Genomic DNA, 113,733 nt, shown 5'->3' with positions numbered 1-113,733 from the left:
ATGGCCTGGGGCGACCAGTGGCTGATCCTGCGCACGCTGAAGCGCAGCCGGGCGCTGTGAGGCCCCGGGAACCGTCCCTACAGTTCCCCCCTGCGGGTCAGGTAGTTGAAACACAGCCAGCCGGGCAGTACCGGCAGCCAGAAGGTCAGCAGCCGGAAGAGCAGCACGGCTGCGGCTGCGGTGGCGTACGGCAGGCCGGCGATCACCAGCGCACCGGTGAGCGAGGCCTCGACCGCGCCGACGCCACCCGGGGTCGGCACCGCCGATCCCACGGCGTTGGCGGTCAGGAAGACCACGGCGATGCTGGCGTAACTCAGTGCGTTGCCCTCGCCGAACGCGCGGATCGAGGCGTCGAGACACATCACGAACGTACCGGTCAGCAGCAGCATCCCGCCGATACCGGTGAGCAGCTTGCGCGGCTGCTGCAGCACATCGAGCATGCGCGGGATCACCCCCGCGAACAGCGAACGCACCCGGGTCACGATGAATTTCCGCAGGAACGGTACTGCGGTGACGACCAGAGCCAGCACAGCCGCGGTCAGCAGCCCGGCGATCACCGTGCGGGACGGCGTCAGTGACGGCGTCCGCTCGGTTCCCGTCACATAGCCGAAGATCCCCAGCAGGGTGATGTGGCTGGCCAGCCCGAAGAGCTGCGAGGCCCCGACACTGGCCACCGCGAGGCCGGGCCTGACACCCGCCCGCTGCAGGAACCGGGTGTTGAGTGCCACCCCGCCGACCGCGGCCGGAGCGACGAGCTTCACGAAGGAACCCGCGACCTGGGCCAGCACCGTACGGAAGAACGGCACCTTCTCCGGGACGAAGCCGAGCAGGCTCATCGCGGCGGCGACGTAGCTCAGTGCGGAGAACAGCAGAGCCCCCGCGACCCAGCCCCACTCGGTGTTGGTGATCAGCTGGTGGAAGGGGATGTTCGCCATCTGCGAGAGCAGGAAGTACGCGGCGATGGCCCCGGCGATGACGCTGAGCAGGGTGCGCAGCTTGACGCGTTCCAGCCGGACCGGCTCGGCGTGTGCCTGGGGACGTATCAGCAGCACCTGATGACGGATCTGCGAGAGCAGATCCTCCTCGCGCGCCTCGTCCATCGCGTCGTCGATGGCGACCTTCTCCGCCTTCCGCTCCGCGCGGACTGCCTTCCGGCTGTCGTCGGCCGCCTCATTGGCCTCGGCCTTGGCCTTGCGCGCGGCGTCCGACGCCTCTATCACCGCTTCGCGCTCCCGCTGCGCCCGCTCGCGGGCCAGGTGGCGCAGGGTCGAGCGGGTCGAGCGGCTCAGCGCGAGCGGCTGGAGCAGTGGCAGGCTGTCGGCGACCATGTCCGGACCGAGCACCGCGACCGCCGCGGCCACCGAGCGCTCCGCACCGGCCCGCAGCCCCAGGGTGGTGAGCGTCTGGGCGATGTCCATCCGCAGGACGATCTCGCTCGCCGCGATCTCCCCGCCGCGCAGATCCGTGAGGATCACCGAGCCAGAGCGGTCCACCAGGATCGCCTCGCCGACCAGCCTGCGGTGGGCGATCCGGCGTGACTGCAGCGCCTGCACCTGGCTCCACGCGCCGCGCATCAGCCCGTCGGTGATCTCCGCGTCGGGCAGTGAGTCCAGCGAACGGCCTCCGGTGTGCTCGTACACCAGCATCACGGCGTCGGGACCCAGCTCGGACGTGGCGATCAGCTTCGGCGCGTTGGCCCCGGCGGCGATGGCCGCGTACGCGAGCAGCGCCTCCTGCTCCAGTGCCTGGCGCAGCGACTGGATGGAGCGCCCGGTGGAGATGGAGCGCAGCGTCAGCCTGCGCCACACCCGGTAGAAGAAGCCCTGAGCCTGCTGCTCGCGGTCGACGACGGTGACGTCGAGGGGCGCACCGTCCTCCAGGGTGACGAAGTAGCGCCTGCCCCGGTCGCCGTGCTCGGAGGTGTCGGGGATCTCCTCGGCGCGCATCGCGGTGACCGGGTTGAAACCGACATGACGCAGGCCTGCCAGCAGCTGCCTGCCGGTGGGACGGACATTGGGGGAGCCGACGGCGTACAGCGTCCCGTAGGCGACGGTCCAGCCGAGCAGCACGGTCACGACGATCGAGAAGGGCGTGGTCTGTCCGCCGACCAGCACGGCGAAGGAGTTGACCAGCAGCACCACCCAGAGCGCCACCCTCCAGCGCGGTCTGCGGGCCATGCCGACCGCCGTCATATAGGCGATGACGGGTGCGAGGTAGCCGTGCACCGGGTCGGTGAGGCTGCCGTTCGCCATCGGATGCGTCAGCGCGTCGGTGATCGAACGGGGGGCGGCCCTGGTCACCCAGAGATCCGTGGCCAGGGCGGTTCCGTGCGCCAGCACGGCGGCGAGTACGCCGTCGGCGATGCGCAGACCGTCGCGCTTGACCAGCCGCTCGATCGCGAAGGCGACCGGCAGGATGAGTATGGCGATGGAGGAGAACAGACCGGCGAGTTTGATCAGCAGGTCCGGGGCCTGGCCGGTGCCGTTGTTGATGTCCTCTTCCAGGCCCGATGTGGTGCCGTGGGCGAAGGCGGCGACGGCGAGAACCAGCGCGATGGCAAGGACGCCGGTCAGCAGGCGAAGCAGGTCGGACGGGCGGTGCACCCGAGCGGCGAGCAGGGGCTCGTCGCCCGAGACACGGTCGAGGGGACCGGCCTCCGCGCACTCACTGCCGTCGCCCGGCTCCCGTCCGGGCTGCGGAGCGGGGCTTGCACCGGACCCCGCCGTACCCGGCCCCCCGCCGGATTCCGTACCCGGTTCCGCACCGGATCGTGGACCCGGTCCGGTGCCGGTCTCCTGAGGTTCCTGCTGCGCTCCGGGATCGCCGGAGGGCGGCTCGGCGGCGGCTGCGGTCGCCGCCGTCGGTGGCTGATGCACGCCTGGCCCCTCCGTCTTGTGCTTCTTGTCTCGTGTCACCGCGCCGCACCTCGCGGTGGAGCGCCCGGACGATGGTGGCATGTCGGGAGGGCGCAGGCGGGCATCAGGGCCTGATTGTGATTAACCGGCCGTTCCGTGCACCCCTCGGCGTGTTGTCCGACGTGTGGTGCAGGATGGGTCGGATGAGTGCCGAACCGGCCGAACTGCCGGAGTACGCGGAACGGGTCCTCGAGGTTGCGGACAGCATCCCGCCGGGCCGCGTCATGACCTATGGGGACGTCGCGGAATGGCTCGGCGAAGGCGGCCCGCGTCAGGTGGGGAGGGTGATGGCGCTCTACGGCGGGGTGGCCCCCTGGTGGCGCGTGGTGCGCGCGGACGGCACGCTGCTGCCCGGCAGCGAACTCCGCGCGCTGGCGCACTACCGCACGGAATCCACCCCTCTGAAGGAGGCGTCCCGGGCCGCCCGCGAAGCCGGCGGCCACATACCGCGCCTGGACATGCGGCGGGCGCGGTGGGACGGCGGCGACGGTGCTCATGTCTGACAGCTTCCGCCATTCGGCGGCCACACGGGTGGTCTGAGGACCGTACGGGGGACCCGCCGGGGCAGCAGGCGGACCGGCTGCAGCACCGCCGCCGGCAGGCGTAGCGTCGGCGGGACACCGCGGACGCACCTCCGCTCCCGCACCCCTCACCCGCACACCCACGCACACCCCCAGGACCGGCGATCCACGTGAGCTCCTCCACTTTCCACCGGGTAAGGCAACGGCCCCCTGGCGCGTACCGGCTGGTGCGCACCCCACCGGGCACCGTTGATCCACCCGTACTGGACGCGCGGCAGCGTGCGGTGGTTGACCACGCGGGCGGGCCTCTGCTGGTCCTGGCCGGCCCGGGTACCGGGAAATCGACCACGCTGGTGGAGGCGGTGGCCCGGCGCATCGCCGAAGGGACGGACCCGGACCGGATCCTGGTTCTCACCTTCAGCCGGAAGGCGGCGGTGGAACTGCGCGACCGGATGGCCGTGCGGATCGAAGGGGGCGGGAGCGCCGCGCACCCCGGCAGCGGCGCGGCGGGGCGGCGCACGGGCGGGGTGCCGCAGGCGACCACCTTCCACTCGTTCTGCTATGCCCTGATCCGCGCCCACCAGGACACGGATCTCTTCGCCGAGCCGCTGCGGCTGCTCTCGGGGCCCGAGCAGGACGTGGCGGTGCGCGAGCTGCTGGCCGGGCAGCTGGAGCTCGGCCACATCCGGTGGCCGGACGAACTGCGTGCCTGCCTGACCACCCGGGGATTCGCCGACGAGGTGCGCGCGGTGCTCGCCCGCAGCCGGGAGCTGGGCCTCGGCCCGGACACGCTGGCCGCGTTCGCGCGGCGCACCGGACGTCCCGACTGGGGTGCGGCGGCCGGCTTCCTGGCCGAGTACCTGGACGTGCTCGACGCCCAGGGTGTCCTCGACTACGCCGAGCTGGTGCATCGAGCGGTACCGCTGGCCGAGCGGCTGGACCTGCGCTACGACGCGGTTTTCGTGGACGAGTACCAGGACACCGACCCGGCGCAGGTCCGTCTCCTGCGTGCGCTGGCGGGCGGCGGCCGCACGCTGGTCGCCTTCGGCGACCCCGACCAGTCGATCTATGCCTTCCGGGGGGCGGACGTCGGCGGCATCCTGGACTTCCCGGACGCCTTTCCGCGGAGCGACGGCGCCGCTGCACGGGTCGAGGTGCTCACCACGTCGCGCCGCTCCTCCGCCCTCCTGCTGTCCGCCACCCGGCTGCTGACCCAGCGGATGCCGCTGCCCCGGCTGCCCGCCGACAAGGTGCGGGCCCACCGTGACCTGTCGGCCGTGCGGGCCGGCGGCCGGGTGGAGGCGTACACCTACCCCACAGCGGGCACCGAGCTCGACAACATCGCCGACATCCTGCGCCGGGCCCATCTCGAGGAGGGCGTGCCGTGGAAGGACATGGCCGTCCTGGTCCGGGCCGGTGGCCGGACCATTCCCGCGGTACGGCGGGCGCTCACATCGGCGGGCGTGCCCCTGGACATCGCGGGTGACGATGTCGCCCTGCGCCATGAACCGGCCGTGACACCGCTGCTGACGGCGCTGCGAGCGGTCGCCGGTGCGGCTTTGCGGGCTCCGGCTGGTGCGCAGGACGGCCCGGAGCCGGCTACGGGGACCGGCGAACCGGGGGTTCCGCTGCGGGACGGCGCCGGGGCGGACAGCACCGGTTCCGGGGAACCGGCCGGTCGCGACCACTGGCTCCGCACCGACACCGCGCTCAGTCTCCTCGTCTCTCCCCTCGGTGGCATGGACGCCGCCGACCTGCGCCGTCTGGGGCGTGCGCTGCGCGACGAGGAGCGGGCCGGCGGCAATCCGCTGCCCGCTCCTTCCGACGAGCTGCTCGCCCGGGCGCTCGCCGAGCCCGAGCGGCTTGTGGTGCACGATCCCGCGTACGCCAGGGGCGCGCAGCGGCTCGGTGCCCTGCTGCGGGCCGCCCGCGGGGTGCTGGAGAACGGCGGCACCGCCGAGCAGGCCCTCTGGGAACTCTGGGACGGCACCGGCTGGCCCAGGCGCCTGGAGCGCGCCGCACTGCGCGGCGGTGCCGGGGGCCGCAACGCCGACCGGGATCTCGACGCCGTCTGCGCGCTCTTCGACACCGCCGCCCGGGCCGAGGAACGCACCGGCGGACGAGGCGCGCTGAACTTCCTCGAGGAGCTCGACGCGCAGGACATCGCGGCCGACACGCTCTCCCGTCGGACCGTTCGGCCCGACGCCGTACGGCTGATGACCGCGCACCGGGCCAAGGGCCTCGAGTGGGGCCTGGTCGTCGTCGCGGGAGTGCAGGAGGGGCTGTGGCCGGATCTGCGCCGGCGCGGCTCGCTGCTGGAGGCCGACCGGATCGGCCGTGACGGACTGGCCGAACCCCTGACCCCCGGCGCGCTGCTCGCCGAGGAACGCAGGCTCTTCTACGTCGCGGCGACCCGCGCCCGTGACCGCCTGGTCGTCACCGCCGTCAAGGCGCCGGCCGACGACGGCGACCAGCCGTCGCGTTTCCTCAACGAGCTCGGCGTGGAGCCCAGGGACGTCACCGGGCGGCCGCGCAGGCCACTCGCCGTCGCCCCGCTCGTCGCCGAGCTGCGCGCCTCCGTGGTCGATCCGCAGTCGACACCCGCGCTGCGCGAGGCCGCCGCACACCGGCTCGCCAGGCTCGCCGCGCTGGCCGACGAGGAGGGCCAGCCGCTGGTGCCCGCGGCCCACCCCTACCGCTGGTGGGGGCTGTACGAGCCGACCCGGAGCAAGGTCCCGCTGCGCGACCGGGACCAGCCGGTCGCCCTCTCCGGCAGCGCCCTGGACCAACTGGTCAACACCTGCTCGCTGCAGTGGTTCCTGGGCCGCGAGGTGAAGGCGGACGCACCGTCGACCGCCGCCCAGGGCTTCGGCAACGTGGTGCACGTGCTCGCCGACGAGGTGGCGTCCGGGCGTACCCCCGCCGACCTGGCCGTTCTGATGGAGCGGCTCGACACGGTCTGGGACTCGCTCGCCTTCGACGCCCCCTGGAAGTCGGGCCAGGAGAAGGAACACGCCCGGGTGGCGCTGGAGCGCTTCCTGCGCTGGCATGTGATGGACCGTGCCGGGCGCACCGTGGCCGCCACCGAGCACGATTTCGACGTGACCCTGGAAGCGGGGGAGTACGAGGTACGGATCCGGGGTTCCATGGACCGGGTCGAGCAGGACGCGGACGGCCGTGCGTACGTCGTCGACTTCAAGACCGGCAAGGCGGCCCCCACGAAGGACGAGGTCGCCCGCCACCCCCAGCTCGCCGTCTACCAGCTCGCGGTACGTGAGGGCGCGGTCGACGAGGCCTTCGGCGGCCGGCGCCCGGCACCCGCGGGTGCCGAACTCGTCCAGCTGCGGCAGGCCGCGGCGGTCAAGGAGGGCGGCGACACGCTCCCGAAGATCCAGGCCCAGCAGCCACTGGCGGGGGAGTGGGTCGGGGATCTGCTGGCCACCGCTGCCGGGAAGGTGCTCGACGAGCGCTTCACCCCCACCACCGGCAGCCACTGCACACACTGTGCGTTCCGCGCCTCGTGCAGTGCCCTGCCCGAGGGACGTCACATCGTCGAGTGACGTGGTTGTCGGTGCGCGCCGTTAGCCTCTCCAGGTGACCCCGCGCATCACCGATCCCGAGCAGCTCAAGGAGCTCCTGGGTATCCCCTTCACCCCGGAGCAGACGGCCTGCATCACGGCACCGCCCGCCCCGCAGGTCATCGTCGCCGGGGCCGGATCGGGGAAGACCACGGTGATGGCCGCGCGCGTGGTGTGGCTGGTGGGCACCGGGCAGGTCGCGCCCGAGCAGGTGCTGGGTCTCACCTTCACCAACAAGGCGGCCGGCGAACTCGCGGAGCGGGTGCGCAAGGCGCTGGTGCGGGCCGGGGTGACCGACCCGGACCAGCCCGCCTCGTCCCCTTCGTCACCCGGCCGCCTCCCGGCGACGGCGCAGAGCGCCGACCCCTACTACTCTCCGGGCGAGCCGCGCATCTCGACCTACCATGCCTTCGCCGGACAGCTGCTGACCGATCACGGGCTGCGGATAGGCCTCGAACCCAGCGCCAGGCTGCTCGCCGACGCCACCCGCTATCAGCTGGCGGCGCGGGTGCTCAGGGAGGCACCCGGCCCCTACCCGGCACTGACCCGGTCCTTCTCCACACTGGTCAGCGATCTGCTGGCGCTGGACGGCGAGCTGGCCGAGCACCTCGTACCACCCGGCCGGCTGCGGGCTCACGACACCCGGCTGCTGCACACCCTGGACGGTGTGAAGCTCTCCAACGCCGAACTGCGCAGGATCCCGGAGGCCGCTGCGGCCCGCCGTGAACTCCTCGACCTGGTGGACCGCTACCGCGAAGCCAAACGCAGCCGGGACCTGCTGGACTTCGGTGACCAGATCGCCCTCTCCGCGGAGCTGGCACTGACCAGGCCGGAGGTCGGCACCCTGCTGCGGGACGAGTTCCGGGTGGTGCTGCTCGACGAGTACCAGGACACATCGGTCGCCCAGCGGCTGCTGCTCTCCGGTCTCTTCGGCTCCGGCACGGGCCATGCCGTGACCGCGGTCGGAGACCCCTGCCAGGCGATCTACGGCTGGCGCGGCGCGTCCGTCGCCAACCTCGACGACTTCCCCGAGCACTTCCCCCACCAGGACGGCGCCCCCGCCGTCCGCTTCTCGCTCAGCGAGAACCGCCGCAGCGGCGGCCGCCTCCTCGACCTGGCCAACGGCCTCGCCGCACCCCTGCGCTCGATGCACGCGGGAGTACAGGCGCTGCGGCCGGCACCGGGCGCCGAACGGGACGGCATGGTGCGGTGCGCCCTGCTGCGCACGCATGAGGAGGAGATCGGCTGGCTCGCCGACTCGATCGCCCATCTGGTGCGTACCGGCAAGGAGCCGGCCGAGATCGCGGTGCTCTGCCGCACGGCGGGCGACTTCGCGCAGATCCAGGGCGCACTGGTGGACCGGGACGTGCCGGTCGAGGTGGTGGGCCTGTCCGGGCTGCTCCACCTGCCGGAGGTCGCCGATCTGGTGGCGGTCTGCGAGGTCCTCCAGGATCCGGGCGCGAACGCCTCTCTGGTGCGGCTGCTGACCGGCCCGCGCTGGCGGATCGGCCCCCGTGACCTGGCTCTGCTCGGCCGCCGGGCCCGGCAGCTCGTACGGTACGAGCGAACCGGGGACGAGGACCCGGACCGGCGGCTCGCGGAGGCCGTCGAAGGGGTCGACCCGGCCGAGGTGGTCTCCCTCGCCGACGCGCTGGACACCTTCCTGGACACCGCAGGAGCGGACGAAGGACTGCCGTTCTCCTCCGACGCCAGGGTCCGTTTCGCCCGTCTCGCCGCCGAACTGCGTGAGCTGCGGCGCTCCCTGGCCGACCCGTTGATGGATGTGCTCCACCGGGTACTCGCCACCACCGGCCTGGAGGTCGAACTCTCCGCTTCGCCGCATGCGCTGGCCGCCCGGCGCCGTGAGACGCTGTCCGGCTTCCTGGACACCGCGGCCGGTTTCGCGTCGCTGGACGGCGAGGCCGGTCTGCTGGCCTTCCTGAGCTTTCTGCGCACGGCCGCCCAGTACGAGAAGGGCCTGGACAACGCGCTGCCGGGTGGCGAGAACACGGTGAAGGTCCTCACCGCGCACAAGTCCAAGGGCCTGGAGTGGGATGTGGTCGCGGTCCCCGGCCTGGTGGCCAGGCAGTTCCCCGGTGAGCAGTCCCGCGAGGTGTGGACGGCGCAGTCCAAGGTGCTGCCGCACGCGCTGCGCGGTGACGCGGCGACACTGCCCGATGTCGGCACCTGGGACGCGAAGGGGCTCACCGCTTTCAAGACGGCGATGAAGTCCCACCAGCACACCGAGGAGCTGCGCCTGGGGTACGTCACCTTCACCCGGCCCCGCTCGCTGCTGCTCGGCTCCGGCCACTGGTGGGGCCCCACCCAGAAACGGCCCCGAGGCCCTTCCGCCTTCCTGCTCGCGCTGAACGAACACTGTGCGGCGGGCTTCGGTGAGACCGAGGTCTGGGCGGACCCGCCGGAGGACGGAGAGGAGAATCCCGCGCTGCGGCAGGGGGCCGCCGATCACGCCTGGCCGCTGCCCCTGGACGAGACGTCACTGGCCCGTCGGCGGGCAGCGGCCGACCTCGTGCTGGCCGGCATCGACGGGCTCGCTTCCGGGCCGGACCCGGGCCACGAGGACGCCGCCGGCCGGGGGAGCAGCCCGGGCGCGGCCGGACCGCGCCATGCGGGCATCCCGCATGCCCGCGCGGTCCCCGGCACCGAGGAGCCCGGCGCCCGTGTCCATCCGCTCACTCCCGAGGACGCCCGGGCCATCGCCTCCTGGGACCGCGACCTCGATGCCCTCACCGCCGAACTCGTCCGCGCCAGAAGCACCGTCCGCGACGTCCCGGTGCCGCCCACCCTCACCGCCACCCAGCTGCTGCGCCTCGCCGCCGACCCCGACGGTTTCGCCCAGGAACTGGCCCGCCCCATGCCGCATCCCCCGCAGCCGGCTGCCCGCCGCGGCACCCGCTTCCATGCCTGGGTGGAGTCCCGCTTCGAGGAACTGCCGCTGCCCATGCTGGGACCGGACGAGCTCCCCGGCGGAGACGACGACGAACCGGAGATCGCCGACGAGCGGGATCTCGCCGCGCTCAAGGAGGCGTTCGAGCGCACCCCGTACGCCCGCCGCACCCCCCACCGCATCGAGGCGCCCTTCACGCTCCGCCTGGCCGGCCGGCTGATCCGTGGCCGGATGGACGCGGTGTACCGCACCTCGCAGCACACCTACGAGATCGTCGACTGGAAGACCCACCACGCCCACACCGCGGATCCGCTGCAGCTCGCCGTCTACCGGCTGGCCTGGGCCGAGCAGCACGGCCTTCCGCTGACCGACGTCACCGCCGCCTTCCTCTACGTCCGCACCGGAGAATTGATCCGGCCCACCGGCCTGCCGGACCGGGAGGAGCTGGAGCGCATCCTGCTGGGTGAACCTCCCGGCCGGCCACCCCTTCCGGCCGGTTAGGCTCGACGGCATGAGCGACACCCCGGACAGCGCCGTCCGTACGTACCTGGAGCAGCACCGCGGGCCCTTCCTCGAAGACCTCGCTGACTGGCTGCGCATTCCCTCCGTGTCCGCACAGCCGGACCACGACGTGGACGTACGCCGCAGCGCGGACTGGCTGGCCGCCAAGCTCAAGGAGACCGGCTTCCCGGTCACGGAGATCCTGGATACGCCGGGGGCCCCAGCCGTCTTCGCCGAATGGCCGTCCGGTGAGGAGAACGCGCCCACCGTCCTGGTCTACGGCCACCACGACGTACAGCCCGCGGCTGTCGAGGACGGCTGGCACACCGACCCGTTCGATCCGGTGATCAAGGACGGCCGGATGTACGGAAGGGGCGCGGCCGACGACAAGGGCCAGGTGTTCTTCCACACACTCGGCGTACGGGCGCACCTCGCCGCCACCGGCCGTACCGCCCCCGCCGTGAACCTGAAACTGCTGATCGAGGGCGAGGAGGAGTCCGGCTCCCCGCACTTCCGCGCGCTCGTGGAGGAGCACGCGGAGCGCCTCGCGGCCGACACCGTGATCGTCTCGGACACCGGAATGTGGTCGGAGACGACGCCCACGGTGTGCACCGGAATGCGCGGTCTCGCCGAATGCGAGATCACCCTGCACGGACCGGGCCAGGACATCCACTCGGGTTCGTTCGGCGGCGCCGTCCCCAACCCGGCGACCGCGGTGGCCGGACTGGTCGCCGCGTTGCACGACGACGGGGGACGCATCACCATCCCCGGCTTCTACGACGGCATAGCCGAGCTCACCGCCGAGGAACGAGCGCTCTTCTCCGAACTGCCCTTCGACGAGGCCGAGTGGCTGGACACCGCCAAGTCACGGGCCGCCGCCGGTGAACAGGGCCACACCACCCTCGAGCGGATCTGGGCCCGCCCGACCGCCGAGGTCAACGGCATCGGCGGCGGTTACCAGGGCCCGGGCGGCAAGACGATCATCCCGTCGTCCGCGATGGTGAAGCTGTCGTTCCGGCTGGTCGCGGGGCAGGACCCGGCCCGTGTCGAGCGGCTGGTCACCGAGTGGACAGCCGCCAGGGTGCCGGCCGGCATCCACCACGAGATCACCTTCAGCGCGGGCACCAGGCCATGTCTGACCCCGCTGGACCATCCCGCTCTGCAGTCCGTCGTACGGGCCATGGGCCGCGCGTTCGGCGAGAAGATCCGCTTCACCCGGGAAGGCGGCTCGGGCCCGGCGGCCGATCTGCAGGACGTGCTGGGAGCGCCGGTGCTCTTCCTGGGCATCTCCGTACCGTCCGACGGCTGGCACGCGCCCAACGAGAAGGTCGAACTCGACCTGCTCCTCAAGGGCGTGGAGACCAGCGCCTATCTCTGGGGTGAGCTGGCCGCGGCCCCGCGATGAGTACGACGCACCGAATCAACAGCCACGAGGGGGAGTTGGAAGCAGCTGTGAGCACCTTCAGCAATGCCACCGGAGACAGCGCCGCGGGAGACAGTCCCACCGGAGGGAACACCGGTGGAGCCGAAGCGGCCGGCCCGGCCGCCGAGATCCACGCCGCAGGAGATCCGCACCGGCCGATCGGTCTGACGGCCGCGAGCGGTATCGACCGCGCCGCCCACCACCGTCTCGACGAGGCGTGGCTCGCGGCGGCCTGGAGCCATCCGACGACCCGGGTCTTCGTGGTGTCCGGCGGCCAGGCCCTGATCGACGAGACCCCCGACGGCCGCACCGAACTGCTGATGACCCCCTCCTTCGAGGCGCCGCTCACCGAGGAGCACCGCTACTTCCTCGGAACGGACCAGGAGGGCGTGTGCTACTTCGCGCTCCAGAAGGACGTTCTTCCCGGCCGGATGGACCAGTCGGCACGCCCGGCCGGGCTGCGCGAGGCGGGGCTGCTGCTCTCGCCGCGCGACGCGGGTCTGCTGGTGCATGCCGTGGCGCTGGAGAACTGGCAGCGACTGCACCGCTTCTGCTCGCGGTGCGGCGAGCGCACGGTCATCGCGGCGGCAGGCCACATCCGGCGCTGCCAGGCATGCGGCGCCGAGCACTACCCGCGGACCGACCCTGCGGTGATCATGCTGGTCACCGACGAGCACGACCGGGCGCTGCTCGGCCGCCAGGTGCACTGGCCGGAGGGCAGGTTCTCCACACTCGCCGGCTTCGTCGAACCTGGTGAGTCCATCGAGCAGTCGGTGGCGCGCGAGGTACTCGAGGAAGCCGGCATCACCGTCGGCCCGGTGCAGTACGTCGCCAGCCAGCCCTGGCCCTTCCCCTCCAGCCTGATGCTGGGCTTCATGGCGCGTGCCACCACGTTCGAGATCAACGTGGACGGCGAGGAGATCAGCGAGGCGCGCTGGTTCTCGAGGGACGACCTGCGGACCGCGATCGAGTCCGGGGAGGTGCTCCCCCCGGCAGGCATCTCGATCGCCGCCCGGCTGGTGGAACTCTGGTACGGAAAGCCGCTTCCGAAGCCGCTCGACTGACCGGGAACGCCTCGGGTGCCGTCAGCCGGCCGGCGGTACCCCGGGGCCGTCCTTGCGCTTCACATCGATCCACTTCGGCCGGTCCTCCTCGTCGAGGATCGCCAGCTCGACATTGATGCGGTGGGTGTTCTCGCGGGTCAGCGAACCGCTGCCGCCGGCGGTGACCACGCCCAGCCGCAGCTTCCCCGAGCCGCCGAACTCCCGGGTCACCTGGACCGTGACCTCCAGACCCACCTTCTGCACACCGAGACGCAGTCTGCTGCCTCCGATGCGCTGCTGTGCCTCTTCCAGCTCGGCGCGGACCTGGCTGATCAGTTCGGCCAGACCCACCCCGGACGGCTCGTCCGTCCCGTTCTCCATTGGTCCCCCTCGTGCAGCCCGGGTCCCATTGTCCCCCGGTACGCCTACTCTGGGGAAGCATGGAGGGGGCGCGGGAACATCTCAACAAGCTTGTGGATCAACAGGGTTGGCGATTACGGCTGCGCGACGAGCTGCCCGGACGCGAGCCGGGGAAGCTGCTGGGCGCAGGTGTTCTGCTCGGCACGGACCTGGTGCTGACCTGCGCCCATGTCATCCCGGGCGCGACTGCCCGGGTCCGGGTCGAATTCCCCTTGCTGGGCGGCCACTTGAAGGGCGAATGGCGCAGTGCCGCCGTCGTCCCCGGCCACTGGGTGGAGCGCTACGGCAACGACGAGGGCGATCTCGCGCTGCTGCGGCTCACCGCTCCCGCGCCGGTGGCCTCGCCGGTGGTGTTCGACCGCGACCCGGTTCCCTACGGCACCGAGGTGACGATCGACGGATTCCCCAAGGACCGCTCGGGCGGCCTCTGGGTGGACGCGGTCCTCAAGGGGCCCGGCGGGCACGGTGACGAGTGGGTGCAGATCAACCCGGTCGACTTCCACGAGCAGGACGCGGGCGGGTTCAGCGGGGCCGGTGTCACCGAGGCCAGGACCGGCCGGCTGCTCGGCATCATGGTCGCCGTCTACGACGCGCAGACGGCGGGACACCCGTTCTTCCACTTCTACATGATCCCCGGAGCGACCGTCGCAGGTCACCTCCGGCTGGTCGCCGAACGGCACACCAAGGGCCTTCCGGTCATCCCCGAGGGCCTCCTGGTCGCTCCGGGCACGGCACGGACCGGCCGACCGCTCGGACTCCAGCGCATCCTCACCCGCTGGCTGCACGGCGAGGGCGGCACCTGGGACATCGAGACCGTCTTCGTGCGAGAGGACGACCGGGAAGCCGCGGTCGCGCTGCGCACCACCCTCAGCCTGGCCGACCGGGAACGCTCCCCGGGTCTCTCCACCGCCGGGACGAGGCTCTCCGACGACGGGACGGTGCCCAGACCCGGCAGCATCGGCCTCGCCGTCCCCGCCGCGGGGATGACCCACGAAGAACTGGCGCAGGCCCTGGACCCGCAGCCGCCCCGGCCGCTCTCGTCCATCGCGGTCTTCGCGCCCGACCGGGCTGCGGCGGCACCCGAGCAGGTGGGCGAACTGCTGCGCCGCCTGGCGGACCGGGGAGCCAGACTCCTCCTCGTACTGCACGGTCCGCAGCCCGAGCTCACCGGGAACCTGCTCCCGCCGGGCCGCACCCTGGAGTGGCTCGCGCGGCTCGGCGAACGGGCCGACCGTCTCTCGGAGACCGAGCGCAGCATCCGGGATCTGCACCGGAGGCTGGCCCCACGGGTCACGCCGCTGCCCGTACCGCCCACCGCGCGCGGCGCCGACGCACAGCTGTGGACGGTCCAGCTGGCCGCCGAACAGCGACAGGACGGCCCGGACATTCTGCAGAAGCTGTCGCAGGCCGAACAGGCGGTGGAGGAACTGCTGCTCCGGGCCGCACGGATCGAGCGCGGACTGCGGAACACGCTGGACGCCGTGCTGCGGCTGCGTGGGCTGCTCGGCGTCGCGCAGGCCCGGCTCGGCGCCCACCGGCGGGACGAGCACCCCGAAGCGGTCCGCCACTACAGCGCCGCCCAGCGGCTGCTGACCGAAGGGCCCAGTGACCTGGCGGAGACCGAGCGTGCGGTCGAGGCGTTTCTGCGGACCGTGCACCGGATTCTCGACGACGGGCCGGGCACCGGTGGGACGCGCGCGGCCGGCGACGCCTGCGCAGAGGACGCGGACCGTTGACCCCGTGCCCGCACCCGGACTGCGGAAGCCGGGTCACCCCAGGCGGCTTCTGCCAGCGCACCGGCAGCCGCGTGGACTTCGCCACCGGCCGTCACGCGGGCTCTCGCGCCCCGGCGGCCCGCCCGGCGGACTCCGCACCAGGGACGCCGCACCCCGCCCCCGCCGGGGCCCGGGTGCTGCTTCCCTCCCAGGACAGGGATGACGACCCGCTCGTCCTCCCCGAAGTGCGTCCGGCGCAGCCCATCGCGCCGCCCGCGGGTTCCGAGGGGCTGCGGGGCCTCGGTCTCGGCCCCGACCGCACGCTCGCCGGCCAGTACCGGGTGATCAGGAAGGTCGGCTACGGGGGGATGGGCGAGGTGTATCTGGCCGAGGACCTCCGGCTGGAGAAGCGCCCGGTGGCCATCAAGATCCTTCACCCGCGCGAAGGGCGCGCGATGAGCAGCGAGCAACGGGAGCTGATCAGACTCAACGAGAAGGTGATGAGCAGCGAACGCCAGGAGCTCGTCGGCCTCAACCACCCGGACATCATCAGGGTGTTCAACTACGGCCGGCACGAGCCCGCAGGGGAGTTCCTGGTCCTCGAATACGCCGACGGGCTCACCCTGGAGGAGGTCAGAGCGCGCGTCGTGCAGGACCCCGACGCGTTCGGCGGGGTGCGGTTCCACGAGTTCGTACTCGCTTACGGCATCCGCATCCTGCACGCCCTCGGCTATCTGCACCGGCAGAAGGGGAAGGTCTACGGCGACCTCAAGCCGCACAACGTCATGCACTGCGGCACCGGGATAAAGATCGTCGACGTGGGGAGCGTCCGCCAGGAGCGGTCCGAGGGCCCGACCACCGGTGACTACCGGGCGCCGGGTGTCGGCGGCCACGGCGAGACCCGTTTCCAGGACGACCTGTACAGCCTCGGGGTGACCCTGCGCGAACTCAGCGCGGCGGCGCCGCGCGCCCGGGGCCTGGGCCCCGAGTCGCTGCGCAGGGTCCTGGCGCGGGCCACCCACGAGGACCGCAGGGCCAGATTCGCCACCGCCGACGAGATGGCGCTCCAGCTCCGCGGGGTGCTGCGTGAACTGCGCTCGCTCAGGACGGAGCAGGAGTCCTTCGAGCCCTCCCCGCTCTTCGTCCAGTCCGCCCATGCCCTGGACGGCGCGATCGGGTCACCGCCTCCCCTCAGCAGCTGGGCGGGCGGAGCATTCGCCCCGGCCTCACCGGGGCTTGTGCCGCCCGAGCCGGGTGAGATGGCCTGCGGGCTCCCGGTACCGAAGACCGACCCCTACGACCTCAACGCGCCCCGTCTGGACCGCCTCGCGGACGACGACGCGACCGCGCTGCTCCAGCGGATCGGCGGCTGGGACTCGTCCACCGAGCTCCATCTGCTCCGCTGCCGGCTGCACATGGCGCTCGGGGTCGCCGACCGGCACACCGAAGCGCTGCGGCCGGCGTACGCGGAAGTGAGCCGCGCCCGGCGCTCCATCGACCCCCGCTGGGCCCCGCACGACTGGCGGATCGACTGGCATCTGGGGCTGCTCGCCCTGGCCGGCGGGGACATCGCGGGGGCCCGCGGCCGTTTCGACGGCATCTACCGGGCCATCCCGGGCGAGTACGCGCCCAAACTCGCCCTCGGCTACTGCGCGGAGGTCCAGCGGGAATGGCCGCAGGCACTCGAGTTCTACGACGCGGTGCGCAGGCGCAACCACTCGCTCGGCGGCGCCGCCTTCGGCTATGCGAGGGTCCGGCTGGCGTCCGTCGAGGTGCGAGGGCTGACCGACGCGCTGACCGCGCTCGAACTCGTTCCCGCACATTCACGTCATCTGACCGCGGCACGGACGGCCATCGTCCGGATCGAGGCGGCCAGGGCGCGCAGTCCGCTGGCACCCGACGACGAGGCGCTGAGGGATGCCCTGCACCGGCTGGGGCCGCTCTTCCACGAGCACGGACTGACCGACCCCCGGGCCCGCCGGAGGATGGAGACGGAACTCTGGGAGACCGTCCTGGAACGCACCCCGTTCCGGAAGCTCTCCGAACTCACCGCGGGTCTCGACGAGCGGCTCACCGCCCCCGCGGACCTCAAGGAGCTGGAGGAGACGCTCTCGCTGCTCTACCGCGGGCTGGCCGGCCAGGCCAGGCGCTCGGATCTGCCGGACAGCAACGAGATCGCGGAAGCGCTCATCGACCGGGCCAACAAGGTCCGCCCGCTGGGTTTCCGCCACGACAGGAGACGCCCATGGCTGGGGAAGAGGTACCGGCGGATACTCCGGGACGGGCTGGGTTCACGGTCCTCGCCGAAGTGAGCCAGACCGCCGAGCTCCCGGTCCCCGACGAGGGGAGCGAAGCGAGGATGTACGCCGTGGTCACGGTGACAGTGCGGCGTGACCGGGACGCCGGAACCGCCGGGCAGGACGCCGGATCCCGTCATGCGGTGGTGTTCCTCATCGACCACTCCTCCTCGATGGTCAACCCGCCGGCCCGGATGGCGGCAGCCAGGGACGCCGCGGCCGCGGCCGTACGGGCCCTGCCCGACGGCACCCGCTTCGCGGTCGTCGCGGGCCGTGACCGGGCCGGCGCCATCTATCCGGCGCCGTCGGCGGGGCACGGCGCGCTCGCCGTCGCCGACGCCACGACCCGGGGAGCGGCGGAGGCAGCCCTGCGCGCCTGCCACCCCGGCGGCGGCACCGCGATAGGCGGCTGGCTTGCGTACGCCCGCGGGCTCTTCGCCCAGCTGCCCGCCGCCGGAGAGGGATTCGTCCGCCATGCGCTGCTGCTCACCGACGGAAGGAACGAGACCGGCTATGAATCGCCCGACGAGCTGGCCGGGCATCTCGACGCCTGCGCAGGGGAGTTCACCTGCGATGCCATCGGTATGGGCGAGGGCTGGGCCACCGAGGAGCTGCTGCTCATCACCGGGAGGCTGCACGGCACCGCGCACGCCGTCGAACGACTCGACCTGCTCACCGAGGAGTTGCGCACTCTGACCCGCGAGGCAGCCGACCGGGACCTCACCGGTCTGCGGCTTCGCCTCTACGCACGCGAAGGCGTCGAACTGCGCTCCATAGGCCAGGTCCACCCGACCAGGCTGCCGCTGGGTGCGGTGGCCGAGACGTCCTATGCGCGGGAGTTCGCGACCGCGCCCTGGGGTGCGGAAACCCGTTCGTACCTGCTGTCGCTCACCGCCCCCTACAACGGAGAGCCCCCGGGCACCGAGCAGATGCTCACCGAGGTGGAACTGGTGCGTGACGACACCGCCGGGCCGCCGGTCGCCCTGCCGCCCTCCGAGCCGGTGATGGTGCGCTGGTCGGGCGATCACGGCCTCTACAGCAGGATGCACCCGGCGGTCGGTCACTTCCTGCACCAGGAAGAGCTGGTCCGTGTCTTCGAGGAGGGCTGCGCCGCTCTCCGGATCGAGGACGCCGAAACCGCCCGCGGGGCCTTCGCGGCCGCGTGGCGGCTCGCTGTGCAGGTGGGTGACACGGTCATGCAGAACCATCTGCGGAAACTGATCAGCCCCGGCGACGACGGCGGGGCCGAACTCCTGCCGCGCATCCGGCCGTTCGACGTCGAAGCCGCCAGGATCCGGACCAGCCGCACGGTCTGGCCCCGATGAGGGGCCTCCCGGCGGACACCGGACAACGGCTGCGGCGGGCGGTCGCCCTGCTCCGCCGGTACCTCTGCCTGGCGCCGGTGCCGGAGGGAGACACACCGGCCTTCCTCCGCGAGCGGCTCGTCGTTCTGCCGCTGCTGGCTGTGATCGCGTTCGGCACGCTGTCGCTCTCCTACGCGGGGGTACACGGCGACTCGGCGCGCGTCAGCCGGCACACCGGCCCCGCTCTGGTGGATCTGACCCGGGCCGAGGTCTCGCTGGCGCAGGCGCAGCAGGAGGCCGAATCGGCGCTCAGCGGACCGGCGCTGGTCGGCCTGGACCAGAACTACCGGGGCCTGATCACCCGGACCACCCAGAACCTCAACAAGGTCGCACAGGCCCGGGCGCTGAGTGCGGCGCAACGGCAGAGTCTGCAGGTGGTGTCGGGACTGGTCATCGACTACAACGACTATGTCGGCAGGGCCGACCGCAGCAGGGCCGATCCCACCCTGAGCAGTGCCTATCTGCTGTACGCGCTGAGCATGCTCTGCGAGACGACCGGGGACACATTGCCCACCGCGCGGTGCACCGAATCGACCGCGCGGGGCTATGAGGCGACCACCATCCAGGACCGCATCGACTCCCTGGAGCGCAGCCTGCGCTCGGACCTCGACGACGAGGCGGGCTGGGGGACAGGCCCCATGGTCCTCGCCGCGGTCTCCGGCGCGGCGTTCGTCCTGCTCGCGATCGGGCTCGTCAGGACGCTGAACTTCCTGCGGATCAGATTCCGGCTGCTGAGCCTTCCGCTCGCGGCAGCCGCACTGCCGTTGCTGACACTGCCGGTGCTGGTGTGGGGGACGGTGCAGGCGCACCAGGGCCAGGCAGCGGTACGGCGCACCGTCGAGGGAGATCTGGCCGCGGTGAACGCGGTGAGCGCGGCGGACGCGAAGGACACCGGATCCGCCGCAACGGACCCCATCGGCGCACTCGAGCAGCGGATCGAGGACTCCATGCACCGGGTGCACAGCGACGGGTGGGCATCGGTGACGGGATTCGTCCTGCCCGTCGGGCTGCTGAGCGCGGGGACCACGGGCTGGGCGCTGCTCGCCTACCGGCGTGACTACGTACGGGTGCCGGGCAGAGAGGACTTCCAGTGATCCGTGACCTCCGCAAGCGTCCCGCCCGGCCGGTGCTGCGCGCGCTGCTGTCCGCGTCGCTGCTCGTGCTCGCCGCACTGAGCGGGGGCTGCACGGGGCAGGGCAGACAGACCGTCGTCGTGCTCGGCCCGTGGACCGGGGACGAGGCGGCCGCTTTCACCAAGACCCTGGATCTGCTCGACGACGGCACCCCGTACATCTACACGTACCAGGGCACCCGCTCCCTCCGGGAGACCCTGGTCGCGCAGCTGGAGGCGGACGCGCCACCGGACGTGGCGATCCTCAACAGCCAGGGCGAGCTGGCTGAATACGCCCGCCAGGGCGCCCTGACCCCCCTCACCGGGGAACTGGAGAGCAAGGCGTACCCGCCGTGGGCACCGGAGCTGGTCGTCCACGGCAGCCGGCACACCTACTGGGTCCCGCTGAAGGTGGACCTCAAGAGTCTGGTCTGGAGCAAGGCGTCGCAGCCGGCCGAACCGCACACCTGGTGCCTGGGCATGAGCTCGCAGGCCACCACGGGCTGGCCTGGCACCGACTGGATCGAGGACATCCTGCTGCACCGGTCGGGCCCGCAGGTGTACGAGCAGTGGGCCACCGGCCGGCTCCCCTGGACCAGCGACGCGATGAAGGACGCCTGGCGGACCTGGGCATCGCTGATCGCGGGCCAGGACGGACAGAGCGCACTGGACACCCCGTACGAAGGGAAGGGCGGCACCGGGCTGCTCGATTCCGGCACCTGCACCCAGGAACACGAAGGCTCCTTCATCCGCTATCTCTACGGACCGGACACCGGCTTCGAGCCCTCCGCCGGCACGATCCCCGCGCTGCACAAGAACAAGGACGCCTATGAGGTGTCCGCGGACATGGCCGCGGTGTTCCGCGACAGCCCCGCGGCTACCACGCTGCTGAGCCGGCTGTCGGGGACCAGGGGCCGCACCATCTGGATGAAGCAGGCCACGCAGGTGCTGAAGCCGAACTTCCCCAGTGCGTCCGACCCGCGGCCGGACGACCGGATCGGCGAACGGGTCGCGGCGACGCTCACCGGGGGCACCGAAGGAACGCCGGCCCGCCTGCTGTGCTTCGACGCATCCGACACCATGCCGCCGACCCTGCGAGATGCCTTCCAGCACGCGGTCCTGCAGTTCCTGAGCGCCCCGGACCGGACTCTGGCGGATGCGCCGCTGGGACAGCTGGAGGCCGAACGCACACGGCTCTCGGGTGCGGACTGGCTGCCTGCCCCGGGGATCTGCGGCAGCCCGGCCGGGTGAGGGGCCGGGCGGCGCGCGGTTGGCCCGGGGGCGGGATCAGGCGGCGAGGGCCTGCTTCACCTGGGCCAGTGAAGGGTTCGTCATGACCGACTCGGTGCCGGAGGGGGCCACGATCAGCAGGGTCGGAACGGTCTGGTTGCCGCCGTTCGCCTTCTCGACGAAGGCCGCGGAGTCGGCGTCGTGCTCGATGTTGACCTCGGTGTACGCAATGCCCTCGCGGTCCATCTGGCCCTTCAGCCGACGGCAGTAACCGCACCATGTGGTGCTGTACATCGTCACAGTGCCCGACATGTCTGTGTGCTCCTCTGCTGATTCCTGCTTTTCCCGGTACGCGAGGAGTCCCGGGGCCCGGCCCCGGGACATCGCACGGGATAGAACGCAGGCTGTGCGGCCGGCATTCCCGTATCAGATACGACTGCACGGCCCCCCTGTGGACAACCGCCCCGGGCTCCTCCCGGAACCTGGCAGCATGGCGGGGTGACACCAGCAACGCATTCCTCTCTCTTCCCGCAGGTCCCCGACTCGGCCGACGCGGTGCTCGACGGGCTCGACCCCGAGCAGCGCGAGGTCGCGACGGCCCTGCACGGTCCGGTCTGCGTGCTGGCCGGAGCCGGCACGGGCAAGACAAGGGCGATCACCCACCGCATCGCCTACGGCGTGCGCTCGGGGATCCTGCAGCCCGCGACGGTGCTGGCCGTCACCTTCACCAACCGCGCGGCGGGCGAGATGCGCGGGCGGCTGCGCCAGCTGGGCGCGGGCGGCGTACAGGCGCGGACCTTTCACTCCGCGGCGCTGCGCCAGCTGCAGTTCTTCTGGCCGAAGGCGGTCGGCGGCGAGGTGCCGCGGCTGGTCGAGCGGAAGATCCAGCTGGTCGCCGAGGCGGCAGCACGCTGCGGGATCCGGCTGGACCGCAATGAGCTGCGCGACGTGACCGGTGAGATCGAATGGGCCAAGGTCACCCAGACCGTTCCTGCCGACTATCCCGCGGCGATCGCCAAGTCCGTCCGGGAGGCGCCGCGCAATCCCGCCGAGATCTCCCAGATCTACGCGATGTACGAACAGCTCAAGCGCGACCGGGGAGTGATCGACTTCGAGGATGTGCTGCTGCTGACCGTCGGCATCCTCCAGGACCGGCACGACATCGCCGAACGGATCCGCAGCCAGTACCAGCACTTCGTGGTGGACGAGTACCAGGACGTGAGCCCGCTCCAGCAGCGGCTGCTCGACCTCTGGCTCGGCGACCGTGACGATCTCTGCGTGGTCGGGGACGCCGGCCAGACCATCTACTCCTTCACCGGCGCCACCCCCGATCATCTGCTGAACTTCCGGGTCCGCCACCCGGAGGCGACCGTGGTGAAGCTGGTCCGCGACTACCGGTCCACCTCCCAGGTCGTCCATCTCGCGAACGGAGTGCTCGGTCAGGCGAGCGGCCGGGCCGCCGAGCACCGCCTGGAGCTGATCTCGCAGCGCGGCCCGGGCCCCGAGCCCGGATACACCGCGTACCAGGACGAGCCGACCGAGGCGGAGGGCACAGCCCGCCGGATCAGGGAACTGATCGCCGCGGGCGTGCCCGCCTCGGAGATCGCCGTGCTGTTCCGTATCAACGCCCAGTCGGAGGTCTACGAGCAGGCGCTCGCCGACGCTGGGGTGCCGTACCTGCTGCGCGGCGCCGAGCGGTTCTTCGAGCGCCCAGAGGTACGTGAGGCGGGTGTCGCGCTGCGCGGGGCAGCCCGGGCCGGCGGGAACGACTCGCTGCTCGACGACGCGGTGGACCTGCCGTCCCAGGTGCGGGCGGTGCTCGGCACCAAAGGCTGGCGAGCGGAGCCCCCGGCAGGCTCCGGGGCGGTCCGCGACCGCTGGGAGTCGCTGGCCGCGCTGGTGCGGCTGGCGGAGGACTTCGCCAGGGCGAGGGACGGGGCGACCCTGTCGGATCTGGTCGGCGAGCTGGACGAACGCGCTGCGGCGCAGCACGCCCCGACCGTCGAGGGCGTCACCCTCGCCTCCTTGCACGCGGCGAAGGGGCTGGAGTGGGACGCGGTATTCCTGGTGGGGCTGAACGAGGGCATGCTGCCGATCACCTACGCGAAGACGGACGAACAGGTCGAGGAAGAGCGCCGGCTGCTCTATGTGGGAGTCACCCGGGCGCGGGTGCATCTCTCGCTTTCCTGGGCGCTGTCCCGGTCGCCGGGTGGCCGGGCCTCCCGGCGGCCCAGCCGCTTCCTGAACGGTCTGCGGCCCGGTTCGGCCGCGGGGGTGCGGGGCAGCGCGGCGGCCGGTGGCGCGGCCGGTGTCGAGCGTGGCAGCGCGAGTCGCCGCAAACAGCGCGGGCCGGTGCGGTGCCGGGTGTGCGGCAAGACGCTGACCGACGCCGGGGACATGAAGCTGATGCGCTGCGAGGACTGTCCTTCGGACATGGACGAGGCGCTCTATGAACGGCTGCACGAGTGGCGCGGGGTCCAGGCCCGCAAGGTCGGCCAGCCCGCTTTCTGTGTGTTCACGGACAAGACGTTGATGGCCATCGCCGAGGCCGTGCCGTCCACCGAGGGCGAGCTCATCGGCATCGCCGGAGTCGGTGCGCGGAAGATTGCCCGGTTCGGTGCCGACGTCCTTGCGATCTGCGCAGGTCAGGAGGTTGACCCCGCGCCCGGCGAAGACTGACCGAAACTCGTGGAAAAAATAGTTTGCGCACGCGCGGGGAACCCCCTTAGGTTCTTAACCACGGGAACAGCGACTTCTCTGAAGCCCTGAATCCGTGCTGTACTTAACCCGAATACGTATGGGACGAGGCCTCCGGGCCTCCCGTCCCCGAGACGCCGAGAGGAGGCGAGACCAGTGGCAAGCATCACGAAGTTCACCAAAATGACCGACCGCTCGGTCGTCGCCACCTGCCCGCTCGACGTCTCGCTCCGAGGGACTGGTCTGTCCGGTATTTCTGCCGCCGGCCGTGTCTCCCTCGTGAACCTGCCCGTCCGGGATCTCAATGAGCGACCGACCGAGGCACCGGAAGCAGCAGTAGCAATCGCAGCGGCCAAGACCTATGCGTTTGCGGCAACCGGTGCCGGCTTCGGGAAGCAGCACGAAACGCAGCACCACACGATGTGGGCCTTCCGCGGGCTCGAACCCTGGAGTGATCCAGTCTGATACACCATCAGGCAGGCGCCTTCAGGGCCGCGGAACCCCACCCGGGATCCGCGGCCCTTTTGTTTGTACTGGGCCACCAGACGACCTTCGGTCAAACAGACCGGAACAACCAGACGAGGAACGAAAACACCGTGCAAATCGAAGCGCACGCCCCGTCCGTACCGCCCTCGCAGACGCTCCCGCCCCCTGATGCCCCGGAGGATCCCACCGTGTTCCCGCTCACCGCGCTGACCGTGCTCGACGACGCCATCGAGAACCTCGATGTGCCCGTACCCTGCCGGGCCTACGACCCGGAGGTCTTCTTCGCGGAGACCCCGGCCGATGTGGAGTACGCCAAGTCCCTCTGCCGTACCTGCCCGCTCGTCGAGGCCTGTCTCGCCGGCGCCAAGGACCGGCGCGAGCCGTGGGGTGTCTGGGGTGGCGAGCTCTTCGTCCAGGGTGTCGTGGTTGCCCGCAAGCGGCCGCGTGGCCGTCCGCGCAAGAACCCGGTCGCCGCATGAAACTCGCCGGCCCCGGAACGATTGACCGTCCCCACACGCACGATCCCCAGAAGCGGGACCCGATGACCTCTTCCACGAGTGAGCCGTCCGGCTCCGCAACCCCAGTCGTCACCACCATCGGCGCCACCGCGTCGCGTCAGAACAGGACCCGAGAGATGCAACTCATTCCAGAAGCCATGGCTCGTGCCCATATGCACGAGCGCCGCCGGGAGGCCGACATGGAGCGCCAGGCAATGCACCTGCTGGCTGCCCGTCGGATGCAGCGTCGCGCCGAGCGCGCGTCACTGCGCGCCCGTCGTGCGCTGGCCATGGCCGTCATGCAGTAACAAGCAGGCGAACAGCAGAGCAGGCGAGTAACAGCGCAGGCGAGAAGCGAAGAAGAGAACGGGGGCCGGCCGCGATCGCGGCCGGCCCCCGCCGGGTGCCCGGGACGTTCAGATCCGCGCATCGGCAGCCGGCAGTTCCCCCTCTGTCTCTGGTTCGGCAAGCGGCAGCTCTGTTTCGGCGCTTGCCTCGCTACCCTCGCCGGAACCTGTCTCGGCCTCGGCAGGCGGCAATTCCGCCTCAGTGTCCGGCTCTGCGTCCGGCCCCGTCCCGGCAGGCAGGAAGCCGGGCAGCCACATCTCGAGTTCGTCCCGGAGCCGCACGGTGGCGCCGAGTTGGCACAGCACCCCGATGGTGCTCAGCGTCACCCGGTGTATCAAAAGGTACGAGGGCGGCAGGTTGAGCTGCCGGCCCAACTGGTGCGCGGGGGAGCGGGGGTCGGCGATCCTGGCCGCCTGTGCTCGGATCCAGCTCCGGGTGAAGGTGAACTCCTCGGCCTGGGCCGGTTCGATGATCGGCAGCAGATATTCCAGGACCGCCTCGGGGTCGAGGTCGATGGAATCCTTGACGAAACCCTCCTCGCGGAGCAGCTCGTAGACAGCCTCCGCCTCCCCCTCGATCGTCATCCGCAGCGATTCGCCGATGGTGTCGGGCAGACCGCCGGGCAGCCGATCGACAGTCCCGAAGTCCAGTACGCCCAGCCGCCATTCATCGCCGTCTTCGCCGGGCAGCAGACGGAAGTTGCCCGGGTGCGGATCGGCGTGCAGCAGTCCGGTCCTGGCGGGCCCCGAGAAGAGGAAACGGGCGAGCAACTGGCCTGCCCTGTTGCGCTCGTCGGCCGTGCCTTCGGTGATCACATCGGCCAGCGGCACCCCGTCGATCCATTCGGTGACCAGCACCTGGTCGCTCTGGTGCACGACATCGGGAACCACCACGTCCGGATCGTCCGCGAACTCGGCCGCATGCGCGCGCTGCGCCCGGGACTCCAGCTCGTAGTCCAGTTCCTCCGACACCCGGTCGCGCAGCTCGGCGATGAGCGGCTTGATGTCCATGCCGGGGATCAGCGGGCCCAGCATCCGTGCGAAACGGCTCAGTTGGGTGAGATCCGAGAGCAGCGCCTCCCCGGCCCCCGGGTACTGCACCTTGACCGCGACGTTCCGTCCGTCGTGCCACACCGCCCGGTGCACCTGCCCGATGGACGCGGCAGCCGACGGTTTGTCGTCGAACTCCGTGAACAGCTCCCGCCACTGGGTGCCGAGCTGCTCCTCCAGCACGGCATGCACGGTACGCACGGGCATGGGCGGGGCTGACTCCTGCAGCTTGGTCAGTGCCGCCCGGTACGGGCCCGCGACCTCTTCGGGCAGTGCCGATTCGAAAACGGAGAGGGCCTGGCCGAATTTCATCGCACCGCCCTTCAGCTCACCCAGCACCTTGAAGAGCTGCTCCGCGGTGCGTTGCTGGAGCTCGCGGGCCACGATCTCCGCGGATCTGCCGCCGATCCGCTTGCCCAGCCCCCAGGTGGCGCGTCCGGCGAAGCCCAGGGGGAGTGCGGCCAGCTTGGCGGTACGAGTGACCGCTTTCCGGGGAAGATCAGACATGCGCCCCTCCAGTTCCCAGATTGCCGTGGAGCGTACGGCGTTACCCGGCCATTGTGTCGTGTGGAACCCCGGCCCCCGAAGGGCGCTCCCCTTCAGTGTGCCCACTGGCACCGCACGAGCAGTCGGGGTGGGGTCCGATCCGTGCCGAACGCCAGTCGAGCAAGGGCAGGGATGCCTCGCACCGCGCTCCGGTGGAGGCCGGCAGATCGCCGTCGATGAATGTCAGGGCATGCGCGGCCGCGAGGCCGGCCACGGCGGTGGCCAGCCCGAGGTCGCAGGCCTGGACCGGGTTGCGCCGGCCGGAGCGCCACTGCGCGACCATCCTCGGCCACCCGGGATCACGCTCCGCCCGTCGCAGCGCCAGGCACCCCGAGCAGGCGGTGCCTCCGGGAAGGACAAGAGGGCCAACGATTCCGGTGCCTTCGAGAACTCCGGTATAGAGGTGCGGGGTTCCGGAGGTGATCCAGTCCGCGGCATGAGCCGGGTCAGGGACATATGCCGCGAATCCATCGCGTGGCGCCACCACGATCAGCGACAGCCCGGGGCCGCCATCCGTCCCCGTCCCCTTCCCAGCAGCCCGTGGCGGCGTGCCGGGCGCGGACCGTCTCACCAGCCTGCGGGCCGCTGTGTCCCGGCGTTCCCCGGCCGCCTCCGCCGGGAAACCGCCGGGCGCGATGTCCCACGGCTCGACGCAGCCCCCGTCGAGGACTTCGACCTGACCCACCCCGGAGGCCGAGAGCAGCGCGGCGACCGCGGCGCCGACCCGGCCGGCGCCACGGACCTGGATCCGTACGGCCCGTCGGGCGGCCAGCCTGGCCGTCCCGGCGCCCGGTCCGGGGTGGATCAGGGAGAGCGACGCCAGGTCGGGGCGCAGCCGGTCGACAGTGCTGGATCTCTTCCGTAAGGCGTCGGCCGCCTCTCCGCCCGCCGTCGCGTCGTCGATCAGTCCGGCGGCGGTCAGCCGGGAGAGCAGTTCGTCCAGGTGGTGCTCGGTCAGCCGTAGGGCCCTGGCCTCCTGGCGCAGCAGATCCGGTCCACGCGTCCCGTCCAGCAGATCGAGCAGACAGCCGGTCGCGGTGTCGATCGGGCCGAGCACCATCGCCTGGGCCGGAGTCACCCCGAATTGCACGGACTGCCTGTCCCGCCATGCGCGCCGCAGCGCGGGTTTCACCATCGGATGCATTGTTCGTCCCCGTTCGTCGGTGGGCCCCCGGTGCGTCCTGACGCGCACTCGCCACACCTGCCGCACGCTCTTCGCGCGATCCTGGTGCCTGCGCCCGTTGCCAGAATGGCGGGAGTGCGCAGACGCTGCGAAAAGTTATCCACAGGGGTGGGGAATTAGTACTTCAAATGGTGCACACCGTGGAACGGATCAAGCTCCGCGCGTCCGGGGACAGGACTTCCCGCACTGACAGCGGGTAACGTCGGGGCGTGCCCGTCGATCCCCTGCACACCGCCGGAAACCCATCGCGCAGCGCCAGGAGCCAGCAGCCCCGCGGCCCTGTGACGAGCGCGGTCGAGGTGCGCAGAAGCGCTCGGCGCAGCAGAACCGTCTCCGCCTACCGTGAGGGCGATCGCACCATCGTGCTGATCCCGGCCCGTATGTCGGATGCCGAGGAGCGCCGCTGGGTGACCGTGATGCTCGACAAGCTCGCCGCCCAGGAGAGCAAGCGGGTTCTCGGCGACGTGGAGCTGACGGAGCGCGCGGAGCGGCTGTCCGCCCAGTATTTCGACGGCAGGGCCCGACCCGAATCGGTGCGATGGGTGACCAACCAGAACACCCGCTGGGGCTCCTGCACTCCGGCCGAGGGAAGCATCCGGCTCTCGCACCGGCTGCAGGGCATGCCCGAGTACGTGGTCGACTACGTACTGCTCCACGAGCTGGCCCATCTGCTGGTGCCCGGCCACGGCCCGCGCTTCTGGCAGCTACTCGACGCCTATCCGCGCACCGAACGCGCCCGCGGATATCTCGAGGGTGTGGTGGCCGCGGAACGGCTGCCGCATCTGCCCGCCGCACGCGGTGAGTGACGCTGCGTCACTCTGTACCGTCTCCGTACCGGGTGGGCACCGCCTTGGCCGGATGTCGGCTTTTGCCGCTAGCCTGGCGCGACGTAATCGCATTTCCGGGATGGGGGACGGTCGTTTCGTATGGCCAGGGAATTCCAACGCGGCCACAAGGCCAAGATCAGTGACCTCACGGCGGGCACCGATCTGTACGTAGGTGTGCAGATCGCGGGCGCCGGACTGACCTTCGACATCAGCTGCTTCGGGCTCGACGCCAATGAGCAGCTTTCGGACGACCGTTACTTCATTTTCTTCAACCAGCCGAAGTCTCCCGAGGAGTCGGTTCAGCTTCTCGGCACCCAGGCCGGCGACACCGAATCGTTCCGGGTCACCCTCGACCGCATTCCCGCCAACATCCACAAGCTCTCGTTCACCGCGACCATCGACGGACCCGGGCAGATGTCGCAGGCCGGCCCCGGGTACATCCGCATCGTCGCGGGTGGTGAAGAGGTCGTCAGATATGCCTTCACCGGCTCGGAGTTCACCACCGAGCGTGCGGTCATGCTGGGCGACTTCTATCTCAAGGACGTCTGGCGCTTCGCCGCCATCGGGCAGGGCTTCGACGGCGGGCTCGACGCCCTGCTGAGGAACTTCGGCGGCGAGGTGGCCGAGGAGGAGCCGGCCGCCCAGCCGCAGAGCACGCCGCCCGCTTTCGGGACGCCCGCCTTCGGTGCTCCGGCCGCCCAGCCCGCGCCGTCGTTCGGCGCCCCGGCCGCCGCGCCCCAGCAGGCCCACGCCCCGCAGCCCGCACCGGCGTTCGGAGGTCCGTCCGCCGGGCAGCAGCCGCCGCCCGCGCACACACCACCGCCCGTACATGCGGCGCCGACCATCGCCGCGCCGATGCAGATGCCGGGTGGGACCGTACCGCCGCCCGCTCCCGCTCCGTACGGACAGCCGCCTCAGCAGCCGCAGTTCGGCCAGGTGCCGGGCCAGGCCCAGCCGCCGGGGGCCGCTCCGTACGGCGGGCCCGCCCCCTACGGGCAGCCCGCTCCGTACGGGCAGCAGCAGCAGCCGGCCGCCGGCCCAGGCCTGCAGGCCGCCTTCCAGAAGTACCGCGAAACGGCCACCGGCCAGCGGTGGACCCCGCAGAACCAGTATCTGATGCGGGCGGACCTCACCGTCAGCGGCAACCCGGTACTCGCCCGCCAGGGCAGCATGGTGATGTATCAGGGCAAGGTCGACTTCAGCTACAAGGGCGCCGGCTTCGCCGGGCGGATCGTGGGAAATGCCACCGGCCAGGAGATGCAGCTGATGCGCTGTACCGGCCGCGGCCAGGTCTTCTTCGCCGAGGACAGCTCCCATCTGCATCCCATCGAACTTCAGGGCGACGGCATCTGCGTCTCCGCTGAGAACGTGCTCGCCTTCGACGAGACGCTGCAGTACGAGGTCCGCAGGATCGAGGGGCACGGCATTCCCGGCGGTGCCCTGTTCACCATGCTGTTCCAGGGGACCGGCACGATCGTGGTGAAGACCCACGGCACCCCGGTGGTCCTGCCGGTCACGCCGACCACGTTCGCCGACTGCAACGCGGTGGTCGCCTGGTCGTCCGCTTCGCAGGTGATCGTCTCCAGCCAGGTGAGGCTTCGGCGCAACGCCTATCCGGGCGACAGCGGCGAGAGCGTCAACCTCCAGTTCCGGGGCGCGCCCGGGAACTTCATCATCGTCCAGCCGTACGAGGTCTGAGGGAGCCCGTCATGAACCAGCAACTCGCGGGCTACACCCCGACCCCCGTCACGGCCCGCATGGAGAACCACGGCAGCAAGATGCTGAAGGTCGCCATGCAGACCGGGCAGGATCTCCTCGCCCGTACCGGCTCGATGGTCGCGTACGAGGGATTCGTCCAGTACGAGCCGAACCCGCCGGCCGTGCGCCAGATCGCCCGTGACTGGATCACCGGTGAGGGCGCCCCGCTGATGAAGTGCTCCGGCGACGGACTGCTCTATCTCGCCGACTACGGCGCGGATGTCGTCGTCATCAATCTCAACAACGACGCGCTCTCGGTCAACGGCACCAACCTGCTGGCCTTCGACGCGAACCTCACCTGGGGTGTGGAGCGGGTCAAGGGCATGGCGAAGTTCGCCGGCCAGGGGCTGTGGAACATCCAGGTCTCCGGCAGCGGATGGGTCGCCATCACCTCGCGGGGCACCCCGCTGGTGGTGGACTGCGGCAGCGGTGAGGACGAGACCTATGTCGACCCGGACGCCCTTGTCGCCTGGTCCCCGAATCTCAGGGTGAAGGGGAAGCGGAGCTTCAAGGCGTCCTCACTCATCGGGCGGGGCAGCGGGGAGGCCTACCAGATGGCCTTCTCCGGACAGGGAATCGTCGTCGTACAGCCGAGTGAGGACAGTACCGACCGTCTGCGGATCCGGAACTGAGAGGAGCCAGAACACCATGCAGAGCCCGCTTTTCAGCTACACGGAACAGCAGACCCAGGACCGGTACACGGCGCAGAACTCGCAGTTGCTGCGGGTCGCGCTGGCCGGACACGACGACATCCTCGCCCGCAAGGGCTCGATGGTCGCCTATCAGGGGCTGATCGAATTCGACGCCGAGTACCAGTCGAACCAGCAGCACCGCGCTCGGGCTCACACCGGCGAGGGGCTGAACCTGATGCGCTGCCATGGGCAGGGCACGGTCTACCTGGCCAACCTGGCGCAGCATGTGCACATCGTCGACGTCGACCACGAGGGTCTGACGGTGGACAGTGCCTACGTGCTGGCGATGGACTCCACTCTCAGTCACACGGTCGTGGCAGTGGACAGTCAGTACGGCATCTCCGGGTCCGGCAAGTACCAGCTCAACATCACCGGGCAGGGAAAGGTCGCGCTGATGACCTCGGGCCAGCCGCTGATGATGCAGGTCACGCCGGACAAGTACGTCAACGCCGACGCGGACGCGATCGTCGCCTGGTCGTCCGGACTGCGGGTGCAGATGCAGGCGCAGACGCACTCGTCGAACGTGCGGCGCCGACGCGGTGACACCGGCGAGGGCTGGGAGCTCAGCTTCCTCGGGCAGGGCTTCGCGCTCGTCCAGCCCAGCGAGGTGATGCCGCCGCAGCACGCGCAGATCGGGCAGGGGCTCGGTGCGCAGTACGGTGTCGGGCAGTACGGGGCGCACACCCAGAACCAGGGCAACGCCTGGAGCTGAGTGCCCTCGCGTCAGCGCGCCGGTGAGGGGCGGGTCCCGTGGTAGGGACCGCCCCTCACCGTGTCGCTCAGAGCACTGCCCGGACCCGGTCCACCAGGCGCTGGACCGAGGCATCGGCCACGGCCGGCACCTCGTCGTAGCCGAACCAGCGCAGATCCAGCGATTCGTCACTGATCAGTTCGGTCGATCCCGGGGCTGCCAGCGCGGCGTACTGCATATCGAGGTGCCGGTTGCAGGGCGCCGGGATCGCGTGACGGTCCAGCGTCACCGGGCCGCCGGGCAGCAGGGTCAGACCGGTGATCCCCGACTCCTCGGTCGCTTCGCGCAGCGCCGCCGCGGCCGGCGTCGGATCGCCCGGTTCGCAGTGTCCGCCCATCTGCAGCCACATCCGCAGCTTCCGGTGCAGGGTGAGCAGCACACGGCCGCGCTCCGGATCGATCACCAGCGCACTAGCGGTGAGGTGTCCCGCCGTGCAGGCCTTCCACATCCCGTCCGGATGCGCCGCGAGGTGATCCAGATAGTGCTGCCGCAGTTCCGCCTGCTCCGCGCCACCGTCCCGGCCCCGGTACTGCTCGAGCGTCAGGACCGCTTCGTCGTGAAGACTCACTTGTCGGTGTCGTCCTCGTCGCTCGTGCCGCCGTCCTGCGCCGTACCGGAAACGTCCTTTTCCGAGCCGCTCTCCTCCGAGCGGTTCTTCTCCGGGCCGTTCTTCTCCGGGCCGGCCTCGCCGGGACGGGTCCCGGCTGCCTCGCCGAGCATCTTGTCCAGCTCGGAGAAGTCCAGTTGCTCGTGGTGGACGAAGCCGTCGGGGTCGTCCAGATCGGATGCGGTCGGCAGCATGTCCGGGTGCTCCCAGAGTGCGTCCCGTCCGTCGACCCCGCGGGCGTCGGTCAGCGACGCCCAGAGCCGCGAGGCGTCCCGCAGCCGCCGCGGGCGCAGTTCCAGTCCGATCAGGGTGGCAAAGGTCTGCTCGGCGGGGCCGCCGGACGCGCGGCGTCGGCGCAGCGTCTCGCGCAGCGCGTCCGCCGAGGTCAGACGGGTCTTCGCGGCCTCGTGGACCACCGCGTCCACCCAGCCCTCGACCAGCGCGAGCGCGGTCTCGAGACGGGCCAGGGCGGTCTTCTGCTCCGGAGTGTCCTCCGGCTGGAACATGCCCTGCTGAAGGGCCTCCTGCAGCTGCTCGGGGTGCGAGGGGTCGAGCTGGCCGACCACGTCCTCCAGCTTCGAGGTATCGACCTTGATGCCGCGGGCGTAGCCCTCGACGGTGCCGAACAGATGCGAGCGCAGCCACGGAACGTGAGCGAAAAGACGCTGGTGGGCGGCCTCGCGCAGAGCCAGATAAAGCCGGACCTCGTTCTTGTCGACACCCAGGTCCTTGCCGAAGGCCTCGATGTTCAGCGGCAGCAGTGCGGCCTTGCCCGCCGGGCCCAGCGGGAGCCCGATGTCGCTCGATCCGACCACCTCACCCGCGAGCACCCCCACGGCCTGCCCGATCTGCTGGCCGAACATGGCACCGCCCATGGACCGCATCATGCCGAGCAGCGGGCCTGCCATGGCCTGCATCTCCTCGGGCAGTACGCCGCCCATGGCAGCACCGACGCGCTCCGCGACCGGATCGACGAGCTCCTTCCACACCGGGAGGGTCGCCTCGACCCATTCGGCGCGGCTCCAGGCGACCGCCGTACCCGCGCCGGAGGGCAGCGATGTGGCGCCGTCGAGCCAGAGATCGGCCAGCCGTACGGCCTCTTCGACGGCGGACCGTTCGGCGGGGCCCACGCTGGAGTCCTTGGTGCCGTCGGCGGTGCCCTGGGCAACCTGCTGGCGTGCGATGTCCTTGGCCATGTCCCAGTTCACGGGACCGCCCTCGTAGCTGAGCATCTGGCCGAGCTGCTGGAAGGCCGCACCCAGGTCGTTCGGGTTCATCGAACCGAACATCGCCGCGAAGGGGTTGTCCCCGCCGCTGCCGGGGCCGATCCCGAACGGATTCATCGGTGACTGACCGCCGCCCTGGTTGCCCTTGCTCCTGCCCTCGTCGCCGTCCTCCGGCTCCTCCGGCGGAAGGCCGAATCCGAATGGGGTGTCACTCACGGGTTTCCTCGGCTCGTAGGGCCGTCGGCCGAATGGCCGACAGCGATTGCCCGACAACACCACCCAGGGTAGGGGGTGACCGCCCGGTAAGGCCGGGTCCGACCTGGCGGTCGTCCACCGGACACCCTGGCCGGATAAGGGCTCAGTGCCATGCCGGAGCCTGCGCTGCGGCAGGATGGACGCCACCTGGTCCGTACGTGTCAGTTCGCGTACGTACTGAAGACAACCGCTGGAGACGCCCGGTGAGTTCCCCAGATCCACAGGTTCGCGCAGCGCGAAACCTTTCAGCCAAGCCCTCCCGAGGACCCGTCGTCGCGGTCACCGGCGCCGCTTCCGGTGTCGGCGCGCTGCTCACCCGGCGCCTGGCGGAATCCGACGAGGTCAAGCAGGTGGTGGCCATGGACGAGCGCCGCGGGGAGGTCTCCGAGGCGCAGTGGCACATTCTGGATGTACGCGACCCGGCCATCGCCGAGAAGCTGCGCGGCGCAGATGTCGTGGTGCATCTGGCGCTCGATCTCGATCTGGAGCGGGACGCCGCCGCCCGTACGGCCTACAACGTCCGCGGCACGCAGACGGTGCTCACCGCGGCCGCGGCCGCCGGCGTCCACCGGGTCGTGCTCTGTACATCCGCGATGGTCTACGGAGCGCTGCCCGACAACGGCATCCCGCTCTCCGAGGACGCCGAGCTGCGGGCCACGGCGGAGGCGACCGGGGTCGGTGACCTGCTGGAGATCGAGCGGCTGGGGCGCCGGGCGCCGCGCGCCCACCCCGGCCTCAACGTGACCGTCGTCAGACCCGCCGTCCTGGTCGGCGGCACCGATACCGCGCTCACCCGCTATTTCGAGTCGCCCCGTCTTCTCGTCGTCACGGGGACCCGTCCCACCTGGCAGTTCTGCCATGTCGACGATCTGGTCAGCGCGCTGGAGTACGCGGCACTCGAGAAGGTGGACGGCGAGTTCGCGGTCGGCTGCGACGGGTGGCTCGAGCAGGGGGAGGTCGAGGAGCTCAGCGGTATCCGCCGGATGGAGCTGCCGTCCGCCGTCGCGCTCGGAGCCGCGGCCCGGCTGCACCGCATCGGACTGACCCCGTCACCCGCCGGCGACCTGGCCTACACCATGCATCCCTGGGTGGTGAGCGTCAGCAGACTCCATGACGCGGGGTGGCGACCCCAATGGACCAACGAGGAGGTGCTCGCCGAACTGCTCGATGAGGTCGCGGGACGGTACACGGTCGGCGGCCGCAGGCTGGGCCGCAAGGACGCCACGGCCGCCGGTGCCGCGGGTGCCACCGTGGCGCTGCTCGGTACGGCGGCGCTGGTACGACGGGCGCGCAAGGCCCGGCGGGGCCGCATCTAGGACCGGGAGTCCTCGGTGCGGTGGCAGGCGTGCGACGGGGCGGACGTTCCTGCCGCAGCACGGGAAGTGGTGGGGAGTGCCCGCACCGCCGAAGGAACGCCGGGCGCTCTGTAGGACGCTCCAAGCGGCGGCCGCGGGTGCCGGGTGAAAGCGCTATTCCACCCTGTCCTCCCGGTACGGCACCATGGGCGCTATGGCTTCCTCCAACGACCGTCCGGGCGAGACGGCTGCTCAGTCCCCCTCCGGGGGGCCCACCGCGTCGCGGGCAGCGCACCCGGCGCCCGGCTCCCGCCCCGCCACACCGCACGCAGACCCGATCAGGCTGCTGGCGATCCGGGAGACCCCGCTGAGCCTCGACGAGGTCTTCGGCGCGGTGGGTGACGACGCCGCCGGCGGTACGGCGCTGTTCGTCGGCACGGTGCGCGATCACGACGGGGGCAGCCCGGTCGAGGCACTCGGCTACACCTGCCACCCGTCGGCCGAGGACGAGATGCGCCGGATCGCGGAGAAGATCACCGCACAGTTCCCGGTGCGGGCGCTGGCCGCCGTCCACCGGGTGGGGGATCTGGTGGTGGGAGATCTGGCGGTGGTCGTGGCCGTTTCCTGCCCGCACCGCGGCGAGGCGTTCGAGGCGTGCCGCAAGCTGATCGACGACCTCAAGCACGAGGTACCGATCTGGAAGCACCAGACGTTCTCGGACGGTACCGACGAATGGGTGGGTGCCTGCTGATCCAGGGCATCTTTCGGAGTCACACTCGACCAGATGCCCGATTTGCGTAACCGACCCCCTGCCGTGAGCGTTGGATCTGCAGACGGTTAATCTGCTGATCAGTCGGTTCGCGACTGTTCATGGGGGTCCGGAGGTCGCAATGGCTGCACTTGCCTGGTTGCTGATTCCGCTCTTTGCGGCGATCGGAGCTGCCGTGTGGGGCGGTTGGGCCGGCCGACACCGCACCACGGCCGACGGCGCCGAACTCGCGGGCTATGCGCGGTTCCGCGACGCCATGGAGAAGGCCGGGTCCGGTTCGGATCTGCTCTGACCGGGCGTCCCAGGACGGACCGGCCCCGGCGAGGCGCCGGAAGACCCGTCCCGTACTGTCGTTCCATGCCACGCCGCACCCTGACGCTGCTCACTTCCACGCTCGTTCTGATCGCGCTGCTGTGCGGCGGGGTGTTCCTCAGCGTCCCCTACGCCGAGATGAGCCCGGGCCCGACGGTGAACACCCTGGGCAGGGCCGGCGGCAAGCCTGTGCTGCAGATCTCGGGGCACCGCACGTACCCGACGTCCGGCAACCTCAACATGGTGACGGTCCGGGTCACGACCGCGGACTACAGCATGAATCTGGTCGAGGCGGTCTACGGCTGGCTCGCGCACGACACGGTGGTCGTCCCGCACAACACCCTCTACCCGGAGGGCACCACGGAGCAGCAGTCGACCCAGCAGAACGCCGAGGAGTTCAGTGAGTCCCAGGAGAGCGCCAAGGTCGCTGCCCTGAACGAACTGGGCATCCCGGTGAAGTCCCGGGTGGTCGTCTCCACGGTCGTCAAGGACAGCCCGGCCGAGGGAAGGCTGCACGCGGGCGACCTCATCAAGGAAGTGGACGGTACGCCCGTCAAGGAGCCGACCGATGTCGCCAAGCTGGTCACCCGGCACAAGGCGGGCCAGAAGGTCGTCTTCACGGTGATTCCCGCCGGGACTGCGGCCGGCGCCGCGAAAGCCGGCGATCAGCAGAAGGGCGGCAAGAAGGTCACCCTCACCACCGCGAAGGCGCTGCCCCCCGAGGAGCCGCACGCGATCGTCGGTATCAAGGCCGGCCTCGACCACACGTTCCCCTTCAGCATCGACATCAAGCTCGCCGACGTGGGCGGTCCCAGTGCCGGACTGATGTTCTCGCTCGGTCTCGTCGACAAGCTCACGCCGGGGGACCTCACCGGCGGCAAGTTCGTCGCCGGCACCGGCACGATCTCCGACAAGGGCGTGGTCGGCCCGATCGGTGGCATCGAGATGAAGCTGATCGGTGCGCGGAACGCGGGCGCCAGGTATTTCCTGACGCCCGCGGAGAACTGCTCGGCCGCTGCCGCCGACACGCCGTCCGGACTGACCCTGGTGAAGGTGAAGACCATGGACGGTGCGAAGAAGGCGCTGGACAAGATCCGCTCGGGGAACACCGCCGACCTGCCGAGCTGCTCGGCGAAGTAGCCCGCCGACGGGCGGCGTGCGGCGCTCCCCGGTGCGGCGGCCTACGCCTCGAAGGTCACCGAGAGCGCCTCGGCGAGGCCCGGCACCAGTTCGGGGCCGGTGAGCACCTCGTTGGGGGAGTCCTTCTCGCGCAGTCGCAACGCGGACTCGCGGGTGCCGTCACGCAGAACGGCCACCGTCATGCGCACCTCCTGGCGGTCCGGATGCTTGGCCACCCAGTCCGTCAGCTGCGCCTCACTCATGCCCTCGGGCACCGACGCCTCGGCGGACGGCGGGAGCATCAGGCGCTCGACCGTCATCGCGCAGCCGGCCACCGCGTCGGGCCAGGCGATCGTGGCGAGGAACTCGTCGAGCGGAGTGGAGGACGGGATCTCGTCCTGTTCCACGGGGGTCAGCGATGCGGCCGGTGCCGAGTCGTCGAGACCGAGCTGGGCGGCGAGGCCCGGCTCCTGGGTGCGCAGCTTCGCGGTGTCCACGAGGGCGAAGAGCCGGGCGGGCTGGTCCCAGCCGAGGCCGGACGCGTACTCGTCGATCTCGAGCACCGCGACGGTGAGGGGACTGGAGGCCATCGGAGGACCTGAGGAAGAAGAAACGTTGGGCATGCGCAATATCCTGCCCTCTTCCACCCCGGGAACGGGAACTGAGTAAAGCCTCAGTAAGTTGCATGGGTGGGCTCTACGATCGCTGGGCCTGCTCCACACGACCGCGAACTTCGAGGTGCGCACGTTGGCTTTCCAGATGCCGGACCGCGGCGGAGGCCCGACCGGGCCACGGATCAGGGTGGGCCGGCCGTCCCGCCGTGCCCGCACCCTGCTGATGACATTGGGTGTGCTGGCCGTCCTGGCCATGGCGTTCGTGATGTTCGCCGGATTCTGGACCGACTGGCTCTGGTACCGATCCGTCCACTACTCATCCGTCTTCACCACCACACTGTGGACGAAGATCGGGCTCTTCCTCGTGTTCGGCGTTCTGATGGCGGCTGCCGTCGGGGTGAACATCTGGCTGGCACACCGGCTGCGGCCCCCGCTGAGCGCGATGTCGCTGGAGCAGCAGAGCCTCGACCGCTACCGGATGGGCGTCGCGCCGTACAAGAAGTGGCTGCTGTTCGGGATCACCGCGCTGGTGGGGCTGATCGCGGGAGCGTCCGCATCGGGGCAGTGGCGCACCTGGCTGATGTTCGTCAACGGCGTGCCCTTCCACCAGAAGGACCCGCAGTTCAAGCTGGATGTGTCGTTCTTCGCCTTCGACCTCCCCTGGTACCGCTTCCTGCTGGGCTTCGGTTTCGCGGCCGCGGTGCTCTCGGTGATCGCCGCGGCGCTGGTGCACTACCTGTACGGCGGTCTGCGGGTCACCAGCCCGGGTGCGCGGGCCACCGCTGCGGCCACCGGCCACCTGTCGGTGCTGCTCGGCCTCTTCGTGGCGCTGAAGGCCGTGGCGTACTGGCTCGACCGGTACGGCCTCGCGGTGAAGTCCAGCGACTTCAAGGCCACCGGGAACTGGACCGGTCTGCGGTATGTGGACGCCAATGCCTACCTCCCGGCCAAAACGATCCTGTTCTGCATCGCGGTCATCTGCGCCCTGCTCTTCTTCGCGACGCTCTGGCGCCGCACCTGGCAGCTCCCGGTGATCGGCTTCGGTCTGATGGTGCTGTCGGCGATCCTGATCGGCGGGCTGTACCCGGCCATCGTCCAGAAGTTCACGGTCCAGCCGAACGAACAGGCCAAGGAAGCGCCGTACATCCAGAAGAACATCGATGCCACCCGCAAGGCGTACGGCATCGCGGGGACGGATGTCGACGACTACTCGGGCAAGAGCACCACCAAGAACACGTCGAAGCAGCGCAATGACGCGGATTCCGCGGCCAGTTACCGGCTGATCGACCCGAACGTCGTCTCGCCCACGTTCCAGCAGCTGGAGCAGAAGCGGAAGTACTACGGCTTCCCCGCCACGCTGGACGTGGACCGCTATCAGGGGCAGGACACGGTGATCGGCCTGCGCGAGCTCAACATCGCGGGCATCCAGAAGCACAACTGGATCAACGACCACTTCACCTACACCCACGGCTACGGTGCCATCACGGCCAAGGGCACCGCCACGGACAGCAACGGCGCCCCCGTCTTCACCGAGTCGGGCCTGCCGACCAAGGGCAAGCTCGGCGACTACCAGCAGCGGATCTACTACGGCGAGAACACCACCCAGTACTCCATCGTCGGAGGCCCGCAGAAGGAACTCGACTACGAGGACAACGGCGAGCGGACCACGAGTTACGCCGGCAACAGCGGGGTGGACATCTCCAACCCGGTGAACCGTGCGGCGTACGCCGCGGCCTTCAGCGAGCCGCAGATCCTCTACTCGGGGGCCATCGGCAAGGGCTCGCGGATCCTCTACAACCGCACTCCGAAGCAGCGGGTCGAAGCGGTCGCCCCGTGGCTGACCATTGACGGCGACGCCTATCCGGCGGTGGTCGGCCACAGGATCCAGTGGGTCGTGGACGCCTACACCACCACCAACGGATATCCGTACGCATCACGTACGACGCTCGGTGACACCACGGCCGACTCGCTGACCGACAACCAGCGCGCGGTGGTGGCCCAGCAGAACCAGGTCAACTACATCCGTAACTCGGTGAAGGCCACCGTCGACGCCTACACCGGTCAGGTCAAGCTCTACCAGTGGGACGACAAGGACCCGGTACTCAAGACCTGGATGAAGGCCTTCCCGAACACGGTCAAGAAGAAGTCCGCGATCCCCACGGAGCTGAAGGCCCATCTGCGCTATCCGCAGGACATGTTCAAGGTCCAGCGTGAACTGCTCACCCGCTATCACGTCAAGGATCCCAAGCAGTTCTACAGCGGCAGTGACGCGTGGCAGGTGCCCAACGACCCGACCACCAGGGACAACAGGGCGGTTCCGCCCTACTACCTGTCCATGAAGATGCCCAACCAGAAGGGCACAGGGCAGCAGTTCTCGCTCACCACGACGTTCACACCGAGCGGTCGCCCCAACCTCGGCGGCTTCATGGCGGTCAACGCCGATGCGGCCAGCCCGGAGTACGGCACCATCAGACTGCTGAGAGTGACGTCCGAGGTGCCGGGGCCAGAGCAGGTGCAGAACAAGCTCAACAGCCTGCCCGATGTCGCCAACTTCGTGCGGGACATGAAGGGCGCCGACTCCGACATCGAGTACGGCAACCTGCTGACCGTGCCACTGGACGGCGGCTTCCTCTACGTCGAGCCGGTGTACGCCCAGGGTCGCAACTCGCACTACCCGCTGCTGAAGAAGGTGGCCGTCTCCTACGCGGACGCCGATTCGCCGGACGGGGACACGACCGCGTTCCGCAACACGCTGGGCGAGGCGCTGAACGAGGTCTTCGGCACCGAGGGGCAGGAGACCAACCCGCCACCGGACACCGGCAACACGACCAAACCGCCGGCCACCGGGAGCGACGCGCTGAAGAAGGCCGTCGCGGACGCCCAGAAGGCGTACGACGACGGCCAGGCCGCACTGAAGAAGCCTGACTTCACCGCCTACGACAAGGCGCAGAAGGCACTCCAGGAAGCTCTTCAGCGGGCTGCCGACGCCAGCGGACAGGCCAAGTCCAGCCAGAAGGGCAGCTGAACACGGGCCCCGCAGAACCGGCGGGGCCCGCACCTGGCCGACCGCCTGATCAGAGCTGAAAAGCCCTGATCAGGCGGGTGCGGAGGGTGGTGAAACCACCCTCCGCACCCGTGGTACTGTTACGAACACAACGGCGCGGGGTGGAGCAGCTCGGTAGCTCGCTGGGCTCATAACCCAGAGGTCGCAGGTTCAAATCCTGTCCCCGCTACTGAAGACGCAGGGCCCGGATCTCGGAAGAGATCCGGGCCCTGCGTCATGTGTGGGCGGGCTCGGTCCGGACGGTTTCCGTCTGCCGGGACCGGCGTGACGGGCGACGCGCCCCAGAGGAAATTGCCTCCGCCTACCGGAAGTTGGCGCTGGTTCATGTTTCACTTATCTCTCTGTGGGCATGTCGACAAAACGCTGAAGTGACCTCCTGGGCTGCGATATACCAGGTGTACGCGGGTTGCGGGTGGTGGGACGATGGTGTTTATGGGGGACAGGGCAACTCTGTTGGAGACAGGGCGGTTTGTGCATAGGCACGCCGAGTACGGCGGAGACGCCGTCAACGCGGAGGACACGGCCGACGCCGAGACCGAGGCGCGGCACCTGCGCGGCGCCGAGAGCGGCGACGTCGCGTCGATGAGTGCGCTCGGTGCCCTTCTGCTACGCCGTGGCGATCTCGACGGCGCCGAGCGCTGGCTGCGCTCCGCGACCGGCGAGGGGGACCGGGCCGCCGCCAACAACCTGGGCGTCCTGCTCCACCAGCGGGGTTACGCGGACGAGGCGGCCGGCTGGTGGCGTATCGCCGCCGTCGCGGGCTCCGCAGCCGCGGCCCACGCCCTGGGGCGCCACTACCGTGAGCGCGGCGACGAGCCCGCAGCGGAGTACTGGCTTCGTCAGTCCGCCGAGTCCGGTCACGCGCTGGGCGCGTACGCACTCGCCGACCTGCTGGAGCACCGCAGTGACGTCGGCGCGGAGCGCTGGCTGCGGTCCGCGGCCGAGCAGGGCCACCGGGAGGCGGCCTACCGGCTGGCGCGGATGCTGGACCGGGCCGCCACCGAGGAGTCGCCCGCCGCCGAGGCCGAGCAGTGGTACCGCCAGGCCGCGGCCCGCGGCCACCGCCGGGCGGCGCTGCATCTCGGCGTGATCCTGGAGAAGCGCGGCGAACTCAAGGAGGCCGGCCGCTGGTATCTGACCTCGGCCAAGGACGGCGAGGCGCGTGCCGCCTGCGCGCTGGGTTTTCTGCTGCGCGACGCAGGTGACGAGGAGAGCGCGGCGGTGTGGTGGCTGCGCGCCGCGCAGGAGGGCGACGGCAATGCCGCGAACGCCCTGGGGGCGCTGCACGCCGCCCGCGGCGAGCAGCAGACCGCCGAGCGCTGGTACCGCGTCGCCATGGACGCGGGTGACGTCAACGGGGCGTACAACCTGGCGCTGCTCTGCGCTGCCCAGGACCGTACGTCCCAGGCCGAGCAGTGGTACCGGCGGGCCGCCTACGCGGGCCACCGGGAGGCCGCCAACGCGCTCGCCGTGCTGCTGCTGCAGAACGGCGACCCGGCCGGCGCCGAACCGTGGTTCTCCAAGGCCGCCGAGGCGGGCAGCGTGGACGCGGCCTTCAACCTCGGCATCCTGCACGCGGGCCGTGACGACGACCGGGAGGCCTTCCTCTGGTACGAGCGGGCCGCAGCGGCGGGCCACACCGAAGCGGCGCTCCAGGTGGGTATCGCGCTGCTCAGGGACGGCGAGGAGCACACCGCGGAGCGTCATCTGCGCTGCGCTGCGGGCGGCGGCAGCACCGAGGCGGCCTTCCGGCTCGGCGCCCTGCTGGACTCTCGGATGCCGCCGCCGGGCGCGCCGATACTCGGCGAGCCCGTCGCGGACAAGAGCGAGTGCGAGGAGTGGTACGAGCGGGCGGCCGAACAGGGCCACCGCCGGGCCCAGGTGCGGGTCGGCATGCTCGCCGCCTCCCGCAACGACGTCGAGGCGGCCGCGCGCTGGTACCGCGAGGCCGCGGAGGCCGGCAGCCGCAACGGAGCCTTCAACCTGGGTCTGCTGCTGGCCCGTGAGGGCAACGAGCGGGAGGCGGGATTCTGGTGGTCCACGGCCGCGAACGCCGGACATGGCCGGGCGGCGCTGCGGATCGCCTTGCTCGCCATCCGCCGGGGCGAGCTGGCCGAGGGGCAGCGCTGGTGCACCCTCGCCGTGGAACTGGGCCCCGCCGAGGTCTCGGAGCGGGCTGCCCGGCTGTCCGAGGCGCTGCGCCAGGAACTGACCGCCTGACGGCGGTCCCGTGATCCACCGGGGATCCACGGGACCGCCGTCCGTGGATGTGTACCGCCGTCCGGGCGCCGCCCAAAGGATTTGCACTGATCGACGCCCCCACGTACTGTTACGAACACAACGGCGCGGGGTGGAGCAGCTCGGTAGCTCGCTGGGCTCATAACCCAGAGGTCGCAGGTTCAAATCCTGTCCCCGCTACTGAAGACTGAGGGCCCGGACTCGAAAGAGCCCGGGCCCTCAGTCATGTGCCGGTATCCGCGCACCCGGCCGCCCCGGGCCGGGGTCCGCAGGTGCGGGCGGATCGCGGAGTGGGTGCCTCAGGCCGCCGCGCAGGCCGGGCAGATGCCGCGGTAGGTGACCTCTACGTTCGAGATGGTGAAACCGAACCGCTCGGTGTCGGGGAGATCGGTCAGCGGATTCCCCGCCGGGTGGACGTCCCGGATCGAGCCGCACTGGCCGCAGACCAGGTGCTGGTGGGGCCGGTGCGCGTTCGGGTCGTACCGCTTGGCGCGGCGGTCCGTGGAGACCTCGATCACCTCACCCAGGACAACCATCTCGCCCAGGGTGTTGTAGACGGTCGCCCGGGAGATCTCGGGCAGCCTTGCCACGGCGCGCGCATGTACTTCGTCGGCGGTCAGATGAACATGGTCCCCGTCGAGGACCTCGGCCACGACGCGACGCTGGGCGGTCATCCGCCAGCCGCGATCGCGCAGGCGTTCCAACAGGTCACTCATAGGGCCCAGCCTAACAGGGAACGGCCTAACTCCGAATGAGTGTGACATTGGACGGTTGCTTGACTTAGACAAAGTCCATCGTAGGATCGGAACCGGCAACCGCCAAGCGACAGGGCTTGCAGGAATGACGCAGGAGGCGCACGTGACGCAGGGACCGCTCACCACGGAAACCGGGGCTCCGGTGGCAGACAACCAGAACAGCGAGACCGCGGGCGCCGGCGGTCCGGTTCTGGTCCAGGACCAGCTCCTGCTGGAGAAGCTCGCCCATTTCAACCGTGAGCGCATCCCGGAGCGCATCGTGCACGCCCGCGGCGCCGGTGCGTACGGCACCTTCACGCTGACCCGCGACGTGTCGCAGTGGACCCGGGCGAAGTTCCTGTCCGAGGTCGGCAAGGAGACCGAGACCTTCGCCCGCTTCTCGACCGTGGCGGGCAACCTGGGCTCCGCGGACGCGGTCCGGGACCCCCGTGGTTTCGCGCTGAAGTTCTACACCGAGGACGGCAACTACGACCTCGTCGGCAACAACACCCCGGTGTTCTTCATCAAGGACGCCATCAAGTTCCCCGACTTCATCCACACCCAGAAGCGCGACCCGTACACCGGCTCGCAGGAGGCCGACAACGTGTGGGACTTCTGGGGCCTCAGCCCCGAGTCCACCCACCAGGTGACCTGGCTCTTCGGTGACCGCGGCATCCCGGCGTCGTTCCGCACCATGAACGGATACGGCTCGCACACCTACCAGTGGAGCAACGAGGCCGGCGAGGCCTTCTGGGTCAAGTACCACTTCAAGACCGACCAGGGCATCAAGAACCTCACCACTGAGGAGGCCGTGCGGCTCTCCGGTGTGGACCCGGACTCCCACCAGCGCGATCTGCGTGAGTCCATCGAGCGCGGGGACTTCCCTTCCTGGACCGTGCAGATCCAGGTCATGCCGGTGGCCGACGCCGCGACCTACCGCTTCAACCCGTTCGACCTGACCAAGGTCTGGCCGCACGCGGACTACCCGCCGATCGAGATCGGCAAGCTGGAGCTCAACCGCAACCCGGAGAACATCTTCGCCGAGGTCGAGCAGTCCGTCTTCTCGCCGGCCAACTTCGTGCCGGGTATCGGCCCCTCCCCGGACAAGATGCTCCAGGGCCGGATCTTCGCGTACGGCGACGCCCACCGCTACCGCGTCGGGATCAACGCCGACCATCTGCCGGTGAACCGCCCGCACGCGGCCGTGGCGAACACCAACTACCGGGACGGCTTCCTGTACGACGGCCGTCACAAGGGCGCGAAGAACTACGAGCCCAACAGCTTCGGCGGTCCGGTCCAGACGGACAGGGCGCTGTGGCAGTCCACCCAGGTGAGCGGCGCGACCGGCAACCACGAGGCACCGAGCCACGCCGAGGACAACGACTTCGTGCAGCCGGGCAACCTCTACCGCTCGCTGTCCGACGACGAGAAGAGCCGGCTCATCGACAACCTCGCCGGATTCATCTCGCAGGTCTCCCGCGACGACATCGCCGAGCGGGCCGTCGACAACTTCCGCCGGGCCGACGGTGACTTCGGCAAGCGGCTCGACGCCGCCGTCCAGAAGCTGCGTGCCTGACGGTTTGTCACCGTGCGTGCGGAGAGGACCGGTTCCCCGTCCGGGGAACCGGTCCTCTCCGGTGGGTGGCTCAGGAGGCCAGGGCCGCGGCGCCGACTCTGCCCGGCGCCCAGCAGCGGATGATGTCACGCACCGACACGACGCCGACCGGTCCCTCTCCGTCGAGCACGATCAGATGACGGAAGCCGCCGTTCGACATCGCCAGCGCGGCTTCCTCCAGGGTCCAGGACGGTGAGGCGAAGACCACATCGGTGGTGGTGTGCGCACCCGCGACCTCCCGGTCGGGGTCGAGATCCGCACCCACGGCGTTGAGGATGTCGCGCTCGGTGAGAATGCCGAGCCCGCAGGTGTCGGGGTCGAAGACGACGGCCGCTCCTATCCGGCGCGCCGACATCAGGCAGGCGGCCTGGCGGAGGGTGTGCGCGGGGCCGATGGTGAGAACAACCGTGCTCATGGCGTCACGGACCAGCATGAAGGGTGCCACCTCCTTGGTGAATCCTGCTTGCGCCCGAATTCACAAGTTCACAAGTGGGGGTACTCTCAGAGTGGCATCAGTGCGTGAGCACAGCAAGGGGGCGTACGCCACCGGAACACCGGAGGCGCCGCCGGGGTGGCAGCTGTGCCCGGTGCCGGCGGTCCGCGCCCGCGGTCAGTAACGCTGGTTGAGATACCCGAGCATGTCCTGGTGCAGCAGCCCGTTGGAGGCGGCCGCGTTTCCGCCCTCCACCCCCCGCACCCCGTCGAGGCTGGTGAATTCCCCGCCGGCCTCCTGGACGACGATGGCGGTCGCCGCCATGTCCCAGAGCGAAAGCTCGGGCTCCGCACAGATGTCCACCGAGCCCTCGGCGACCATCATGTACGGCCAGAAGTCGCCGTAACCGCGCGTGCGCCAGCAGTCCCGGGTCAGATCCAGGAACCCGTCGAGGCGCCCCTGCGCCTCCCAGCCGGTCAGCGAGGCATACGCGAAAGAGGCATCCGCGATCTTCGAGACCTTGGACACGTGCAGCCGGGTCGCCGATGTCAGGCTGCGGCCGGTGTACGCCCCGCCGCCCTTCGCCGCCCACCAGCGGCGGCCGAGCGCCGGTGCGGAGACCACGCCGACCACCGGCTCGTGGCCTTCGTCGCCCGCGACCGTCAAGGAGATCAGCGTCGCCCAGACCGGCACACCGCGGACGTAGTTCTTGGTGCCGTCGATAGGGTCGACGATCCAGCGCCGCGGGCCGGTACCTGACAGGCCGTACTCCTCGCCGAGGATCGCGTCACGCGGCCTGGCGCGCCTGAGCTGTCCGCGGATGAGTTCCTCGGCACCCTTGTCGGCCTCGCTCACCGGTGTCATGTCCGGCTTCGTCTCGACCTTGAGGTCGAGGGCCTTGAAGCGGTCCATCGTCGCCGCGTCGGCGGCGTCCGCAAGGACATGGGCGAGACGCAGATCATCGTGGTAGTCGGACATGGACGTCACATTATCCACCGGGTCGCCGATCGGGCCACAGGACCCTTCCCCCGGCCCTGTCCGTCCTGCCCGCAGCCGTGCGGGCTATTGACAGCCGGTGGCGGTCCGTCAACTCTGAGCGCAGAGCCGCACCCGGGAGGGCGACGATGCCTGCAGCGCGCGAATCCTTGCTCGACTCAGCCCTCTCCGCGATCACCGCACAGCCGTGGTCCGGTGTTCGCATGGTGGATGTGGCGTCCGCCGCCGGGGTGTCCCGGCAGACCCTCTACAACGAGTTCGGCTCCAAGGACGGCCTGGTCCGCGCCCTGGTGCGTCGCGAGGCCGACCGGTATCTGCTGGGTGTCGACCGGGTGCTGGCCGGACCGGCACCGGACGCGGAGCGGCTGGCGGGTATCGCCGAGTGGACCGTCTCCGCGGCCCGCTCCTGTCCGCTGGTCCGCGCTCTGCTGACCGGCTGCTGGCCCGAAGGACTGCCCGCCCCGCGCCCCGCCGCGCGGTCCACCGGCTCGCACATCCCCGCGCAGCGCCGCGCCGACGCGGGCCCGCCGTCCCCGGCCGGGCTGATCGCCGCGGTGCTGCGCCGGGCCGCCCCCGCGCCCGCGGCGGGCAGGACCGAGGAGGAGGCCGCGGCATTCGTCCACCACTGCGAGGTGGCCGTACGCCTGGCGCTCTCGCATGTCGTCGCACCGGGTGGCCCGCAGGCGGACCATCTGGTGCGCGACGTGCTGGCGCAGGGCGGCTGACCGGCTACTTCTTCAGCCAGCCGACCTTGGTGTAGTCGGTGTCGGCAAGGCCGAAGGCGCCGTAGTTCGCGAGCCCGCTGCGGACCGCGTCGATCTGCGGGCGCTGGTAGAGCTCGATGGAGTGACCGAGCTTCCAGATCTCCGTGTCGGCCTGGTTGTACAGCTTGACGGCCGCCGCGTGGTCGGTGGTCCCACCGGCCTTCTTCAGCAGCGCGTCGATCTTCGGCGAGCCGACCGAGCCGAAGTTCTGGTAGAGGTTCTTGCCCTTCGGCCGCAGGAAGACCGGGGTCAGCATGGTCTGGTAGACCGCGTCGACGTTACGGAAACTGGTGATGTCGAAATTGCCCGTGTTGACGAACTTGTTGAAGTAGTCGTTCGCCGGGACCTTTTTGATGTCGACCTTCACACCCACCGCGCCGAGCATCTGCTGCACCAGCTCGGCCTGGTCCGTCTGCGCGGACGTGCCACCCGCGCTGAGCGTGTAGTCGAGGGTGAGCTTCCTGCCGTCCTTGGTGCGCGGCTTGCCCTCGCCCGCGTCCTTCCAGCCCGCCTCGTCCAGCAGCTTCCCGGCCTTCGCCGGGTCATAGCTGTCGAACTCGCTGGTGTTGTCCTGGTAGCCCTGCTGGTTCGGCATGAAGAAATGGTTGTTCAGCGGCTTCAGTTCGAAGGAGAGGTCCTTGCTGAAGCTGGTGTTGACTCCCTTGCGGTTGATGGCCGCCTGGAGGGCGTTGCGCACCTTCACGTCCTTCAGCGGACCGCGCCCGCCGTTGAGGGTGATGTGCACCTCGTCCCAGCGTGCACCACGCCGGATGTCGGTGTCGGCCGCCTTGACCAGCCGCTTGTAGTCCTCGGGCAGCAGGGCCGGCGCCTCGTCGATCTCCTTGTTGAGATAGGCCTCGGTCTTCGCCGATGTGTCCAGTGCGCGGTAGACGACGGAGTCGAGCTTCGGCTTGTTTCCCCACCACTTCGGGTCGGGGACGATGGTGATGGTCTGCCCGGTCTTGTCGTACGCCCCCACCTTGAAGGCGGCTCCGCTGACCGGGGCCTTCTCCGACCAGCCCTTGTTGAACTTGTCCGGAGTGTCGATGTACGAGGCCGGATAGAGCGGGTCGAAGAGCCGCTGCCAGTCGGCGTAGGGCGAGGAGAAGGTGACCTTGACGCCGAGGGCACCGGTTCCCTGCTCGACCCGGGAGATCTGGTCGTAGCCGGAGGTGTCGGCCGCCTCGTAGGCGTCGTCGGCGCCGTTCAGCGCCTTCCACTGCGCCTTGAAGTCCCGCCAGCTCAGCGCCTTCCCGTCGGACCACCTGGCCTTCGGGTTGAGCTGGTACTCGACGACCTGCGGGCTGGCGGATGTCACCTTCGCCGACACCAGGAAGTCCGGGTTGTTGTGGATGGCCCCCTTGGCGTCGGCGTCGAAGAGGTCGGGAAGGACGGCCCTGATGATCTCCTGGGCGTCGCCCTGCGAGCCGTCCACCGTGTTGATGTTGTACTGCGTGATCCACTGGTCGATGCCGAAGTGGAGCGAACCGCCCTGTCTGAGGTCGCTCACCGGATGTGCGTTGATGTTCTGGCCGTCGGCGCCCGGCGCCGCCTGCTTCCGCACCGGCTTGTCGTCGTGCCCGGAGGAACTGCAGCCCGCTACCGCCAGGGTGCAGGACAGTGCTGCGGCGATGGCGGCAACGGTGGTTCTGCGCATCGGTTCTGGTCCTCCGGTTCATGGCGGTCTGATCGAGACCGCAGACTCCGCTGACGGTAAGTCGATCTCCTTGCACAAAGGGAGGTCTCCCGGGATGCTGTTATTCATTCTTTGCATGGACGCAACAAATGATGGCCAGACTGGATCACCCGGCCGACGACGTACACCGACGGATCCCGCTGCCGCCGTGATCCCCAGACGATCTCCAGCGGAGGACCAACACCCGTGGCCGCCTTCCTGGCCAAGCGACTCGGCTACTACGCCCTGCTGTTGCTTGTCGCCATCTGCCTGTCCTACTTCCTCGCGTCGCTCGCGCTCGATCCGCGTGCGTACTACGAAGGGCGGCAGCCGCCCCTCTCACCCGTCGCTGTCGACCACCATCTGACCGCGCTGGGCGTCAACGACCACGAGCCGCTGCTCAACCGCTTCGCCCGCTGGGCCGGGCACGCGGCGCGCGGCGACCTCGGAGAGACCATCGACGGGACTCCGGTGGACGCTGAGTTCGGCCGCAGGGTCGGGGTCAGCCTGCGCCTGCTGCTGCTCGGCAGCATCGCCGGTACGGTCATTGGCGTGCTGGCCGGTGCGTGGACGGCCGTCCGCCAGTACCGGCTGTCCGACCGGTTGGTCACCCTCGCCTCGTTCGTGCTGCTCTCCACCCCGGTGTTCCTGCTCGCGGTGCTGCTGAAGATCGGTGCGATCTGGTTCAACCAGAAGACCGGGACCGAGGTCATCAAGTTCACCGGAGAGAAGAGTCCTGGCGTCGACTCGGGCTTCCTGGCCGTGCTGAAGGACCGCGCGGTGCATCTGCTGCTTCCGACCGTCTCCATCGCGCTGGGCACCATCGCCGGGTACAGCCGCTATCAGCGTTCCACCATGCTCGACGTCATCGGCTCGGACTATCTGCGCACCGCGCAGGCCAAGGGACTCAGCCGGCGGACCGCACTGGTCAAGCACGGTCTGCGCACCGCCCTCATCCCCATGTCGACCTACTTCAGCTATGGCTTCCTGGCCCTGTTCACCGGTGCCACCTTCACCGAGACGATCTTCGGCTGGCACGGCATGGGGGAGTGGTTCGTCTCGTCCATCGGCAGGAACGACGTCAACTCGGTGGTAGCCGTCAACGTGTTCGCCGCCGTGCTGGTCCTGCTGTCCGGCTTCCTCGCCGACGTCCTGCACGCCGCGCTCGACCCGCGTATCCGTAACGCCTGAGGAGTACGACGTCATGACCGCCGTCATAGAGACCGCAGCCGGCGACGCGGCAGGCCGGAGTGCGGAACCGATCCGCCCTGCCGGGCGCGCCGGTGTGGTGCTGCGCCGCTTCGTACGCAATCCGGGTGCGCTCACCGGAGCCGTCATCCTGCTGCTGCTCTTTCTGCTCGCCCTGGCCGGCCCGCTCCTCAGCCCCTGGGACTACAGCCACATCGACTACACGGCACTGCGCGAGGGACCGAGCGCCAGACACTGGTGGGGCACCAACCGCATCGGCCAGGACGTCTTCGCCCAGACCGTCCGCGGGTTGCAGAAGTCGCTGCTGATCGGCCTGCTGGTGGCGCTCTTCTCCACCGGCCTCGCCTCACTCGTCGGCGCCTGTGCCGGGTACTTCGGGGGCTGGACGGACCGGTTGCTGATGTTCTTCGTCGATCTGCTGCTGGTCTTCCCCTCCTTCCTGATCATCGCGATCATCTCGCCGCGGCTGCGGGACGGTGGCTGGTTCGCCTTTGTCGGCCTGCTCGCCGTGTTCGGCTGGATGATCACCGCGCGGGTGGTGCGATCGATGACCCTGTCGCTGAAGGAGCGTGAGTTCGTCAGCGCTGCCCGGTACATGGGGGTGGGGCCTTTCCGGATCATCTGGCGGCATGTGGTGCCCAATATCGCCTCCTTCCTGATCATCGACGCGACGATCGCGGTAGGCGGGGCCGTGATGAGCGAGACCGCCCTGTCGTACTTCGGGTTCGGCGTCCAGTCGCCCGACGTCTCGCTGGGCACTCTCATCGCCTCCACCACGGGAGCGGCCGTGACCTACCCGTGGATGTTCTTCTTCGCCGCGGGCCTGCTGATCGTTTTCGTGCTCGCGGTGAACCTCGTGGGGGACGGGCTGCGCGACGCGCTGGACCCCACCTCGCGCCGCAGCAACCGCAGTCGCAGTCGTAAGGGAGCGCGGGCATGACCTCGGTACTGGAAGTGAACGGCCTGGAGGTCGACTTCGGGGACACCCCCGCGGTGCGCGGCGTCAGCTTCTCGCTGCGGCGCGGTGAAGTGCTGGGCCTGGTGGGGGAGTCGGGGTCCGGTAAGTCGGCCACCGCTCTGGCGGTGCTGGGCCTGCTGCCGGAGAACGCGGCCGTGCGGGGCTCGGTGAAGCTCGACGGGACCGAGCTCGTGGGCGCGTCGGACAAGGCGCTGTCCGAGGTGCGCGGCAACCGTATCTCGATGGTCTTCCAGGACCCGCTCTCCGCGTTCACGCCCGTCTACCGGATCGGCGACCAGATAGCCGAGGCGGTCCGCGCCCACCAGGACGTCTCGCGCGAGCGGGCCCGAGAACGCGCGGTCGAGCTGCTGGACCTGGTCGGAATTCCCGAGCCGCACCTGCGGGCGCAGGCGTACCCGCACGAGTTCTCCGGCGGTATGCGGCAGCGCGCGATGATCGCGACAGCCATGGCGAACGACCCCGACGTGATCCTCGCCGACGAACCCACCACGGCCCTGGACGTCACCATCCAGGCGCAGGTGCTCGACGTGCTGCGGACCGCACAGCGGGAGACGGGGGCGGCGCTGATCCTGGTCAGCCATGACCTCGGAGTGATCGCCGGGGCGGCGGACCGGGTGGCGGTGATGTACGCGGGCAGGGTCGTGGAGACCGCCCCGGCGGCCGAGCTGTTCGCCGCGCCGCGGATGCCGTACACGCTGGGGCTGATCGGAGCGGTGCCGCGGCTGGACACCGCAGGGGACGTACTCGTGCCGATCCCGGGCAGCCCGCCCCGCGCCGGCGCACCGCATCCGGGGTGTCCTTTCGCTCCGCGCTGCCCACTCGCCGATGAGCGGTGCCTGGGGGAGGAGCCGCGGCTGCAGGGGGCCGGCGGGCACGAAGCCGCCTGTGTACAGGCCGGTGAGATCGCCGGAAAACGGCTCGGTCCGCTCGATGTCTTCCCGGTGCCCACGATTCCGAGGCCCGGGGCCGGGCCGGCCGAGAGGCGCGCCGGCGGTCGCGCCACCGGGACCGTGCTGAGCGTGCGCGGTCTGACCAGGACCTTCCCCGTTCTGAAGGGATCCGCCTTCAAACGCCGGGTGGGATCCGTCTACGCCGTCGACGGCGTAGACCTGCGGATCGAGCGGGGCGAGACCCTCGGGCTCGTCGGAGAGTCGGGGTCGGGCAAGACGACCACCCTCTTCGAACTGCTTGAGCTCACGCGGCCCGAAGGCGGTGAGATCGAGCTCTTCGGGCAGTCGCTGCGCACCCTGGACAAGGCGGGCAGACGGGCGCTGCGCGGGCAGGTGCAGATCGTCTTCCAGGACCCGATGGCCAGTCTGGACCCCCGGATGACGGTCGGCGACATCATCACCGAGCCGCTGCGCGCCCAGGGCGCGGACCGCGGAACCGCCGCGGACCGGATCCCGGCCCTGCTCGAGCAGGTCGGACTCGACGCACGGCACGCCGACCGGTTTCCGCACGAGTTCTCCGGCGGACAGCGCCAGCGCATCGGTATCGCCCGTGCGCTCTCCGTCGAACCGCAGCTGCTGGTACTCGACGAACCCGTCTCCGCACTGGACGTGTCTGTGCAGGCGGGGGTCCTCAATCTGCTGAAGCGGCTCAGGTCCGAGCTGGGTCTTGCCTATCTGTTCGTCTCGCACGACCTGTCCGTGGTGCGGCACATCGCCGACCGGGTGAGCGTGGTCTACCTCGGGCGTACGGTCGAGGCGGGGCCGGTCGACGAGGTCTTCGAAAGGCCCCGGCACCCCTATACCCAGGCCCTGTTGTCCGCCGTACCGGTGCCCGACCCGGCACGCGAACGGGAGCGGCAGCGCACCAGGATTCTGCTGCCCGGTGACCCGCCGAGCCCCACCCGCCGGTACCAGGGCTGCCGCTTCCGTTCCCGTTGCCCGCTCTACGCCCAGCTCGGCGGCGGCGAACGCGCGCGGTGCGAGAGCGAGGTGCCGCAGGACGTGCGGCACGGCGCCGGCCATGTGGCGGCCTGTCACTTCCCGCGCCTGCGCGAGGTGGTGTGATCCGGCCGGACCGGCCCGCCGACGCGATGCGGTCCGGCCCGGTCAGCCCGCCGAGCCGGACAGCTGCAGCCCGATCACACCCACGATGACGAAGGAGATCGAGATCAGCTTGAGCACCGAGACGATGTCCCCGAGGAAGATCATCCCGTAGATCGCGGTGCCCGCGGCGCCGATGCCCGTCCACACGGCGTAGGCGGGGCCCACGTCGAGCTTGCGGAGGGACAGTGTCAGCAGGCCGAAGCTGCCGAGCGCGAAGCAGCAGAAGGCGATCGTCGGCCAGAGCCTTGTGAAGCCGTGCGAGAGCTTCAGACATACGGCGAAGCCGGTCTCCAGAATTCCGGCCACCACGACCAGCAGCCACGCCATTCAGTGCCTCCACATCGGTGACTGCTCCGTCATCACTTGCTTCGCCTATGCATTCACCAGGCCGACCGGGCGGCAAACGCGCCAGGTCAGTCCCCCTCCCGCCGCTCACGGGTCGCGAGCAGCCGGCGCAGCGAGTCCAGCCTGGCCGGATCGGCGTGTCCGTCGGCCACCCAGGCGTCCAGCGCACACTCCGGCTCGTCATGACTGCAGCCGCGCGGACAGCCCTCGGTGCCGGGGACCAGATCCGGGAAGGCGAGGATGACACGTGAGGGGTCCACATGGTGCAGACCGAAGGACCGTACGCCCGGGGTGTCGACCACCCAGCCGCGTTCGTCCGGAAGGGGAAGCGCCAGCGCCGAGGTCGTGGTGTGCCTGCCGCGGCCGGTCACCGCGTTGACATGACCGACGCTGCGCCGCCTGTCCTTGGGCACCAGCGCATTCACCAGTGTGGTCTTACCGACCCCGGAGTGGCCGACGAAGGCGGTGACCTTGTCGTTCAGGAAGTCTCTGACGCGGTCCGCCGCCCCGCCCTTCGCCAGCTCGTCGCGGCTGGTGACGACGTACGGGATGTCGAGCGCCCCGTATGCCTCGAGGAGCTGGTCCGGCGGTGCCAGGTCGGACTTGGTGAGGACCAGCAGGGGGGAGAGCCCGCCGTCGTACGCGGCGACCAGACAGCGGTCGATCATCCGGGGCCGCGGCTCGGGGTCGGCCAGCGCGGTCACGATCGCGAGCTGGTCGGCGTTGGCGACGACCACCCTCTCGAACGGGTCGTCATCGTCGGCCGTGCGGCGCAGCACCGATTTCCTCGGCTGGATGCGCACGATCCGCGCCAGGGTGTCCTTGGCTCCGGAGAGATCCCCGACGATCATGACCTGGTCACCCACCACGGCGGCCTTGCGGCCCAGCTCGCGGGCTTTCATCGCGGTGACCGTACGGCCGTCGACCAGACAGGTGAGCCGGCCCCGGTCGACCGTCACCACCATGCCTTCGGCGGCCTCCTCGTGCTTGGGGCGGATGGTGGTGCGGGGGCGGTTGCCCTTGGGATTGGGGCGGACTCGGATGTCGTCCTCGTCCGGGTTCTTGCCGTATCTGCGCATCGCTTCAGGTCCCGAGCATTTCGGTCCACATCCTGGGGAAGTCGGGGAGTGTCTTGGCTGTTGTCGCCACGTTCTCGATCTCCACACCGTCGACGGCGAGGCCGATGACCGCCGCTGCCGTCGCCATCCGGTGATCGTCGTAGGTGTGGAAGACGCCGCCGTGCAGCGGCCGGGGGAGGATCCGGAGACCGTCGGCGGTCTCGGCGACGTCACCGCCGAGTTCGTTGATCTCCTTGGTGAGGGCCGCGAGCCGGTCGGTCTCGTGGAGCCGCAGGTGGGCGACTCCGCGCAGGGTGGAGGGGGAGTCGGCGAGGGCGGCGAGGGCGGCGATGCCCGGGGTGAGCTCACCCACCTCGCCGAGGTCGACATCGATGCCACTGATGCGGCCCGAGCCGGTGAAGACCAGGCCCTCGTGGGTCAGCGCGCAGGAACCGCCCATCTCGGTGAAGATCTCGCGCAGCGCGTCACCCGGCTGGGTGGTCCGTTCCGGCCAGTCCGGGATGACGACCCGCCCGCCGGTGACCAGGGCGGCGGCAAGGAACGGCTGGGCGTTGGACAGGTCGGGCTCGACGGTGAGGTCGCGGCCCAGCACGGCACTGGGGGAGACGCGCCAGACGTTCGGTTCGCCGCCCGTCTCCGGTTCGTCCACCTGGGCGCCGACGCAGCGCAGCATGTCGACGGTCATCCGGATGTGCGGGAGTGAGGGGAGAGTGGCACCGGTGTGACGGACCTCCACGCCCTGGTTGAAGCGCGGCGCCGAGAGCAGCAGCGCCGAGATGAACTGTGAGGAGGACGACGCGTCGATCTCGACGGAGCCGCCGTCCAGCGCGCCACCGCCGTGCACGGTGAGCGGAAGTCCACCGCGGCCGGCGTCGTCGATACGGGTGCCGAGCGCGCGCAGCGCGCCGATCACCCCGTGCAGCGGCCGTTCGTAGGAGCGCGGATCGCCGTCGAACCGGACAGGCCCGTCGGCGAGAGCGGCGACGGGCGGCAGGAACCGCATCACCGTCCCGGCGTTGCCGACGTCGACGGTTGCGGGACCGTGCAGTCCGTACGGGATCACCCGCCAGGCCTCGCCCGATCCGTCGGGTGCCCCGGCGGCGGAGGAGCTGGACGACACCGTCTCCTCGATACGGACACCCATGGCGCGCAGCGCGTCGGCCATCAGCAGGGTGTCGCGGGAGCGCAGCGGGCGGCGCAGCCAGCCGGGTTCGGCGGCGAGGGCGGCCAGGACGAGGCCGCGGTTGGTGACCGACTTCGATCCGGGCACCGTGACCGTCGCGTCGACGGCCCCGGACGCGTGTGGGGCGGGCCAGAGGTCGGTGTGCACGGAACTTTCGGTCATGACACTTACTTTACTGATGGTGCACGGACCCGGAAGCCGCTCGTCTCACAGCCCGAGCAGCCAGCGCCCGCCGCCGATCAGTGAGCAGAGCGACACCACATGGAAGAGGAGCAGCCACATCGCCGGCGGGACATGCGTGAGCCGTCCGAGCTGGTCGGCGTCGGAGTCCCCCGCGTGGCCGTGCCGCCGCTTGCGCTGCAGCTCGAAGGCCGGGCGCACCCCGCCGACCAGCAGAAACCAGACGGCGGTGTAGGCGAAGGCGGCCTGGACCTGGGCGCTGGTCAGCCAGGAGATCAGTACGAAGGCGGCGCCCGTGACGATCACTGTGAGCGCCCCGTACGCATTGCGGATCATGACCAGCATGGCGAGCAGCAGGACACAGGCCGCCCACAGGAACAGCGTGATGTGGTCGGCGGCCAGCAGCCAGGCACCGCCGAGCCCCAGCAGCGGTGGCGCGGAGTAGCCGGCGGCCGCCGTGAGGATCATGCCGAGGCCGCTCGGCTTGCCGCGGCTGACAGTCAGCCCGCTGGTGTCGGAGTGCAGCCTGATGCCGTCCAGGCGCCGCCCGGTGAACAGGGCCGTCAGCCCGTGGCCGCCCTCATGGGCGATGGTGACGGCGTTGCGGGTGAGCCGCCATACGCGGTGCGGGACGACGGCTATGAGAGCGACGGCGGCGGCGACGATCACCAGCCACTCGTCCGGGTCGGGCTGAGTGCCGAAGACGCGGTCCATGGGTGCGGGGGCTCCTCGGGAGGGTGTGGTCGGGCGACGGGTGGAAATGGCAGTCTGGCGCATATGTGCGGACGGTTTGCAGCGAGTCGTAAGCCCGAGGATCTCGTGAGCCTCTTCGGGGTGGAGAAGTGGGACCCCACCGAGACGGTGGTCCCCGACTGGAACGTGGCGCCGACCAAGACGGTCCAGGTCGTTCTGGAGCGTCCGGTGAAAGACGCCGAGCTGCGGGTTCCGGTTCGCCAGCTGCGCAATCTGAGGTGGGGCCTTGTGCCCTCCTGGGCGAAGTCGCCCGAAGGAGGCGCCCGGATGATCAACGCTCGGGCCGAGACGATCCAGGACAAGCCCTCGTTCCGCCGGGCCTTCGCCGCACGGCGCTGCCTCGTCCCGGCCGACGGCTATTTCGAGTGGCTGACCGCGCCGGACGAGCGGGAGCTGGAGGTCGAGGGCAGGAAGAAGCGGCCACGGAAGCAGCCGTACTTCGTGACGCCGGCCGACGGCTCTGTGATGGCGTTCGCCGGTCTTTACGAGTTCTGGCGGGACGAGACACTGCCGGGCGATCACCCTGGTGCCTGGTGGACGACCTGCACGATCGTCACGACCGAGGCGGAGACCACGCCGCTCGCCGGGCGCACGGAGGGGGCGGGCGGCCCGGGATCGCTGGCCGACATCCACCCCCGGATGCCGCTGATGCTCACCGAGGACCGCTGGGGCCCTTGGCTGGACCCCTCGCGCACGGACCCGTCCGAGCTGACGGACCTGCTGGCGCCGCCGCCCGCGGGGCTCGTACGGGCGTACCCGGTCTCGACCGCGGTGAGCAATGTCCGCAACAACGGACCGGAGCTGCTGACCGAGCTGGAGGGGCCCGAGGAGGGCACACTCTTCTGATGTGACGTCTGCTGTGAACCCGAGTCCGCGTGTGCGGAGTGTGGAGACCCCGGTCGGGGAGGCCCGCATCACCTGGCGTCCGGCTGCCCGGCCGCACCTGGTGATCGCCCTCAGCCATGGCGCCGGGGGCGGTATCGAAGCCCGTGATCTGCGGGCGCTGGCCGCCGCGCTGCCCCCGCTCGGCGTCAGCGTCGCCCTGGTGGAGCAGCCCTGGCGGGTCGCGGGGAAGAAGGTGGCACCGGCTCCGAAGACCCTCGACGCGGGATGGCGTGCCGTGTGGCCGGCCCTGCTGGAGGCGGGCCTTCCGGTCGTCGCGGGCGGGCGCAGTGCCGGGGCCCGGGTGGCCTGCAGGACCGCAGTGGAGCTGGGTGCCCGGGGGGTGCTGGCGCTGAGCTTCCCGCTGCATCCGCCCGGGAGGCCGGAGAAGTCACGGAAGGACGAACTGCTCGGGACGGGAGTGCCCACACTCGTCGTGCAGGGCGCGAACGACCCCTTCGGGAAGCCCGCCGAGTTCCCCGGAGGCTCATTCGAACTTGTCGCGGTCCCCTCCGCCGACCATGGCCTTGCGGTCCCCAAACGGGCCCCGGTCACCCAGGAACATGCCCTGACGATCATCACGGACGCGGTGGGCGGATGGGCCGGCCGCGTCCGGGAATGCTGAGTCCTGAGCCGCTGTTGTGCCGGACATCAGTACAGAGAATTCCTGGATGTGAAGAGGGAGTCCGTCGCATGGGTTCGACCATCTGCCCGCGCCGCCCGCAGACCGCTGACCTGGAATGGACGGTGCTCTCGGCGGCCAAGAGCGCGCCCTCCCGGAGGGCGGGCGGACCGGATCGTCGTCTATCCTCCGATTCGAGTGGGTCCGGTTTCGGATCTGCCAAGGCGTTGGAGGAGGTGGGTCCGGTCACTGGGACCGACACAGGGACCGAAGACGGCCACGCGGAAGAGACGGCCGCGGAGCGCAACGCGCGCTTCGAGCGGGATGCCCTCGGCTACCTCGATCAGATGTACTCGGCCGCGCTGCGTATGACACGCAATCCGGCCGATGCCGAGGACCTGGTGCAGGAGACCTACGCCAAGGCGTACGGCTCGTTCCACCAGTTCCGTGAGGGGACCAACCTCAAGGCGTGGATGTACCGCATCCTCACGAACACGTTCATCAACTCGTACCGCAAGAAGCAGCGGGAGCCTCAGCGCAGCGCCGCCGAGGAGATCGAGGACTGGCAGCTCGCACGTGCCGAGTCGCACATGTCCACCGGTCTGCGTTCCGCCGAGTCGCAGGCGCTCGATCACCTGCCCGACTCGGACGTGAAGTCCGCGTTGCAGGCGATCCCGGAGGAGTTCCGCATCGCGGTGTATCTCGCCGACGTGGAGGGCTTTGCGTACAAGGAGATCGCGGACATCATGGGTACACCCATCGGGACGGTCATGTCCCGGCTGCACCGGGGCCGCCGTCAGCTGCGCGGCATGCTCGAGGACTACGCACGCGACCGCGGCCTGGTCCCTGCGGGTGCCGGAGAGTCGAACGAAGCGAAAGGTTCGGACTCATGAGTTGCGGAGAGCCGCACGAAACGGACTGCTCCGAGGTTCTGGACCATCTCTACGAGTTCCTCGACCACGAGATGCCGGACAAGGACTGCACCAAGTTCGAGGTGCACTTCGAGGAGTGCTCCCCCTGCCTTGAGAAGTACGGGCTGGAGCAGGCCGTCAAGAAGCTGGTGAAACGCTGCTGCGGCAGCGACGACGTACCGGCGGATCTGCGGTCGAAAGTCATGGGACGCATCGACCTGATCCGCTCGGGTCAGGCAGTTCCCGAGCAGGACGTGACCGTATCCGACCGGTCGGCCGCCGCGCAGGAGTGACCGGGCCCGGGGCCGGCGGCCGTACTCGGTACGACATCTGACGGACCCGCGGGGACAGCAAAGAACACACCGCAGTCCCCGCCCGTCCCGAATTGTCTCCCGGGCCGTCACCCGAAGGTGCTGCTGAAACCCCGATGCGCCGCCCCGGGGGCATCCGCGCGCCTATTCTCCCCAACCTGTACGGCTACGAAGCCGTACGGATCCCGGAGAAGGAGACGCCATGCGCGCAGTGCCGCCGGCCGCGCGTGCCTGCATCCTGTGTGCGGTCCTGTGCGCCGCCGGATGTGTGCTGCCCGCTTTCACCGGCCCGAGCACCCCGTGGCGCACACTGGGGCTGCTCGCCGCCCTGTACGCGGGATGCGAGTTACTCGGCCGCAGGTCTTCCGGTGCCGGATCCTGTTACCCCGTGCTCCTGGCCGCTGCCCTGCTGCTGCCGCCGGGCGCCGCCGCGCTGACCGCGATTCCGGGGGCGCTCATCGGCCGGGTCGAGCACCGGCCGTACGCCGCACGCCGGATCTGGCACGCGGCCCAGCTCGCCGTTGCGGTGCGGGCCGCAGCGGAAATCCCCGCCCATCTGGGGGTACCGCAGGGCTCACCCGGCTTTCCCTACGTGCTGCTGCCCGCGCTCGCCGCGGCTCTCGTCTTCTGCCTGGTCCTGACGGCCCTCGACTCGCTGATGCTGGCGACGGCCGAACGGGCGCGCCCGGGTGCGGTCTGGAGCGGGCTGCCGCGCTCGCTGGCCCCGCACACCGTGCACGGGCTCGCCGGACTGATGATGGCGGTGCTGTGGCGCAGCCCCTTCGGGCCGCCCGCCGCCCTGTTCGTGCTGCTGCCCATCTACATCTCCAGCTGGGTCTTCGCGCAGTACCACCGTGAACGCGCCGCCCACCGGGCCACCATCAGGGCGCTGGTGCAGGCGGTCGACATCAAGGACCAGTACACCCGCGGGCACAGCGAGCGCGTCGGCAAGGCCTCGGCCATGATCGCCGGCGAGCTCGGCATGGACGGCGACAAGCTCGAGGCGCTGCGCTTCGCCGGCATCCTGCACGACGTCGGGAAGCTGGGGGTGCCCACCAGGCTGCTCAGGAAGGACGGACCGCTGACGCCCGACGAGCGCCGGGTCATCGAACTGCATCCCGAGTACGGGCACGAGATGGTCCGGGGTATCGGCTTCCTCGGCGAGGCACGCGCAGCGATCCTGCACCACCACGAGCGGCTGGACGGCTCCGGCTACCCCTATGGCCTCTCCGGGCGGCAGATCCCCGAATTCGCCAGGGTGGTCGCCGTCGCCGACGCCTTCGACGCCATGACATCGACCCGCTCCTACCGCAGGTCGAGACCCGTCGACGCAGCGCTGACGGAGCTGGAGCGCTGTGCGGGCACCCAGTTCGACCCGCTCATGGTCGAGGCGTTCGTCCGGGCCCTGGCGCGCCACGGCTGGCATCCAGCCGTCACCGCCGACGAGCAGGACCCCCTCGAGCACCGGCAGGTCCCGCAGGCCCGCACCGGGAGCGCGCCGTCCGCCGACCGGGAGCGGCCCGCGTGACGGGCCGCCGCACGCCGCTCGCCGTCGTCCTCGTCCATGGCGCCGCCGCCCTGGTCACCGTCGCCTGCCTGGGCTGGACCGGGTGGACCGGCGTCCGGGAAGGGGGCACCGCGCTGGCCTTCGGGGCGCTCGTGGCGGCCGGCGAGCTCGCCCGGCGCACCGGCCCCGGCAGTGAGCGCGAGCCCGCCCCGCTCGGCGCGGCCGGCGCCCTCGCCTACGCGCTGCTGGGGCAGAACGGCGGCCAGCCGACCGCGCACGGTGTCCCCCAGGTGGTCGCCGTCGTCGTCGCGGGCGCCCTGGCGGGGGCGGCGCCCCTCATCGCACAGGGGCGGGGGCCCAGCCCCGACCACATGGCCCGCAGGGTCCTCACCGTCGCCTTCTCCGCCGTCTGCTTCCAGCCCCTCTGCGACTCCGGCCGGATCGACGCCTGGACGGTGCGTGGCCCGTTCTACGCCGTGGTGCTGCTGCTTCTGCTCGGCCTCACCGGCCTGTGCGACGCCGTCATCGCGGCCGCGATGACCCGGGCCAGGACCCGCTATCCCTACGGGCCGCTGCTCCGCGACGAGCTCCGCGCGCTGCTGGGAATCGGCTCCGCCGTCTGCGCCACCGGCGTCGTGATGGCCCTGGGGGTCGCCGTGGCCGGCCTGTGGGCGCTGCCGGTCTTCTGCGTACCCCTGCTGCTCACCCAGCTCTCCCTGCGCCGGCACGCCCTCATCCGCGCCACCTACGCCCAGACCATCACCTCGCTCGCCCGCGCCACCGAGGTCGCCGGATACACCCCGCACGGCCACGCCCGGCGGGTCGCCGTCCTCAGCCGCGCGGTGGGCAGGGAACTGGGCCTCTCAGGTCCCGCGCTGACCGTCCTGGAATACGCGGCGCTGATGCACGACATCGGACAGCTGTCGCTGGTCGATCCGGTCCCGGACGGCGCGACAGCTCTGCTGCCCACCGCCGAGCAGCGCAGGATCGCCCTGCTCGGCGGCGCGGTGGTCCGCAGAACCGGGGCCCCCGCCGAGGTCGCGGTGGTCGTCGAGTGCCAGGCCGACCCCTACCGTGAGCAACCGCTCAGCGCCCGGATCGTCCGCGCGGTCAACGCATACGAGGACCTGGCGGGGGAAGACGCAGGAGCCGGGCCGCTCAGCGCACTGGAGCGGCTGCGGCTCGGCACCGGCCACGACTACCAGCCCGAAGTGGTCGAGTCCCTGGCCCGGGTCCTGTCGCGGGGCGGAGTCGTCCTGTAGCGGGCTTCCGGGCTCCCGGGGGGTGCCGGGCTCCCAGCTGGGTAACCAGTGGGTAATGAGCGCTGCTCCGACCGGGCATGGTTGGATGCGAAGAGAGGGTGTCCGGGGGTATCGGAACCCGGGAAGCAGAGACTGATCGCGACCGGCAGGCGGGAATCGTGAGGATCTTCGGGAAGGTACGGCATCGGCCCTCCGCCTCGTGGCGGCAGGCCACCGACCGCGCGTTCACGCTGATCGGCGACGGTCGGTACGACGACGCGGGGGCACTGCTCACCCGCGCGGCAGATCTCGAACCGTGGCTGTCCGAGTCCTGGTTCAATCTGGCCCTGCTGCACAAGTTCAGACACGACTGGGACCGGGCCCGCACCGCCGGGCTGCGCGCCGTCGCGCTCCTGGACCGCGAGGCGGGCGCTCCCGACTGGTGGAACGTCGGTATCGCGGCCACCGCGCTGCAGGACTGGCCGCTGGCCCGCAGGGCCTGGCAGGCGTACGGGCTGAAAGCGCCGGGTGACGTCGCGTCCAGTGGTGAGCCCTCCGGCATGGAGCTCGGCTCCGCCGCGGTGAGGCTGTCGCCCGAGGGGGAGGCCGAGGTGGTCTGGGGCCGCAGGCTCGACCCGGCCCGGATAGAAGTGCTCTCGATCCCGCTGCCGTCCTCGGGGCGGCGCTGGGGCGAGGTCGTCCTGCACGACGGCGTCCCGCACGGCGAACGCGTCACAGCGGCCGGCCCTTCCTATCCCGTCTTCGACGAGATCGAGCTCTGGGCGCCCTCGCCGGTGCCCACCTGGGTGGTCCTGCTCGAAGCGGCCACCGAGTCGGACCGCGACTCCCTGGAGCGGCTTGCGGCCGACGCCGGATACGCCGCTGAGGACTGGTCCTCCTCCGTGCGGCTGCTGTGCCGGGCCTGCTCCGAGTCGCAGATGGAGAGCGACGAGGGCGACGGCCGGCAGCGGCTGGACCCCCATGACCACAGTGAGCCCGGCCACCCAGGACCGCTGGGCCACCGCACGGCGGGCGAGCTCTGGGTCGCGGAGCGTGAATGCGGCATAGCGGCCCCGGCCGGACTGGTCCGAGGTCTCCTCGACGGGTGGGTGGCCGACAGCCCGGACAGCCGCGGCTGGCGGGATCTCGAAGAAGTCTGCTGAGGGCGCAGCGGACTGCCCGTAGGCTGTACGGGATCGATTCGGGTTTTTGAGGAAGGCGTTCGGCGGACATGTCGCAGCAGGAGACGGACCAGCAGGTCAATGACGGTTTCGTCGTGGACACCGAGGACTGTGAGGAGCGTGAGGCGGCTCACCGGGCCCGGGGCGCCGCCCGTCCCATCACCGTGGTGGGCAACCCGGTGCTGCACAAGGAGTGCAAGGACGTCACGTCCTTCGACGGTGAGCTGGCCCAGCTGATCGACGACATGTTCGCGAGCCAGAAGGCCGCCGAGGGCGTGGGCCTGGCAGCGAACCAGATCGGTGTCGATCTCAAGGTCTTCGTCTACGACTGCCCGGACGACGACGGTCAGCGCCATGTCGGAGCTGTCTGCAACCCGGTGCTCGCCGAGATCCCGGCCGACCGCCGGCGGCTCGACGACTCCAACGAGGGCTGTCTCTCCGTCCCGACGGCCTACGCGGAGCTGGCACGCCCCGACTACGCCGAGGTCTCGGGCCAGGACGCCGAAGGCAACCCCATCACGGTGCGGGGCACCGGCTACTTCGCCCGCTGCCTCCAGCACGAGACCGACCACCTGTACGGCTACCTCTACATCGACCGTCTCTCGAAGCGCGACCGCAAGGACGCGCTGCGGCAGATGGAAGAGGGCACGCCACGCTACGAGACGGTCCCCAACGCCTGATCAGGCGGCACTCAACGGCCCCCGGAACGTCCGCCGGTAGGCGTTCGGGGTCGTGCCGAGCGTGCGGAGGAAGTGGTGGCGCAGCCCCGCCGCCGTGCCGAAACCCACCCGGCCCGCGACGGCATCCACCGTCTCGTCGGACGTCTCCAGCAACTCCTGTGCCATCAGCACCCGTTGCCGCAGCAGCCAGCGGTACGGGGTCGTCCCGGTCTCCTGCTGAAAACGGCGGGCGAAGGTGCGCGGTGACATCAGGGCGCGGGACGCCAGCTGTTCCACTGTCTGCTCCTCGTCGAGATGGTGCTCCATCCAGGCGAGAACGTCGGCGACGCTGTCCACCCGGGCCGGGCTGACCGGGCGTTCGACGAACTGCGCCTGGCCGCCGTCACGGTGCGGCGGAACCACCATCCGGCGGGCGATCTTGTTGGCGACCTGCGGGCCGTGCTCCGCGCGGATGATGTGGAGGCATGCGTCGATACCGGCCGCCGTTCCCGCTGACGTGACGACGGACCCCTCGTCGACGTAGAGCACGTCGGGCTGGACGTCGGCCAGCGGAAAGCTGCGTGCCAGTTCGTCGGCGTGGCGCCAGTGCACGGCGCAGCGGCGGTCGTCGAGCAGCCCCGCGGAGCCGAGGACGAAGACACCCGAGCAGACGCTGAGCACCCGGGCGCCGCGGTCCACCGCCCGCCGCAGGGCATCCAGCAGAGCCGGCGGATAGTCGCGGCTGCCCCGGCTCTCCGCGGCCGGGACGGCGATCAGGTCGGCCTCCTCGAGGCGTTCCAGACCGTGTTCCGTCCGCAGGGTGAAGCCGGCATGCGTCTGCAGGACGGGGCCCTCCGCGGATGCCACCGCGAAGTCGTACACCGGAAGGCCCTCATCGCTGCGGTCGATGCCGAACACCTCGCAGATCACGCCGAGTTCGAATGGATTGACGCCGTTCATCACTACAGCGGCCACATTTTTCAGCATGGTCCGAGTGTGGCAGCAATTCGACGATGTGTGTCAGTCCTGCCACTGATTTTCTGTCGCCGGGAGCGCCACAGTGGAGGACATGAACACGTTCCTGGACTACCTGACCGTCATCGCCGTCTTCGTTCTCATCGCTCTCCCGTCGCTGGTCGGACACGCGCACGAGCGCCGCATCGACCGGCAGCTGGCTCGTGATCCCGGGAGGGAATCCGTCCCCGGGCGGCCGGAAGGCGGGTCGAGGCCGCCGGCCGTGGCGCGCGAGGCCGCCATGTCCAGCCGCGTCGTGGCTTCGTAGCCTGCGCTGCTCCCGGAGAACGTCCGCGCCGAACGGCAGCGTGTCACTGCGCCAGGCGTCCACCGAGGGCGGGACCGCAGCCGGCCCCGCCCTCCGTCTCCGCAGCTGCCGTGGAGCAGTTGCTGTGGAGCGGTTGCTCTAGAACTCGTCGTCGAAGGAGACCGAGCCCTCGACCGCGACCTGGTACGCCGAAGGGCGGCGCTCGAAGAAGTTCGTCAGCTCCTGGACCCCCTGAAGCTCCATGAAGGAGAACGGGTTCTCCGATCCGTACACCGGGGCGAAGCCGAGGCGGGTCAGGCGCTGGTCGGCGACGCACTGAAGGTATTCGCGCATCGACTCGGTGTTCATCCCCGGCAGGCCGTCTCCGCACAGGTCGCGGCCGAACTGCAGCTCCGCCTCCACCGCTTCCCGCATCATGTCGGTGACCTGCGCGCGCAGCGCGTCGTCGAAGAGCTCGGGCTCCTCCTTGCGGACCGTGTCCACGACCTCGAACGCGAAGTTCATGTGCATGGTCTCGTCGCGGAAGACCCAGTTCGTCCCGGTCGCCAGCCCGTGCAGCAGTCCGCGCGAGCGGAACCAGTAGACGTAGGCGAACGCCCCGTAGAAGAACAGCCCCTCGATGCAGGCCGCGAAGCAGATCAGATTCAGCAGGAAGCGGCGCCGGTCGGCTTGGTTCTCCAGTCGGTCGATCTTCTCCACCGAGTCCATCCACCGGAAGCAGAACTGCGCCTTCTCGCGGATGGAGGGGATCTCCTCGACGGCGTCGAAGGCCGCGGCGCGGTCCTGCGGGTCGGGCAGATAGGTGTCGAGCAGCGTCAGATAGAACTGGACGTGCACGGCCTCCTCGAAGAGCTGGCGCGAGAGATAGAGCCGTGCCTCGGGCGAGTTGATGTGCTTGTAGAGCGTGAGCACCAGGTTGTTGGAGACGATCGAGTCCCCCGTGGCGAAGAAGGCGACCAGACGGCCGATCATGTGCTGCTCACCGGGGGTGAGTCTGGCGAGGTCGGTGACGTCCGAGTGGAGGTCGACCTCCTCCACCGTCCAGGTGTTCTTGATCGCGTCGCGATAGCGCTCGTAGAAGTCCGGGTAGCGCATCGGGCGCAGGGTCAGCTCGAAGCCCGGGTCGAGGAGGTTCTTCTGGGAATCGGTGCTCATTACTGGCAGGCCTCGCAGGACTCGGGGTTCTCAAGGGAGCAGGCGATCGCATCCGTGTCGGCGGCCGGCGCGGTCTGCTGCACGGGGATGGGCGCGGCGGCCGATGCCGCACGGGCGATACGCGTCGCGGGACGCGAGCGCAGGTAGTACGTGGTCTTCAGGCCCTGCTTCCAGGCGTAGGCGTACATCGAGCTGAGCTTCCCGATGGTCGGCGTCTCCAGGAAGAGGTTCAGCGACTGGCTCTGGTCGAGGTACGGCGTACGGGCGGCGGCCATGTCGATCAGGCCACGCTGCGGGATCTCCCAGGCGGTGCGGTACAGCGCGCGGACGTCCTCCGGGATCCAGCTGAAGCCCTGCACCGAGCCGCTTGCCTCGCGCAGCGCTTCGCGGGACTGTGCGTCCCAGACGCCCAGCGACTTGAGCTCCTTCACCAGATACGCGTTGACCTGGAGGAACTCGCCGGACAGCGTCTCCCGCTTGAAGAGGTTGGAGACCTGCGGCTCGATGCACTCGTACACACCGGCGATCGACGCGATGGTCGCGGTCGGCGCGATCGCGAGGAGAAGGGAGTTGCGCATCCCGGTCCTGGCGATCCTGGCGCGCAGCGCGGCCCAGCGCTCGGGCCAGGCCGGCTCGGTGCCGTAGTGGTCGGGGTGCAGCACACCGCGGGCGGCACGGGTCCGGTCCCAGGCGGGCAGTGGGCCGTTGCGCGCGGCGAGGTCGCAGGACGCCTCGTAGGCGGCGAGCATGATGCGCTCGGCGATCCGGGTGGAGAGCGCCCTGGCCTCGGGAGAGTCGAAGGGCAGCCGCAGCTTGAAGAAGACGTCCTGGAGCCCCATCGTGCCCAGGCCCACCGGGCGCCACTTGGCGTTGGAGCGGCCGGCCTGTTCGGTCGGGTAGAAGTTGATGTCCACGACGCGGTCGAGGAAGGTGACGGCGGTGCGGACGGTGTCGTCCAGGCGCTCCCAGTCGATGGTGTCGCCGGAGACGAACGCCCCCACGTTGACCGAGCCCAGGTTGCAGACCGCGGTCTCACCGTCGTCCGTGACCTCCAGGATCTCGGTGCAGAGGTTCGACGAGTGGACGACCGAACCGGGCTCGGCGGTCTGGTTGGCGGTGCGGTTCGACGCGTCCTTGAAGGTCATCCAGCCGTTGCCGGTCTGGGCCAGGGTGCGCATCATCCGCCCGTACAGCTCGCGCGCGGGGATGGTCCGCTGAGCCAGGCCCGCCTCCTCGGCCCTGCGGTACGCCGCGTCGAAGGCGTCGCCCCACAGGTCGACCAGTTCCGGTACGTCGGCGGGGGAGAAGAGGGACCACTCGCCGTCCGTGTCGACCCGCCGCATGAACTCGTCGGGGATCCAGTGCGCGAGGTTGAGATTGTGCGTACGACGGGCCTCCTCACCGGTGTTGTCACGCAGTTCGAGGAACTCCTCGATGTCCGCGTGCCAGGTCTCCAGGTAGACGCAGGCCGCGCCCTTGCGCCGGCCGCCCTGGTTCACGGCCGCGACCGACGAGTCGAGGGTCCTCAGGAAGGGGACGATCCCGTTGGAGTGGCCGTTGGTGCCGCGGATCAGTGATCCGCGCGAGCGGATACGGGAGTAGGAGAGACCGATGCCTCCCGCGTGCTTCGAGAGCCGGGCCACCTCGTGGTAGCGGCCGTAGATCGAGTCCAGCTCGTCCAGCGGTGAGTCGAGGAGGTAGCAGGACGACATCTGCGGATGCCGGGTGCCGGAGTTGAAGAGTGTGGGGGACGAGGGCAGGTAGTCGAGGCGGCTCATCAGGCCGTACAGGGCGGCGACCTCGTCCAGCGCCTGGGCGGACTCGTCCTCGGCGAGGCCACAGGCCACACGCAGCATGAAGTGCTGCGGCGTCTCGATGACCTGACGGGTGATCGGGTGGCGCAGCAGATACCGGCTGTAGAGGGTGCGCAGTCCGAAGTATCCGAAGCGGTCGTCGGCCGAGGTGTCGATGAGCGCGTCGAGCCGTGCGGCGTGCAGGCGCACGAAGCTTGCGGTGCGGTCCGCGATAAGGCCCTCACGCTGACCGACGCCCACGGATGCGGAGAACGACACCGCGCCCTGACCGGCTGCCTCGTCCGCGATGGTACGGGTCAGCAACCGCGCCGCGAGCTGCGAGTACGCCGGGTCCTCGGAGATCAGGCCGGCGGCCGCCTCGGTGGCCAGCTCCCGCAACTCCGCCTCGTCCGAAGCGGCGTTGCGCCCGCGCAGCGCCGCGGCGGCGACCTTGCCCGGGTCGGTGTCGGGGAGATCGGCGGTGAGGTCGGTCAGGGTCCGCAGCAGTACGGTTCCCGGGGCATCCGCCAGCTGCTCGGTGGCAGGTGCGGTGGGCGCGATGGTCACGGTGCGCTCTCCCTCGCTCGGCTGAGGGCCGGCGGCAGGCGCGGGTGCGTACGGGCACGCCAGAGGCAGCACACCGCACAGCATCAGCAGGCCCAACCGCGAGGCCCGGACGTTTGCCATCCGGTTCGGTCGAGCCGGATGCGCCGTCGGCAGGTCCTCGGACTCCACGGTGCGCGAAAGCGCACTGATCACACCGTTGCGGGACAGTTCCGGATTCGCACCGGATTCCCCTGCGGCGACAGCGAGCATGAGCATACATGTGGGGGCCGTTGGATGTGGAACCCCCCATATGTTGTGTCGCGATGTCGCGTTGCGTGGTGTCGGATCACCAGCGCGTAGGTCAGCGGAGCACCCTGGGCAGGGCGCCCGGTCCCGCTCCGGCGTCCTGTCGAAGCCCCGTCGGGCATGGATCCGCTGTGCGTCGCACGGGTCTGGCACCGGCGGCCGGAGAAGGACGAAGGACCGCCCCGGCTCTCCTGAAGGGGAGGCGGGACGGTCCTAGGCTGCCGTGCGGGGTTCGGCCGGTACGGTCAGGCGATGCCCGGACTGTCCGCGGCGCCCGCGACGGGTGCGCCCGGTGCGCCCACCGTGGCCGGCGGAAGGTCCACCTGGACCCCGGGGTCGCCGGCGTCCGCCGTGTAGTCCTCCGGCGACGTCTCGTCGATCCCCGCCGGTGCCTTGACGGCGTTGAGGACGAAGGTCAGCACCACCGTCACCAGGACGTTCATCACGAACGCGGTGAGGCCGGTGTAGCCGATCTCGCCGAGACCCGGTATGTCCTTGGAGGACCCGCCGAAGTGCTTCTGCGTGGGGCTCGCGACACCGTAGGCGGCGAGCGTCCCGTAGAGCATGCCGACCGCCCAGCCCGCGAGCAGTGCCCAGCGGTGGAACCACCGGGTGAAGAGCCCGCCGACCAGTGCCGGCATCGTCTGGAGGATCCAGATGCCGCCGAGCAGCTGGAAGTTGATGGCGACCGTCTTGTCCATGGTGAGGACGAAGACGAGCGCGCCCACCTTCACCACCAGCGAGACCAGTTTGGAGACCTTGGCCTCCTGGGCCGCCGTCGCGTCCGGTTTCAGGAAGTCCTTGTAGATGTTCCGGGTGAAGAGGTTCGCCGCGGCGATGGACATGATGGCGGCCGGTACCAGCGCGCCGATGCCGATGGCGGCGAAGGCGACGCCCGCGAACCAGTCGGGGAACATGTTCTCGAAGAGCTGCGGGATGGCCAGCTGGCCGTTCTGCACCTTGATGCCGGCCGCGATGGCCATGAAGCCGAGCAGCGCGAGGAGGCCGAGCATCAGCGAATAGAGCGGCAGGATCGCGGTGTTGCGCCGGATCACATTGCGGCTGCGCGAGGAGAGCGTCGCCGTGATGGAGTGCGGATACATGAACAGCGCCAGCGCCGAGCCGAGCGCCAGCGTGGCATAGCCCCACTGTCCGGTCGCCGCCGGTACCAGCGACCCCCGTGGCTTGCCGGTTGCCGGATTGGTCTGCGCGAAGGCGTGGCCGGCCTTGGCGAAGATGTCGTCGAAGCCGCCCAGCTTGATCGGGATGTAGATGATCGCCACGACTATCACCAGATAGATCAGGCCGTCCTTGACGAAGGCGATCAGCGCCGGGGCCCGCAGCCCGGACGAGTAGGTGTAGGCCGCGAGAACCGCGAAGGCGATCAGCAGCGGGAGGTCCTTGACGAACCAGTTGGTGCTGTTGTCACCGCCGACACCCATCACGTCGAGTACCGCCTGGATACCGACCAACTGCAGGGCGATGTACGGCATCGTGGCGAGGATGCCGGTGATCGCGACAGCCAGCGAGAGCCCCTTGGAGCCGAAGCGGCCGCGGACGAAGTCCGACGTCGTCACATAGCCGTGCTTGTGCGAGACCGACCAGAGCCGCGGCAGGAAGGTGAAGATCAGCGGGTAGACGAGGATGGTGTACGGCACGGCGAAGAAGCCGGCCGCGCCCGCCGCGTAGATGGCCGCCGGGACCGCGACGAAGGTGTATGCCGTGTAGAGGTCGCCGCCGAGCAGGAACCAGGTGACCCAGGTCCCGAACGAACGCCCGCCCAGGCCCCACTCGTCGAGGCTCTCCGACGTGTCGGCGCGGCGCCAGCGGGCGGCCATGAAGCCGACGACGGTCACCGCGACGAAGAAGAAGATGAAGACACCGAGAGCGATGCCGTTCACGCCGTCCTTCATGCTGACGCACCTCCCTTGCGGGCGCGCTGGTCACGCTGCCACAGCTTGTACGCGAGCATCGTGAGCGCAGTCGAGATGAGCACCCAGAGCATCTGGTACCAGTAGAAGAAGGGGATGCCGATGAAGGCCGGGTCCACTTTGGCGTAGGAGCTCACCCAGAGCATGGAGACAAAGGGCGCGATCAGGCATACCGCGATGACCACGCGCCCCGGCGTGATCAGCGGTCTTTTCTCGGGCATGGTGCGGTCCGTCCCCTCACTGAGCACCTGGTGTAACGCGCAGGCAATCTAAAGGAGGGAGTTCGGGCTGCGTAACCCCTGTCCGCATATCGGAACGACAACATCGTTGAATTCATCCGAATCCCGCGATGGCCGAGCCGCGGCGGACGCCCTTGTCCCCTGCTCTGACGCAAGGACGTTAGGGCAGGTGGGAGCCTGGCGCTACACCCGTGCAGCAGATCGGCCGGCCGGGGCGCGGGTTCAGTCGTTGGGCCGCCGCAGTCGCGCGACGAACTTGTAGCGGTCGCCCCGGTAGACCGACCGCACCCACTCCACCGGCTCGCCGCGTTCGTCGATCGAGTGGCGGGAAAGCATGAGCATCGGCAGGCCGACATCCGTTCCGAGCAGCCCGGCCTCGCGCGGGGTGGCCAGCGAGGTCTCGATGGTCTCCTCCGCCTCGGCGAGCCGGACGTCGTAGACCTCCGCGAGCGCGGTGTACAGCGATGTGTACTTCACCAGTGAACGCCGCAGCGCGGGGAAGCGCTTCGCCGACAGATGCGTGGTCTCGATGGCCATCGGCTCACCGCTGGCGAGCCGCAGCCGCTCGATGCGCAGCACCCGCCCGCCCGCCGTGATGTCGAGCAGCCCGGCAAGGGTGTCGTCGGCCGTTACATAGCCGATGTCGAGCAGCTGGGAGGCGGGTTCCAGGCCCTGGGCCCGCATGTCCTCGGTGTACGACGTGAGCTGAAGTGCCTGCGAGACCTTGGGCTTGGCCACAAAGGTGCCCTTGCCCTGGATGCGCTCCAGCCTGCCCTCGACCACCAGTTCCTGGAGTGCCTGGCGCACGGTGGTGCGCGAGGTGTCGAACTCGGCTGCCAGGGTCCGCTCCGGCGGCACCGGGGTGCCGGGCGGAAGGGTTTCCGTCATGTCGAGCAAGTGCCGCTTGAGGCGGTAGTACTTGGGGACGCGTGCGGTACGTCCCGGCGCCGCGTTCCCCGTCTCGGTGCTGCCCCCTTCGGTGCCCATCGCCTGCCTTCCCGAGTGCTGCGCTGCTGCCGTCACCGGCTCCTCCGTCTGTCGCGGCTCACATGGTGGCACGGTCCGGTAGCGGGACGTCGACCTGCCTCAGGTGTCGGTCCGATAACGGACACGACAGCCTTCTTATACACCCTTGACACCCCAATAGGTCTAGGCCAAGCTCCCGGTACTGGTCTAAACCATTAAAGACCAGATCCCAGCCCCACAGGCAGAACTGGCTCCTGGTCGCATGTCTTCGCGGTGGGTGGGGGGGTTGCAGGCATCCCTGAGGAGGGTGACGTGAAGCGCAAGCTCAGCGCGGCGATCGGTGTCGCGGGCATGTTGGTCAGCATTGCGGCGTGTGGCTCCGACAGCAAGGACGGCGGCAGCAAGACAGCCGAGCCGAAGTCGCTGACCGTGTGGCTCACGGTCGATGCCCAGAAGAACTGGCCCGAGCTCGTGAAGGCGGCGGACGACGCCGTCGTGGCCAAGCACCCGGGACTGAAGGTCAAGCACGAGTACTACGGCTGGCCGGACAAGAACACCAAGCTCGACGCGGTCCTTGCCACGGACAAGGCGCCCGATGTGGTCGAGATGGGCAACACGGAGATGCTGCCCTACACCCTCAAGGGTGCGTTCGCCCCGGTCGACGCCTCGCAGTTCGACAACTCAGGCCAGTGGCTCGACGGTCTCAAGGCCTCGGTCACCTATGACGGCAAGACCTACGGCGTGCCGTACTACGCCGGTGGCCGTGTGGCGACCTGGCGCAAGGACATCGCGACCAAGGACGGTGTCAAGGCCCCGCCGAAGACGTACGCCGAACTGACCTCCGACCTGGACAAGATCCAGAAGAAGGAGGGCGGCAAGTTCAGCGCCTGGTACCAGCCTTCGCGTGACTGGTACGCGGCCATGTCCTTCGTCTACGACGCCGGCGGCTCCATCGCGAAGGAGGAGGGCGGCCAGTTCAAGGCCAACTTGTCCTCCCCCGAGTCCCTCAAGGGCCTCAACGAGTTCAAGAAGGTCCTCGACACGTACATGCACGGCGACAAGACGAAGGACGAGTCCGACCGTCCGATCGTCTACGGCCAGGGCAAGTCCGCGCTCATCTTCGGCGCCGGCTGGGAAGGCAGCACTGCCGCGCTTCCCGAGAACGACAAGGTCGGCAAGCTGGCCGACAAGCTCGAGAGCTTCGTGATGCCCGGTCCTTCCGGCAGCCCCCTCCCGGTCTTCCTCGGCGGCTCCGACCTGGCCGTCCCGGTCAAGTCCAAGGCGCAGGGCGCCGCAGCCGAGTGGATCAACGCCTTCGTCGGTGAGAAGGGCCAGAAGACCCTGATCGCAAAGGGCAACCTGCCCAACAACAAGACGGATCTGGGACCGCTGAAGGCGGACCCGAAGACGACCGTGGCAGCGACAGCGGCCGAGTCCAGCTGGTTCGTTCCGATGGCGCCGGGCTGGGGCCAGGTCGAGAAGGCCCAGGTCCTGCAGACGATGCTGCAGTCCATCGGCACCGGCAAGAAGTCGGTCGAGGACGCCGCGAAGACCGCGGACGCCGCGATCGACAAGGTCATCAACACCAAGTGACCTGACGGGCAGGGTCCTTCCGCTCCTGGGAGCGGAAAGGGCCCTGCCCCGGCCCGTACCAAGAGAGGGACTGCTGAGGAGCACCTGATGAGTGCCGCAGAGACAACCACCGCAAAGGTGCCGCCGCAGCGGCGCTCACCATCGTCTGTTCCCGACGCCGGCGGCCCGGCCCAACCGGTCAGATCGCGGCGCAACGGCAGCGCGGCAGTGCCGTGGGCGCTGCTCGCCCCCTGCCTGCTGATCCTCGCCCTGGTCCTCGGCTATCCCCTCTACCGGCTCGTCACCCTCTCCTTCCAGAAGTTCGGACAGCCTCAGCTGTGGGGCTTCAAGTCCGCAGAGTGGGTCGGCTTCGACAACTTCGCCACCATCCTGGGCGACAGCGAGTTCTGGCAGGTCGTCCTGCGGACCGTTCTCTTCGCCGGGTGCGCGGTCGTACTGACCATGGTGCTGGGCATGCTCATCGCCCTGCTGCTCCAGCAGGTCTCCGGCTGGGTGAAGACCCTCATCAACATCGCGCTGGTGGCGAGCTGGGGCATGCCCATCATCGTGGCCGTGACCATCTTCAAGTGGATGTTCGACTCCGACTACGGTGTCTTCAACTGGCTGCTCAGCAGGATCCCCGGCGTCGACATGATCGGCCACAACTGGTTCGCCAGCGGCACCCAGGGACTTGCCGTGATCATGCTGCTGGTGGTCTGGGGTGCGGTGCCGTTCGTGGTCATCACACTGAGCGCAGGTCTCACCCAGGTGCCCAAGGAGCTCGAAGAGGCCGCCCGGCTCGACGGTGCGGGTTCCTGGGGCGTGTTCCGCCATGTGACCGTGCCGATCCTCAAGCCGATCATCGTGATGCTCACGACGCTCTCGGTGATCTGGGACATGGGTGTGTTCCCGCAGGTCTTCGTGATGCGAGGCGGTCACCCCGAGGCCGAATTCCAGCTGCTCACCACGTACTCGTACGACAAGGCCTTCGTGGTCAACGACTACTCCGGCGGATCGGCGATCGCCTTCGTCACCGTGCTTCTGCTGCTGGGTGTGGTCGCCGTGTACATGCGCCAGATGCTTCAGATCGGAGAGGTCGAGTGACCACGACCGCCGCGTCACCCGCCGTCACCCGTTCCCGGCCCCGCCGGAAGAAGTCCAGGCTGGGCTGGAACATCGTCGGCCTGCTCGTCTTCGTGGTCGTCGGCTTCCCGGTCTACTGGATGCTGAACACGGCGTTCAAGCCGGCCAAGGACGCGATCAACCCCGACCCGCACTTCTTTCCCAGCGTGCTGACGCTGGACAACTTCCGCAGGGCGCTCAAGGTCGCCGACTTCTGGGGGCCGATCGGGCGCAGCGCCATCGTCTCGGTCTCCGTGGTCGCCATCGGGATCGTCATCGGACTGCTGGCCGCGCTGGCGATCTCCCGGTTCGCCTTCCGGGGCCGCAAGATCGTGATCATCGGCATTCTGGCGGTCCAGATGGTGCCACTGGTCGCCATGATCATTCCGGTCTTTCTGCTGCTGAACGACCTGGGTCAGTACGACCAGCTCACGGGCCTGATCATCACCTACCTGACCTTCATCCTCCCGTTCACGGTCTGGACGTTGCGCGGTTTCATCGTCAACATCCCCAAGGAGCTGGAGGAGGCGGCCATGGTCGACGGCTGCACCCGCACCGGCGCCTTCATCCGGGTGGTCTTTCCGCTGCTCGCGCCCGGGATGGTCGCCACCTCCGTCTACGGGTTCATCCAGGCGTGGAACGAGTACCTCTACGCCCTGATGCTGATGAGCCAGCAGAAGCAGACCGCCACCGTCTGGCTGAGCAACTTCACCACCCAGCACGGCACCGAGTACGCACCGATGATGGCCGGCTCCACGATGATGGCCATCCCCGTGGTGATTCTTTTCCTCCTCGTCCAGCGCAAGATGGCCGCAGGTCTGACGGCCGGCGCGGTGAAGGGATAACGCCCACCCATGACCACCACCGCTACGGGCACGGACACGCTCACCCGCGACGCGCTCGCCGTTCTCCAGCCCGGATTCGTCGGCACCTCGGCCCCCGACTGGCTGCTGCGCCGGATCGGCGAAGGGCTGTCCTCCGTCGGACTGTTCGGCCGCAACATCGCCTCGCCCGGTCAGCTCGCCGCACTCACGGCACAACTGCGTGCGGAGCGTGACGACATCCTGGTCGCCATCGACGAGGAGGGCGGCGACGTCACTCGTCTCGAAGTACGGACCGGCTCCTCGTTCCCCGGCGGTCTCGCGCTCGGCGCGGTGGACGACGTGGAGCTGACCAGGGCCGTCGCTCATGAACTTGGCCGCAGGCTTGCCGACTGCGGGGTCAACCTGAACTGGGCGCCGTCCGCCGATGTGAACTCGAATCCGGACAATCCGGTTATCGGGGTGCGGTCCTTCGGCGCCGACACGGCCCTGGTCGCCCGGCACACCGCCGCGTACATCGAGGGTCTGCAGGCCGCCGGAGTCGCCGCCTGCACCAAGCACTTCCCCGGCCACGGCGACACCGCGGTCGACTCCCACCACGCGCTGCCCCGTATCGACGTCGACCTGCAGACCCTGCACGCACGCGAGTTGCTGCCCTTCCGGGCTGCCGTGGCAGCCGGTTCCAAGTCCGTCATGAGTGCGCATATCCTGCTCCCGGCACTCGACCGCGAGCGCCCCGCGACGCTGAGCCCGCAGATCCTCACCGGCCTGCTGCGTCAGGAACTGGGATACCAGGGGCTGATCGTCACCGACGGTATGGAGATGCAGGCCATCGCGTCGACGTACGGCATCGAGCGCGGCAGCGTCCTCGCCATCGCGGCGGGTGCCGACGCCATCTGTGTCGGCGGCGGCCTCGCGGACGAGGACACCGTGCTGCGACTGCGCGATGCGCTGGTCGCCGCGGTAAGGGCAGGGGACCTGCCCGAGGAACGGCTGGCGGATGCCGCCGCGCGGGTGCGTGCGCTCGCGGAGTGGACCCGCCAGGCCAGGGGGGCGTCGGAGTCGGGCGCGGCATCGCAGGAGGGGGCCGCGTCCGGCTCCGGGATCGGACTCACCGCTGCCCGCCGGGCGCTGAAGGTCACCGTGGGCGAACGCCTGCCGCAGACCATGGCGCCGTATGTCGCCGCCTTCACCCCGGTCGCGAACATCGCCGTCGGCGACGAGACACCGTGGGGCGTCGCCGCCGAACTGACTGCCCTGCTGCCGGGGACCGAGACGGGTACCTACGATGCCCGCTCGACGGTCGACGAGGTGCTGGGAGCGGCCACCGAGCGCCGGATCGTCGCGGTGGTCCGCGACATCCACCGCCACCCCTGGATGGCGGCCGCTGTCGACGGCATCCTCGCCGCCCGACCGGACACCGTCGTGGTCGAGATGGGAGTCCCGCAGGCACCACCGCGCGGCTCACTGCACATCGCCACCCACGGCGCCGCACGGGTCTGCGGCCGGGCGGCGGCGGAGGTGATCGCCGGCGTCATTCCGGTGTGACTCCGGCGGACCGGCCGAACCACGCGAAGAGCCGGGGCACATGGCCCCGGCTCTTCGCACGTTCCGGACCTAGAGTCCCTGCCACTCCGGCTTCGCCGCGTAGGTGGCCCGGAAGTACTCGCCCAGCTTCAGCTTCACCGCGGCCGCCTCGTCGACGACCACCGTCGCGTGCGGGTGCAGTTGCAGTGCCGAGGCCGGCACGAGGGCGGACACCGGACCCTCGACGGTCTGTGCCACCGCCTCGGCCTTGCCCTCGCCGGTGGCCAGCAGCACCACATGGCGGGCCTCCAGGATCGTCCCGATCCCCTGGGTGATGACGTGGTGCGGCACCTGGTCCATGTCACCGCCGAAGAACCGGGCGTTGTCGACCCGGGTCTGCTCGGTGAGCGTCTTGATCCGGGTGCGGGAGGCCAGCGACGAGCAGGGCTCGTTGAAGCCGATGTGCCCGTCCGTGCCGATGCCGAGCAACTGCAGATCGACACCGCCCGCCGCGGCCAGCGCACGGTCGTAGGCCTCGCAGGCCGCCGGGATGTCATCGGCCGAGCCGTCCGGTCCCATGAAGGAGGACTCGGAGAGCCCGAGCGGCTCGACGACCTCGCGCAGCACCACGGAGCGATAGGACTCGGGGTGCCCGGCCGGCAGTCCCACGTACTCGTCGAGCTGGCAGATCCGGGCCCGCCCGGCATCGACGGCCTTCGCACGGACCTTGGCCGTCAGGGCCTCGTAGACGGGAAGCGGGGTCGAGCCGGTGGCGACGCCCAGCAGCGCACCGGGCTTGCGGCGCAGCAGATCCGCCATGGCCTCCGCGATGACCTCGCCACCTGCCTTGGCGTCCGGGACGATGACAACTTCCACGCTGGGCCTGCCGATCTGGAGAGTGCAAACATGTGGTATAGACCAATCTAGCAGAGCGGAGTGCTCCGGCTAGCGGTTCGCTGTCATCTCATGCTCGATGGATGGCACGCGGAACGCACACGGGGCCGGCCGGCGGAGGCACTCAGAGGTACTTCGCGTGGAGCGCGGCATGATCCGACGTTCCGCGTGCGGGATCCGGCTCGGACTGCCCTGCGGCCTGGCCTCGATGTCCACGACGACCGCCTACCGGGCCGAACCGGACTTCAGGGATGTACTGCTGATCACCGGCAGTCAGCCGGCGGCTCCCCGGACCTGGTCGCCTCCACCCAGGCGGCGCGGCAGGCCGGAGCGGAGACACGCTGACTGAGCCCGGAAAACGACTGCGGGCCGCGGCGCCAGTGCGGACAGGACCCTCAGCCTGTCCGGCCGGCACCGCAGCCCTCAGCTGCATCGACCGTCGGGTGTGCGGTTCCCGGCGGTCGCGGGGAGGACAGGGCGCAGTCAGGGCAGATAGCGCCGTGTACCTCGATTCTGCTCTCCTGTGCGGGGAGAACAGAAGCTTTGCACGGACATTGTGGACTAGACCATTACCCGCTGTCCATGCATGCGTCAGCATCAAGTGTGACAGGTACGCTCACCTCTGTGCCCTCCATGAACGATCTCGTACGCCAGCACACCGCTCTGAGCGACACCGACCTCGAGTGGCTGCATCTGCTGGTCTCGGAGTGGCAACTGCTCTCCGACCTGTCATTCGCCGACCTCGTGCTGTGGGTTCCCACCCGTGACGGCACCCGCTATGTCTCGGTCGCGCAGATGCGACCGAACACCGGGCCCACCTCCTACCAGGACGACATGGTGGGGCACCTGGTCCCGCGCGGCCGCCGCCCGCTGCTCGACGCCGCACTCGACGAGGGCCGGATCGTCCGTGAGGGCGACCCCGAGTGGCGTGAGGAGGTGCCGGTGCGGGTCGAGTCCATCCCGGTACGCCGCGAGGGACGGGTGCTCGGAGTGATCGCCCGGAACACGAACCTGCTCACCGTGCGTACTCCTTCACGCCTCGAACTCACCTATCTCCAGTCGGCGTCCGACCTCGCCCAGATGATCGCCGCCGGTTCGTTCCCGTTCCCCGGTCAGCAGGTCGACATGGACGCCTCGCCCCGGGTCGGCGACGGCATGATCCGTCTCGACGCGGACGGGGTGGTCCAGTACGCCAGCCCCAACGGCCTCTCCGCGTACCACCGCCTGGGCCTCGCGTCCGATCTCGTCGGGCAGCACCTCGGCCAGCTCACCACCGACCTCGCGCCGTCCCGCGGTCCGGTCGACGAAGCCATGGTCAAGCTGGCCAGCGGTTATGCACCGCGGGAGACAGAGGTCGAAGGCAACGACGGTGTGATCCAGCTGCGCGCGATCCCGCTGTCACCCAAGGGCACCCGGATCGGATCGCTGGTGCTGCTGCGGGACGTCACCGAACTGCGCAGACGCGAACGGGAGTTGATCACCAAGGACGCCACCATCCGGGAGATCCACCACCGGGTGAAGAACAACCTCCAGACGGTGGCCGCCCTGTTGCGGCTGCAGGCTCGCCGGATGGACTCCGACCGCGGCAGGGAAGCGCTCAACGAGGCGGTGCGACGGGTCGGGTCCATCGCCATCGTCCATGAGACGCTCTCGCAGAATCTTGACGAGCGCGTGGAGTTCGACGAGATCGCCGACCGGGTCATCGCGATGGTTTCCGAGATTTCGCCGGGCAAGGTCAACTGCCGTCGTACGGGCCGCTTCGGCATTCTCGACGCCGAGGTCGCCACGCCGCTCTCGATGGTGCTGACCGAGGTGCTGCAGAACGCTCTCGAGCACGCTTTCGCACCGGGAGACCTCGGCACGGTCGAGGTCTCCGCGGTCCGCGGCGGTCAGCGTGATGACGCACGGTTGCTGATCACGGTGCGCGACGACGGGCGCGGGCTGCCCGCCGGCTTCGATCCGCAGACGGCAGGAAATCTGGGGCTGCAGATTGTGCGGACCCTCGTCGAGGGGGAGTTGGGCGGCTCCTTCGACATGGTCCCGGCCGTGGACCGTGGCACCCAGGTGGTGCTCGACATACCCGTGCCGGCCGACAAGTAGCCGCTCCCGCATACCGGCACCGGCCGCCCCCCGCACAGCAATGAGCCCCGGACCGAAAGGTGATTCGGTCCGGGGCTCACTGTCCTACGTTGCGCATCGGGGTACTGCGCGCTGCGTTTCGGGGGCGACGGTGAGTGCGTACTCGCTGTACGCGCGCCGCCGGCTCAAGCTCGTGACAGGGTGGTTCAGGCGGTCGCGTTACGCGCCCGGTTGCGAGCGGCACGACGCTTCATTGCGCGGCGCTCGTCCTCGCTGAGGCCACCCCAGACGCCGGAGTCCTGACCGGACTCGAGCGCCCACTGCAGACACTGCTCCATGACGGGGCAGCGGCGGCAGACGGCCTTGGCTTCCTCGATCTGCAGCAGCGCGGGACCGGTGTTGCCGATGGGGAAGAACAGCTCCGGGTCTTCCTCACGACAAACGGCGTTGTGACGCCAGTCCATGGCTGCTACCTCTCTTAGGGTGTTGCATGCAGATTGCTTGTGAATGTGAACGCTTTCACGAATCCCTCCACAGCTGAAAGGACGACTTCCAGAAGGGCTGGTTGTGGTCCTGGGATGCGAGGAGGGGTTCTGGCTTTCAGGGAGGCCGGTCCTGCGGGCCGTCCCGATCGCCATGTAGAGATTCGCAAACCTCGGCGGCGGATACAACCCCTTCCGGAAAGTTTTTTTTGATTCCTCGGTGTCGGCTAGGTCACAGCCGTACTTCCATGGGGTGGAGCCGCGCCCAAACGTTCGAGTTAAAGGACTTTTGGCTCTTCCACTCACACAATCACACGCAGTGCACGGCGTACGCCTGTGAACGTCACGCTCGTACGCAGTCCCAGGTGGTCGCCGTCCATCTGGAAGGGCAGTGGGGCCTTGGAATGCAAGGAGAAGTCCGTCAGGTCGTGCAGCGAAACCGCGTGCTTTCCGTGCGGACCCCGTTCGGGTGTCGACGTCAGCAATTGCGTGGTGAAACGCGTCACCGCGGGGGTCGACAGCTTCGTCAGCCCGAGCACATCGAGCGCGGTGTCGAAGGAGGCGTCCGGGGAGGCGTAGATCGGACGATTGCCCAGGTAGGTATAGGGAGACGTGTTACAGACGATGGACGCCACTATGTCCTTCACCGGTTCCTGCCCCGGGCACTCGAGAGTGATCACGCCGTGGCGCCGGTGGGGCTCATCGAGGAACTGGCGTACCACCTGGCGTACGTAAAGGGCGTGCGTCGACTTCTTCCCGCGCTCCCTCTGCTGTTCGACCCGGCCCACCACCCCGGCGTCGAAACCGAGCCCGGCGCAGAAGGTGAACCAGCGGGAGGCGACGCTCTCGTCCTCGGTCCCGGGTGTGCCGGCCGCCAGGCCGAGTCCGACCGTCCGCTCCCGGCGCTCACGGAGCGCATCCAGAATCGCGCCGGTCGCCTCCACGGCATCGTTGGGCAGACCGAGCGCGCGGGCGAAGACATTGGTGGATCCGCCGGGGACGACTGCGAGTCCGGGCAGGCCCTCGGGGTCCGGGCCGCGGTGCAGAAGACCGTTGACGACCTCGTTGACGGTTCCGTCGCCGCCCAGCGCGACGACCAGATCTATGTCACTGCTCTCGGCGGCCCGTCTGCCGAGGTCCTGGGCGTGCCCCCGGTACTCGGTCGTGACGACCTCCAGCTTCATCTCGCTGGCGAGGGCGTGGATCAGTACGTCGCGAGTGCGGGCACTGGTGGTGGTTGCTGCCGGATTGACCACGAGGAGTGCGCGCATGGGCAGAAGGTTACCCATCGCGAGGTACTGGGCCCAGTCCGGCCTCGGTCCGGTCAGCGCACCGCCCGCTACCCTGCAGGGGTGAGTACCGAGCAGACCGCCGAGTCCCCCGAAGCCCGCCCCGCCCGTCTGACCGCCGCGGCGGCGCTGGCCGCGTTCGAGGGCGTTGCGCTGGCCGCCGGAGGTCTGTACGCGATCGGGACCGGTCTCTTCGGCGACGCCGCCCGCGGGCAGGCGGTCATCACCGGGCTGACGCTCATCGTGCTGGCGCTCATCCCGCTCGTCGCGGCGCGCGGACTGCTCGGGCGCCGGAGCTGGAGCCGTGGGCCGGCGATCATCACCCAGCTCATAGCGCTGCCGGTGGCGTGGACGCTGCTGTCGGCCACGGGGGTGCTGATCCCGGCCGGTGCGGCGCTCGCGGTGGTGGCGGTGGTGGCGCTCGGGCTGCTGGTGAACCCGACGACGGCGAAGGCGCTGGGCATCCGGGGTCCCCGGGGCGCCTAGGCGGAGGGCCGCCCAGGGCGCGGCGCCTCGCCTGCTGCCCTCCCCGGCCGGCGCCGGAGAGGGCAGGAGAGAGATGTCTCTACTCCTCCACCAGCAACCGCTCCCGCAGCTGTGCCAGGGTCCGGGCCAGCAGCCGCGAGACGTGCATCTGCGAGATTCCCACTTCCTGGGCGATCTGCGACTGCGTCATGTTGCCGAAGAACCGCAGCAGCAGAATGCGCTTCTCCCGCGGCGGCAGATCCTCGAGCAGCGGTTTGAGGGATTCTCGGTACTCGACCCCCTCGAGCGCCTCGTCCTCCGAGCCCAGGGTGTCGGCGACCGCCGGGGACTCGTCGTCCGTGTCGGGGACGTCCAGGGAGAGCGTGGAGTAGGCGTTCGCGGACTCGAGCCCTTCCAGCACCTCCTCCTCCGAGATGCCCAGCCGCTCCGCCAGCTCATGCACCGTGGGAGCCCGCCCGTGCTGCTGTGAGAGCTCCGCGGTGGCCGTGGTCAGCGAGAGGCGCAGCTCCTGGAGGCGGCGCGGCACGCGGACCGCCCAGCCCTTGTCACGGAAGTGGCGCTTGATCTCCCCGACCACCGTCGGTGTCGCATAGGTGGAGAACTCCACCCCGCGCTCCGGGTCGAACCGGTCGACCGACTTGATCAGCCCGATGGTGGCGACCTGGGTCAGGTCGTCCAGCGGCTCGCCGCGGTTGCGGAAGCGCCTGGCCAGATGCTCGACCAGGGGCAGATGCATACGGACCAGGCTGTTGCGCAGCTCGGCCTTCTCCGGTGATCCGTCCGGGAGCTTGTGCAGCTCGATGAACAGCGCCCGCGCCCCGTTCCGGTCGCGGGGGTTGTGGTGCTCGTGGTTCTCGTGATGCTCGCTCATGAGGCCCGCCTGATCCGCCGACTCCAAAAGGCCTTCCACCGGGTGCGGCCGGGCCTGCTGCTCCGGGATGTTTCCCGTACTCAGCGTAGGTGCGCGGCGCTCGTCGTCCCGCACCGGTCCGTCCCCGCTCACGCCGGCCCGGGTCCCGCGCCGCGCTGTTTGTACAGACTGATACTGACCGTACGGTCGTCGGCGACCGTCGAGTCGACCTTGCCGGCGAGTGCGGAGAGCACTGTCCAGGCGAAGGTGTCGCGCTCGGGTGCGCGGCCGTCGGTCGTGGGGGCGGACACCGTCACCTCGAGGGAATCCTCGATCAGCCGGAACACGCAGCTCAGTACGGAGCCGGGCACGGCCTGCTGAAGCAGGATCGCGCAGGCCTCGTCGACCGCGATGCGCAGGTCCTCGATCTCGTCGAGCGTGAAGTCCAAGCGTGCTGCGAGGCCGGCCGTGGCCGTACGCAGCACAGACAGGTAGGCACCCGCAGCGGGCAGCCGGACTTCTACGAAGTCCTGGGTCCCGGGCTCGCCTGCGATCTGGGACACCCTCACCTCCAAGGTGGCACAAGCTCGTTCATGGTCGGGAAGATCTTCCTCCCGCAACCGTGTGTGACATGGTCGCTTCCTGACGTCGTGACGCTATCGCGATCCATGGTTCCCTGTCGCCGGGGCCCCCACCCAACGGTTGTCACTCATGGTAGGCCCGCAGGTACACACAGTGGCTAGGGGTGTGCGCGCTCCATCGAGGAGACGCCGTTCTCCGGAATGCCGCGGCCGTCCCGCAGGTTGCAGCCCACGGGCGCAGCCAACTGGAAAGATGCAGCGACCGATTGACGTACCCAGTTGTGGACGATCGAACCCCTGAGACGCAAGGAATCCCCGAGGGCGCCGAATCCCCGGCGCGCAGGCCTCAGACGATCGAGCCGTCGACAAAGCACCACCGCCAGCTCTCTCCCGGCTCGTAGCTGCGCATGACCGCGTGTCCGCTCTCCTTGAAGTGCCCGGTCGCGTGCTGGTGGGGTGAGGAGTCGCAGCAGCCGATGTGCCCGCACACCAGGCACAGCCGCAGCTGTACGGGGTGGCTGCCGACCGCGAGACACTCCGGACAGGTGTCGCTCAGCGGTGTCGGCTCGGGGCGGGGGAGTTCTTCAACATGCTGGCACTCACTCATGATTGTCAGGTTACGACGGACCGGGGACAAGGGCGGGCTGGTTGATGGATGCGTTGGCGCTGGTGGCGCTGGTGGCCGGAAGTGCGGCAGTGGCGGGTGCCGCGCGCAGGACATCGGTGCCCGCGCCGCTGCTGCTGGTGGCGGTGGGCCTGGCGGCCGCGTATGTGCCGGGGGTGCCGCAGTACGCGCTGGCGCCGGGCGTCGTGCTCCCTCTGCTGCTTCCGCCGCTGCTCTACACGGCCGCGGTGGATTCCTCGTACCTCGACCTGCGGGCGAACCTCCGGCCCGTCGCGCTGTTGTCCGTGGGCTATGTCCTGTTCGCGACGGTCGCGGTCGGCTGGCTCGCGTATCTGATCGTGCCGGACCTGCCGCTGACCGCCGCGCTGGTGCTCGGTGCGGTGATCGCCCCGCCGGATGCGGTGGCGGCCACGTCCATCGCCCGGCGGGTGGGGCTGCCCGCGCGGATCACCACCGTGCTGCAGGGCGAGTCACTGGTCAACGACGCGACCGCGATCACCGCCTACAAGGTGGCACTGGCCGCCGCTGTGGGCGAGGGCGTTTCCTGGGCCGGCGGTATCGCCGAGTTCGCACTCGCGTCGCTCGGCGGGATCGGTGTCGGGCTGATCCTGATGATGCCGCTGCACTGGCTGCGCACCCATCTGCGCGAGGCGCTGCTGCAGAACACGCTCTCGCTGCTGATCCCCTTCGTCGCCTACGCGGCCGCGGAGCGGGTGCATGCGTCGGGGGTGCTGGCCGTGGTGGTCGTCGCGCTCTATCTCGGGCACCGCAACTGGCAGGTCGACTTCGCGACCCGGCTCCAGGAGGAGGCGGTGTGGAAGATGGTCGCCTTCGTCCTCGAATCCACGGTGTTCGCGCTGATCGGACTGCAGCTGCCCATCGTGCTGCGCGGGCTCGGGGAGTACGGGGGCTGGGAGGCCGCCTGGTATGCGCTGGCGGTCTTCGTGGTGGTCGTGGCGGTGCGCTTCGTCTGGGTGTTCCCCGCGACGTTCCTGCCCCGGATGGTGTCCGCCGCATCCGGGCCAGGGAGCCCGACACGAGCTGGACCGCCCCGGTCATCGTCGGCTGGGCCGGGATGCGCGGTGTGGTCTCGCTCGCGATCGCCTTCTCCATCCCGCTGGCCTCGCACGGCGCCGACTTCCCGGCGCGCAACCTGGTGCTCTTCCTGACCTTCACGACGGTGATCGCGACGCTGGTCGTCCAGGGGCTCTCGCTGCCGCCGCTCATCCGGCTGCTCAGGGTCCCCGGCCGCGATGTACACGCCGAGACCCTGGCCGAGGCCCAGGCGCAGAGTGAAGCGTCGTCGGCGGCGGCCGACCTGCTGGACCGGCTGCTCGCCGATGAGGCCAACGCACTGCCGCAGCCGCTGGCCGACCGGCTGCGTACGGTGCTTGAGCGGCGTCGCAACGCGGTCTGGGAACGGCTCGGCACCGTCAACCAGAAGACCGGGGAGACGGCAGACGACACCTACCGGCGTCTGGCGCGGGACATGATCGAGGCCGAGCGGACGGTATTCGTGGAGCTGCGTGACCACCGGCGGATCGACGACGAACTGCTGCGGACGCTGCTGCGCAGGCTGGATCTGGAGGAGGCGGCGGCCTATCGGGAGGAGACGGGCTGACCCGTGATGACGGCCGCGACGCGAGTGCCGGGCGGGAATCGGCCCTCGGCGGCCAGCGTCATCAGCCCGTACAGCATCTTGGCGACGTAGAGCCGCTCGACGGGCAGCCCGTGGCGTTCCTCGAAGTCGGCGGCGAAGGTCTCGAGGGTGGCGGTGACCCGGGCGTAGCCGCCGAAGTGGAAGCGGTCGTCGAGGCTCCATTCGCCGGCCCGCCCGCCGAAGGCGGCCCGCTGGAGCGCCTGCACCTCCTTGCCGAGGAAGTCACCTCTGAGCACCGGGAACCCGATGGCCCGCTGCCCGGGGGCCAGGCCGGCCGCCAGGCCCGCGATGGTGCCTCCGGTGCCGACGGCCACCGCGACGGTGTCCGCGAGGCCGTGGAGTTCCCTGCCCAGGTCCGCGCAGCCCCGCACGGCGGGAATGTTGCTGCCGCCCTCGGGGACCACATATGTCCCGGCGCCGGCCAGACCGGCCGGGACCGCCTTGGCCCGGTAGGCCCCGCGGTCCACGAAATACAGGCGCATACCGTCTGCGGCGCACCGGGCGAGTGAGGGGTTGAGCGGCCGGCCGGCCAGTTCGTCCCCGCGGACCACGCCGATCGTCGGGAAACTGAGCAGCCGGCCGGCGGCCGCGGTGGCCCGCAGATGGTTGGAGTAGGCGCCACCGAAGGTCAGAACGGTGCGGCCGGCCGCGGCCGTCAGGTTCGGGGCGAGTTTCCGCCACTTGTTGCCGGGCAGATCCGGGTGGATCAGATCGTCGCGTTTGAGCAGCAGCCGCACCCCGTGACGGGCGAAGCGCCCGTCGTCGACCGGCTGCAGCGGGGACGGGAGTGCGGGCCGCAGCCGGGAGGGATCCGGAGCTCCACGAGGCATGCCCCCATTGTCGCTCCGGGGGTGGTGCTCCCGGCCGCGGGGGCCGGGATCGGGGGCCGGGGTCTCAGCTCCGGGCGAGCCAGAGGTCGGGGCCGAACACCTCGTAGTGGATGTCCGCTGCCGCGACACCCCTGGCCAGCAGCTGGGCGCGGACCGACCGCATGAAGGGCAGCGGCCCGCAGAGGTAGGCGTGGGTGCCCGTGGCGACCGGGATCCGGCTCAGGTCGACACGACCGGTGCGGTCGGCCGGGTGGCCCGGCTCGGGGAGTTCGTACCCGCGATGACGCCCCGCTCCGCGTACAGCCGCGCTTCGGCGGCGATCAGCGCGTTGGCCATCAGCCAGTAGACCTCGTCCCAGGCGGCGGCGACCTCCGGGGTGACCGCGTCGCCGAGCACTTCGGTGATGGCGGCGAAGAGATGGGTGTGCACCACCGCGTACTGCGCCGGGGCGATGCCGAGCGAGGCGTGCTTGTGGGCTGTCCGGCCGAGCATCACGTCCGGGCGGACGCCCGGGTGCTCGACGAGCTGGGCCGCGAACGCGGCCACGGAGCCTGCCAGGGCCTGCCGCTGAGTGCCCGATGCCTGGTTGCCGCGGTTGAAGAGATCGCGCAGCAGCTCGGGGCGGGCGGCGAACAGCTTGCGGTAGAAGAGATCGGCGATGTCCCCGATGGCCGCGCCGACGGCGGGCAGGGTGGCGCGGATGGTGGCGGTCGATGTCTCGGTGAGCACCGGTGGACTCCTCGGTTGCCGGTTGCCGGTTGCGGCTGCCGTGCCCGGCTGCCGCAGCCGATTTAATTGGAATGTGAGATGCATATTCTGTGAGATGCGTCTGCGGGGCCCCGGTTCGCCGTTGCGGCGAGCCGGACGGATGAATGGACCGGGAGCTGTGCGATACGGGCGCGGTGCGCGGTCAGCTTCCGGCGGGGCGGCCGCCGCTGATGCCGATCAGCAGCGGTCCGGTGGGGGAGGCGACGAGATCGCCGACGGTGACCGGATCGAGCGTCGCGTAGAACGCCTCCTGCGCATCGCGCAGTGCGGTGCGCAGGACGCAGGCCGAGCGCAGCGGGCAGGGAGTGTCGCCCTCGCATTCGACGACATCCCCCGGCCCTTCCAGCTCCCGGGCCAGGGCGCCGACCGAGGCGGACCGGCCCGCTCCGGTGAGGGTGAGTCCGCCGCCCCGGCCGCGGCGCGCCTCGACCAGGCCGAGGTGCTGAAGCCTGGCGACGATCTTCGCCGCGTGCGTGTACGGCACCCGCATGGTCGCCGCCACCTCCCGGGTGGTCGGCGGGTCCCCGCCCTCCACGACGGCCAGGCGCATCAGCACCCGCAGGGCCACGTCGGTGAATCTGGTCAGCCGCATGGCCGTCAGACTAGATAACTTGCATATGGGATGCAACTTAAAGCTGCGCGGGACGGCGCCGGCCGGCCAAGGGCGACGCTGCCCTTCTCAAAGCCCTATTAGTCACACTCTTTTGTGTAATAGCGCGCTTACCTCTCCGGCTGGAAGGGTTCTTCACGCAGGTCAGCCCATGATCGAGAGGACGACAGATGTCCGTTGGTGAAGAGGTTCGCGACACGCAGGCACCGCCGCAGCAGAGTCTGGGCACGGCAGCTGCGCGGAACCTCGCGACGACCACCAAGTCCACGCCGCAGATGCAGGAGATCACCTCCCGGTGGCTGTTGAAGATGCTGCCGTGGGTCCAGGTGCAGGGTGGTACGTATCGGGTGAACCGGCGGTTGAGCTACTCGGTCGGCGATGGACGTGTGACCTTCGTACAGACCGGCGGACAGGTCCGGGTCATCCCCGCCGAGCTCGGTGAACTGCCCGCCCTTCGGGACTACGAGGACGAGGCGGCGCTCGCCGAGCTTGCCCAGCGCTGTACCCAGCGGGAATTCGAGCCCGGCGATGTGCTCGCCACGACGGGCGACGCGGCCGACCGGGTGTTCCTGCTGGCGCACGGACGGGTCGAGAAGATCGGGACAGGGCCCTACGGGGACGAGACGGTGCTCGGTGTCCTCGCTGACGGGGCGTATTTCGGCGATCAGGCCCTCATCGAGGAGGACGCCACCTGGGAATACACCGCCCGCGCAGCCACCTCCTGTGTGGCCCTCGAGCTGACCAGGTCCGATGTGCTGAACCTGGCGGAGCGCGCCGACTCACTGCGCGACCATCTCGCCGCCCTGCTGGCGATTCCGCATCAGCGCACCAACAAGTACGGCGAAGCCGCCATCGACCTTTCGGCGGGGCATGTCGGCGAAGCCCTCGTACCGCACACCTACGTCGACTACGAGGGTGCGCCACGCGAGTACGAACTGAGCGTCGCCCAGACCGTGCTGAAGGTCCACAGCCGGGTCGCCGACCTCTACAACCAGCCGATGAACCAGACCGAGCAGCAGTTGCGGCTCACCGTCGAGGCGCTGCGCGAGCGCCAGGAGCACGAGCTGATCAACAACCGCGAGTTCGGGCTGCTCAACAACTGCGACTACGGACAACGCCTCCAGCCGCACGACGGGGTGCCCGGCCCCGACGACATGGACGAACTGCTGTCCCGCAGGCGGGGCTCGAAGCTCTTCCTGGCGCACCCCAAGGCCATCGCCGCATTCGGCCGTGAGTGCAACAAGCGCGGTCTGGTGCCGGAGAGCGTGGAGGTCGGCGGACATCACGTGCCCGCCTGGCGCGGCGTCCCGATCTTCCCGTCCAACAAGATCCCGGTCAGTGACGCCCGCACCACATCGATCATCTGCATGAGGACGGGCGAGACGGAGCAGGGAGTCGTCGGACTCCAGCAGAGCGGTATCCCCGACGAGATCGAGCCGAGCCTCTCGGTCCGATTCATGGGGATCGACGAGCAGGCGATCATCTCCTATCTGGTGACGGCGTACTACTCCGCCGCGGTACTGGTGCCCGACGCCCTGGGGGTACTGGAGAACGTCGAGGTCAGCCGCTGGCGGTGAGGCGACGATGACCCGGATGTGCCGGTCCCGGCAGCTCCGCACCACCGCCGCTGCCGGGCCGGCACACCCGGGCCGTCCAGGACCTCCGTTCGTACGCAGCAGAGGAAGTGACCGTGACCATGACCAGTACGGACGCCGCCACGGAAGGCCATGAGGCCGCGGCGCTCCTCGAACACACCCGCGCCGTCGTCGACCCCGAGCTGCGCGCCGCTCTCCAAACCCTTCCCAGGCCGCTGCGCCGTATCGCCATGTACCACTTCGGCTGGGAGCACGCCGACGGCACCCCTGCCGCAGGACAGGCGGGCAAGGCGATCAGACCGGCCCTCGTCCTCGCTGCCGTGCAGGCGGTCGGCGGCAACACCGGACGGGCGGTCGGAGCGGCCGCCGCCGTGGAGTTGGCGCACAACTTCACGCTGCTGCACGACGACGTCATCGACCGGGACACCACCCGCAGACACCGTGCCACCGCCTGGACGGTTTTCGGTATACCCGACGCGATCGTCGTCGGTGACGCGATGCAGGCACTTGCCCTGCGGCTGCTCGCCGATGACGGGCACCCCGCCGCCGTCGCCGCTGCCGGGCGGCTCGCGACCTGCGTCATCGAGCTCTGCGCCGGGCAGCATTCGGACTGCGCCTTCGAGACCCGTGACGATGTCTCGCTGGCCGAATGCCTGACCATGGCCGAGGCCAAGACCGGTGCGCTGCTGGGCTGCGCCTGTGCGATCGGCGCGCTGTACGGTGGCGCCGGCCCCGAGGAAGCCGCGGCCATGGACGCCTTCGGGCGGGAGGCCGGGCTGGCCTTCCAGCTGATCGACGATCTGATCGGGATCTGGGGAGAGCCCGCCACTACGGGCAAGCCGGCCGGGGCGGATCTCGCCGCGCACAAGAAGTCGCTGCCGGTGGTCGCCGCGCTGGCCTCGGGCACCGCGGCGGCCGCCGAGCTCGCCGAGCTGTACCGGGGGCCACTGGACGCGGAGGGTATCCGGCGGGCCGCTGACGCGGTCGACCGGGCGGGCGGCCGGGACTGGGCTCAGACCGAGGCGGCCGACCGGATGGCGCGCGCCCTCGGTCACCTCTCCCGAGCGGTCCCCGATCTCACCGCGGCCGGCGGGCTGCTCTCCCTGGCGGAGTACGTCACGCGGCGCAGCCGCTGAACCGCCCGTCCCGTGGTCCGGCCCAACTCTAAGATCGCGTTGCTGAGTTGCAGCGTGATGGAACAGCTGGAGATGAGGGACCGGACCATGGGCGTGGCGATACGACAGGCGGGCACCGGCGACCGTGAGGCGCTCGTACGGCTGCTGGACGAGGCCTTTATGCAGGACCCGGTGAGCAGCTGGGTCTTCCCCGATGAGGCACACCGCAGAAGGGTGCACGGGAAGTTCCTCGGAGTCTTCATCGATATGACCCTCACCGAGGGGAGGGTGGATCTGGCAGAGGACGGTTCGGCGATGGCCCTCTGGCTCGACGTTCCCGCCGGTCTGCCCGAAGAGGAGGACGACACTCCCGCCCGGATGCGGGAGATCGCCGATCCGGAGAATGAACGGGCTGAGCAGGTGGGCCGGTTGATGGGCAAGGTCCATCCGCACGACCGGGCGCACGCCTATCTGCTGATGATCGGGGTGACCCCGGAGCACCAGGGTGAGGGCCTTGGCACGGCACTGATGGCGCCGGTGCTCGAGCGCTGCGACCGCGAAGGCGTCCCCGCCTATCTGGAGGCGAGCAGCGCACGGAGCCGACGCCTCTATGAGCGGCTCGGTTTCGCCTTCATGGGCACCGCCGTCCAACTGCCCGAAGGGCCTCAGATGTGGCCGATGTGGCGTGAGCCGCGAGGCTGACCGGGGGCGGCGGCCGGGCACCCCGGGAACGGGATGCTTGTGACGAAGTACACCAGGAAGCAGTAATTCCGGACTTGGTCACTCTTGGTGACGGCGGGCTGGTGGCACCGCTACAGTCGCGCTCATGACACCACAGTCATGGGCCGGCTGGTACCGGGACAGCCATGGATCAGATGCCCTTGTGATCAGCGCAGTCGAGCAGCAACTCCACACCCGGATCAGAGGTGTCGACTATGCGGGAGCGTCGTTCGACTCCCTCGAACCGGTGGATGGCACCCGGTCGGAGGGCGTCGGGCCGCTGAGCGACTGCGTCCTGGAGTGGGACATGCCGCTGCCGGTCGTAGCCGCCGACAGTACGGCCCAACAGGCCACACTCAGCTGTCTGCTGGCCCTGCGGCGGCCGTCCACCGACCTCGGAGTCACCCTCCACTACGGCGGCACGAGTTATGTGTCGGGCAACGACCAGGGCGACTTCGGAGCCGCGCTGGCCCTCATACAGGAACAGTTGCCCTCCGGAGCCACCCTCCAGGTGCCGTTCACGGCCGGTGTGTGACCGCGCCGCGCCCGGTGGCGCTGGGATGACACCGGATCGGCTGCCGGGGTAGCGAAGGCGAAGGGCCCGGCAGCCGCTGCCCGGTCGGCCCGCCGTCCGACCGGCACGGCCGGGACGGACCGTACTTTTTCCTCGTCGCAGGAGCAACGGGGCACCCACGCCCGGCATGCGCCGAAAAACGATGCCCGGTACAACCGTTTGCCGCCGGTGAGCGTCTTGCCTGACGAAAGGACTCTTCCTTCAGAGGATTCCATCCGTTTTTCCCGCGACTCACAGAGGTTCTCTCCCATGCCGATACCCCGACCCGGCCGTCGTGTCTCCCGTGCCTCCGTCGTCGCGCTGAGCGCGGCCGGCCTGTTCGCGCTGGGCATGGTGCCCGCCGCCGTCGCCGATGAGGCCGCACCCGATCTGGCCGTGGGGAACATCGCCCCGATCGGCGGTGTGAAGCCGGGCAGCAGCTTCGACGTGCCGGTCACGGTGGCGAACAACGGCACCAAGGCCGCCGACAAGGCCTACATCTTCTACTCCGTCACCCGGGGACTCGACTACGCCGACCTCCCGTCCAACTGCGCGGCACACCAGGTCCCCTCCTACGACGAGATGACGGCCAAGTCGAACGTCGTGTGCGAGTTCGATCAGGCGGTGGAGCCCGGCGTCGTCTACGCCCCCGAGAAGCCTCTCGTGGTCAAGGCGCTGGACCGCGCGCTCTATGACGATCTGCGTGTGAGTGTCTGGGACTCCGAACCGGGGCTGGACGAGTCCGCTACGCAGCCGGTGGCGGGGACCGCCCCGGCGGTGAAGCTGGTCGAGCGTCCGGCGGGGGGTGCGGCCGCCAAGGACGCCGTCGACGTGCCGGTGACCTCCGTCAACACGGCCGACTACCAGGTCACCGGAGCCCGGCTGAAGGGCCGCGTCGGCGACACCGTGACCATGAAGGTGAAGTTCACCAACGCCGGGCCCGCATGGGTTCTCCGCGAGGAGGGGGACCGGCGCTTCAATGTGCTGGTCACACCGCCTGCCGGAACCTCTGTCGTCACTCCCCACGGGTACTGCGATGCCAAGGGCGCGGTGTACGCCTGCGGTACCAGCGAGAGGTGGGTCAACGAGGGCGGCGGGGAGACCTACACCTTCAAGCTGAAGATCGACAAGCAGGTGGCCGGCGCCAAGGGCTCGGTGGCACTGAGCACCGAGGCGCGGCCGTTCGACCCCGACAAGGCCAACGACCGGGCCGACATCACGCTGGACGTGACGGGAGACGGCTCGACCGGCGGTTCCACCGGCACTTCGACCGGCGGCTCGGGCACCTCGACGGGCAACTCGTCGGGCGGTTCCGGCACCACCACCGTCGGATCCTCCGCGACCGGTGGTTCGGGTTCCTCCTCGGCCGGTGGCACCGGTCCGGCGGCGACCGGCGGCGACCTGGCCTCCACCGGCTCGTCCGAGGCGACGCTGCCGCTCGTGGGCGCGGCGACCGCCGCAGTGGGCCTGGGTGCGGGCGCGATCCTCGTCGCGCGCCGCCGACGGGCCCAGAGCGGGAGCTGAGCACGGCCGGCAGCGCGCGGGACCGGGCCGGCCGGCGCAGCCGGCAGACACCGTCGGCATGGCGGTTCTTCTGACGCGAGTTCCTGTCCGCGTCGCGGTCCCGCACAGAGGTCCCGCACAGAGGTCCTGCACAGCGGCCCCGCACCGGATCTCCCGGTGCGGGGCCGCTGTTGTGCGTTCGCACAGGCCGGGGCGCAGCCCGGCTGCCGGTCGGCTGCCTCCGGGTCTTCCAACCGAGTCCTCGGGCGGACCGGACCGGTGTCCGCCCCGGAGGCAGCGGCTTCCCCGGCGACCGTGACCACGGCCCGTGACCGCCGCCCGTAACCACGGCCCACCGAAGGTCAGTAGGTCTGCAGCTCCAGCAGATGACCGTCGGGGTCCCGCAGATGCGCGGTCCGCATGGTCGGACCCCACTGCGGCCGGTCCCGGGCGGGCGCGACGACGACGCCGCCCGCGTCCGTGCACCGGACGACCGCTGCGTCCAGGGCGTCGCGATCGGCGATGTGCAGAACGACCGAGAAGAGATCCTGCGCCTTCTCGCCGTCGGGGAGTCCGCCGGTTCCGAGCACATCGCTCATGAAACGGCGTTCGAGGAGAGCGAAGACGGTCCTGCCGTCCTGATCCCAGCTGGCGTAGCCGGACGACTCGTCACCACGGGCCAGCTCGGACCCCGTGAGCCCCGGCAGCACGTCCCGGTAGAAGCGGAAGGTCTCGGCGTATCGGTCAACGAGCAAGCGTGTGCAGGGCGCGTCCATGGCCTCGAACCTATGCGACGGGCCCGCTCCGTTGAAGGGGTTCCGCGGTGTTCACGTACGCGGCGAGGCTGTCACGCCGCTGGTCGGCGCGAGGCTGCTGCTGCCGACACCGACCAGCAGAGCGCCGCCCCCACCGTGTACCAGAAGAGGTCGGGCGCGTTGAAGGTGGAGCCGAGCACCGGCCGCAGCGCGGTGGGAACGCCGGCGATCTGCAGAAGTTCCACGGCCCAGCTGAAACCGAGCGCGATACCGGCCGCGGCCACCGCCGTCAGCCGGGGCGCGATCAGCAGCACCACCAGGTACACCAGAACGGTGTAGAGGGCGTCCCCCGCGCACTTGGCGAATGCGCCGTCCGTCAGAGCACGCACACCCAGCCCCGCCGCGACGGTCAGCACCGCGGCCCCGCCGGTCCACCACCGTCCGCCCATCCCGTCACCCTAAGGGCTGTCCTGTGAGGCATCAGCGACTGCCGGACAGCCCTCGGGCGGGCGAGTGCGCTGAGCGCGTGCTTGTTCCGAACGGGTGTACCGACAGGCAGGGTTGGCAGCAGGAGGCCGCTGGGCCGGGTGGGACGGATTTCGTCGGCCGGGCCGTGACCGACGAGGCGCCGGCGCGCGGCTGGGATGTGACGGTCTTCCACCGCGGAACGCACGCGCCTCCCACAGCGCCCGGACCGCCGGCGGTCGGCCTGGACCCGCTGACCGAGGAGAAGGCACTCAGGGACCTGGCGGATCATCCTTCGGCACCGGCTTGACCTTGAGCGAACTCCAACAAATACGGTCTGTTCCAACGGCGGAAGCCTCAGCCCTGATGCACGATCGCTCGACGAGCGGCCGGGAACGGACCAGAGATGACCAGCGCACACCACACCGTGAACGACGACGTGGCGGAGACCCGCAAGGACCGTTTTGAGCGGGGCATGGAGGTGCTCGGCCGGGTGGACGGCGAGGGTGGCCGGCGGGTGGTCGATTCGCTCGCCGACATCTCGCCCGAGCTGGGACACCAGGTGGTCGCCTGGGCCTTCGGCGACATCTACGACCGGCCCGGACTCGCCCCCCGGGACCGGCAGTTGGTCACTCTCGGCATGCTCACCGCGCTGGGCGGCTGCGAACCCCAGCTCGACGTCCATATCAACGCCGCCCTCAACGTCGGTCTCGGTACCGAGGAGATCGTCGAGGCGCTGCTGCACTCCGCGGTCTACTGCGGCATCCCCAAGGCCCTGAACGCAACCTTCGTCGCCAAGAAGGTCTTCGCCGAACGCGGACAGCTGCCGGACAGCGACCGGCCCGGCCCGGCTCAGCCCGGCCCCGCGCACTGACCCGGCCCGCGCATACCGTTGGTCCATGACCGAACTGCTGCACATCACCGAGCGCTCCCTGTGGGAAGCGGCCCGGGCGACCGGTACGTACGAGATGTCGACCCGCGGCCGTACGCTCCGGGACGAGGGCTTCATCCACTGTTCCCTGCGGGGACAGCTCGTCGGGGTGGCCGAGATGGTGTACGGGGCGTGGCAGGGCTCCGGTGAGCTGGTCGTCCTGGTCATCGACAGCGACCGGGTCCCGGCACCCGTACGGTACGAATCCCCCGCACCCGGCGCCGAGGAGTTCCCGCACATCTACGGGCCGCTTCCCGTGGAGGCCGTCACCAAGGCCGTTCCGTGGAAGGGTGGTTACGCCGTCGGCTGGTCGGACGCCGACTGGCTCAACCCGCCCCGGACCGCCGCTGCGGACGGCTCCGACCTGGTGGTGACCACCCGCGACAGGACCGATTTCTGGCGCACCACCGGCTACGGCTTCGTGCATGACGACGGCCATGCGCTGCTCACCGAACTCAGTGCGGGGTCGGCCGTCGAAGTGACCTTCGTGGCCGAGTTCGGCACCCTGTACGACCAGGCGGGGGTCATGGTCCGCGTCGACCCGGAAACCTGGATCAAGGCAGGCGTCGAACTGACCGACTCGGCACCGCACCTCGGCGCCGTCGTCACCCACGGGCGGTCGGACTGGTCGATGGCACCCGTCCCCGAGTGGGCCGGGCGCCAGGTCACCGTGCGGGCCAGCCGTGCGGGCAACGCCGTGACGATCAGGGCGCGTTGTGAGGACAGCCCGTGGCGGATGGTCCGGCTGGCTCCGCTCGATCCCGCGGCCGCCGCGTCGGCGGGACCGTTCTGCTGCTCCCCGCTGAGGGAGGGCCTGGAGGTGCGCTTCAGCCGTTTCACCGTGGGACCCGCGGACAAGCAGCTGCACGACTGAGACGCCGGCTCCCGGGCCTCGGACCGCCGCGAGGGTTCCGGCCGGAGCAACCGCGTCGTCGGTGTGCGCGAGTTCATCCGGGCCCGTCGTCGGGTCGGACACCCGTGCAGGCGCCATGAGCCACCGCGCCGGCAGCCGGGCGGGCGACCCGCCCGAGCCGAGCCCACCGGCCCGAGCAGGATCTTTCTGTGGCTCACGATGTGGCCCACCGCTCGGCAGGTGCCCTCGCCGTGCGACTACGGGCCGTGCGACTACGGTGCCTCCCCCGGTTGGGGAGCCCCGCGCTGGCCGCCCCTGACCGCCCGCAGCAGATGCAGCGCGGGTTCGGGAAGTTCACGGCCCTTGGGCCAGACGGCGTGCAGTACCCGGTGCAGGCGGACCGCGGGGTCGACCTCGACCTCGACCAGACGCCCGTTGTCCAGGTCCTCGCGCACGGCGAGTGCGGAGAGCACGGCGGGAGCGAGTCCGCGGGCGGCAGCGCTGCGCAGCGGTGCGGTGGAGCCGAGTTCGAGGACCGGGACCGCGATGCCGTCGTAGGGGCGCAGTGCCCGCTCGAGCGTTTCCCTGGTGCCGGAACCCGCCTCACGCAGGAGCAGAGGCATGTCGGCCAGTTCGCGTCCGGTCAGCGCGCTGCGGCGGTGCGCCCAGGGATGGCCGGGAGACACCACGACCGCGAGCCGGTCATGTCCCACCGCGGAGCGGTGCAGGTCGTCCGGGACCCGGGGGCCCTCGACGAAACCCAGGTCGCATTCGGTACGGCGCAGCGCCTCGATGACACCCCAGCTGTTGGTCACCGTCAGCCCGACATGTGCCTGTGGCGCACTGTCCCGCAGGGTGACCAGCCAGCCCGGCATCAGCTCCTCAGCGATGGTCAGACTGGCAGCCACCTGCAGCCGGTCGTCCTGCCGTGACCGCAGTGCGGCAGCGCCTTCCACCAGCGCGGCTGCCTGCTCGACCACAGCCCTGGCCCAGTCGGTGACCACGGCCCCGGCCGGGGTGAGCCGGGAACCGGCGGTCGAGCGGTCGAGAAGGTGCAGGCCGAGGCGGCGTTCCAGCGTGCGCATCCGGGCACTGGCCGACGGCTGGCTGATCAGCAGCCTGGCGGCGGCCCGGCCCAGGCTGCCGGTTTCCGCCACCATCACGAGCAACTGCAGCGACTGCAGGTCGGGCAGCGGGCGCTGTCCGGACTCCGGGGACGTGGCACGCTCACTCATAGGAATGCTCCATAGGGAAACCCTATGACCTTGCCGGACATTCGTGTCTACCGGGGGCGCCGGACCCGCCGCACGCTGGTGATCATGGCGAACGGCACTCAGCAGTCCCTCTCACCCCCCGCCGGACACGTGCCGGGGCGCGGTTCCGGCCGCGGCGAATCCGGAGCGGAACCGGTGCGCCGCAACCTCCCCGGCCTCGCACTGGCCGCCGTGGGTCTCGTACTTGCCGAAGGTGCTCACGCACTGGTGCCCGGTGTGCCGATGCTGACCGCGGCCGTGGTGCTCGGTGTCGTGTCCGCGCATGTCCCCGGGGTGCATCCGCTGGTGCGCGGCCGGGGCCGCAAGGGGCTCGCGCTGGCCGGGAAGCATCTGATGCGTGCGGGCATCGTGCTGCTGGGGCTGAAGCTGAGCGCCGGTGATGTGCTGGGCCTCGGCTGGCCGACCGTGGCCATGGTGTCCGGTGTGGTCCTCGCGACGTTCTGCGGGACATGGTGGCTCGGCCGCAGGCTGGGACTTCCCGGCGACCAGCCGCTGCTGATCGCCACCGGTTACGCGATCTGCGGAGCGTCGGCCATCGGTGCGGTCGGCGGCGTGCTCGGCAGGGAGGACGACGAGGAGCATGCGAGGGACATGGCCACGTCGGTTGCCCTGGTGACCCTGTGCGGCACTCTCGCCATCGCCGTACTTCCGTTGCTGCGCCAGCCGCTGGGTCTGGACCCCGTGCAGTTCGGCCGCTGGGTCGGAGCAGGTGTCCACGATGTCGGCCAGGTCGTGGCCACCGCGCAGACGGCGGGGCCGGGCGCGCTCGGGGAGGCCGTGATGGTCAAGCTGATCCGGGTGGCGATGCTCGCGCCACTGGTTGCCGGCGTGACGATCGCGCACCGGCGCCGTAGCGCACATGGCACCGGTGGCCGGACGCAGGCGCAGGCGGCGCGCCGCCCCGCTCCGGTGCCGCTGTTCGTGCTGGGGTTCCTGGCGATGACCGGACTGCGCAGCACCGGACTGGTACCGGCCGGCGCACTCGGGGCTGCCGACACCGTGCAACAACTCCTGCTTGCCGCAGCGCTGTTCGGGCTCGGCTGTGCGGTGCATCTGCCCTCGCTCGGGCGCTCGGGCGTCAGAACCGCCGTGCTCGGCCTGGCCTCCTGGGTGGTCGTGGCATCCGCCGCCTACGCGGGCGTACTGCTCACCACCTGACCCCGGGCCCGTCCGGGTGCCCCGACGAGAAGGGCCAGCAGGCGGGTATTTCGTTTCACGCGATACCGTATCGAATGAGCGGATACTGGTAGTGTGTCCTCATGGCCGCCGATGTTCCTCACCAAGCCGCCGCCTCTCGCGCGACCGACCGCCCCGGGGACACCTCGCCCTTCGCCCTCGGCCTGCTGCTGCGCCGGGCGCACTGGCGAGCGGCCGCGGTGATGACGGAGGCGCTCCGGCCGTTCGGTGTCGAGTTGCGGCATTTCGCTGTGCTGATCGTCCTGGTCAACGGCGGGCCCACGGTGCAGCGGGATCTGGCGACGGCGACGGGCTCCGACAAGGCGGGAATCATGCGGGTCGTCGACGACCTGGAGCGTATGGGGCTGGCCGTACGCAAGGGCGTTCCCGGGGACCGGCGGGTACGGGCGGTGGAGATCACCCCTCAGGGTGTCGAGCTCTTCGACGCGGCTCATGTGGCGGCGGAGCCGCTGGCTCAGCGCCTGGGTGCCGAACTGGGACCCGGCGAGGCCGAGCAGCTGACGGATCTGCTGACCCGGTTCGCCCATCCCGCGGACGACGAGGCGTAGGCGCGCCCAGGCGCACCGGTGCGCGTCACGCCGGTGCGTTCTCCACCCTCGCCCCGGCGTCTGCGTCGTCCCGATGTGCGTCCCGCCCACAGGCCGGACGCCCGGCCGCGCCCGGTGCGGGGCCATCTGCCCCCGGGTGGGGCGCCGCCGCGGCCGTCGGAGTGAGGAGTTCCTGGGGCGAGGCGTCACGCGGAGTCTGCCACCCGGGGATTACGCGGCGAGGCGCTCCGCGAGTTCCTTTGCCTTGGTGATCGCGTCCTCGAAGGCGCGCTCGCGGGAGTTGTACACCGGGGCGCCGATCAGGACGGCGGCATCCGCCTGCTCCAGCTCCCCGATGAGCTTCACGCGCGCGGCGAACCCGGCGGACTGCTCCGGGGTGCGCTCGGACGGGCGGCGTAACCGGCGGACCAGGCGTCGGCGGTGATGTGCGGGACGGGGTCGGCGGTGATGTCGCGGTAGATCACCACACCCTCCGGGTGCTGCTCCTCCCAGGCCTCGCGGAAAGCGGCCACGACTGAACGGGACGAGGACGCCTCGCCCGGGCACTCGGACGAGGCGATGTGCAGCAGTGCGGCCATGGGTTTTCTCCAGTGCGCTGTGTCCAGGCCGGGGATTCGCGCCTGGCGATAGTCAAACTCAAGATGGTATTGAGTGATACTGTATTGGTCGCAACCGAAGTGATGTGTCGAGGAGATGGGGAGGCGGGCGATCATGGACGTCTACGAGGCGGTCACGAGCCGACGGGCGGTGCGCGGGTTCGCCGACCGGGAGGTCCCGAGAGGCGTGCTGGAGCGCGCTCTGTCCGTCGCGGCCTGGTCGCCGTCCGGATCGAACCTCCAGCCGTGGCACGCCTGCGTGCTGACCGGCCGTCCGCTGGCCGAGGTCAAGAAGCGCGCCGGCGAGCGCCTGGCCGCAGGCGACCCGTGGGACGAGCCGGAGTGCGAGCAGTACCCGCCCACGCTGAAGTCTCCGTATCGCGAGCGCCGGTCCGCCTTCGGTGAGCAGCGCTACGGCGCACTCGGCATCGCACGCCAGGACCTGGAGGCGCGCCAGCGGGCCGCTTCCGCGAACTGGGACTGCTTCGGGGCGCCCGCCGCCCTGTTCTGCTACATCGACCGCGGCATGGGCGCGCCCCAGTGGGCCGACGTCGGCATGTATCTGCAGACCGTCATGCTTCTGCTCCGCGCCGAAGGGCTGCATAGTTGCCCGCAGATGGCATGGGCGAAGTTCCACCGGAGCGTCGCGGAGGTCGTGTTACCCCCGGACGAGCTCATGCTCTTCTGCGGCATGTCGATCGGGTTCGAGGACGTCACGGTGGACCACGCCCGCACAGGCCGGGCGCCGCTCGACGAGACGGTCACGTTCGTCGACGGCCGCTGACACCGCCCGCCCTCAGCCGATGCGGAGGCTGTTTCCTTGCCGCGCCTAGTAAGTGTACTTATGCCATATTGCGCACATATCCCCGACGAGAGGCATGTCATGAAGTTCGCAGTCATCGGCGGTACCGGACTGATCGGGTCCCAGGTCGTCAAGAATCTGAACGCCGACGGCCATGAGGCGGTACCGCACTCGCTGTCCACCGGAGTCGACGTCATCACCGGCAAGGGACTGGACGAGGCAGTGGCGGGAGCCGACGTCGTCGTCAACCTGACGAACTCCCCGACCTTCGACGAAGCCTCCGCGGCCTTCTTCCAGGCCTCGATGGACAACCTTCTGGCCGCAGCCCGCAAGGGCGGCGCCGGCCACTTCGTCATCCTCTCGATCGTCGGCACGGATCAGGTGCCGGAGCTGGACTACTACCGGGCCAAGGCGCTCCAGGAGAGCATCCTCACGGCCGGTCCGATCCCCTATTCGATCGTCCGGGCGACGCAGTTCATGGAGTTCATGGACGCCGTCCTGTCCTGGACCGCCGACGGCGACACCGTCCGGCTGCCCGCCACGCCGATCCAGCCGATCGCCTCCAAGGACGTGGCCGGCGCGGTGGCGGAGGTCGCCGCGGGTGCCCCACTGAACGGCATTCGCAACATTGCCGGCCCCGAGGTGTTCACCCTGGACGAGCTGGGCCGGATCACCCTGTCCCACAAGGGCGACAACCGCACCGTCGTCACCGATCCCACCGCCGGCATGTTCGGCGTCGTCAAGGGCGACGTCCTCACCGACGAGGACGCCCACCTCGCCCCCAGCCGCTATACCGACTGGCTCTCCTGACTCGCTCCCGCCTCTCCGGGCCGGAGAGTTCGGCCCGCCGAAGACCGCGAAGCCCCGGCGCACGGCTCCGGCAGGTGCGGTCGTCGCGGATGCTCTCCTGACACACCTCGCCGCATGCCCCTCCAAGGAGTGGCTGTTCACGATGGAGGAGGGTGAGCCCCTCAACTGCCGTCGCTGGAAGGCCGAGGGAAACTGCGCGCGCAAGGCCCTCCGAGTGGCGGAGACCGCGACGGCCGAGCGCGGGGGCCGCAAGCCCGTCGAGCTGTCGTCACTGGTGGTCCACGGCCTGCGCCATTTCCACGCCTCCGCCCTCATCGCCGGCGGAGCGAGCGTCAAGCAGGTCCGGCTGGTCATCCTCACGCGTGCGCCGTCATCACCCTGCGGATCCGCTCCCACGTGGGGGGGCGAACAGGACCGCACCCGGACCGTCATGGACGCCATACTCGGCGGCCTGCGGGCCGGGTGCGGACCGGGAGACGCTGCAAGTAAAGAAACTGCAGGTCAGATGACATGATCGAAGGTCAGGCCTTCTTGGTCTCCCAGAAGATCTTGTCGATCTGGGCGATGTAGTCCAGCGCCTTCTGGCCGGTCGCCGGGTCCGTCGAGCCCTTGGCCGCCGACAGCGCCTTCAGGGCGTCGTTGACGAGCTGGTGGAGCTCGGGGTACTTCTCGAAGTGCGGGGGCTTGAAGTAGTCGCTCCACAGCACCGAGACGTGGTGCTTGGCAAGCTCGGCGCGCTCTTCCTTGATGACCGTCGCGCGGGCCCGGAAGTGCGGGTCCTCGTTGGCCTGGTACTTCTCCTGAACAGCCTTGACCGACTCGGCCTCGATACGGGCCTGGGCCGGGTCGTAAACGCCGCAGGGGAGGTCGCAGTGGGCGCTGACCTTCACCTTGGGGGCAAACAGGCGGGAAAGCATTGAGCTGTCCTTCCTCGTGATCGTCTTCTCGGGTGGGACATTACTCCGTGAGTGACCCGATTTCGCGAGTGCCCCCTGAGGCTTAGGTCAAAAGTCCAGGGTCAGTATGGGACGGGTGGAGGATCGGACCGGGAGGTGCCGCATGACGAATCAGGGGCGGGAGCGCAACATGTCCTTCGGGATGGCGGAGGTGGGCGGGCTCTCCATGGTGCCCACGCTGCTCCACGGCGATCAGGTACTCGTGCATTACGGCGTGCAGCTCAGGCCGGGCGACGTGGCGGTGCTGCGACACCCCCTCCAGCAGGATCTGCTCGTGGTGAAGCGGCTGGTCGAGCGGCGCGACGGCGGCTGGTGGGTGCTCGGGGACAGTTCGGTGGAGAGCGCGCAGGACAGCCGGGAGTACGGGGCGGTGCCCGATGAACTGGTGCTCGGCCGCGTGCGTGCCCGCTACCGGCCCATCACGCCGGGGCGTCAGCGCTCGGTCGGAGTGATGATGGCCTGGCTCGCGTCGTCCGTCCGGCCGGTACTGACGGACCGTGATGTCTCCAGGCGCTTGCGCGCACGGTAGGCGGCCACGTTGGCCCGGGTCGCGCAGCGGTCCGAGCAGTAGCGGCGTGAGCGGTTGGTCGAGGTGTCGAGGTAGGCGTTGCGGCACGGTGCTGCCTCGCACAGCCCCAGCCGGTCCACGCCGTACTCGGTGAGATGGAAGGCCAGCCCCATCGAGGCGATCGCGGCATAGCCGGACGTCGCGTTGGAGGGATGGTCGGCCAGATGCATGTGCCAGAGCGGACGGCCGTCCTCGTCCCGGTGGTCGTGCCCCGACACCTGCGGTGAGACCGGGAACTCCATCAGCAGTGAGTTGAGCTGATCCACCGCCAGCGTCTCGTCACCGCTGTCCGCCGCTTCGAAGACGGCACGCAGCCTGCCCCGCACCGAACGGAACCGGGTGACATCGGCGTCCGTGGCACGGCGGGCCGCCGACGCGTTCGCACCGAAGAGCGCGCGCACGGCGTCGACCGAGGTGAGGGAGTCCTTGTTGCGGGCCGGCTCCTCGGTGTTGACCAGGCGCACGGCGTAGTCCGAGTAATAGGCCAGTTCCACTTGTAGTCCTTACGGGTGCGGTCTAGGGTCGAGCGCAGCAAGGTAACGGCTGCTGTGGCTTCGAGGGTATTACGTGTGGAGGGGTTTCTGATGGCGGAGACAGTGGCGGGTACGGACTGGACGGCATGGCAGGAGAGCTGGGACCGGCAGCAGGAGTGGTACCTGCCGGACCGCGAGGAGCGGTTCGGGGTGATGCTCGACATGGTCGAGGCGCTGGTGGGGCCCGAGCCCCGGGTGCTGGATCTCGCGTGCGGTACGGGAAGTATCACGGACCGGCTGCTCAAACGGTTCCCGGAGGCCACCAGCACCGGCGTCGACCTCGATCCGGCTCTGCTGACCATTGCCGGCGGATACTTCGCCGGGGACGAGCGGGTCACCTTCGTCACCGCCGATCTGTCGGACCCCGGCTGGGTGGACCGGCTCCCGCACCGGCGGTACGACGCCGTGCTGACGGCCACCGCCCTGCACTGGCTGCACCGCGAGCCGCTCGCCGCACTGTACGGACAGCTCGGCGGGCTGCTGAAGGAGGGCGGTGTCTTCATGAACGCCGACCGCATGATCGACGAGGAGACACCCAGGATCAACGCCGCAGAGAGTGCCCACCGGCACGCGGCCATGGAACGCGCCAAGTCCTCCGGTGTGCCGGACTGGGCAGCCTGGTGGGCCCTGGCGGCGAAGGACCCGGTGCTCGCCGCCCCGACCGCCGAGCGGTTCAGGATCTACGGGGAGCACGCGGACGGTGATCAGCCGTCGGCCGCCTGGCACGCGCGGACCCTGCGCTCGGCCGGCTTCGGTGAGGCACGGCCGGTCTGGGCGTCGCCGTCGGACACGCTGCTGCTCGCCCTGAAGTGACCGGTACGTACGGAAACCGCTGCATGCGGAAACCGGTTCAGGCGGAAACCGGTTGATACGGAAAGGGGCGGTACGGACCACGTCGGTCCGTACCGCCCCTTCGCGCACTGCCGGCTACAGCACCTTCGACAGGAACGACTTCGTGCGGTCGTGCTGCGGATTGGACAGCACGTCCCGCGGGTGGCCGGACTCGACCACCACACCGTCGTCCATGAAGACCAGCGCGTCACCCACCTCACGGGCGAAGCCCATCTCATGGGTGACCACGATCATCGTCATACCGTCGTCCGCGAGGCCGCGCATGACGTCGAGGACGTCACCCACCAGCTCGGGGTCGAGCGCCGATGTGGGCTCGTCGAAGAGCATCAGCTTGGGCTCCATCGCCAGCGCTCGGGCGATCGCCACCCGCTGCTGCTGGCCGCCGGAGAGCTGGGTGGGATAGCTCCCCGCCTTGTCCGCGAGGCCGACCCGGTCGAGCAGCCGCTCGGCACGGGCCCTGGCCACCGCCTTCGCCTCGCCGCGCACCTGGACCGGCGCCTCCATGACGTTCTCGATGGCCGTCATGTGCGGGAAGAGGTTGAAGCGCTGGAAGACCATGCCGATGTCCCGGCGCTTCAGCGCGACTTCGCTGTCCTTGAGCTCGTACAGCTTGTCGCCCTTCTGCCGGTAGCCGACCAGCTCCCCGTCGACGTACAGCCGCCCGGCATTGACCTTCTCCAGGTGGTTGATGCACCGCAGGAACGTCGACTTGCCGGACCCGGAAGGGCCGATCAGGCAGAACACCTCACGCGGGGCGACCTCGAGGTCGATCCCCTTGAGGATGTGCGCGGGGCCGAAGGACTTGTGGACGCCCTCGGCCTTCACCATGGCGGTCATGCGGCACCCCCAGGGCGGTTGCTGAACGACATGAGATTGGCCTTGGCCTTCTGGAACGGGGTCAGCGGGATACTGCGGCTGGAGCCGCGTGCGTAATACCGCTCCAGGTAGAACTGGCCGATCGAGAAGACGGTCGTCATCACCAGATACCAGGCGGCTGCCAGGAACAGCATCTCGACCGCCGCCCCGGAGGTCTGCCCGATGTCCTGGGCTGTGCGGAGCAGCTCGTAGAACTGCACCGCGGCGACCAGCGAGGTGGTCTTCAGCATGTTGATGACCTCGTTGCCGGTCGGCGGCACGATGACCCGCATGGCCTGCGGGACTACGATCCGCCGCAGCGTCTTGCCGTGGCTCATGCCCAGCGCGTGCGCTGCCTCGGTCTGGCCCTCGTCCACCGCGAGAAGGCCGGCCCGGCAGATCTCCGCCATGTAGGCGGCCTCGTTCAGCCCCAGGCCGAGCAGCGCCGTGAGCAGCGGCGTCATGAAGCTCGACCAGTAGTCCTTGTAGATCGGACCGAGGTTGATGTACTGGAAGACCAGGCCCAGGTTGAACCAGACCATCAGCTGTACGAGGACCGGAGTGCCCCGGAAGAACCAGATGTAGAACCACGAGATCGACGAGGTCACGGGATTCTTGGAAAGCCGCATCACCGCGAGGACGATGCCGCCGACGATGCCGATGGCCATGGAGAGAACGGTGAGCAGCAGGGTCTGCCCGACGCCGTGGATGATCCGGTGGTCGAAGAAGTAGTCCGGGATGGCACCCCAGTTGATCTTGCCTTGGGCGAACGCATAGACGATCGACACCAGGATGGCGATGGCGACCACGGCGGTGACGTACCGCCCGTAGTGCCGGACCGGGATCGCCCGGATGGCCTCGGTTGCCTTCGGGGGCGCGTCTTCGTGCGCCGCCTTTGTCATGTCAGCAGTCATGGTGTGTACCTCTCGGCGCCGGACTGGTTCAGGATCCGCTGTTGAGCTTGGCCGAGGTGACCGCACCCTGCTGGGCGCCCCACTTGGTAAGGATCTTGTTGTACTCGCCGTTCTTGATGATGGCGTCCATGGCCTTCTGGAGGGCCTTGCTGAGCTGATCGTTGCCCTTGGCGACGGCGATGCCGTACGGAGCGGCCTCGACCGTGGGGCCGACGATCTGGAAGTCCTTGCCGCCGCCCGATGTCTTCACCGCGTACGCGGCGATCGGGGAGTCGGAGGAACCGGCGTCGGCACCGCCCGAGCGCAGCCGGGTCTGGGCCTGCTGGTCGTCGTCGAACGCCTGGATGTCGAGCTTCTTGCCTGCCGGGCACTTCTTCGCCTGAGCCTTGGCCAGATCATTTGACACGGTGGCGCGCTGCACGACGATCTTCTTGCCACAGAGGTCGTCCCAGGTCTTGATCCCCTGGTCCTTGCCCTTGGGCGTGTAAATCGAGACGCCTGCTGTGTAGTAGTCGACGAAGTCGACGCCCTCGCCGACCTTCTTGCCGTTGTCCAGACCGTTCTGGCGGTCCTTGGTGTCGGTCATCGCCGACATCAGGATGTCGTAGCGCTTCGCACGCACGCCGCCGATGAGCGTCTCGAACGTGCCGTTCTCGAACTCGAACCGCACACCGAGCTGCTTGCCGAGCGCTGCTCCGAGTTCAGGATCGATGCCGGACACCTTGCCGGAACCGTCCTTGAATTCGACCGGGGCGTACGCGATGTCCGAACCGACCTTGATGACACCCTTGTCCTTGATGTCCTTTGGCAGCAGGCCGGCGAGCGGAGCGGCGCTGCTCTTGCCGGTGCCGGAGTCCACCGTGTTGTTCTTCGTCTGGTCGCCGCAGGCGGTCAGCAGCAGTGCGCCGGCGACCGCGAGTGCGCCGACCGCGGCTGTCCGGGACTTCATTGCGGCCGTGCGGCGGGTGGTGCTTGCGGTCATGGTGTTGGTCCTCCGGCGGATCAGGGATAGCCGATGCAGGAGTCGCGCACACGTCATCGGGTGTCGCGACCATGTGTGATTAGGGGCATCTTGCCAGTCGGACTAGCCCATTCAGGGGACCAGCTATGTCAAAATCGGGTAACGGGTCACCCCCGTTCTCCCGTCAGTCTCCAGTCGGCCGGTACCGCAGGGCCGGACCATCTGCTGGAACGCAGGGCTCGCGCCGGAGAATCTCCGGTACGTCTCGCCTGGTGGACGCCGTCGAAGGCGCGTATCGGACGTGCCCGGATATCCCGCTATGAGTCATGTCACCGCGGGCTTATGAACTCGTCCGAGGCATGGTCCATCCGGTAGAACAGACGGTTACACCCCTCATCCGGGGCTCAGGGCGCGTGTGCGGCGCGCCCGCGCGTATGTACCACCCCCCGCCCGGCGGGCCAACCGGCCGGCGCGGGGCACATACGCGGTGCCCGCCCACCCCTCCTCAACCAGGAGTGGCCACCCTCAACTGATGAAGACTTAAGGGGTCACAACCAATGGCAGCGGAGATCGTCAATCCTCGCAGCGACAGCTTCAGCTCCCCCTCGGACGCCGAGGAGCCCTTCGACCCGGCCTTCGCGCTGCATCGCGGGGGCAAGATGGCCATCCAGGCCACGGTGCCGGTGCGCGACAGGGACGAGCTGTCCCTCGCCTACACGCCCGGAGTCGCGAAGGTGTGCAGCGCCATCGCCGAGAACCCGGAGCTCGTTCACGACTACACCTGGAAGTCGCAGGTCGTCGCCGTCGTGACGGATGGCACCGCGGTGCTGGGACTCGGTGACATCGGCCCGGAGGCATCCCTCCCCGTGATGGAGGGCAAAGCGATCCTCTTCAAGCAGTTCGGCGGCGTCGACGCGGTGCCGATCGCGCTGGCGACCACGGACACGGACGAGATCGTGGAGACCGTGCTGAGGCTCGCGCCGTCCTTCGGCGGCGTGAACCTGGAAGACATCTCCGCACCGCGCTGTTTCGAGATCGAGCGCAGGCTGCAGGAGCAGCTGGACATCCCGGTCTTCCACGACGACCAGCACGGCACCGCGGTCGTCACACTGGCCGCGCTGCGGAACGCCGCGACGCTCACCGGCCGCTCGCTGGGGCAGCTGCGCGCGGTCATCTCGGGCGCGGGAGCGGCCGGTGTCGCGATCGCGAGGATCCTCATCGAGGCCGGCATCGGCGATGTGACGGTGTGCGACCGCAAGGGCATCCTGTCGGTGGACCGTGACGATCTGACCGACATCAAGCGCGAGGTGGCCGGCTTCACCAACAAGTCGAAGCTGGTCGGTCCGCTGGAGTCCGCGATGTCCGGTGCGGACGTCTTCATCGGGGTCTCCGGCGGTACGGTGCCCGAGCCGGCCGTCGCCACGATGGCCGAAGGCTGCTTCATCTTCGCGATGGCCAACCCCGACCCGGAGATCCACCCCGCCATCGCCCACAAGTACGCGGCGGTCGTCGCCACCGGGCGGAGCGACTTCCCCAACCAGATCAACAATGTGCTGGCGTTCCCCGGCATCTTCGCCGGGGCGCTCCAGGTGCGTGCGTCGCGGATCACCGAGGGCATGAAGCTCGCCGCGGCGGAGGCACTGGCGGCCGTGGTGGCCGATGAGCTCAGCCCGGAGTGCGTGATCCCGTCACCGTTCGACGAGCGGGTGGCTCCCGCGGTCACATCGGCTGTCGCCGCTGCCGCGCGGGCGGAGGGTGTGGCCCGGCGCTGACGACGCCCCCGGGCCCTGCCTGGGACAGGCGCGACGCGTCAGGGGTCACACTCGTGGCCGGTTCCCCCGGGAACCGGCCACGCCTATCGTCAAGGTCATGTTCGCCGCCTACGCCAACCGCATCGACCGTGATCACCCCCTCAACGGCCTTGAGCTGGGCGAACGCCCGGCCCCCGAGCCCCGTCCAGGCTGGGTGACGGTCAACGTCAGAGCCGCGTCCCTCAACCACCACGACCTCTGGTCGCTGCGCGGTGTCGGACTCGCCGAGGACAAGCTCCCGATGATCCTCGGCTGCGACGCCGCCGGAACCGACCAGGACGGCAACGAGGTCGTTCTGCATTCCGTCATCGGCCAGATGGGGTACGGGGTCGGCGCCCGGGAAGGCCGCTCGATCCTGACGGAGAAGTACCAGGGCACCTTCGCCGAGCAGGTCACGGTGCCCGAGTGGAATGTGCTCCGCAAGCCTCCGGAGCTGAGTTTCGAGCAGGCTGCCTGTCTGCCGACCGCCTGGCTGACGGCGTACCGCATGCTCTTCACCAACGCCGGTGTGCGACCGGGTGATTCGGTACTGGTCCAGGGAGCCGGCGGCGGGGTGGCGACCGCGGCCATCGTCCTCGGGAAGGCCGCGGGACTGCGGATGTACGCCACAAGCCGCGACGAGGCGAAGCGCAAGCGGGCCGTGGAACTCGGCGCGGTGGACGCCTTCGAGCCCGGCGCCCGGCTGCCGCAGCGGGTGGACGCCGTCATCGAGACCGTCGGCGCCGCCACCTGGTCACACTCCGTCAAGTCGCTCAGGCCGGGCGGGACCCTGGTGATCTCCGGGGCCACCAGCGGCCCGAACCCGGCGTCGGCCGAGCTCACCCGGATCTTCTTCCTGGAGCTGAAAATCGTCGGCTCGACCATGGGCTCCAAGGACGAACTGGAGGACCTGCTCTCCTTCTGCGCCGCCACCGGTGTCCGGCCCGTCATCGACGAGGTGCTGCCGCTGGACCGCGCCCGCGAGGGCTTCGAGAAGATGGCGACCGGGGAGCTCTTCGGGAAGATCGTCCTCACTCACTCGTGACGACGGAGAACTCCCCCTGCGGGTCGTCGGTTCCGTCCCGCAGGGCCTGTGCCAGCCGCCGCAGATGCTCCACCGTGAGCTGAAGCGGCGGCTCGTCGGGCTGGTGGGTGGTGCCGCGCGGGTAGTCCTGGTGAGCGGTGGCCGACATCTCGATGTGACAGCCGAGAAGGTGCGTCACCGGGTGGTCCGCACAGAACGCGAGCAGCCGCTCGACCGTGGCGCTGAACGCCTCCTTGTCGCCGACGTAGATCCGGCCGGGGTAGAGCGAGTCCCCGGTGAGCAGCAGACCGGTGTGGCGGTCGTGGAACACGACCGCGGCGCTCTGGTGCCCCGGGCCGGGGACCAGATCCAGCACCCGCCCGCCGAGGTCCAGTTCGGCCTGCCCCGAAGGCCACCGGGACAGGCCGAAGTACTCGGTCACCTCCGTCAGCCGGTGCCCCACGACGGTGGTGTACGGGCGCTCGGCGAACTGCGCGTCCCCCGCGTGGTGGTCGCCGTGCCCGTGGGTGTGGGCCACCAGCAGCCCGTACCGCTCGCGGGGATGGCGCTCCAGCCATCGGCCGATCAGCGAGTCCACGGTCGCCCGTAGCGGGAAGAAACCAGGATCCTCTGTCGCACCGGTGTCCAGCAGCAGCGCCCTTTCGTTCCCGAACAGCAGGAAGAGGAAGGGCGCTTCGTAGTGCACGGACTTGTTCTGCCGCAGGATCAGGGTGTGTTCGGTGTACGCGTGAACCTGGATCTCCGGTGCGGGGTCGTGCTTGGGGGAGGGCCAGCCCGCGTGCCAGACCACATCGAGGCTTCCGGGCACGGGCGCGCCGTCATGAAAATCGATCACGGTGCACCCTACGTGTCCCTGTTCTCCTTGGCAGCGCGAGAGGTGATGATCCACTGTCCGATAGTACGACAGCCGTCAAAGTTTGACAGACGTCGTACTTAGGGGTTCAGTGGCACCAGGCGCTCCGTTGCGCCGGCACCTTCACCTCTCCTCCCGAAAGGCCCTCTCATGGCCAAGGCAGTACTCTTCCGCGAGCTCGGCGGTCCCGAAGTCCTGAGCGTCGAAGACGTCGAGGCCGGCACCCCGGGGCCGGGCGAACTCCGCATCAGGGTCGACGCGATCGGCATCAACCGTGCCGAGGTGCTCTTCCGAGAAGGCAGCTACCTCGAACAGCCGGTCTTCCCGTCCCGCCTGGGCTACGAGGCGGCCGGTGTCGTGGAGGCCACCGGCGAGGGCGTGACCCGCTTCAGCGAGGGCGACACGGTCAGCGTGGTGCCCGGATTCTCCCAGAACGACTACGGCGTCTACGGCGACCACGCGGTCGTCCCCGCATCGGCCGTGGTCCACCGCCCCGCCGGGACCGACGCCGTCACCGGCGCGGCCATCTGGATGCCGTACATCACCGCCTACGGCGCCCTCGTCGACATCGCATCCCTGCGCGCCGGCGACAGCGTGCTCATCACCGCCGCCTCCAGCAGTGTCGGCCTGGCCGCCATCCAGATCGCCAACCACCTGGGCGCCATCCCGATCGCGACCACCCGGAGCACGGCGAAGAAGCAGCAGCTGCTGGACGCCGGCGCCGCCCATGTCATCGTCACCGACGAAGAGGACGTCACCGAGCGGGCCAGGGCCCTGACCGCGGGCCGGGGTGTGGACATCGTCTTCGACCCGGTGGCCGGGCCCGGTGTCGAAGCCCTCAACAAGGCCGTGGCCCCCGGCGGCACACAGTTCCTCTACGGCTACCTCGACCCGCGCCCCACCCCGCTGCCCTCGGGCATGCGGCCCGTGAGTGTCCGGCCCTACACCCTCTTCGAGCTCACCACCGACGAGGACCGGCTGCGGCGCGCGGAGGCCTTCATCAACGCGGGACTGCGCGCGGGCACCTTCACCCCCGTCGTCGACCGCGTCTTCGAAGGGCTCAAGACGGTCCCGGACGCCCACCGTTACATGGAGTCCAACACCCAGATCGGCAAGATCGTCGTCACGGTCCAGCACTGATCCGGCGGGACGCGCCGACCGGGCACCGGGGCCGGCCGCGGGACAGGGCTCCCCGGCCCGCGGGGGCGGCTTGGCCCCGGTCGGCGGCCCTCCGCGGAGAGCCCTCAGGCCCGGGGTGGCCGCAGCACCGCACCGATGTGCGCCGCCGCCGCTGACAGATGACGGCGTGCGTCCCGCACCTGGTCATCCGTCACCCCGTGGTCCCGTGCGGCGTCCCGGATGCCGTCGCGGAAGCGGTCGAGCAGCCGGTCGAGATCGCGTGCCGGGTTGCCGGACGGGTCCTCGTGCGCCCACTCGGGCTCCGGGGCCGCGGTCTCCCCGGCCGGACCGGGCCGCTCGGCAGTGACCTCGGTGTCGTCGGCGGTGTCGGCGCCGCGGCCGAACTGCCCGAACTCCCTGGTGAACTCGGCGATGCCTTCACGTACGCCGGTCGGCCAGTCGCCGCGCGCGAAGTGTTCCTGTA

The 113,733-nt window shown here is 69.9% G+C and carries 101 protein-coding genes, 2 tRNA genes, 7 pseudogenes and 1 riboswitch (2 of these 111 only partly in view); of the genes and pseudogenes, 68 read left to right on the top strand and 42 right to left on the bottom strand.

All coding sequences use genetic code 11. The annotated features are described in order from the left end of the window. Positions 1-60, top strand: partial view of a hypothetical protein gene (locus OHS16_RS10055; RefSeq protein WP_328536831.1) — the 3' end only. It extends 381 nt beyond the left edge of the window; 60 of the gene's 441 nt are visible here — the last part of the coding sequence; the start codon falls outside the window, past its left edge; the stop codon is at positions 58-60. A gap of 17 nt (positions 61-77) precedes the next feature. Here the strand turns inward: OHS16_RS10055 and OHS16_RS10050 are convergent, their stop codons facing one another. After that, positions 78-2,957 (bottom strand): flippase-like domain-containing protein, encoded by a 2,880-nt coding sequence (locus tag OHS16_RS10050; RefSeq protein WP_443042586.1) that lies wholly within the window; start codon positions 2,955-2,957, stop codon positions 78-80. A gap of 92 nt (positions 2,958-3,049) precedes the next feature. On the opposite strand from OHS16_RS10050, the gene OHS16_RS10045 reads away from it, so the two are divergent. The 5 genes from OHS16_RS10045 (at position 3,050) to nudC (ending at position 12,910) form a co-directional block, all read left to right on the top strand. Then, positions 3,050-3,418, top strand: coding sequence for an MGMT family protein (locus OHS16_RS10045; protein ID WP_328536829.1), 369 nt, complete (start codon positions 3,050-3,052; stop codon positions 3,416-3,418). A 182-nt stretch (positions 3,419-3,600) separates the two neighbouring features. Continuing rightward, complete coding sequence (locus OHS16_RS10040; protein WP_443042756.1) at positions 3,601-6,996, top strand: ATP-dependent helicase; 3,396 nt, start codon at positions 3,601-3,603, stop codon at positions 6,994-6,996. A 34-nt stretch (positions 6,997-7,030) separates the two neighbouring features. Next, on the top strand, positions 7,031-10,423 hold the full coding sequence (locus OHS16_RS10035; RefSeq protein ID WP_328536827.1) for a UvrD-helicase domain-containing protein: 3,393 nt from the start codon (positions 7,031-7,033) through the stop codon (positions 10,421-10,423). Positions 10,424-10,433: 10 nt separating this feature from the next. Continuing rightward, positions 10,434-11,828, top strand: coding sequence for a dipeptidase (locus OHS16_RS10030; protein ID WP_328536826.1), 1,395 nt, complete (start codon positions 10,434-10,436; stop codon positions 11,826-11,828). Between the two features lie 146 nt (positions 11,829-11,974). Continuing rightward, on the top strand, positions 11,975-12,910 hold the full coding sequence (nudC, locus tag OHS16_RS10025; protein WP_328540786.1) for an NAD(+) diphosphatase: 936 nt from the start codon (positions 11,975-11,977) through the stop codon (positions 12,908-12,910). Between the two features lie 21 nt (positions 12,911-12,931). Here the strand turns inward: nudC and OHS16_RS10020 are convergent, their stop codons facing one another. Then, positions 12,932-13,270, bottom strand: coding sequence for a trypco2 family protein (locus OHS16_RS10020; protein WP_328536825.1), 339 nt, complete (start codon positions 13,268-13,270; stop codon positions 12,932-12,934). A 59-nt stretch (positions 13,271-13,329) separates the two neighbouring features. On the opposite strand from OHS16_RS10020, the gene OHS16_RS10015 reads away from it, so the two are divergent. The 5 genes from OHS16_RS10015 (at position 13,330) to OHS16_RS09995 (ending at position 21,047) form a co-directional block, all read left to right on the top strand. Further along, positions 13,330-15,045, top strand: a complete 1,716-nt coding sequence (locus OHS16_RS10015; protein ID WP_328536824.1) for a S1 family peptidase — start codon at positions 13,330-13,332, stop codon at positions 15,043-15,045. A gap of 71 nt (positions 15,046-15,116) precedes the next feature. After that, positions 15,117-17,336: a serine/threonine protein kinase gene (locus OHS16_RS10010; RefSeq protein ID WP_328536823.1), complete on the top strand. Its 2,220-nt coding sequence runs from the start codon at positions 15,117-15,119 to the stop codon at positions 17,334-17,336. After that, entirely contained in the window at positions 17,270-18,646 is a 1,377-nt protein-coding gene (locus OHS16_RS10005; RefSeq protein ID WP_328536822.1) for a VWA domain-containing protein, read from the top strand. Before OHS16_RS10010 ends, OHS16_RS10005 begins: the two co-directional genes overlap by 67 nt. Further along, positions 18,643-19,779 (top strand): hypothetical protein, encoded by a 1,137-nt coding sequence (locus OHS16_RS10000; RefSeq protein WP_328536821.1) that lies wholly within the window; start codon positions 18,643-18,645, stop codon positions 19,777-19,779. The genes OHS16_RS10005 and OHS16_RS10000 overlap by 4 nt, the downstream gene beginning before the upstream one ends. Further along, positions 19,776-21,047, top strand: a complete 1,272-nt coding sequence (locus OHS16_RS09995) for an extracellular solute-binding protein (protein ID WP_328536820.1) — start codon at positions 19,776-19,778, stop codon at positions 21,045-21,047. Before OHS16_RS10000 ends, OHS16_RS09995 begins: the two co-directional genes overlap by 4 nt. A 36-nt stretch (positions 21,048-21,083) precedes the next feature. Here OHS16_RS09995 and OHS16_RS09990 read toward each other — a convergent pair whose 3' ends face one another. Further along, a complete protein-coding gene (locus tag OHS16_RS09990) occupies positions 21,084-21,338 on the bottom strand; it encodes a glutaredoxin domain-containing protein (RefSeq protein ID WP_328536819.1) in 255 nt (84 codons plus the stop codon). 186 nt (positions 21,339-21,524) lie between these two features. On the opposite strand from OHS16_RS09990, the gene OHS16_RS09985 reads away from it, so the two are divergent. From OHS16_RS09985 to OHS16_RS09970, 4 genes are all read left to right on the top strand, one after another. Next, positions 21,525-23,705, top strand: coding sequence for an ATP-dependent DNA helicase UvrD2 (locus tag OHS16_RS09985; protein ID WP_328536818.1), 2,181 nt, complete (start codon positions 21,525-21,527; stop codon positions 23,703-23,705). Between the two features lie 174 nt (positions 23,706-23,879). Then, positions 23,880-24,188 (top strand): hypothetical protein, encoded by a 309-nt coding sequence (locus OHS16_RS09980; protein WP_443042585.1) that lies wholly within the window; start codon positions 23,880-23,882, stop codon positions 24,186-24,188. Positions 24,189-24,319: 131 nt separating this feature from the next. Further along, positions 24,320-24,688 (top strand): WhiB family transcriptional regulator, encoded by a 369-nt coding sequence (locus tag OHS16_RS09975; protein ID WP_328536817.1) that lies wholly within the window; start codon positions 24,320-24,322, stop codon positions 24,686-24,688. Continuing rightward, a complete protein-coding gene (locus tag OHS16_RS09970; RefSeq protein ID WP_328536816.1) occupies positions 24,685-25,014 on the top strand; it encodes a hypothetical protein in 330 nt (109 codons plus the stop codon). The genes OHS16_RS09975 and OHS16_RS09970 overlap by 4 nt, the downstream gene beginning before the upstream one ends. Positions 25,015-25,122: 108 nt before the next feature. Here the strand turns inward: OHS16_RS09970 and OHS16_RS09965 are convergent, their stop codons facing one another. Both OHS16_RS09965 and OHS16_RS09960 read right to left on the bottom strand, forming a co-directional pair. After that, positions 25,123-26,610 carry an ABC1 kinase family protein gene (locus OHS16_RS09965; protein WP_328536815.1) on the bottom strand — a complete coding sequence of 496 codons (1,488 nt, stop codon included), beginning with the start codon at positions 26,608-26,610 and terminating at the stop codon, positions 25,123-25,125. Between the two features lie 40 nt (positions 26,611-26,650). Next, positions 26,651-27,793: a TOMM precursor leader peptide-binding protein gene (locus OHS16_RS09960; protein ID WP_328536814.1), complete on the bottom strand. Its 1,143-nt coding sequence runs from the start codon at positions 27,791-27,793 to the stop codon at positions 26,651-26,653. 248 nt (positions 27,794-28,041) lie between these two features. Between OHS16_RS09960 and OHS16_RS09955 the strand changes: the two genes are divergently transcribed. The 4 genes from OHS16_RS09955 (at position 28,042) to OHS16_RS09940 (ending at position 31,821) form a co-directional block, all read left to right on the top strand. After that, positions 28,042-28,638, top strand: coding sequence for a M48 metallopeptidase family protein (locus OHS16_RS09955; RefSeq protein ID WP_328536813.1), 597 nt, complete (start codon positions 28,042-28,044; stop codon positions 28,636-28,638). A 120-nt stretch (positions 28,639-28,758) separates the two neighbouring features. Continuing rightward, a complete protein-coding gene (locus tag OHS16_RS09950) occupies positions 28,759-30,357 on the top strand; it encodes a TerD family protein (RefSeq protein WP_328536812.1) in 1,599 nt (532 codons plus the stop codon). 11 nt (positions 30,358-30,368) lie between these two features. After that, positions 30,369-31,049: an AIM24 family protein gene (locus OHS16_RS09945; protein ID WP_328536811.1), complete on the top strand. Its 681-nt coding sequence runs from the start codon at positions 30,369-30,371 to the stop codon at positions 31,047-31,049. 16 nt (positions 31,050-31,065) lie between these two features. Continuing rightward, positions 31,066-31,821 carry an AIM24 family protein gene (locus tag OHS16_RS09940; protein WP_328536810.1) on the top strand — a complete coding sequence of 252 codons (756 nt, stop codon included), beginning with the start codon at positions 31,066-31,068 and terminating at the stop codon, positions 31,819-31,821. A 67-nt stretch (positions 31,822-31,888) separates the two neighbouring features. Here the strand turns inward: OHS16_RS09940 and OHS16_RS09935 are convergent, their stop codons facing one another. Together OHS16_RS09935 and OHS16_RS09930 are read right to left on the bottom strand one after the other, a co-directional pair. Continuing rightward, complete coding sequence (locus tag OHS16_RS09935) at positions 31,889-32,428, bottom strand: NUDIX hydrolase (RefSeq protein ID WP_328536809.1); 540 nt, start codon at positions 32,426-32,428, stop codon at positions 31,889-31,891. Further along, the gene (locus OHS16_RS09930) at positions 32,425-33,909 is read right to left on the bottom strand and encodes a zinc-dependent metalloprotease (protein ID WP_328536808.1); all 1,485 of its coding nucleotides are present in this window, start codon (positions 33,907-33,909) and stop codon (positions 32,425-32,427) included. The genes OHS16_RS09935 and OHS16_RS09930 overlap by 4 nt, the downstream gene beginning before the upstream one ends. Before the next feature lie 242 nt (positions 33,910-34,151). Here OHS16_RS09930 and OHS16_RS09925 point away from each other — a divergent pair, with 242 nt between their 5' ends. The 4 genes from OHS16_RS09925 to OHS16_RS09910 all read left to right on the top strand — a co-directional run bounded on the left by OHS16_RS09925 (position 34,152) and on the right by OHS16_RS09910 (position 37,464). Next, positions 34,152-35,264: an SDR family oxidoreductase gene (locus tag OHS16_RS09925; RefSeq protein ID WP_328536807.1), complete on the top strand. Its 1,113-nt coding sequence runs from the start codon at positions 34,152-34,154 to the stop codon at positions 35,262-35,264. A gap of 193 nt (positions 35,265-35,457) precedes the next feature. Then, the gene (locus tag OHS16_RS09920; protein WP_328536806.1) at positions 35,458-35,994 is read left to right on the top strand and encodes a molybdenum cofactor biosynthesis protein MoaE; all 537 of its coding nucleotides are present in this window, start codon (positions 35,458-35,460) and stop codon (positions 35,992-35,994) included. 139 nt (positions 35,995-36,133) lie between these two features. After that, entirely contained in the window at positions 36,134-36,304 is a 171-nt protein-coding gene (locus tag OHS16_RS09915) for a hypothetical protein (RefSeq protein ID WP_328536805.1), read from the top strand. Between the two features lie 65 nt (positions 36,305-36,369). Then, positions 36,370-37,464, top strand: a complete 1,095-nt coding sequence (locus OHS16_RS09910) for a YlbL family protein (protein WP_328536804.1) — start codon at positions 36,370-36,372, stop codon at positions 37,462-37,464. Between the two features lie 41 nt (positions 37,465-37,505). Here OHS16_RS09910 and OHS16_RS09905 read toward each other — a convergent pair whose 3' ends face one another. Next, positions 37,506-38,066, bottom strand: coding sequence for a PPA1309 family protein (locus OHS16_RS09905; RefSeq protein ID WP_328536803.1), 561 nt, complete (start codon positions 38,064-38,066; stop codon positions 37,506-37,508). Between the two features lie 136 nt (positions 38,067-38,202). On the opposite strand from OHS16_RS09905, the gene OHS16_RS09900 reads away from it, so the two are divergent. The 4 genes from OHS16_RS09900 (at position 38,203) to OHS16_RS09885 (ending at position 43,539) form a co-directional block, all read left to right on the top strand. Beyond that, positions 38,203-41,082, top strand: coding sequence for a UPF0182 family membrane protein (locus OHS16_RS09900; protein ID WP_328540784.1), 2,880 nt, complete (start codon positions 38,203-38,205; stop codon positions 41,080-41,082). A gap of 134 nt (positions 41,083-41,216) precedes the next feature. After that, a tRNA-Met gene (locus tag OHS16_RS09895) sits at positions 41,217-41,290 on the top strand. A 254-nt stretch (positions 41,291-41,544) separates the two neighbouring features. Next, positions 41,545-43,341, top strand: a complete 1,797-nt coding sequence (locus OHS16_RS09890; protein WP_328536802.1) for a tetratricopeptide repeat protein — start codon at positions 41,545-41,547, stop codon at positions 43,339-43,341. 124 nt (positions 43,342-43,465) lie between these two features. Next, positions 43,466-43,539, top strand: a tRNA-Met gene (locus OHS16_RS09885). A 119-nt stretch (positions 43,540-43,658) separates the two neighbouring features. Here the strand turns inward: OHS16_RS09885 and OHS16_RS09880 are convergent. Next, positions 43,659-44,075 (bottom strand): Fur family transcriptional regulator, encoded by a 417-nt coding sequence (locus tag OHS16_RS09880; RefSeq protein ID WP_328536801.1) that lies wholly within the window; start codon positions 44,073-44,075, stop codon positions 43,659-43,661. 124 nt (positions 44,076-44,199) lie between these two features. Between OHS16_RS09880 and OHS16_RS09875 the strand changes: the two genes are divergently transcribed. Continuing rightward, a complete protein-coding gene (locus OHS16_RS09875; RefSeq protein ID WP_328536800.1) occupies positions 44,200-45,669 on the top strand; it encodes a catalase in 1,470 nt (489 codons plus the stop codon). 70 nt (positions 45,670-45,739) lie between these two features. Here OHS16_RS09875 and OHS16_RS09870 read toward each other — a convergent pair whose 3' ends face one another. Further along, positions 45,740-46,141: a CBS domain-containing protein gene (locus OHS16_RS09870; protein WP_328536799.1), complete on the bottom strand. Its 402-nt coding sequence runs from the start codon at positions 46,139-46,141 to the stop codon at positions 45,740-45,742. 177 nt (positions 46,142-46,318) lie between these two features. Beyond that, positions 46,319-47,119: a histidinol-phosphatase gene (hisN, locus tag OHS16_RS09865; RefSeq protein WP_328536798.1), complete on the bottom strand. Its 801-nt coding sequence runs from the start codon at positions 47,117-47,119 to the stop codon at positions 46,319-46,321. 146 nt (positions 47,120-47,265) lie between these two features. Here hisN and OHS16_RS09860 point away from each other — a divergent pair, with 146 nt between their 5' ends. Continuing rightward, positions 47,266-47,862 carry a TetR/AcrR family transcriptional regulator gene (locus OHS16_RS09860; protein WP_328536797.1) on the top strand — a complete coding sequence of 199 codons (597 nt, stop codon included), beginning with the start codon at positions 47,266-47,268 and terminating at the stop codon, positions 47,860-47,862. 4 nt (positions 47,863-47,866) lie between these two features. Here OHS16_RS09860 and OHS16_RS09855 read toward each other — a convergent pair whose 3' ends face one another. Continuing rightward, positions 47,867-49,558 carry an ABC transporter family substrate-binding protein gene (locus tag OHS16_RS09855; protein WP_328536796.1) on the bottom strand — a complete coding sequence of 564 codons (1,692 nt, stop codon included), beginning with the start codon at positions 49,556-49,558 and terminating at the stop codon, positions 47,867-47,869. Positions 49,559-49,783: 225 nt separating this feature from the next. On the opposite strand from OHS16_RS09855, the gene OHS16_RS09850 reads away from it, so the two are divergent. From OHS16_RS09850 to OHS16_RS09840, 3 genes are read left to right on the top strand one after another with little or no spacing between them, the layout of a single operon-like run. Beyond that, positions 49,784-50,767 (top strand): ABC transporter permease, encoded by a 984-nt coding sequence (locus tag OHS16_RS09850; RefSeq protein WP_328536795.1) that lies wholly within the window; start codon positions 49,784-49,786, stop codon positions 50,765-50,767. 13 nt (positions 50,768-50,780) lie between these two features. Further along, entirely contained in the window at positions 50,781-51,725 is a 945-nt protein-coding gene (locus OHS16_RS09845; RefSeq protein ID WP_328536794.1) for an ABC transporter permease, read from the top strand. Next, positions 51,722-53,779, top strand: coding sequence for an ABC transporter ATP-binding protein (locus OHS16_RS09840; protein WP_328536793.1), 2,058 nt, complete (start codon positions 51,722-51,724; stop codon positions 53,777-53,779). The genes OHS16_RS09845 and OHS16_RS09840 overlap by 4 nt, the downstream gene beginning before the upstream one ends. Before the next feature lie 42 nt (positions 53,780-53,821). On the opposite strand, the gene OHS16_RS09835 is transcribed toward OHS16_RS09840, so the two are convergent. From OHS16_RS09835 to OHS16_RS09820, 4 genes are all read right to left on the bottom strand, one after another. Then, positions 53,822-54,145: a DMT family transporter gene (locus tag OHS16_RS09835; RefSeq protein WP_328536792.1), complete on the bottom strand. Its 324-nt coding sequence runs from the start codon at positions 54,143-54,145 to the stop codon at positions 53,822-53,824. A gap of 86 nt (positions 54,146-54,231) precedes the next feature. Next, positions 54,232-55,242, bottom strand: coding sequence for a ribosome small subunit-dependent GTPase A (gene rsgA, locus OHS16_RS09830; protein WP_328536791.1), 1,011 nt, complete (start codon positions 55,240-55,242; stop codon positions 54,232-54,234). A 4-nt stretch (positions 55,243-55,246) separates the two neighbouring features. Next, on the bottom strand, positions 55,247-56,587 hold the full coding sequence (gene aroA / locus OHS16_RS09825; RefSeq protein WP_328536790.1) for a 3-phosphoshikimate 1-carboxyvinyltransferase: 1,341 nt from the start codon (positions 56,585-56,587) through the stop codon (positions 55,247-55,249). 45 nt (positions 56,588-56,632) lie between these two features. Further along, the gene (locus OHS16_RS09820; protein WP_328536789.1) at positions 56,633-57,319 is read right to left on the bottom strand and encodes a M50 family metallopeptidase; all 687 of its coding nucleotides are present in this window, start codon (positions 57,317-57,319) and stop codon (positions 56,633-56,635) included. A gap of 63 nt (positions 57,320-57,382) precedes the next feature. Here OHS16_RS09820 and OHS16_RS09815 point away from each other — a divergent pair, with 63 nt between their 5' ends. The 8 genes from OHS16_RS09815 (at position 57,383) to def (ending at position 64,693) form a co-directional block, all read left to right on the top strand. After that, positions 57,383-58,204 carry an SOS response-associated peptidase gene (locus tag OHS16_RS09815; protein WP_328536788.1) on the top strand — a complete coding sequence of 274 codons (822 nt, stop codon included), beginning with the start codon at positions 57,383-57,385 and terminating at the stop codon, positions 58,202-58,204. Position 58,205: 1 nt separating this feature from the next. Then, positions 58,206-58,865, top strand: a complete 660-nt coding sequence (locus OHS16_RS09810; RefSeq protein ID WP_328536787.1) for an alpha/beta hydrolase family protein — start codon at positions 58,206-58,208, stop codon at positions 58,863-58,865. A gap of 233 nt (positions 58,866-59,098) precedes the next feature. Further along, the gene (locus OHS16_RS09805; RefSeq protein WP_328536786.1) at positions 59,099-59,755 is read left to right on the top strand and encodes a sigma-70 family RNA polymerase sigma factor; all 657 of its coding nucleotides are present in this window, start codon (positions 59,099-59,101) and stop codon (positions 59,753-59,755) included. Next, positions 59,752-60,066, top strand: coding sequence for a mycothiol system anti-sigma-R factor (rsrA, locus tag OHS16_RS09800; protein ID WP_328536785.1), 315 nt, complete (start codon positions 59,752-59,754; stop codon positions 60,064-60,066). Before OHS16_RS09805 ends, rsrA begins: the two co-directional genes overlap by 4 nt. Before the next feature lie 220 nt (positions 60,067-60,286). Further along, entirely contained in the window at positions 60,287-61,612 is a 1,326-nt protein-coding gene (locus tag OHS16_RS09795) for an HD-GYP domain-containing protein (RefSeq protein ID WP_328536784.1), read from the top strand. Further along, a complete protein-coding gene (locus tag OHS16_RS09790) occupies positions 61,609-62,853 on the top strand; it encodes an HD-GYP domain-containing protein (protein ID WP_328536783.1) in 1,245 nt (414 codons plus the stop codon). The genes OHS16_RS09795 and OHS16_RS09790 overlap by 4 nt, the downstream gene beginning before the upstream one ends. A 158-nt stretch (positions 62,854-63,011) precedes the next feature. Continuing rightward, on the top strand, positions 63,012-63,995 hold the full coding sequence (locus OHS16_RS09785) for a tetratricopeptide repeat protein (RefSeq protein ID WP_328536782.1): 984 nt from the start codon (positions 63,012-63,014) through the stop codon (positions 63,993-63,995). 68 nt (positions 63,996-64,063) lie between these two features. Beyond that, entirely contained in the window at positions 64,064-64,693 is a 630-nt protein-coding gene (gene def, locus OHS16_RS09780) for a peptide deformylase (protein WP_328536781.1), read from the top strand. Here the strand turns inward: def and OHS16_RS09775 are convergent, their stop codons facing one another. After that, positions 64,694-65,659, bottom strand: a complete 966-nt coding sequence (locus OHS16_RS09775; RefSeq protein ID WP_328536780.1) for a helix-turn-helix domain-containing protein — start codon at positions 65,657-65,659, stop codon at positions 64,694-64,696. A gap of 82 nt (positions 65,660-65,741) precedes the next feature. Here OHS16_RS09775 and OHS16_RS09770 point away from each other — a divergent pair, with 82 nt between their 5' ends. Beyond that, positions 65,742-65,954 (top strand): hypothetical protein, encoded by a 213-nt coding sequence (locus OHS16_RS09770; RefSeq protein WP_328536779.1) that lies wholly within the window; start codon positions 65,742-65,744, stop codon positions 65,952-65,954. A 138-nt stretch (positions 65,955-66,092) separates the two neighbouring features. On the opposite strand, the gene OHS16_RS09765 is transcribed toward OHS16_RS09770, so the two are convergent. The 5 genes from OHS16_RS09765 to OHS16_RS09745 all read right to left on the bottom strand — a co-directional run bounded on the left by OHS16_RS09765 (position 66,093) and on the right by OHS16_RS09745 (position 72,911). After that, entirely contained in the window at positions 66,093-67,109 is a 1,017-nt protein-coding gene (locus OHS16_RS09765) for a ribonucleotide-diphosphate reductase subunit beta (protein ID WP_328536778.1), read from the bottom strand. Further along, positions 67,109-69,469: a ribonucleoside-diphosphate reductase subunit alpha gene (locus OHS16_RS09760; protein WP_328536777.1), complete on the bottom strand. Its 2,361-nt coding sequence runs from the start codon at positions 69,467-69,469 to the stop codon at positions 67,109-67,111. The genes OHS16_RS09765 and OHS16_RS09760 overlap by 1 nt, the downstream gene beginning before the upstream one ends. A gap of 131 nt (positions 69,470-69,600) precedes the next feature. Further along, positions 69,601-69,724: riboswitch (cobalamin riboswitch) on the bottom strand. 275 nt (positions 69,725-69,999) lie between these two features. Then, the gene (mctP, locus tag OHS16_RS09755; RefSeq protein ID WP_328536776.1) at positions 70,000-71,667 is read right to left on the bottom strand and encodes a monocarboxylate uptake permease MctP; all 1,668 of its coding nucleotides are present in this window, start codon (positions 71,665-71,667) and stop codon (positions 70,000-70,002) included. After that, positions 71,664-71,906 carry a DUF3311 domain-containing protein gene (locus OHS16_RS09750; RefSeq protein WP_328536775.1) on the bottom strand — a complete coding sequence of 81 codons (243 nt, stop codon included), beginning with the start codon at positions 71,904-71,906 and terminating at the stop codon, positions 71,664-71,666. Before OHS16_RS09750 ends, mctP begins: the two co-directional genes overlap by 4 nt. A 240-nt stretch (positions 71,907-72,146) precedes the next feature. Continuing rightward, positions 72,147-72,911, bottom strand: coding sequence for a GntR family transcriptional regulator (locus OHS16_RS09745; RefSeq protein ID WP_328540783.1), 765 nt, complete (start codon positions 72,909-72,911; stop codon positions 72,147-72,149). A 291-nt stretch (positions 72,912-73,202) separates the two neighbouring features. Here OHS16_RS09745 and OHS16_RS09740 point away from each other — a divergent pair, with 291 nt between their 5' ends. From OHS16_RS09740 to OHS16_RS09725, 4 genes are all read left to right on the top strand, one after another. Further along, positions 73,203-74,483 carry an extracellular solute-binding protein gene (locus OHS16_RS09740; protein WP_328536774.1) on the top strand — a complete coding sequence of 427 codons (1,281 nt, stop codon included), beginning with the start codon at positions 73,203-73,205 and terminating at the stop codon, positions 74,481-74,483. Positions 74,484-74,570: 87 nt separating this feature from the next. Beyond that, positions 74,571-75,566, top strand: a complete 996-nt coding sequence (locus OHS16_RS09735) for a carbohydrate ABC transporter permease (protein ID WP_328536773.1) — start codon at positions 74,571-74,573, stop codon at positions 75,564-75,566. Continuing rightward, positions 75,563-76,429: a carbohydrate ABC transporter permease gene (locus tag OHS16_RS09730; RefSeq protein WP_328536772.1), complete on the top strand. Its 867-nt coding sequence runs from the start codon at positions 75,563-75,565 to the stop codon at positions 76,427-76,429. The genes OHS16_RS09735 and OHS16_RS09730 overlap by 4 nt, the downstream gene beginning before the upstream one ends. 9 nt (positions 76,430-76,438) lie before the next feature. Beyond that, complete coding sequence (locus OHS16_RS09725; RefSeq protein ID WP_328536771.1) at positions 76,439-77,953, top strand: glycoside hydrolase family 3 protein; 1,515 nt, start codon at positions 76,439-76,441, stop codon at positions 77,951-77,953. A 69-nt stretch (positions 77,954-78,022) separates the two neighbouring features. On the opposite strand, the gene nagB is transcribed toward OHS16_RS09725, so the two are convergent. Beyond that, positions 78,023-78,808, bottom strand: coding sequence for a glucosamine-6-phosphate deaminase (gene nagB / locus OHS16_RS09720; RefSeq protein WP_328536770.1), 786 nt, complete (start codon positions 78,806-78,808; stop codon positions 78,023-78,025). A gap of 193 nt (positions 78,809-79,001) precedes the next feature. On the opposite strand from nagB, the pseudogene OHS16_RS09715 reads away from it, so the two are divergent. Continuing rightward, positions 79,002-79,165: pseudogene (locus OHS16_RS09715) on the top strand (SIS domain-containing protein); the annotation flags it as partial. A 294-nt stretch (positions 79,166-79,459) separates the two neighbouring features. Next, a complete protein-coding gene (locus OHS16_RS09710; RefSeq protein WP_328540782.1) occupies positions 79,460-80,926 on the top strand; it encodes a sensor histidine kinase in 1,467 nt (488 codons plus the stop codon). A gap of 185 nt (positions 80,927-81,111) precedes the next feature. On the opposite strand, the gene OHS16_RS09705 is transcribed toward OHS16_RS09710, so the two are convergent. Further along, positions 81,112-81,369: a WhiB family transcriptional regulator gene (locus OHS16_RS09705; RefSeq protein WP_004937597.1), complete on the bottom strand. Its 258-nt coding sequence runs from the start codon at positions 81,367-81,369 to the stop codon at positions 81,112-81,114. A 320-nt stretch (positions 81,370-81,689) separates the two neighbouring features. Then, complete coding sequence (locus OHS16_RS09700) at positions 81,690-82,658, bottom strand: diacylglycerol/lipid kinase family protein (protein ID WP_328536769.1); 969 nt, start codon at positions 82,656-82,658, stop codon at positions 81,690-81,692. Positions 82,659-82,739: 81 nt separating this feature from the next. Here OHS16_RS09700 and OHS16_RS09695 point away from each other — a divergent pair, with 81 nt between their 5' ends. Further along, complete coding sequence (locus OHS16_RS09695) at positions 82,740-83,162, top strand: hypothetical protein (protein WP_328536768.1); 423 nt, start codon at positions 82,740-82,742, stop codon at positions 83,160-83,162. A 79-nt stretch (positions 83,163-83,241) separates the two neighbouring features. On the opposite strand, the gene OHS16_RS09690 is transcribed toward OHS16_RS09695, so the two are convergent. The 3 genes from OHS16_RS09690 to OHS16_RS09680 all read right to left on the bottom strand — a co-directional run bounded on the left by OHS16_RS09690 (position 83,242) and on the right by OHS16_RS09680 (position 85,200). Further along, positions 83,242-84,273 carry an RNA polymerase sigma factor SigF gene (locus OHS16_RS09690; protein WP_443042755.1) on the bottom strand — a complete coding sequence of 344 codons (1,032 nt, stop codon included), beginning with the start codon at positions 84,271-84,273 and terminating at the stop codon, positions 83,242-83,244. Next, entirely contained in the window at positions 84,162-84,575 is a 414-nt protein-coding gene (locus OHS16_RS09685; protein ID WP_328536767.1) for an anti-sigma regulatory factor, read from the bottom strand. Before OHS16_RS09685 ends, OHS16_RS09690 begins: the two co-directional genes overlap by 112 nt. A gap of 364 nt (positions 84,576-84,939) precedes the next feature. Beyond that, positions 84,940-85,200 carry a UBP-type zinc finger domain-containing protein gene (locus OHS16_RS09680; protein WP_328536766.1) on the bottom strand — a complete coding sequence of 87 codons (261 nt, stop codon included), beginning with the start codon at positions 85,198-85,200 and terminating at the stop codon, positions 84,940-84,942. A 44-nt stretch (positions 85,201-85,244) separates the two neighbouring features. Here OHS16_RS09680 and OHS16_RS09675 point away from each other — a divergent pair. Continuing rightward, positions 85,245-86,839 (top strand): annotated as a pseudogene (locus OHS16_RS09675) (Na+/H+ antiporter). On the opposite strand, the gene OHS16_RS09670 reads toward OHS16_RS09675, so the two are convergent. The 3 genes and pseudogenes from OHS16_RS09670 to OHS16_RS09660 all read right to left on the bottom strand — a co-directional run bounded on the left by OHS16_RS09670 (position 86,818) and on the right by OHS16_RS09660 (position 89,068). Next, positions 86,818-87,708: a 1-aminocyclopropane-1-carboxylate deaminase/D-cysteine desulfhydrase gene (locus tag OHS16_RS09670; protein WP_328536765.1), complete on the bottom strand. Its 891-nt coding sequence runs from the start codon at positions 87,706-87,708 to the stop codon at positions 86,818-86,820. The pseudogene OHS16_RS09675 and the gene OHS16_RS09670 sit on opposite strands and share 22 nt — an antisense overlap. Positions 87,709-87,772: 64 nt before the next feature. Continuing rightward, positions 87,773-88,437, bottom strand: a pseudogene (locus tag OHS16_RS09665) (globin domain-containing protein). A 181-nt stretch (positions 88,438-88,618) separates the two neighbouring features. Next, positions 88,619-89,068: an Rrf2 family transcriptional regulator gene (locus tag OHS16_RS09660; RefSeq protein ID WP_328536764.1), complete on the bottom strand. Its 450-nt coding sequence runs from the start codon at positions 89,066-89,068 to the stop codon at positions 88,619-88,621. A 188-nt stretch (positions 89,069-89,256) separates the two neighbouring features. Here OHS16_RS09660 and OHS16_RS09655 point away from each other — a divergent pair, with 188 nt between their 5' ends. From OHS16_RS09655 to OHS16_RS09635, 5 genes are all read left to right on the top strand, one after another. After that, positions 89,257-90,663 carry a family 2B encapsulin nanocompartment shell protein gene (locus OHS16_RS09655; RefSeq protein ID WP_328536763.1) on the top strand — a complete coding sequence of 469 codons (1,407 nt, stop codon included), beginning with the start codon at positions 89,257-89,259 and terminating at the stop codon, positions 90,661-90,663. A 119-nt stretch (positions 90,664-90,782) separates the two neighbouring features. Continuing rightward, entirely contained in the window at positions 90,783-91,817 is a 1,035-nt protein-coding gene (locus tag OHS16_RS09650; RefSeq protein WP_328540780.1) for a family 2 encapsulin nanocompartment cargo protein polyprenyl transferase, read from the top strand. Positions 91,818-91,904: 87 nt separating this feature from the next. Further along, entirely contained in the window at positions 91,905-92,498 is a 594-nt protein-coding gene (locus tag OHS16_RS09645) for a GNAT family N-acetyltransferase (protein WP_328540779.1), read from the top strand. A 124-nt stretch (positions 92,499-92,622) separates the two neighbouring features. After that, positions 92,623-93,051, top strand: coding sequence for a DUF6304 family protein (locus OHS16_RS09640; protein ID WP_328536762.1), 429 nt, complete (start codon positions 92,623-92,625; stop codon positions 93,049-93,051). A 288-nt stretch (positions 93,052-93,339) separates the two neighbouring features. Next, positions 93,340-94,593 (top strand): hypothetical protein, encoded by a 1,254-nt coding sequence (locus OHS16_RS09635; protein WP_328536761.1) that lies wholly within the window; start codon positions 93,340-93,342, stop codon positions 94,591-94,593. Between the two features lie 341 nt (positions 94,594-94,934). Here the strand turns inward: OHS16_RS09635 and OHS16_RS09630 are convergent, their stop codons facing one another. Then, a complete protein-coding gene (locus tag OHS16_RS09630; protein ID WP_328536760.1) occupies positions 94,935-95,348 on the bottom strand; it encodes a VOC family protein in 414 nt (137 codons plus the stop codon). 71 nt (positions 95,349-95,419) lie between these two features. Beyond that, entirely contained in the window at positions 95,420-95,776 is a 357-nt protein-coding gene (locus tag OHS16_RS09625; RefSeq protein WP_328536759.1) for a DUF2809 domain-containing protein, read from the bottom strand. Positions 95,777-95,853: 77 nt separating this feature from the next. Between OHS16_RS09625 and OHS16_RS32110 the strand changes: the two are divergent. The 4 genes and pseudogenes from OHS16_RS32110 to OHS16_RS09610 all read left to right on the top strand — a co-directional run. Then, positions 95,854-96,081 (top strand): annotated as a pseudogene (locus OHS16_RS32110) (hypothetical protein); the annotation flags it as partial. Positions 96,082-96,198: 117 nt separating this feature from the next. Further along, the gene (locus OHS16_RS09620) at positions 96,199-96,666 is read left to right on the top strand and encodes a carboxymuconolactone decarboxylase family protein (RefSeq protein WP_328536758.1); all 468 of its coding nucleotides are present in this window, start codon (positions 96,199-96,201) and stop codon (positions 96,664-96,666) included. A gap of 25 nt (positions 96,667-96,691) precedes the next feature. After that, positions 96,692-97,012 (top strand): annotated as a pseudogene (locus tag OHS16_RS09615) (DUF952 domain-containing protein); the annotation flags it as partial. A 45-nt stretch (positions 97,013-97,057) separates the two neighbouring features. Continuing rightward, positions 97,058-97,597: pseudogene (locus tag OHS16_RS09610) on the top strand (DUF1349 domain-containing protein); the annotation flags it as partial. Between the two features lie 251 nt (positions 97,598-97,848). Here OHS16_RS09610 and OHS16_RS09605 read toward each other — a convergent pair. Then, positions 97,849-98,811 (bottom strand): LysR family transcriptional regulator, encoded by a 963-nt coding sequence (locus tag OHS16_RS09605; RefSeq protein WP_328536757.1) that lies wholly within the window; start codon positions 98,809-98,811, stop codon positions 97,849-97,851. An 84-nt stretch (positions 98,812-98,895) separates the two neighbouring features. Between OHS16_RS09605 and OHS16_RS09600 the strand changes: the two genes are divergently transcribed. Both OHS16_RS09600 and OHS16_RS09595 read left to right on the top strand, forming a co-directional pair. After that, positions 98,896-100,008 carry a YeiH family protein gene (locus OHS16_RS09600; protein ID WP_443042754.1) on the top strand — a complete coding sequence of 371 codons (1,113 nt, stop codon included), beginning with the start codon at positions 98,896-98,898 and terminating at the stop codon, positions 100,006-100,008. A gap of 101 nt (positions 100,009-100,109) precedes the next feature. Beyond that, entirely contained in the window at positions 100,110-100,595 is a 486-nt protein-coding gene (locus OHS16_RS09595) for a MarR family winged helix-turn-helix transcriptional regulator (RefSeq protein WP_328536755.1), read from the top strand. A gap of 279 nt (positions 100,596-100,874) precedes the next feature. Here OHS16_RS09595 and OHS16_RS09590 read toward each other — a convergent pair. Beyond that, a pseudogene (locus OHS16_RS09590) lies at positions 100,875-101,173 on the bottom strand (NAD(P)H-dependent oxidoreductase); the annotation flags it as partial. Positions 101,174-101,306: 133 nt separating this feature from the next. Between OHS16_RS09590 and OHS16_RS09585 the strand changes: the two are divergent. From OHS16_RS09585 to OHS16_RS09575, 3 genes are all read left to right on the top strand, one after another. Next, entirely contained in the window at positions 101,307-101,975 is a 669-nt protein-coding gene (locus OHS16_RS09585; RefSeq protein ID WP_328536754.1) for a nitroreductase, read from the top strand. Between the two features lie 99 nt (positions 101,976-102,074). Beyond that, positions 102,075-102,803, top strand: coding sequence for an SDR family oxidoreductase (locus OHS16_RS09580; RefSeq protein WP_328536753.1), 729 nt, complete (start codon positions 102,075-102,077; stop codon positions 102,801-102,803). Between the two features lie 142 nt (positions 102,804-102,945). Next, entirely contained in the window at positions 102,946-103,317 is a 372-nt protein-coding gene (locus OHS16_RS09575; protein ID WP_328536752.1) for a hypothetical protein, read from the top strand. A gap of 7 nt (positions 103,318-103,324) precedes the next feature. Here the strand turns inward: OHS16_RS09575 and sodN are convergent, their stop codons facing one another. Beyond that, positions 103,325-103,720 carry a superoxide dismutase, Ni gene (gene sodN / locus OHS16_RS09570; protein WP_164266635.1) on the bottom strand — a complete coding sequence of 132 codons (396 nt, stop codon included), beginning with the start codon at positions 103,718-103,720 and terminating at the stop codon, positions 103,325-103,327. 142 nt (positions 103,721-103,862) lie between these two features. Here sodN and sodX point away from each other — a divergent pair, with 142 nt between their 5' ends. After that, positions 103,863-104,288 carry a nickel-type superoxide dismutase maturation protease gene (gene sodX / locus OHS16_RS09565; RefSeq protein ID WP_328536751.1) on the top strand — a complete coding sequence of 142 codons (426 nt, stop codon included), beginning with the start codon at positions 103,863-103,865 and terminating at the stop codon, positions 104,286-104,288. Here the strand turns inward: sodX and OHS16_RS09560 are convergent. Further along, entirely contained in the window at positions 104,192-104,821 is a 630-nt protein-coding gene (locus tag OHS16_RS09560) for a CGNR zinc finger domain-containing protein (protein ID WP_328536750.1), read from the bottom strand. The two genes, sodX and OHS16_RS09560, sit on opposite strands and share 97 nt — an antisense overlap. A 90-nt stretch (positions 104,822-104,911) precedes the next feature. Between OHS16_RS09560 and OHS16_RS09555 the strand changes: the two genes are divergently transcribed. Continuing rightward, complete coding sequence (locus OHS16_RS09555; RefSeq protein ID WP_328536749.1) at positions 104,912-105,673, top strand: class I SAM-dependent methyltransferase; 762 nt, start codon at positions 104,912-104,914, stop codon at positions 105,671-105,673. A 114-nt stretch (positions 105,674-105,787) separates the two neighbouring features. Here the strand turns inward: OHS16_RS09555 and OHS16_RS09550 are convergent, their stop codons facing one another. The 3 genes from OHS16_RS09550 to OHS16_RS09540 are packed head-to-tail and all read right to left on the bottom strand — an operon-like array spanning position 105,788 to position 108,463. Then, on the bottom strand, positions 105,788-106,549 hold the full coding sequence (locus OHS16_RS09550; protein ID WP_328536748.1) for an amino acid ABC transporter ATP-binding protein: 762 nt from the start codon (positions 106,547-106,549) through the stop codon (positions 105,788-105,790). Continuing rightward, entirely contained in the window at positions 106,546-107,481 is a 936-nt protein-coding gene (locus OHS16_RS09545) for an amino acid ABC transporter permease (RefSeq protein WP_328536747.1), read from the bottom strand. Before OHS16_RS09545 ends, OHS16_RS09550 begins: the two co-directional genes overlap by 4 nt. A gap of 28 nt (positions 107,482-107,509) precedes the next feature. After that, positions 107,510-108,463 (bottom strand): ABC transporter substrate-binding protein, encoded by a 954-nt coding sequence (locus OHS16_RS09540; RefSeq protein ID WP_328536746.1) that lies wholly within the window; start codon positions 108,461-108,463, stop codon positions 107,510-107,512. Positions 108,464-108,999: 536 nt separating this feature from the next. On the opposite strand from OHS16_RS09540, the gene OHS16_RS09535 reads away from it, so the two are divergent. Both OHS16_RS09535 and OHS16_RS09530 read left to right on the top strand, forming a co-directional pair. Further along, entirely contained in the window at positions 109,000-110,214 is a 1,215-nt protein-coding gene (locus tag OHS16_RS09535) for an NAD(P)-dependent malic enzyme (protein WP_328536745.1), read from the top strand. Between the two features lie 97 nt (positions 110,215-110,311). Next, positions 110,312-111,277, top strand: coding sequence for a zinc-binding dehydrogenase (locus OHS16_RS09530; RefSeq protein WP_328536744.1), 966 nt, complete (start codon positions 110,312-110,314; stop codon positions 111,275-111,277). Here OHS16_RS09530 and OHS16_RS09525 read toward each other — a convergent pair. After that, positions 111,264-112,112 (bottom strand): MBL fold metallo-hydrolase, encoded by an 849-nt coding sequence (locus OHS16_RS09525; RefSeq protein WP_328536743.1) that lies wholly within the window; start codon positions 112,110-112,112, stop codon positions 111,264-111,266. The genes OHS16_RS09530 and OHS16_RS09525 overlap by 14 nt on opposite strands. Before the next feature lie 168 nt (positions 112,113-112,280). Between OHS16_RS09525 and OHS16_RS09520 the strand changes: the two genes are divergently transcribed. Next, on the top strand, positions 112,281-113,270 hold the full coding sequence (locus OHS16_RS09520; RefSeq protein WP_328536742.1) for a zinc-dependent alcohol dehydrogenase family protein: 990 nt from the start codon (positions 112,281-112,283) through the stop codon (positions 113,268-113,270). A 104-nt stretch (positions 113,271-113,374) separates the two neighbouring features. Here OHS16_RS09520 and OHS16_RS09515 read toward each other — a convergent pair whose 3' ends face one another. Then, on the bottom strand, positions 113,375-113,733 hold the final stretch of the coding sequence (locus tag OHS16_RS09515; RefSeq protein WP_328536741.1) for a helix-turn-helix transcriptional regulator. Its footprint extends 673 nt past the window's final position; the window shows 359 of its 1,032 coding nt (coding positions 674-1,032); its start codon lies off the right edge, out of view; it ends in the stop codon at positions 113,375-113,377.

This window comes from Streptomyces sp. NBC_00344 (genome assembly GCF_036088315.1).
In the GTDB taxonomy this organism is placed as follows: domain Bacteria; phylum Actinomycetota; class Actinomycetes; order Streptomycetales; family Streptomycetaceae; genus Streptomyces.
This window is presented reverse-complemented; position numbering and strand designations above follow the sequence as displayed.

Coding starts and splice junctions, on each gene's coding strand:
- OHS16_RS10050 (WP_443042586.1), bottom strand. CDS start 2,957: ATGCCACCATCGTCCGGGCGCTCCACCGCGAGGTGCGGCGCGGTGACA.
- OHS16_RS10045 (WP_328536829.1), top strand. CDS start 3,050: ATGGGTCGGATGAGTGCCGAACCGGCCGAACTGCCGGAGTACGCGGAA.
- OHS16_RS10030 (WP_328536826.1), top strand. CDS start 10,434: ATGAGCGACACCCCGGACAGCGCCGTCCGTACGTACCTGGAGCAGCAC.
- OHS16_RS10020 (WP_328536825.1), bottom strand. CDS start 13,270: ATGGAGAACGGGACGGACGAGCCGTCCGGGGTGGGTCTGGCCGAACTG.
- OHS16_RS10015 (WP_328536824.1), top strand. CDS start 13,330: ATGGAGGGGGCGCGGGAACATCTCAACAAGCTTGTGGATCAACAGGGT.
- OHS16_RS10005 (WP_328536822.1), top strand. CDS start 17,270: ATGGCTGGGGAAGAGGTACCGGCGGATACTCCGGGACGGGCTGGGTTC.
- OHS16_RS10000 (WP_328536821.1), top strand. CDS start 18,643: ATGAGGGGCCTCCCGGCGGACACCGGACAACGGCTGCGGCGGGCGGTC.
- OHS16_RS09990 (WP_328536819.1), bottom strand. CDS start 21,338: ATGTCGGGCACTGTGACGATGTACAGCACCACATGGTGCGGTTACTGC.
- OHS16_RS09970 (WP_328536816.1), top strand. CDS start 24,685: ATGAAACTCGCCGGCCCCGGAACGATTGACCGTCCCCACACGCACGAT.
- OHS16_RS09965 (WP_328536815.1), bottom strand. CDS start 26,610: ATGTCTGATCTTCCCCGGAAAGCGGTCACTCGTACCGCCAAGCTGGCC.
- OHS16_RS09960 (WP_328536814.1), bottom strand. CDS start 27,793: ATGCATCCGATGGTGAAACCCGCGCTGCGGCGCGCATGGCGGGACAGG.
- OHS16_RS09950 (WP_328536812.1), top strand. CDS start 28,759: ATGGCCAGGGAATTCCAACGCGGCCACAAGGCCAAGATCAGTGACCTC.
- OHS16_RS09945 (WP_328536811.1), top strand. CDS start 30,369: ATGAACCAGCAACTCGCGGGCTACACCCCGACCCCCGTCACGGCCCGC.
- OHS16_RS09940 (WP_328536810.1), top strand. CDS start 31,066: ATGCAGAGCCCGCTTTTCAGCTACACGGAACAGCAGACCCAGGACCGG.
- OHS16_RS09920 (WP_328536806.1), top strand. CDS start 35,458: ATGGCTTCCTCCAACGACCGTCCGGGCGAGACGGCTGCTCAGTCCCCC.
- OHS16_RS09915 (WP_328536805.1), top strand. CDS start 36,134: ATGGCTGCACTTGCCTGGTTGCTGATTCCGCTCTTTGCGGCGATCGGA.
- OHS16_RS09910 (WP_328536804.1), top strand. CDS start 36,370: ATGCCACGCCGCACCCTGACGCTGCTCACTTCCACGCTCGTTCTGATC.
- OHS16_RS09905 (WP_328536803.1), bottom strand. CDS start 38,066: ATGCCCAACGTTTCTTCTTCCTCAGGTCCTCCGATGGCCTCCAGTCCC.
- OHS16_RS09900 (WP_328540784.1), top strand. CDS start 38,203: ATGCCGGACCGCGGCGGAGGCCCGACCGGGCCACGGATCAGGGTGGGC.
- OHS16_RS09890 (WP_328536802.1), top strand. CDS start 41,545: ATGGTGTTTATGGGGGACAGGGCAACTCTGTTGGAGACAGGGCGGTTT.
- OHS16_RS09880 (WP_328536801.1), bottom strand. CDS start 44,075: ATGAGTGACCTGTTGGAACGCCTGCGCGATCGCGGCTGGCGGATGACC.
- OHS16_RS09875 (WP_328536800.1), top strand. CDS start 44,200: ATGACGCAGGAGGCGCACGTGACGCAGGGACCGCTCACCACGGAAACC.
- OHS16_RS09870 (WP_328536799.1), bottom strand. CDS start 46,141: ATGCTGGTCCGTGACGCCATGAGCACGGTTGTTCTCACCATCGGCCCC.
- hisN (WP_328536798.1), bottom strand. CDS start 47,119: ATGTCCGACTACCACGATGATCTGCGTCTCGCCCATGTCCTTGCGGAC.
- OHS16_RS09860 (WP_328536797.1), top strand. CDS start 47,266: ATGCCTGCAGCGCGCGAATCCTTGCTCGACTCAGCCCTCTCCGCGATC.
- OHS16_RS09855 (WP_328536796.1), bottom strand. CDS start 49,558: ATGCGCAGAACCACCGTTGCCGCCATCGCCGCAGCACTGTCCTGCACC.
- OHS16_RS09845 (WP_328536794.1), top strand. CDS start 50,781: ATGACCGCCGTCATAGAGACCGCAGCCGGCGACGCGGCAGGCCGGAGT.
- OHS16_RS09840 (WP_328536793.1), top strand. CDS start 51,722: ATGACCTCGGTACTGGAAGTGAACGGCCTGGAGGTCGACTTCGGGGAC.
- OHS16_RS09835 (WP_328536792.1), bottom strand. CDS start 54,145: ATGGCGTGGCTGCTGGTCGTGGTGGCCGGAATTCTGGAGACCGGCTTC.
- rsgA (WP_328536791.1), bottom strand. CDS start 55,242: ATGCGCAGATACGGCAAGAACCCGGACGAGGACGACATCCGAGTCCGC.
- aroA (WP_328536790.1), bottom strand. CDS start 56,587: ATGACCGAAAGTTCCGTGCACACCGACCTCTGGCCCGCCCCACACGCG.
- OHS16_RS09820 (WP_328536789.1), bottom strand. CDS start 57,319: ATGGACCGCGTCTTCGGCACTCAGCCCGACCCGGACGAGTGGCTGGTG.
- OHS16_RS09815 (WP_328536788.1), top strand. CDS start 57,383: ATGTGCGGACGGTTTGCAGCGAGTCGTAAGCCCGAGGATCTCGTGAGC.
- rsrA (WP_328536785.1), top strand. CDS start 59,752: ATGAGTTGCGGAGAGCCGCACGAAACGGACTGCTCCGAGGTTCTGGAC.
- OHS16_RS09795 (WP_328536784.1), top strand. CDS start 60,287: ATGCGCGCAGTGCCGCCGGCCGCGCGTGCCTGCATCCTGTGTGCGGTC.
- def (WP_328536781.1), top strand. CDS start 64,064: ATGTCGCAGCAGGAGACGGACCAGCAGGTCAATGACGGTTTCGTCGTG.
- OHS16_RS09775 (WP_328536780.1), bottom strand. CDS start 65,659: ATGCTGAAAAATGTGGCCGCTGTAGTGATGAACGGCGTCAATCCATTC.
- OHS16_RS09770 (WP_328536779.1), top strand. CDS start 65,742: ATGAACACGTTCCTGGACTACCTGACCGTCATCGCCGTCTTCGTTCTC.
- OHS16_RS09765 (WP_328536778.1), bottom strand. CDS start 67,109: ATGAGCACCGATTCCCAGAAGAACCTCCTCGACCCGGGCTTCGAGCTG.
- mctP (WP_328536776.1), bottom strand. CDS start 71,667: ATGAAGGACGGCGTGAACGGCATCGCTCTCGGTGTCTTCATCTTCTTC.
- OHS16_RS09750 (WP_328536775.1), bottom strand. CDS start 71,906: ATGCCCGAGAAAAGACCGCTGATCACGCCGGGGCGCGTGGTCATCGCG.
- OHS16_RS09745 (WP_328540783.1), bottom strand. CDS start 72,911: ATGGGCACCGAAGGGGGCAGCACCGAGACGGGGAACGCGGCGCCGGGA.
- OHS16_RS09735 (WP_328536773.1), top strand. CDS start 74,571: ATGAGTGCCGCAGAGACAACCACCGCAAAGGTGCCGCCGCAGCGGCGC.
- OHS16_RS09725 (WP_328536771.1), top strand. CDS start 76,439: ATGACCACCACCGCTACGGGCACGGACACGCTCACCCGCGACGCGCTC.
- OHS16_RS09710 (WP_328540782.1), top strand. CDS start 79,460: ATGAACGATCTCGTACGCCAGCACACCGCTCTGAGCGACACCGACCTC.
- OHS16_RS09705 (WP_004937597.1), bottom strand. CDS start 81,369: ATGGACTGGCGTCACAACGCCGTTTGTCGTGAGGAAGACCCGGAGCTG.
- OHS16_RS09700 (WP_328536769.1), bottom strand. CDS start 82,658: ATGCGCGCACTCCTCGTGGTCAATCCGGCAGCAACCACCACCAGTGCC.
- OHS16_RS09680 (WP_328536766.1), bottom strand. CDS start 85,200: ATGAGTGAGTGCCAGCATGTTGAAGAACTCCCCCGCCCCGAGCCGACA.
- OHS16_RS09670 (WP_328536765.1), bottom strand. CDS start 87,708: ATGCCTCGTGGAGCTCCGGATCCCTCCCGGCTGCGGCCCGCACTCCCG.
- OHS16_RS09660 (WP_328536764.1), bottom strand. CDS start 89,068: ATGCGGCTGACCAGATTCACCGACGTGGCCCTGCGGGTGCTGATGCGC.
- OHS16_RS09655 (WP_328536763.1), top strand. CDS start 89,257: ATGTCCGTTGGTGAAGAGGTTCGCGACACGCAGGCACCGCCGCAGCAG.
- OHS16_RS09650 (WP_328540780.1), top strand. CDS start 90,783: ATGACCAGTACGGACGCCGCCACGGAAGGCCATGAGGCCGCGGCGCTC.
- OHS16_RS09645 (WP_328540779.1), top strand. CDS start 91,905: ATGGGCGTGGCGATACGACAGGCGGGCACCGGCGACCGTGAGGCGCTC.
- OHS16_RS09640 (WP_328536762.1), top strand. CDS start 92,623: ATGACACCACAGTCATGGGCCGGCTGGTACCGGGACAGCCATGGATCA.
- OHS16_RS09635 (WP_328536761.1), top strand. CDS start 93,340: ATGCCGATACCCCGACCCGGCCGTCGTGTCTCCCGTGCCTCCGTCGTC.
- OHS16_RS09630 (WP_328536760.1), bottom strand. CDS start 95,348: ATGGACGCGCCCTGCACACGCTTGCTCGTTGACCGATACGCCGAGACC.
- OHS16_RS09625 (WP_328536759.1), bottom strand. CDS start 95,776: ATGGGCGGACGGTGGTGGACCGGCGGGGCCGCGGTGCTGACCGTCGCG.
- OHS16_RS09620 (WP_328536758.1), top strand. CDS start 96,199: ATGACCAGCGCACACCACACCGTGAACGACGACGTGGCGGAGACCCGC.
- OHS16_RS09605 (WP_328536757.1), bottom strand. CDS start 98,811: ATGAGTGAGCGTGCCACGTCCCCGGAGTCCGGACAGCGCCCGCTGCCC.
- OHS16_RS09600 (WP_443042754.1), top strand. CDS start 98,896: ATGGCGAACGGCACTCAGCAGTCCCTCTCACCCCCCGCCGGACACGTG.
- OHS16_RS09595 (WP_328536755.1), top strand. CDS start 100,110: ATGGCCGCCGATGTTCCTCACCAAGCCGCCGCCTCTCGCGCGACCGAC.
- OHS16_RS09585 (WP_328536754.1), top strand. CDS start 101,307: ATGGACGTCTACGAGGCGGTCACGAGCCGACGGGCGGTGCGCGGGTTC.
- OHS16_RS09580 (WP_328536753.1), top strand. CDS start 102,075: ATGAAGTTCGCAGTCATCGGCGGTACCGGACTGATCGGGTCCCAGGTC.
- OHS16_RS09575 (WP_328536752.1), top strand. CDS start 102,946: ATGGAGGAGGGTGAGCCCCTCAACTGCCGTCGCTGGAAGGCCGAGGGA.
- sodN (WP_164266635.1), bottom strand. CDS start 103,720: ATGCTTTCCCGCCTGTTTGCCCCCAAGGTGAAGGTCAGCGCCCACTGC.
- sodX (WP_328536751.1), top strand. CDS start 103,863: ATGACGAATCAGGGGCGGGAGCGCAACATGTCCTTCGGGATGGCGGAG.
- OHS16_RS09555 (WP_328536749.1), top strand. CDS start 104,912: ATGGCGGAGACAGTGGCGGGTACGGACTGGACGGCATGGCAGGAGAGC.
- OHS16_RS09550 (WP_328536748.1), bottom strand. CDS start 106,549: ATGACCGCCATGGTGAAGGCCGAGGGCGTCCACAAGTCCTTCGGCCCC.
- OHS16_RS09545 (WP_328536747.1), bottom strand. CDS start 107,481: ATGACTGCTGACATGACAAAGGCGGCGCACGAAGACGCGCCCCCGAAG.
- OHS16_RS09540 (WP_328536746.1), bottom strand. CDS start 108,463: ATGACCGCAAGCACCACCCGCCGCACGGCCGCAATGAAGTCCCGGACA.
- OHS16_RS09535 (WP_328536745.1), top strand. CDS start 109,000: ATGGCAGCGGAGATCGTCAATCCTCGCAGCGACAGCTTCAGCTCCCCC.
- OHS16_RS09530 (WP_328536744.1), top strand. CDS start 110,312: ATGTTCGCCGCCTACGCCAACCGCATCGACCGTGATCACCCCCTCAAC.
- OHS16_RS09520 (WP_328536742.1), top strand. CDS start 112,281: ATGGCCAAGGCAGTACTCTTCCGCGAGCTCGGCGGTCCCGAAGTCCTG.